This window comes from Paenibacillus sp. NPDC057934, assembly GCF_042887565.1.
Lineage (GTDB): Bacteria > Bacillota > Bacilli > Paenibacillales > Paenibacillaceae > Paenibacillus_AQ.
In genome coordinates this window covers 518,269-633,611 of the sequence record NZ_JBHVPB010000002.1, presented here as the reverse complement: position 1 = coordinate 633,611, position 115,343 = coordinate 518,269, and the positions used below count along the sequence as shown (strand labels likewise).

115 protein-coding genes (1 of these 115 running past the window's edge) are annotated in these 115,343 nt (G+C 48.5%); 4 read left to right on the top strand and 111 right to left on the bottom strand.

The window, feature by feature from the left end:
* Both htpG and ACFVRY_RS07475 read right to left on the bottom strand, forming a co-directional pair.
* A protein-coding gene (htpG, locus tag ACFVRY_RS07480) for a molecular chaperone HtpG (protein ID WP_387498781.1) crosses the window boundary here: on the bottom strand, positions 1–150 show its beginning. Its footprint begins 1,731 nt before the window's first position; 150 of the gene's 1,881 nt are visible here — the first part of the coding sequence; the start codon lies at positions 148–150; its stop codon lies beyond the left edge, outside the window.
* A gap of 183 nt (positions 151–333) precedes the next feature.
* Entirely contained in the window at positions 334–1,230 is an 897-nt protein-coding gene (locus tag ACFVRY_RS07475) for a LysR family transcriptional regulator (protein WP_387498779.1), read from the bottom strand.
* Positions 1,231–1,348: 118 nt separating this feature from the next.
* On the opposite strand from ACFVRY_RS07475, the gene dapA (ACFVRY_RS07470) reads away from it, so the two are divergent.
* Positions 1,349–2,242, top strand: a complete 894-nt coding sequence (gene dapA / locus ACFVRY_RS07470) for a 4-hydroxy-tetrahydrodipicolinate synthase (RefSeq protein ID WP_387498778.1) — start codon at positions 1,349–1,351, stop codon at positions 2,240–2,242.
* Between the two features lie 63 nt (positions 2,243–2,305).
* Here dapA (ACFVRY_RS07470) and ACFVRY_RS07465 read toward each other — a convergent pair whose 3' ends face one another.
* From ACFVRY_RS07465 to sleB, 19 genes are all read right to left on the bottom strand, one after another.
* Positions 2,306–2,773 carry a DUF1801 domain-containing protein gene (locus ACFVRY_RS07465; RefSeq protein ID WP_387498776.1) on the bottom strand — a complete coding sequence of 156 codons (468 nt, stop codon included), beginning with the start codon at positions 2,771–2,773 and terminating at the stop codon, positions 2,306–2,308.
* 170 nt (positions 2,774–2,943) lie between these two features.
* Positions 2,944–3,516 carry a phosphate propanoyltransferase gene (pduL, locus tag ACFVRY_RS07460; RefSeq protein WP_066361969.1) on the bottom strand — a complete coding sequence of 191 codons (573 nt, stop codon included), beginning with the start codon at positions 3,514–3,516 and terminating at the stop codon, positions 2,944–2,946.
* Between the two features lie 237 nt (positions 3,517–3,753).
* The gene (locus ACFVRY_RS07455) at positions 3,754–4,713 is read right to left on the bottom strand and encodes a dipeptidase (RefSeq protein WP_387498827.1); all 960 of its coding nucleotides are present in this window, start codon (positions 4,711–4,713) and stop codon (positions 3,754–3,756) included.
* A 167-nt stretch (positions 4,714–4,880) separates the two neighbouring features.
* The gene (locus ACFVRY_RS07450) at positions 4,881–5,141 is read right to left on the bottom strand and encodes a stage V sporulation protein S (protein WP_036656334.1); all 261 of its coding nucleotides are present in this window, start codon (positions 5,139–5,141) and stop codon (positions 4,881–4,883) included.
* A 201-nt stretch (positions 5,142–5,342) separates the two neighbouring features.
* Positions 5,343–6,137 (bottom strand): TIGR00282 family metallophosphoesterase, encoded by a 795-nt coding sequence (locus ACFVRY_RS07445; RefSeq protein ID WP_387498825.1) that lies wholly within the window; start codon positions 6,135–6,137, stop codon positions 5,343–5,345.
* 88 nt (positions 6,138–6,225) lie between these two features.
* Positions 6,226–7,767, bottom strand: coding sequence for a ribonuclease Y (rny, locus tag ACFVRY_RS07440; RefSeq protein ID WP_387498774.1), 1,542 nt, complete (start codon positions 7,765–7,767; stop codon positions 6,226–6,228).
* Between the two features lie 302 nt (positions 7,768–8,069).
* A complete protein-coding gene (locus ACFVRY_RS07435) occupies positions 8,070–8,807 on the bottom strand; it encodes a regulatory protein RecX (RefSeq protein ID WP_387498772.1) in 738 nt (245 codons plus the stop codon).
* A gap of 116 nt (positions 8,808–8,923) precedes the next feature.
* On the bottom strand, positions 8,924–9,988 hold the full coding sequence (recA, locus tag ACFVRY_RS07430) for a recombinase RecA (protein WP_387498770.1): 1,065 nt from the start codon (positions 9,986–9,988) through the stop codon (positions 8,924–8,926).
* A 272-nt stretch (positions 9,989–10,260) separates the two neighbouring features.
* The gene (locus ACFVRY_RS07425; RefSeq protein WP_387498769.1) at positions 10,261–11,547 is read right to left on the bottom strand and encodes a competence/damage-inducible protein A; all 1,287 of its coding nucleotides are present in this window, start codon (positions 11,545–11,547) and stop codon (positions 10,261–10,263) included.
* Positions 11,548–11,589: 42 nt separating this feature from the next.
* On the bottom strand, positions 11,590–12,177 hold the full coding sequence (gene pgsA / locus ACFVRY_RS07420; RefSeq protein WP_066361984.1) for a CDP-diacylglycerol--glycerol-3-phosphate 3-phosphatidyltransferase: 588 nt from the start codon (positions 12,175–12,177) through the stop codon (positions 11,590–11,592).
* Between the two features lie 337 nt (positions 12,178–12,514).
* Positions 12,515–13,006 carry a YajQ family cyclic di-GMP-binding protein gene (locus tag ACFVRY_RS07415; protein ID WP_066361986.1) on the bottom strand — a complete coding sequence of 164 codons (492 nt, stop codon included), beginning with the start codon at positions 13,004–13,006 and terminating at the stop codon, positions 12,515–12,517.
* A gap of 195 nt (positions 13,007–13,201) precedes the next feature.
* Positions 13,202–13,363 (bottom strand): hypothetical protein, encoded by a 162-nt coding sequence (locus ACFVRY_RS07410; protein WP_175371890.1) that lies wholly within the window; start codon positions 13,361–13,363, stop codon positions 13,202–13,204.
* Positions 13,364–13,447: 84 nt separating this feature from the next.
* Positions 13,448–14,419, bottom strand: a complete 972-nt coding sequence (locus ACFVRY_RS07405; protein ID WP_387498767.1) for a RodZ domain-containing protein — start codon at positions 14,417–14,419, stop codon at positions 13,448–13,450.
* Positions 14,420–14,445: 26 nt separating this feature from the next.
* Positions 14,446–15,192, bottom strand: coding sequence for a DUF3388 domain-containing protein (locus tag ACFVRY_RS07400; protein ID WP_387498765.1), 747 nt, complete (start codon positions 15,190–15,192; stop codon positions 14,446–14,448).
* Between the two features lie 199 nt (positions 15,193–15,391).
* The gene (locus ACFVRY_RS07395) at positions 15,392–15,655 is read right to left on the bottom strand and encodes a DUF3243 domain-containing protein (protein ID WP_387498763.1); all 264 of its coding nucleotides are present in this window, start codon (positions 15,653–15,655) and stop codon (positions 15,392–15,394) included.
* A gap of 143 nt (positions 15,656–15,798) precedes the next feature.
* Positions 15,799–16,566: an elongation factor P 5-aminopentanone reductase gene (gene ymfI / locus ACFVRY_RS07390; RefSeq protein ID WP_387498761.1), complete on the bottom strand. Its 768-nt coding sequence runs from the start codon at positions 16,564–16,566 to the stop codon at positions 15,799–15,801.
* Positions 16,566–17,846 carry an EF-P 5-aminopentanol modification-associated protein YfmH gene (gene yfmH / locus ACFVRY_RS07385; RefSeq protein WP_387498759.1) on the bottom strand — a complete coding sequence of 427 codons (1,281 nt, stop codon included), beginning with the start codon at positions 17,844–17,846 and terminating at the stop codon, positions 16,566–16,568. Before yfmH ends, ymfI begins: the two co-directional genes overlap by 1 nt.
* Before the next feature lie 2 nt (positions 17,847–17,848).
* Positions 17,849–19,090 (bottom strand): EF-P 5-aminopentanol modification-associated protein YfmF, encoded by a 1,242-nt coding sequence (yfmF, locus tag ACFVRY_RS07380; RefSeq protein WP_387498823.1) that lies wholly within the window; start codon positions 19,088–19,090, stop codon positions 17,849–17,851.
* Positions 19,091–19,294: 204 nt separating this feature from the next.
* The gene (gene sleB / locus ACFVRY_RS07375) at positions 19,295–20,167 is read right to left on the bottom strand and encodes a spore cortex-lytic enzyme (protein ID WP_387498757.1); all 873 of its coding nucleotides are present in this window, start codon (positions 20,165–20,167) and stop codon (positions 19,295–19,297) included.
* A gap of 169 nt (positions 20,168–20,336) precedes the next feature.
* Between sleB and ACFVRY_RS07370 the strand changes: the two genes are divergently transcribed.
* Positions 20,337–22,301 (top strand): ABC transporter substrate-binding protein, encoded by a 1,965-nt coding sequence (locus ACFVRY_RS07370; protein ID WP_387498755.1) that lies wholly within the window; start codon positions 20,337–20,339, stop codon positions 22,299–22,301.
* Between the two features lie 122 nt (positions 22,302–22,423).
* Here the strand turns inward: ACFVRY_RS07370 and ACFVRY_RS07365 are convergent, their stop codons facing one another.
* From ACFVRY_RS07365 to ACFVRY_RS06985, 77 genes are all read right to left on the bottom strand, one after another.
* Positions 22,424–25,090, bottom strand: coding sequence for an FtsK/SpoIIIE family DNA translocase (locus ACFVRY_RS07365; protein ID WP_387498753.1), 2,667 nt, complete (start codon positions 25,088–25,090; stop codon positions 22,424–22,426).
* 78 nt (positions 25,091–25,168) lie between these two features.
* A complete protein-coding gene (locus ACFVRY_RS07360) occupies positions 25,169–25,381 on the bottom strand; it encodes a YlzJ-like family protein (RefSeq protein ID WP_387498751.1) in 213 nt (70 codons plus the stop codon).
* Complete coding sequence (locus tag ACFVRY_RS07355; RefSeq protein WP_387498821.1) at positions 25,378–26,166, bottom strand: ClpP family protease; 789 nt, start codon at positions 26,164–26,166, stop codon at positions 25,378–25,380. The genes ACFVRY_RS07360 and ACFVRY_RS07355 overlap by 4 nt, the downstream gene beginning before the upstream one ends.
* Before the next feature lie 256 nt (positions 26,167–26,422).
* Positions 26,423–28,102 carry a ribonuclease J gene (locus ACFVRY_RS07350; RefSeq protein ID WP_387498749.1) on the bottom strand — a complete coding sequence of 560 codons (1,680 nt, stop codon included), beginning with the start codon at positions 28,100–28,102 and terminating at the stop codon, positions 26,423–26,425.
* A gap of 559 nt (positions 28,103–28,661) precedes the next feature.
* Positions 28,662–29,537, bottom strand: a complete 876-nt coding sequence (gene dapA, locus ACFVRY_RS07345; protein WP_387498747.1) for a 4-hydroxy-tetrahydrodipicolinate synthase — start codon at positions 29,535–29,537, stop codon at positions 28,662–28,664.
* Positions 29,538–29,551: 14 nt separating this feature from the next.
* Positions 29,552–30,772: an aspartate kinase gene (dapG, locus tag ACFVRY_RS07340; RefSeq protein ID WP_387498745.1), complete on the bottom strand. Its 1,221-nt coding sequence runs from the start codon at positions 30,770–30,772 to the stop codon at positions 29,552–29,554.
* 283 nt (positions 30,773–31,055) lie between these two features.
* A complete protein-coding gene (locus ACFVRY_RS07335) occupies positions 31,056–31,652 on the bottom strand; it encodes a dipicolinate synthase subunit B (protein ID WP_066362032.1) in 597 nt (198 codons plus the stop codon).
* Positions 31,652–32,548: a dipicolinate synthase subunit DpsA gene (dpsA, locus tag ACFVRY_RS07330; RefSeq protein WP_387498743.1), complete on the bottom strand. Its 897-nt coding sequence runs from the start codon at positions 32,546–32,548 to the stop codon at positions 31,652–31,654. Before dpsA ends, ACFVRY_RS07335 begins: the two co-directional genes overlap by 1 nt.
* 302 nt (positions 32,549–32,850) lie before the next feature.
* Entirely contained in the window at positions 32,851–33,303 is a 453-nt protein-coding gene (dut, locus tag ACFVRY_RS07325) for a dUTP diphosphatase (RefSeq protein ID WP_387498819.1), read from the bottom strand.
* On the bottom strand, positions 33,272–34,540 hold the full coding sequence (locus tag ACFVRY_RS07320) for a M16 family metallopeptidase (protein ID WP_387498741.1): 1,269 nt from the start codon (positions 34,538–34,540) through the stop codon (positions 33,272–33,274). Before ACFVRY_RS07320 ends, dut begins: the two co-directional genes overlap by 32 nt.
* A gap of 79 nt (positions 34,541–34,619) precedes the next feature.
* Positions 34,620–35,603: a polysaccharide deacetylase family protein gene (locus ACFVRY_RS07315; protein WP_387498739.1), complete on the bottom strand. Its 984-nt coding sequence runs from the start codon at positions 35,601–35,603 to the stop codon at positions 34,620–34,622.
* 275 nt (positions 35,604–35,878) lie between these two features.
* Positions 35,879–37,981, bottom strand: coding sequence for a polyribonucleotide nucleotidyltransferase (gene pnp / locus ACFVRY_RS07310; RefSeq protein WP_387498737.1), 2,103 nt, complete (start codon positions 37,979–37,981; stop codon positions 35,879–35,881).
* A gap of 317 nt (positions 37,982–38,298) precedes the next feature.
* The gene (rpsO, locus tag ACFVRY_RS07305) at positions 38,299–38,568 is read right to left on the bottom strand and encodes a 30S ribosomal protein S15 (RefSeq protein WP_066362055.1); all 270 of its coding nucleotides are present in this window, start codon (positions 38,566–38,568) and stop codon (positions 38,299–38,301) included.
* Between the two features lie 149 nt (positions 38,569–38,717).
* Positions 38,718–39,665 carry a bifunctional riboflavin kinase/FAD synthetase gene (locus ACFVRY_RS07300; protein WP_387498736.1) on the bottom strand — a complete coding sequence of 316 codons (948 nt, stop codon included), beginning with the start codon at positions 39,663–39,665 and terminating at the stop codon, positions 38,718–38,720.
* Positions 39,666–39,703: 38 nt separating this feature from the next.
* On the bottom strand, positions 39,704–40,618 hold the full coding sequence (gene truB, locus ACFVRY_RS07295; RefSeq protein ID WP_387498734.1) for a tRNA pseudouridine(55) synthase TruB: 915 nt from the start codon (positions 40,616–40,618) through the stop codon (positions 39,704–39,706).
* Positions 40,615–41,592, bottom strand: coding sequence for a DHH family phosphoesterase (locus ACFVRY_RS07290; RefSeq protein ID WP_387498732.1), 978 nt, complete (start codon positions 41,590–41,592; stop codon positions 40,615–40,617). The genes truB and ACFVRY_RS07290 overlap by 4 nt, the downstream gene beginning before the upstream one ends.
* Positions 41,593–41,614: 22 nt before the next feature.
* Complete coding sequence (gene rbfA / locus ACFVRY_RS07285) at positions 41,615–41,968, bottom strand: 30S ribosome-binding factor RbfA (RefSeq protein WP_066362061.1); 354 nt, start codon at positions 41,966–41,968, stop codon at positions 41,615–41,617.
* Positions 41,969–41,986: 18 nt separating this feature from the next.
* Positions 41,987–44,629 carry a translation initiation factor IF-2 gene (gene infB / locus ACFVRY_RS07280; protein WP_387498729.1) on the bottom strand — a complete coding sequence of 881 codons (2,643 nt, stop codon included), beginning with the start codon at positions 44,627–44,629 and terminating at the stop codon, positions 41,987–41,989.
* A complete protein-coding gene (locus ACFVRY_RS07275; RefSeq protein ID WP_066362065.1) occupies positions 44,622–44,945 on the bottom strand; it encodes a YlxQ family RNA-binding protein in 324 nt (107 codons plus the stop codon). Before ACFVRY_RS07275 ends, infB begins: the two co-directional genes overlap by 8 nt.
* Positions 44,938–45,246 (bottom strand): RNase P modulator RnpM, encoded by a 309-nt coding sequence (rnpM, locus tag ACFVRY_RS07270; protein WP_066362066.1) that lies wholly within the window; start codon positions 45,244–45,246, stop codon positions 44,938–44,940. The genes ACFVRY_RS07275 and rnpM overlap by 8 nt, the downstream gene beginning before the upstream one ends.
* Positions 45,247–45,274: 28 nt before the next feature.
* Positions 45,275–46,372, bottom strand: a complete 1,098-nt coding sequence (nusA, locus tag ACFVRY_RS07265; RefSeq protein WP_066362068.1) for a transcription termination factor NusA — start codon at positions 46,370–46,372, stop codon at positions 45,275–45,277.
* A 26-nt stretch (positions 46,373–46,398) separates the two neighbouring features.
* On the bottom strand, positions 46,399–46,866 hold the full coding sequence (gene rimP, locus ACFVRY_RS07260) for a ribosome maturation factor RimP (protein WP_387498727.1): 468 nt from the start codon (positions 46,864–46,866) through the stop codon (positions 46,399–46,401).
* Positions 46,867–47,097: 231 nt separating this feature from the next.
* A complete protein-coding gene (locus ACFVRY_RS07255) occupies positions 47,098–51,423 on the bottom strand; it encodes a PolC-type DNA polymerase III (RefSeq protein WP_387498726.1) in 4,326 nt (1,441 codons plus the stop codon).
* 143 nt (positions 51,424–51,566) lie between these two features.
* On the bottom strand, positions 51,567–53,015 hold the full coding sequence (gene proS / locus ACFVRY_RS07250; RefSeq protein ID WP_387498724.1) for a proline--tRNA ligase: 1,449 nt from the start codon (positions 53,013–53,015) through the stop codon (positions 51,567–51,569).
* 33 nt (positions 53,016–53,048) lie between these two features.
* A complete protein-coding gene (gene rseP, locus ACFVRY_RS07245; RefSeq protein WP_387498722.1) occupies positions 53,049–54,323 on the bottom strand; it encodes an RIP metalloprotease RseP in 1,275 nt (424 codons plus the stop codon).
* A gap of 141 nt (positions 54,324–54,464) precedes the next feature.
* Positions 54,465–55,604 (bottom strand): 1-deoxy-D-xylulose-5-phosphate reductoisomerase, encoded by a 1,140-nt coding sequence (locus ACFVRY_RS07240; protein WP_387498720.1) that lies wholly within the window; start codon positions 55,602–55,604, stop codon positions 54,465–54,467.
* 21 nt (positions 55,605–55,625) lie between these two features.
* The gene (locus tag ACFVRY_RS07235; RefSeq protein ID WP_387498718.1) at positions 55,626–56,429 is read right to left on the bottom strand and encodes a phosphatidate cytidylyltransferase; all 804 of its coding nucleotides are present in this window, start codon (positions 56,427–56,429) and stop codon (positions 55,626–55,628) included.
* A gap of 21 nt (positions 56,430–56,450) precedes the next feature.
* Positions 56,451–57,218, bottom strand: a complete 768-nt coding sequence (locus ACFVRY_RS07230; RefSeq protein WP_066362080.1) for an undecaprenyl pyrophosphate synthase — start codon at positions 57,216–57,218, stop codon at positions 56,451–56,453.
* A gap of 77 nt (positions 57,219–57,295) precedes the next feature.
* Positions 57,296–57,850 carry a ribosome recycling factor gene (gene frr, locus ACFVRY_RS07225; RefSeq protein ID WP_066362082.1) on the bottom strand — a complete coding sequence of 185 codons (555 nt, stop codon included), beginning with the start codon at positions 57,848–57,850 and terminating at the stop codon, positions 57,296–57,298.
* Positions 57,850–58,578: a UMP kinase gene (gene pyrH, locus ACFVRY_RS07220; RefSeq protein ID WP_066362084.1), complete on the bottom strand. Its 729-nt coding sequence runs from the start codon at positions 58,576–58,578 to the stop codon at positions 57,850–57,852. The genes frr and pyrH overlap by 1 nt, the downstream gene beginning before the upstream one ends.
* Positions 58,579–58,683: 105 nt before the next feature.
* The gene (gene tsf / locus ACFVRY_RS07215) at positions 58,684–59,334 is read right to left on the bottom strand and encodes a translation elongation factor Ts (RefSeq protein WP_066362085.1); all 651 of its coding nucleotides are present in this window, start codon (positions 59,332–59,334) and stop codon (positions 58,684–58,686) included.
* Between the two features lie 124 nt (positions 59,335–59,458).
* The gene (gene rpsB, locus ACFVRY_RS07210; RefSeq protein ID WP_066362087.1) at positions 59,459–60,160 is read right to left on the bottom strand and encodes a 30S ribosomal protein S2; all 702 of its coding nucleotides are present in this window, start codon (positions 60,158–60,160) and stop codon (positions 59,459–59,461) included.
* A 286-nt stretch (positions 60,161–60,446) separates the two neighbouring features.
* Positions 60,447–61,127: a hypothetical protein gene (locus ACFVRY_RS07205; RefSeq protein ID WP_387498715.1), complete on the bottom strand. Its 681-nt coding sequence runs from the start codon at positions 61,125–61,127 to the stop codon at positions 60,447–60,449.
* Positions 61,124–61,693, bottom strand: a complete 570-nt coding sequence (locus ACFVRY_RS07200) for a syntaxin family protein (RefSeq protein WP_387498713.1) — start codon at positions 61,691–61,693, stop codon at positions 61,124–61,126. The genes ACFVRY_RS07205 and ACFVRY_RS07200 overlap by 4 nt, the downstream gene beginning before the upstream one ends.
* A gap of 38 nt (positions 61,694–61,731) precedes the next feature.
* The gene (locus ACFVRY_RS07195) at positions 61,732–62,043 is read right to left on the bottom strand and encodes a hypothetical protein (RefSeq protein WP_387498711.1); all 312 of its coding nucleotides are present in this window, start codon (positions 62,041–62,043) and stop codon (positions 61,732–61,734) included.
* Positions 62,044–62,107: 64 nt separating this feature from the next.
* The gene (locus ACFVRY_RS07190; RefSeq protein WP_387498709.1) at positions 62,108–63,511 is read right to left on the bottom strand and encodes a flagellar assembly protein A; all 1,404 of its coding nucleotides are present in this window, start codon (positions 63,509–63,511) and stop codon (positions 62,108–62,110) included.
* 30 nt (positions 63,512–63,541) lie between these two features.
* Positions 63,542–64,330, bottom strand: coding sequence for a FliA/WhiG family RNA polymerase sigma factor (locus ACFVRY_RS07185; RefSeq protein WP_066362095.1), 789 nt, complete (start codon positions 64,328–64,330; stop codon positions 63,542–63,544).
* A gap of 88 nt (positions 64,331–64,418) precedes the next feature.
* Positions 64,419–64,835: a hypothetical protein gene (locus ACFVRY_RS07180; RefSeq protein WP_387498817.1), complete on the bottom strand. Its 417-nt coding sequence runs from the start codon at positions 64,833–64,835 to the stop codon at positions 64,419–64,421.
* Between the two features lie 2 nt (positions 64,836–64,837).
* Positions 64,838–65,332 carry a chemotaxis protein CheD gene (locus tag ACFVRY_RS07175; protein ID WP_387498707.1) on the bottom strand — a complete coding sequence of 165 codons (495 nt, stop codon included), beginning with the start codon at positions 65,330–65,332 and terminating at the stop codon, positions 64,838–64,840.
* Entirely contained in the window at positions 65,325–65,918 is a 594-nt protein-coding gene (locus ACFVRY_RS07170; protein WP_217622385.1) for a chemotaxis protein CheC, read from the bottom strand. The genes ACFVRY_RS07175 and ACFVRY_RS07170 overlap by 8 nt, the downstream gene beginning before the upstream one ends.
* 36 nt (positions 65,919–65,954) lie before the next feature.
* Positions 65,955–66,416 (bottom strand): chemotaxis protein CheW, encoded by a 462-nt coding sequence (locus tag ACFVRY_RS07165; RefSeq protein ID WP_066362105.1) that lies wholly within the window; start codon positions 66,414–66,416, stop codon positions 65,955–65,957.
* 27 nt (positions 66,417–66,443) lie between these two features.
* Positions 66,444–68,534, bottom strand: coding sequence for a chemotaxis protein CheW (locus ACFVRY_RS07160; protein WP_387498705.1), 2,091 nt, complete (start codon positions 68,532–68,534; stop codon positions 66,444–66,446).
* 34 nt (positions 68,535–68,568) lie between these two features.
* Positions 68,569–69,975: a protein-glutamate methylesterase/protein-glutamine glutaminase gene (locus ACFVRY_RS07155; RefSeq protein ID WP_387498703.1), complete on the bottom strand. Its 1,407-nt coding sequence runs from the start codon at positions 69,973–69,975 to the stop codon at positions 68,569–68,571.
* A gap of 37 nt (positions 69,976–70,012) precedes the next feature.
* On the bottom strand, positions 70,013–70,891 hold the full coding sequence (locus ACFVRY_RS07150) for a MinD/ParA family protein (RefSeq protein WP_387498702.1): 879 nt from the start codon (positions 70,889–70,891) through the stop codon (positions 70,013–70,015).
* Positions 70,891–72,282, bottom strand: a complete 1,392-nt coding sequence (flhF, locus tag ACFVRY_RS07145) for a flagellar biosynthesis GTPase FlhF (protein ID WP_387498700.1) — start codon at positions 72,280–72,282, stop codon at positions 70,891–70,893. The genes ACFVRY_RS07150 and flhF overlap by 1 nt, the downstream gene beginning before the upstream one ends.
* Positions 72,279–74,312: a flagellar biosynthesis protein FlhA gene (gene flhA, locus ACFVRY_RS07140; RefSeq protein ID WP_387498698.1), complete on the bottom strand. Its 2,034-nt coding sequence runs from the start codon at positions 74,310–74,312 to the stop codon at positions 72,279–72,281. The genes flhF and flhA overlap by 4 nt, the downstream gene beginning before the upstream one ends.
* Positions 74,313–74,332: 20 nt before the next feature.
* Positions 74,333–75,427: a flagellar biosynthesis protein FlhB gene (gene flhB / locus ACFVRY_RS07135; RefSeq protein WP_387498696.1), complete on the bottom strand. Its 1,095-nt coding sequence runs from the start codon at positions 75,425–75,427 to the stop codon at positions 74,333–74,335.
* A gap of 22 nt (positions 75,428–75,449) precedes the next feature.
* Positions 75,450–76,235 (bottom strand): flagellar biosynthetic protein FliR, encoded by a 786-nt coding sequence (gene fliR / locus ACFVRY_RS07130; RefSeq protein ID WP_387498694.1) that lies wholly within the window; start codon positions 76,233–76,235, stop codon positions 75,450–75,452.
* A gap of 5 nt (positions 76,236–76,240) precedes the next feature.
* Entirely contained in the window at positions 76,241–76,513 is a 273-nt protein-coding gene (gene fliQ, locus ACFVRY_RS07125; RefSeq protein ID WP_066362119.1) for a flagellar biosynthesis protein FliQ, read from the bottom strand.
* A 22-nt stretch (positions 76,514–76,535) separates the two neighbouring features.
* Entirely contained in the window at positions 76,536–77,300 is a 765-nt protein-coding gene (gene fliP, locus ACFVRY_RS07120; protein WP_387498691.1) for a flagellar type III secretion system pore protein FliP, read from the bottom strand.
* Complete coding sequence (locus ACFVRY_RS07115) at positions 77,297–77,824, bottom strand: flagellar biosynthetic protein FliO (RefSeq protein WP_387498689.1); 528 nt, start codon at positions 77,822–77,824, stop codon at positions 77,297–77,299. The genes fliP and ACFVRY_RS07115 overlap by 4 nt, the downstream gene beginning before the upstream one ends.
* Before the next feature lie 9 nt (positions 77,825–77,833).
* Positions 77,834–78,199 (bottom strand): response regulator, encoded by a 366-nt coding sequence (locus ACFVRY_RS07110; RefSeq protein ID WP_066362129.1) that lies wholly within the window; start codon positions 78,197–78,199, stop codon positions 77,834–77,836.
* A gap of 25 nt (positions 78,200–78,224) precedes the next feature.
* Positions 78,225–79,529 carry a flagellar motor switch phosphatase FliY gene (gene fliY / locus ACFVRY_RS07105; protein ID WP_387498687.1) on the bottom strand — a complete coding sequence of 435 codons (1,305 nt, stop codon included), beginning with the start codon at positions 79,527–79,529 and terminating at the stop codon, positions 78,225–78,227.
* The gene (fliM, locus tag ACFVRY_RS07100; RefSeq protein ID WP_066362136.1) at positions 79,519–80,517 is read right to left on the bottom strand and encodes a flagellar motor switch protein FliM; all 999 of its coding nucleotides are present in this window, start codon (positions 80,515–80,517) and stop codon (positions 79,519–79,521) included. The genes fliY and fliM overlap by 11 nt, the downstream gene beginning before the upstream one ends.
* Positions 80,518–80,555: 38 nt before the next feature.
* Positions 80,556–81,023, bottom strand: a complete 468-nt coding sequence (locus tag ACFVRY_RS07095; RefSeq protein ID WP_175371939.1) for a flagellar basal body-associated FliL family protein — start codon at positions 81,021–81,023, stop codon at positions 80,556–80,558.
* The gene (locus tag ACFVRY_RS07090) at positions 81,020–81,244 is read right to left on the bottom strand and encodes a flagellar FlbD family protein (RefSeq protein WP_066362138.1); all 225 of its coding nucleotides are present in this window, start codon (positions 81,242–81,244) and stop codon (positions 81,020–81,022) included. The genes ACFVRY_RS07095 and ACFVRY_RS07090 overlap by 4 nt, the downstream gene beginning before the upstream one ends.
* A 237-nt stretch (positions 81,245–81,481) precedes the next feature.
* Positions 81,482–82,300, bottom strand: a complete 819-nt coding sequence (gene flgG / locus ACFVRY_RS07085) for a flagellar basal body rod protein FlgG (RefSeq protein ID WP_387498684.1) — start codon at positions 82,298–82,300, stop codon at positions 81,482–81,484.
* A gap of 121 nt (positions 82,301–82,421) precedes the next feature.
* On the bottom strand, positions 82,422–82,805 hold the full coding sequence (locus tag ACFVRY_RS07080) for a TIGR02530 family flagellar biosynthesis protein (RefSeq protein WP_387498682.1): 384 nt from the start codon (positions 82,803–82,805) through the stop codon (positions 82,422–82,424).
* Entirely contained in the window at positions 82,802–83,356 is a 555-nt protein-coding gene (locus ACFVRY_RS07075) for a flagellar hook capping FlgD N-terminal domain-containing protein (protein WP_387498680.1), read from the bottom strand. The genes ACFVRY_RS07080 and ACFVRY_RS07075 overlap by 4 nt, the downstream gene beginning before the upstream one ends.
* A gap of 25 nt (positions 83,357–83,381) precedes the next feature.
* Positions 83,382–84,866, bottom strand: coding sequence for a flagellar hook-length control protein FliK (locus ACFVRY_RS07070; RefSeq protein ID WP_387498678.1), 1,485 nt, complete (start codon positions 84,864–84,866; stop codon positions 83,382–83,384).
* A 25-nt stretch (positions 84,867–84,891) separates the two neighbouring features.
* Positions 84,892–85,842, bottom strand: a complete 951-nt coding sequence (locus ACFVRY_RS07065; RefSeq protein WP_387498676.1) for a MotE family protein — start codon at positions 85,840–85,842, stop codon at positions 84,892–84,894.
* An 18-nt stretch (positions 85,843–85,860) separates the two neighbouring features.
* Positions 85,861–86,304: a flagellar export protein FliJ gene (gene fliJ / locus ACFVRY_RS07060; protein ID WP_387498674.1), complete on the bottom strand. Its 444-nt coding sequence runs from the start codon at positions 86,302–86,304 to the stop codon at positions 85,861–85,863.
* Positions 86,305–86,313: 9 nt separating this feature from the next.
* A complete protein-coding gene (gene fliI / locus ACFVRY_RS07055; protein ID WP_387498815.1) occupies positions 86,314–87,627 on the bottom strand; it encodes a flagellar protein export ATPase FliI in 1,314 nt (437 codons plus the stop codon).
* Positions 87,620–88,468 carry a FliH/SctL family protein gene (locus tag ACFVRY_RS07050; RefSeq protein WP_387498672.1) on the bottom strand — a complete coding sequence of 283 codons (849 nt, stop codon included), beginning with the start codon at positions 88,466–88,468 and terminating at the stop codon, positions 87,620–87,622. Before ACFVRY_RS07050 ends, fliI begins: the two co-directional genes overlap by 8 nt.
* A complete protein-coding gene (fliG, locus tag ACFVRY_RS07045) occupies positions 88,461–89,477 on the bottom strand; it encodes a flagellar motor switch protein FliG (protein ID WP_175371946.1) in 1,017 nt (338 codons plus the stop codon). Before fliG ends, ACFVRY_RS07050 begins: the two co-directional genes overlap by 8 nt.
* Before the next feature lie 8 nt (positions 89,478–89,485).
* The gene (gene fliF, locus ACFVRY_RS07040) at positions 89,486–91,075 is read right to left on the bottom strand and encodes a flagellar basal-body MS-ring/collar protein FliF (RefSeq protein ID WP_387498670.1); all 1,590 of its coding nucleotides are present in this window, start codon (positions 91,073–91,075) and stop codon (positions 89,486–89,488) included.
* A gap of 34 nt (positions 91,076–91,109) precedes the next feature.
* On the bottom strand, positions 91,110–91,424 hold the full coding sequence (gene fliE, locus ACFVRY_RS07035; protein WP_387498813.1) for a flagellar hook-basal body complex protein FliE: 315 nt from the start codon (positions 91,422–91,424) through the stop codon (positions 91,110–91,112).
* 31 nt (positions 91,425–91,455) lie between these two features.
* Positions 91,456–91,902 (bottom strand): flagellar basal body rod protein FlgC, encoded by a 447-nt coding sequence (gene flgC, locus ACFVRY_RS07030; protein ID WP_387498668.1) that lies wholly within the window; start codon positions 91,900–91,902, stop codon positions 91,456–91,458.
* 6 nt (positions 91,903–91,908) lie between these two features.
* Entirely contained in the window at positions 91,909–92,316 is a 408-nt protein-coding gene (gene flgB, locus ACFVRY_RS07025) for a flagellar basal body rod protein FlgB (RefSeq protein WP_387498666.1), read from the bottom strand.
* Positions 92,317–92,694: 378 nt separating this feature from the next.
* Positions 92,695–94,095, bottom strand: a complete 1,401-nt coding sequence (gene hslU, locus ACFVRY_RS07020; RefSeq protein ID WP_387498664.1) for an ATP-dependent protease ATPase subunit HslU — start codon at positions 94,093–94,095, stop codon at positions 92,695–92,697.
* 35 nt (positions 94,096–94,130) lie between these two features.
* Positions 94,131–94,673, bottom strand: coding sequence for an ATP-dependent protease subunit HslV (gene hslV / locus ACFVRY_RS07015; protein WP_066362188.1), 543 nt, complete (start codon positions 94,671–94,673; stop codon positions 94,131–94,133).
* A 16-nt stretch (positions 94,674–94,689) separates the two neighbouring features.
* Positions 94,690–96,069, bottom strand: coding sequence for an FADH(2)-oxidizing methylenetetrahydrofolate--tRNA-(uracil(54)-C(5))-methyltransferase TrmFO (gene trmFO, locus ACFVRY_RS07010; RefSeq protein ID WP_387498662.1), 1,380 nt, complete (start codon positions 96,067–96,069; stop codon positions 94,690–94,692).
* Between the two features lie 15 nt (positions 96,070–96,084).
* Positions 96,085–98,193, bottom strand: a complete 2,109-nt coding sequence (gene topA, locus ACFVRY_RS07005) for a type I DNA topoisomerase (protein ID WP_387498660.1) — start codon at positions 98,191–98,193, stop codon at positions 96,085–96,087.
* A 164-nt stretch (positions 98,194–98,357) separates the two neighbouring features.
* Positions 98,358–99,476, bottom strand: coding sequence for a DNA-processing protein DprA (gene dprA, locus ACFVRY_RS07000; protein WP_387498658.1), 1,119 nt, complete (start codon positions 99,474–99,476; stop codon positions 98,358–98,360).
* A gap of 224 nt (positions 99,477–99,700) precedes the next feature.
* Positions 99,701–100,630: a succinate--CoA ligase subunit alpha gene (gene sucD, locus ACFVRY_RS06995; RefSeq protein WP_066362194.1), complete on the bottom strand. Its 930-nt coding sequence runs from the start codon at positions 100,628–100,630 to the stop codon at positions 99,701–99,703.
* A 67-nt stretch (positions 100,631–100,697) separates the two neighbouring features.
* Positions 100,698–101,855, bottom strand: coding sequence for an ADP-forming succinate--CoA ligase subunit beta (gene sucC / locus ACFVRY_RS06990; protein WP_387498656.1), 1,158 nt, complete (start codon positions 101,853–101,855; stop codon positions 100,698–100,700).
* Positions 101,856–102,203: 348 nt separating this feature from the next.
* Complete coding sequence (locus ACFVRY_RS06985) at positions 102,204–102,671, bottom strand: MarR family winged helix-turn-helix transcriptional regulator (protein WP_387498654.1); 468 nt, start codon at positions 102,669–102,671, stop codon at positions 102,204–102,206.
* Between the two features lie 145 nt (positions 102,672–102,816).
* Between ACFVRY_RS06985 and ACFVRY_RS06980 the strand changes: the two genes are divergently transcribed.
* Positions 102,817–103,245: an organic hydroperoxide resistance protein gene (locus ACFVRY_RS06980; protein ID WP_066362203.1), complete on the top strand. Its 429-nt coding sequence runs from the start codon at positions 102,817–102,819 to the stop codon at positions 103,243–103,245.
* 240 nt (positions 103,246–103,485) lie between these two features.
* Here the strand turns inward: ACFVRY_RS06980 and ACFVRY_RS06975 are convergent, their stop codons facing one another.
* The 4 genes from ACFVRY_RS06975 to ACFVRY_RS06960 form a co-directional block, all read right to left on the bottom strand.
* On the bottom strand, positions 103,486–103,815 hold the full coding sequence (locus tag ACFVRY_RS06975; protein WP_387498652.1) for a hypothetical protein: 330 nt from the start codon (positions 103,813–103,815) through the stop codon (positions 103,486–103,488).
* 68 nt (positions 103,816–103,883) lie between these two features.
* Complete coding sequence (locus ACFVRY_RS06970; RefSeq protein WP_387498650.1) at positions 103,884–104,339, bottom strand: oxidoreductase; 456 nt, start codon at positions 104,337–104,339, stop codon at positions 103,884–103,886.
* Positions 104,340–104,466: 127 nt separating this feature from the next.
* Positions 104,467–104,820, bottom strand: coding sequence for a hypothetical protein (locus ACFVRY_RS06965; RefSeq protein WP_387498648.1), 354 nt, complete (start codon positions 104,818–104,820; stop codon positions 104,467–104,469).
* A 505-nt stretch (positions 104,821–105,325) separates the two neighbouring features.
* Positions 105,326–105,583 carry a hypothetical protein gene (locus tag ACFVRY_RS06960; protein ID WP_387498646.1) on the bottom strand — a complete coding sequence of 86 codons (258 nt, stop codon included), beginning with the start codon at positions 105,581–105,583 and terminating at the stop codon, positions 105,326–105,328.
* Positions 105,584–106,280: 697 nt separating this feature from the next.
* Between ACFVRY_RS06960 and ACFVRY_RS06955 the strand changes: the two genes are divergently transcribed.
* Positions 106,281–106,811, top strand: a complete 531-nt coding sequence (locus tag ACFVRY_RS06955) for a hypothetical protein (RefSeq protein WP_387498644.1) — start codon at positions 106,281–106,283, stop codon at positions 106,809–106,811.
* Between the two features lie 55 nt (positions 106,812–106,866).
* Here ACFVRY_RS06955 and ACFVRY_RS06950 read toward each other — a convergent pair whose 3' ends face one another.
* The 9 genes from ACFVRY_RS06950 to lepB all read right to left on the bottom strand — a co-directional run bounded on the left by ACFVRY_RS06950 (position 106,867) and on the right by lepB (position 115,221).
* The gene (locus ACFVRY_RS06950) at positions 106,867–108,543 is read right to left on the bottom strand and encodes a YifB family Mg chelatase-like AAA ATPase (RefSeq protein ID WP_387498642.1); all 1,677 of its coding nucleotides are present in this window, start codon (positions 108,541–108,543) and stop codon (positions 106,867–106,869) included.
* 230 nt (positions 108,544–108,773) lie between these two features.
* Positions 108,774–109,283, bottom strand: coding sequence for a phosphoesterase (locus tag ACFVRY_RS06945; RefSeq protein ID WP_387498640.1), 510 nt, complete (start codon positions 109,281–109,283; stop codon positions 108,774–108,776).
* 39 nt (positions 109,284–109,322) lie between these two features.
* Positions 109,323–109,736 carry a hypothetical protein gene (locus tag ACFVRY_RS06940; RefSeq protein ID WP_387498638.1) on the bottom strand — a complete coding sequence of 138 codons (414 nt, stop codon included), beginning with the start codon at positions 109,734–109,736 and terminating at the stop codon, positions 109,323–109,325.
* A 125-nt stretch (positions 109,737–109,861) separates the two neighbouring features.
* Positions 109,862–110,248, bottom strand: coding sequence for a YraN family protein (locus ACFVRY_RS06935; protein ID WP_387498636.1), 387 nt, complete (start codon positions 110,246–110,248; stop codon positions 109,862–109,864).
* The gene (locus ACFVRY_RS06930) at positions 110,248–110,547 is read right to left on the bottom strand and encodes an EscU/YscU/HrcU family type III secretion system export apparatus switch protein (RefSeq protein WP_066362218.1); all 300 of its coding nucleotides are present in this window, start codon (positions 110,545–110,547) and stop codon (positions 110,248–110,250) included. Before ACFVRY_RS06930 ends, ACFVRY_RS06935 begins: the two co-directional genes overlap by 1 nt.
* Positions 110,544–112,739 (bottom strand): DNA ligase, encoded by a 2,196-nt coding sequence (locus tag ACFVRY_RS06925; RefSeq protein ID WP_387498634.1) that lies wholly within the window; start codon positions 112,737–112,739, stop codon positions 110,544–110,546. The genes ACFVRY_RS06930 and ACFVRY_RS06925 overlap by 4 nt, the downstream gene beginning before the upstream one ends.
* Positions 112,740–112,825: 86 nt before the next feature.
* Positions 112,826–113,470: a ribonuclease HII gene (locus ACFVRY_RS06920; protein WP_387498632.1), complete on the bottom strand. Its 645-nt coding sequence runs from the start codon at positions 113,468–113,470 to the stop codon at positions 112,826–112,828.
* 206 nt (positions 113,471–113,676) lie between these two features.
* Positions 113,677–114,561 carry a ribosome biogenesis GTPase YlqF gene (gene ylqF / locus ACFVRY_RS06915; RefSeq protein WP_066362222.1) on the bottom strand — a complete coding sequence of 295 codons (885 nt, stop codon included), beginning with the start codon at positions 114,559–114,561 and terminating at the stop codon, positions 113,677–113,679.
* Positions 114,562–114,600: 39 nt separating this feature from the next.
* Positions 114,601–115,221 carry a signal peptidase I gene (gene lepB, locus ACFVRY_RS06910; protein ID WP_066362224.1) on the bottom strand — a complete coding sequence of 207 codons (621 nt, stop codon included), beginning with the start codon at positions 115,219–115,221 and terminating at the stop codon, positions 114,601–114,603.
* Positions 115,222–115,343 lie beyond the last annotated feature (122 nt).

Sequence of the window (115,343 nt, the reverse complement as noted above, 5' to 3'; positions counted from 1 at the left end):
GTCAGCTAATGCTTTGTAATAGATTTTATCAATAGCATCGCTGGCATTCGAGATCAGCTCTCTGAGAAAAATCTCCCGCTGCGTATAGATGGAGTTGATCATCATCTCCAGCAGGCGCTTGGATTCGGCTTTAAACTTTTTTTTGGCCATGAATTAATTGATCTCCTTTCAAGATAAACATCTGGTCAAAATAACAAAATGATTAGCACTCCACTCCAGTGAGTGCTAACACTCCTTTTTATATACCATATAATAATTTTAGATGTCAATATATTACTGCATAATTACTAGATTTCCATACGTGTTTCACTAACATGCTCTATGGCATAACTGTCACAAACCATTTACTTCCGTTCCTGCATCTTGCATTAGCATCTGAATCAGTGATTGAAGCGGCTGGGACTTCCATTTCTTAGGATGGATTAGCAATTGCAAATCAAAATGAATCTCAGGGTGGTTAAAATTCAGCTCGGCGAGATAGCCCCGCTCGATCTCCTCTTGGGCCACAATTCGCGGCAGCAGCGCAATGCCCAGCCCGTTCATGACACAGCGCTTGATCGCCTCCAGGTTGGACAGCTCAAAGCCTATACGGAACACAATGCCGTGTTCCTTGAGTAAATTCTCGAACAGACTCCGGTAAATACAGCTTTCCTCCGAGACAATGAATTCACAATTATTCAGATGCTTGAGCTTAACGCTGTCCAGTGCGGCCAGTGGATGACCAACGGGAGCGATTAGTACTAGCGGCTCCTCCCGAATAATCGTGCGGTTCAGGAAGGAATCTGCCGTGCTGCGGTCCAGCATCAACCCAATATCGACTTCCCCGTCCTTTATTTTATTGACCAGATTGGCCTCCTGCTGTGTTTGCAGGTGGATGTTCAATCCCGGAAACCGGGTCCGCAGCTGCTGAAGAAAAGGAGGCAAATAAAACGCGGCCAGGGAATCTATCGTTCCGATCGTCAGTGTCCCGCCAATCTGCTGAGCAATCGTTTCTTTGGAACGATCATATAAGTCCAGCATTTCCACAAAGAGCTTCAGCAGTTCCTCCCCCGGAGGGGTCAAGCGCAGCTGGCGTCCATGTCTCTCCATGAGCGGGACACCATACTCCTTCTCGATTTTCTGAATCTGCATCGTAACGCTGGACTGGGCATAACCTAGCTCTTCAGCAGCACGGGTAAAGCTCTGGCGTTTAGCCACTTCACGGAATGTTCTCAAGTAAGTCAAATCCATAATCTCACCCTAACATCAATAATAATGATGATCCATATCATTTATTATAGATAACACCGATGAATTATTCCATGGTAAAGTAATCTTACAGCAACTAAAATGTTGGAGGCCGATAATCATGCTTACAGAACAACAGGTTTTTGGAGTATATGTCCCCGTGGTCACTCCGTTCAATACAGCCGGTGAAGTTGATCTGGATTCGTATGAGCATTATGTGAACAACATCATTAAGCATAATATTCAGGGTCTGGTTGTAAACGGAACCACTGGCGAATCGCCGACGGTTACCGTGGAAGAATTTCAACTCCTGGTCAATGCATCCCGTGAACTTTTAAAGCAATCCTCTATACCACTCATGGTCGGTACTGGAACGAATGATACCGCCTCCACTGTAAAACGTACAGAGTTGGCAGCGTCCTTGGGCGCAGATGCCGCACTCGTTGTAGTTCCTTATTACAGCCGTCCCTCACAGCAAGGCATTATTGAGCATTTCCGCAAGGCAGCAGAGGTTGGCATACCTATCATGGCCTATGATATCCCCGGACGAACCGGTGTTGGCATGACTGTCGATACAGCACGAACGATTCTGGAGATGGACAATGTTGTCGGTCTGAAAGACTGCTCAGGTTCGCCACTGCTGGTCACCGAGCTGTCCAAATACGGATCCAAGCCCATTCTGTGCGGCGATGATCAGCATTTCTTGGATATGCTGGGACGCGGCGCTGCTGGCGGCATGCTGGCTTCGGCGAATGTACGTCCGGCAGAATTCATCGAGATCTACGAATATTTTGCTTCCGGACAACTCGAGCAGGCCAAAGCGGCCTTCGAGCGCCAGACTTCACTGATCTCTCTACTGTTCAAAGAATCCAACCCCGCTCCGATCAAATGGCTGCTTAGCCATACTGGAGTCATTGGTTCCGATACCCTTCGCCTGCCACTGATGTCTATCAGCACCGGGCTGCAGGAAGAACTTCGTGCGTACCAGGCCGGAGCACTAGTATCCGGGTTGTAACGGTTACGCAATCATCCATATTGAAAGGCTGCCCGCTCCGTTTCTGACGGCTGAAGGCAGCCTTTATTTTTTCTTAAGCGTACGTAATCCATCTTCATATTTTTGTAGATAATCTGTCAGTGTAATCTTGCGGCATAGCTCTGCGAGCAGATTGTAAGGAATGACCGCTGGATTTTTGAAGCGTATACAGCTTTTTCCCATATCAAGTTTGGTCTGGACATGCTTCGGATACTCTTCCTGAAACCAGGTCAACACCTCGGGGAAGATATATATGCCCATATGATAAAAAGCGATAAAGTTCTTCTGGGATGCTAAGCTGATAAATGGGAGAGGCTCCTCCGGCTTCACATGATAACCAGATGGATAGATGCTGTGTGGGACGACATAACCGATCATGTCATAGGCCATGGTCTCTTGGAAGCCTTCCGGCAGATTATCGGATACCGTCTTTCTCAGCGCCTCCATCGCTTGCTTTCGCTCCTCTGGCAGTTGATGAATATAGTCCTCCGGACTGCTAGCTTCATACTTCATTATGTACCCTCCATTCACTTACTTCAATTGTTGGCCATTCGCTCTATCATACCAAACCCTGTACCAAACTAAAAATAACGACAGATTGTGCAAGTTCATGTTTGCGTAAAAAGCGCACAAAAAAGCGGAGGATCGCTCCCCCGCTTCTTCAAACTGTATACGTATTAAGACTAGTCGACAATTTCAGCAGTATCGCCATTGTTGGCACCTGCTGCATTGGCTTCGTCCGTATCAATATGCATATCCAGTGCAAAGCTGTCAGATACACGCGCAATTACGTTCTCCAGTACGAGACCGCGTTCGCCGCCAAGGCGAACTTTCAGCAGTTGCTTGTCAGCAATGCCCCAAGCTTCAGCGTCGGAAGTATGAAAATGAATATGGCGAGCTGCCACAATAACGCCGGTTTCCAATTCCACTTCACCAGCAGGGCCTTTCAGGGTAATGCCCGGTGTGCCTTCGATATTGCCGGATTCACGGACTGGAGCCTTCACGCCAAGCGCGAATGCATCGGTACGGGATACTTCCAATTGGGAAGCCGGACGAGCTGGTCCAAGAATTCTTACTTTGTCAAATTTGCCTTTGGTGCCGATTACCGCTACAGTTTCATTCGCAGCGAATTGGCCGGGTTGGGAGAGGGGTTTGAACTCAGTCAATTGGTAGCCTGGGCCAAACAAAGCCTCCACGTGCTCTTGCGTAAGGTGAATATGTCTAGCCGACACACCTACGGGTACAGTCTTGCTCATTGTAAGTCACTCCTTGAATTTTCTCTAGTATCTGTACAAGCCACAGAACATTATACAACTAAATACCCAAAACCTAAAGGAGCCTTGTCACTTTTTAAGATAATTTCTTGTATTCGACACATAGAGGCATAATAATTACTCATTGAACACTGTAATCAAGGAGTGAATCTTGATATGAACAACCTGTGCGTTTGGCCCGCGTCTTGATTCCATTCCGTGTTTCAGACCTGTAATCTTCTAAGCAGGACTATGCTTGCTCCCTTTCGAAGGCAAATTCTCTCCCAAAAAAGTCATAGCGTTCCCGTACAGCCACCCGCTTACAAGCTCTTCAGGATAATGCCGGAGCAGCAGCTCCGCAAATTCCGGGTATTTTCCCGGATGCTCCAGCCCCTCTACCCAGGTGTCAATTCCGTCAAAATCCGAGCCAAACATCAGAATCCGTTCCCCGCCAAGGCTGCATACATGTTCAATATGCTTCAGCAGGTCTTCTCGTCCAGCCTTCCCCCCACCTTCTACAAACCACGGAAAAAAGGTCAGTCCCATTCTTCCATCCATAGCAATCAGCGCTTTTATCTGTTCATCAACCAGATTGCGTGGATGTCCACATATCGCCGCCGCATTAGAATGAGAGGCAACAAACGGTCGATCGCTTATCTCTGCAAGCTCCCAGAAGCCCGATGGCGAGAGATGCGATACGTCCAACAGCATTCCGCTATGGTTGCACCACTCCACCAGCTTCCTACCTTTTTCCGTGAATCCTCCATTTCGTCGCTCAAGTACCCCATCTGCCGCCCAGTTGGCATAATTCCAGGTGACCCCCAGAAATCGCACCCCTAGCTCAAAGCAAAGCTGGGCATAGAACAGATTGCCCTCCAGACCGTCTACGCCCTCCACAGAGAGCATTCCTGCGCTAGAAGCTCCAAGGACCTGACTCTGCACTTCCTCTTTCCAGCGAAGCCACTGCAAGCCTCCTGAACCGACTACTTTTTCACGGAAAAGATCGATTTGACCCAATATCCGCTCAAACCCCGGCTTTCCCTTGCCCTCCGACAAATAGATAGCAAAACATTGCAGATCCACACTCCCCGCTGCCAGCCGCTCGGCCGTCACATCCAGCCGCGGATCCTTCCGAAAGTCGATATCGCCGAAATGCTGCATTTTACTCAGTACATCGCAGTGGAAATCTGCCACTTTCATGTTCTCTTTCCTCACAGCATTCCCCTCACTTTCTGCTGCCACCCGCCACTCTCCGGACGATGGAGCCTCCTTCAGATTCTATGCCGAGACCCAGAGTGTTATCTGTACATATGCAGCAAAAAAGCCTGTTTACCAAAGTAAACAGGCTTTAAACGAATCGATCTCTATTATCTCGGTTCAACAATAAGTTTAATCGCCGTCCGATCTTCTCCATCAATAACAATGTCGGTAAAGGCAGGAATGCAAATCAAATCAACACCGCTTGGTGCCACAAATCCCCGGGCGATGGCTACAGCTTTCACTGCCTGATTCAGCGCTCCAGCTCCTATTGCCTGCAATTCGGCCGTTCCACGTTCACGAAGAACACCTGCTAATGCACCGGCGACGGAATTTGGATTGGATTTAGCTGATACTTTTAATACATCCATGTAAGTACCTCCCCTGGGAAAAATGATGGTGTTCTTCCACTCTGTAGATGTTATTCGCGGGAGAAGAAATAATTCCTTCTTTTTGCGTGCTACTTCTACTCAAATTGGTACAAAAGATACTCTTTTTCGATATAAAAAAGATCACACTTCATCCTAAAGCGTTGCTTTCGCCCGATTCATCTTGTTTTTTGACCGTCCCTCTTAATCCATGATCCAATCGCCTTCGCGCATGCGAATCTTCTCCAGCTTGGTAGCTGCTCCAGTAGCCTCGTCCAGCTCTGCAAATAAACCGTGCAACTGCCACTTGCCTTCGTCTACGACGAAGCGTGACGGAAGTTGGGTTTTGAACTTATATAGGACCGCTTCTCTTTCCATACCCAGTATTCCTTCTCTTGAACCAACCATGCCAGCATCGGTCAAGTAGGCCGTTCCCCCAGGCAAAATCACATCATCATTGCTCTGTACATGTGTATGGGTTCCGACAACGATCGACGCGCGTCCGTCCATATGATAGCCCATGGCAATCTTCTCAGAGGTAGCTTCCGCATGGAAATCGACCAGGATGCAGTTGTGCTCTCTGCGCAGCTCGTCCACAATCTCGTCGCCAGTGCGGAACGGACAATCGATAGCTGGCAAAAAGGTGCGCCCCTGCAAATTCACAATCGCTAGTTGCTTGCCGTTAGCCTTTACTACCGTGTATCCACGACCCGGTGTACCCGGAGGGAAGTTCGCCGGACGAATCAGCCGGGGCTCATCGTCAATAAACTCAAAGATATCGCGATTATCCCAAGTATGATTACCCATCGTGATGCCGTGGACACCCCAGTTGAAGAATTCGTTCGCGATAGCCGAAGTAATTCCGCGGCCAGCAGCAGCATTCTCTCCGTTAACGATAATGATGTGGGGCTGGTATTTGCTTTTCAGGGAAGGCAGCATTTCACGCAATGCCTTTCTTCCAGTATTGCCGACGATATCTCCAATAAATAGTACTTTAATATGACTCTCCTCCTAGATTTGCACTTAGTTTGAAACATCGTATTTACAGAAAAATGGCCCCGCTTGGGGGCCACTATTCTTCATTTGCTTATTTAGCGTATTCTACCGCCCGTGTCTCACGGATTACTGTGACTTTGATATGCCCTGGATAGTCCAGTTCATTCTCGATCATCTTCGTAATATCACGAGCCAGACGGAAAGCTTCCGCATCGTCAATCTTCTCAGGCTGTACCATTACGCGAACCTCACGGCCCGCCTGAATGGCGTACGATTTCTCAACACCTTCGAAAGATTCGGAAATTTCTTCAAGTTTCTCCAGACGCTTGATGTACGTTTCCAGTGTTTCCCGACGAGCGCCAGGTCTTGCTGCCGACAATGCGTCAGCTGCACCAACCAACATTGCAATCACCGAAGTGGCTTCACAGTCACCATGGTGAGACGCAATACTGTTGATAACTACCGGATGTTCCTTGTACTTCTTCGCCAGTTCGACGCCGATTTCTACGTGTGAGCCTTCTACTTCATGATCCAGCGCTTTGCCGATATCATGGAGCAATCCGGCACGTTTTGCAAGCACGATGTCTTCCCCAAGCTCACCGGCCATAAGTCCTGTCAGATAAGCGACCTCCATGGAGTGCTTCAACACATTCTGACCATAGCTTGTACGGAATTTCAAGCGGCCCAGAATCTTGATCAGGTCCGGATGCAAGCCGTGAACACCCACCTCGAAGGTAGCCTGCTCACCGTATTCACGAATCCGTTCGTCCACTTCTTTGCGGGATTTCTCCACCATCTCTTCAATGCGGGCTGGATGGATACGTCCATCTGCAACCAGCTTCTCAAGTGCCGTACGGGCCACTTCGCGACGGATTGGATCAAATCCTGACAGAATAACCGCTTCCGGCGTATCATCAATAATGAGGTCAATACCGGTGAGAGTCTCCAGTGCCCGGATATTACGGCCTTCACGACCGATAATCCGTCCCTTCATCTCTTCATTCGGCAGCGTTACAACCGATACGGTTGTCTCCGCAACGTGATCAGCTGCGCAGCGTTGAATAGCGAGTGTAATGATTTCACGGGACTTCTTATCCGCTTCTTCTTTCGCCTGCTGTTCAATTTCCTTGATCATTTGTGCAGTTTCGTGGCGAACTTCCTGCTCTACATTGCTGAGAATAATACTTCTTGCATCGTCGATGCTTAGATTGGAAATACGTTCCAATTCAGTCACTTGGTTTTTGTAAATGACATCAATTTGTTGTTGGGTTTCATCGATTCGTTTCTCTTTGTTAGCTACTTGTTCTTCTTTTCGCTCGAGCGATTCCATTTTTTTATCCAGCGATTCTTCCTTTTGCAGCAAACGTCTCTCTTGTCGTTGGATTTCGTTCCGACGTTCACGAGTTTCTTTATCAGCCTCGGTACGGATTCTGTGGACTTCGTCCTTAGCTTCCAATACCGTTTCCTTCTTCAGCGCTTCTGCCTCTTTTCTCGCGTTTTCCACGATGACTACGGCTTCTTTCTCAGCGCTTGAAATTTTAGCTTCTGCAAGGGATTTACGAATAAAATAACCGAACCCAAAGAATAAGGCAGCTACAACGAGAACGACAATGATCCAGGCCAAAGTTGGCATCTGTTCACCTCCTCGTTGGTTCCTCCAAGGTATGCCTTGGGAATTTGTGCAGTTGTTCAACTATCCGTTTCATCACCATACAAAAAACCGGTAACCTCACCGATTGCCATACTGCACATGCTGCACATGCACACTGCCCGCCATATCCGGCGATTACATATCATATGAGTTGTATGCGAACCGCAAACCGAGTCACCTTTTTGGGAAGGAAAAAGGTCTCTTACTTTTGCCGATTCATGTTATATTTTATTATTTATAAAAAGACATTGTCAAGAGAGCTCATCCCTTAAGTAAAGTCAAGTCTAGTAATCCATGAAGTATGAATCCTCTTCTTCGCCTTCTGCATTCTCTTCTTGGAGCAAGATGTTGATCACCTGGCGCACCATTTCTCCCGGAAAACCGCGCCGCATAAGGAAGGCACCCGTCTTGCGCCTTTTGTCGACGACTTCCCCGCGAATCATATTCCACTTCTTGCGTCCTGTCTGGAGTGCACTCGCCAATTCGTCCTCTGGGCTGATATTCTCCAGCGCTTCTGCAATCAGTGACTTGTCGATCCCCTTCTCTCGTAACTCCTGGCGAATCCACATCTTACCCTTGCGCTGGTTCGTGAGGCGCTGCTCCGCCCACTGTTTGGCGTACAGCGGATCATCAATAAAGCGTTCCTCCTGCAGCCGCTGCACCACTTCCGCAATAATAGTCTCTCCTATTTCCTTCTGCCGTAAACGGCGAGCCATCTCCTGTGCGGTTCGTGGCTTGCGTTCCAGATAGCGAAGACCTTCCACGTAAGCCCGCTGGCGCTCATCTGCAACTACAATCTCTTCCAGATCAGCCTTGATAAAAGAATTGCCTGTGATCATCCGGTATTTAATCATAACATCTTCATGAACGGTCATGGTATAAGGGCCGAAATGAATGATATAGCGACGATCCGATTTTTTCTGCCGCTCTACCCGCGTGATTTCAAGTACCCCATCATCCGGAAAATCAGATAGCGCCTGTTCCTCCTGCTCTTCCGGCTCCGAATCAAGTTGTATAACCATGTTGCCTGTCACCTCATTGCAATTATCGTATATCTTCTTCAACGTCTATGATTATGAAAAGACACCCTGTCATGTCGTTCACAGGGCGCCTAATCTTAACGAATATTCAATTCAGACTATTCGATTTCCATCAGCAGATTCTCTTCTTCTTCCTGCTCTGCTGCAATCTCAGATTCACTTGGAGCAGCCACAATCGTTGTCAGATTGCTGGCTTCACGAATCTTGTTCTCAATCACGAGGGCGATTTCCTGATGCTCTTTCAAGAACTGCTTAGCGTTCTCCCGTCCTTGACCAAGACGTTCGCCTTCATAGGAATACCAGGCACCACTCTTGTTTACGATATCCATCTCTGTACCGATATCCACAAGACTGCCTTCCCTGGAAATCCCCTCACCGTACATAATATCCACATCTGCTTGCTTGAACGGAGGCGCTACCTTGTTCTTCACAACCTTGATTTTCGTCCGGTTACCCACAACATCGTTCCCCATCTTGATGCTCTCTACACGACGTACATCAAGTCGAACGGATGAATAGAATTTCAGAGCCCGGCCACCAGGAGTTGTCTCAGGGTTACCGAACATCACACCAATCTTCTCACGAAGCTGGTTAATAAAGATCGCAATAGTGTTCGATTTGTTGATCGCACCAGACAATTTACGCAGAGCTTGAGACATTAGACGAGCCTGCAGACCTACGTGAGAATCCCCCATGTCGCCTTCAATCTCTGCCTTTGGCACCAAAGCTGCCACGGAGTCAACAACAATAATGTCTACCGCTCCACTACGGACAAGCGCTTCAGCAATTTCCAACGCCTGCTCGCCTGTATCCGGCTGCGAAAGCAGCAATTCATCAATGTTCACGCCCAGCTTGCTAGCATATCTCGGGTCAAGCGCATGTTCCGCATCAATAAACGCAGCTTGTCCCCCAAGCTTCTGAACTTCTGCAATTGCATGAAGCGCAACTGTGGTCTTACCGGAAGATTCCGGTCCGTATACTTCGATGATACGCCCCTTCGGAAATCCGCCAATCCCCAAAGCGATATCCAGTGCCAAAGCTCCACTAGGTACAACTTCCACTTGCATGTGGGTGGATTCGCCCAGTTTCATTACAGAACCTTTACCGAATTGCTTTTCTATTTGACGAAGCGCCATCTCAAGCGCCGCACGACGATCTGACAATCAGACCACTTCCTTCACTGTTGTTTATAATATATATAATAACGTGTTTTGAAGACCTTGCCAAGCTTTTTTTCGAACATACATTCGTTTTTTTTGACTTTCGGCCTACCTCTCCCTTTTATTGTAAGCCCCCTTCCGGTTGCAAAAATTAAGAGCGACGCGGCCAGGAGAATGTATCTTCCCATGATTCTCAAACAAAAAACCGCGGCATAGAAAGCTCTGCGCCACGGTTCTTCCGTATGTTTTCAATTATACAACGTCTTCCAAAGGGATTACAAGTCGGAGCCTTCCAGCGGAGTCTCCACCTGCCGCTCCTCCAACCTACGCCAGAGACGGTACAGCAGTGCTTTTACCGAACGCAGCCGGATATTCTCACGTGTCCCCTGCAGATTCAGCTCATACACTTCTGTCTCCCGGTTCCGCTCGGCAATTCCGATAAAGACGAGTCCCACCGGCTTACGCTCCGAATAGCCCGGCCCGGCAACACCCGTAACCGATAGTCCGAAATCACTGTCTGCAATCATTCTCACCTGCTCGGCCAGCACCTCTGCAACCTCGCGGCTGACAGCGCCAGGAGCATTGGTACCCTCCAGAAAATCACTCGGTACGTTCAGGAGCTTCTTCTTGATGTCGTTGGAATAACAAACAATGCCACCTGCAAACATGGATGCGCTACCGGGAATATTCGTAATGCTCTCCATCAGCAGGCCGCCAGTACAGCTCTCCGCCGCACTCAAAGTCAGCCCTGCATCCGCCATCCAGTCCACAATCAATTGTTCCAACGGCACGTCAATGTTCGCATACATGTATTCCGGAAGAATATCCTTAATCTGCTTTTCCAGAACATCCAGCTTCTTCAGCGCGTCATGCTCGGAAGGAGCCTTGGTCGAAATACGGACCGTCACTTCGCCCTCCTTGGCATAAGGAGCAATCGTTGGATCGGTCTGATTACGGATTAAATCAATCAGCTTGTCCTCCAGCAGCGATTCACCGATACCGGCAAACTTGAGCATTTTGGAGTAGATCGGCATTTCGTCCGTCAATGCATGCTGCTGGAGCCATGGCTTGGCCTTGTCCGTGAACATTGGCTTCATCTCACGCGGGGGGCCAGGAAGAACGATATAATATTTATCCTCATGCGCCAGGGCTATGCCCACGGCTAGGCCAGTTTCATTGGGTAACGGGGTGGTGCCTTCAATAATTAAAGCCTGCTTGCGGTTGTTCTCTGTCATTACAATCTTACGTGTGTCAAAAAAGCGCTGTACATGGTCCATGGCCAAGGTGTCGATATGCAGACCACGACCTAGTGCTGCAGCTAGAGCGTCTTTGGTAAGATCGTCTTCGGTTGGGCCGATGCCGCCGGTGAAGAGGATCAGATCCGCACGACCCCGAGCAATTTCGATCGCTTGCTGCAGGCGGCTGCTATTGTCACCGACTACTGTCTGAAAATAAACATCGATTCCTAGTGCGGCAAGTTCTGTCGATAGGAACTGGGCGTTGCTGTTAACGATCTGGCCGAGCAAAAGCTCAGTGCCGACTGCGATGATTTCTGCTTTCATAGCGGGCTGACGCCTCCTGATTATAGAATGGACCGTTCATTATTATGCTTTATGGAGCTGCAGCAGATCCTTGTTCTTGACAAAATAATCGATTCCCGAATAAATCGTGATCAACGTTGCGGCCCAGATAGCGATATCGTCAACCGGAATACTGATGAACTGAAACGGGAAATTATTGAGCAACAGCAGGGAGATGGCGACAATTTGAACAACCGTCTTGATCTTACCCCATTTGCTGGCAGCCACCACCTTGCCTTCAAGCAGCGCAACCTGACGAAGGCCAGTGACTGCAAATTCGCGGCTGATAATGACAATGGCGATCCAAGAATCGCATCTGCCCAGCTCCACTAGCGAGATAAGCACAGCGGTAACCAGCAGCTTATCCGCGAGCGGATCGAGCAGCTTGCCAAGATTGGTGACCATATTATACTTCCGGGCGATATAGCCATCTATTCCATCTGTGCTGGCTGCCAGCAAGAAAATCACCGCCGCTACCAGATGGTTAACAGAAAGCTGGAATGAGCCCCAGTGCAGCGGCTCTGGATAGAAACTGTAATCCACCAGCAAAAAAAACATCATAATAGGGATAAGACAAATACGAGCAAGCGTGATGCGGTTGGGTAAATTCACTGAAGTTCCTCCCCTGATCAATCATCCAAATCGTGTTCTAACCATTTCTTACGCAAGTATATTATAGCCATAAAACGGCCGCAGGCAATAGCGGCTGTCCCATCTCATTTATCCCCAAAATGTTGTGGGCGCCATGGACAGTTGGCTGGATTCTACTCTCTCTATCTATTCAAATAACTGCTGCAATATCCATATGTAATTTGAGCCACAAGAGCAAGCAACCATCCCTATTGCTATGATGATGCGAATCCGAGATGTTTATACTCTCTCTTTCGACAAAAACAGAAAGCACCCCGCAAGCTTGCGTGCTGGTACAGCACAGCGGGGCACAAGTATCTTACTTTAAATTGTTAAACTGCAAATCAAGCGGTAAATCAGCTTTGCGCAGAATCTGGATGATTTGTTGCAGATCATCACGGCTTTTTCCAGTTACCCGGATTTGGTCACCCTGGATTTGGCTCTTCACCTTCAGCTTGGAATCACGAATCAGAATATTGATCTTCTTCGCATTATCCTGATCAATCCCTTGCTTCAGACCCAGGCGTTGACGTACTGTTCCCAGCGACGCAGGCTCTACCTTTCCGAAATCCAGATTCTTAAGGGTAATGCCGCGTTTCACCATCTTGGACTGCAAAATGTCGATGACGGCGTTCAGCTTATATTCATCCTCAGAGGAAATAATAAGCGCATCCTTCTCCAGTTTCAAACTACTTTTGCTGTTTTTGAAGTCAAACCGATTATCAATTTCCTTCTCTGTCTGATGAACAGCATTAGTTAATTCCTGCATATCCATTTTTGATACAATGTCAAACGAACTTTCCGAAGCCATTACTTCACGTCCTTTGCTTACATTTATTCTTTTATTATTATATGAGAAAGATTTGTCCAAGTCTAATTATGGAAGAAAACTATGACCCGACATACAAAAACAGCCCCACAGTGTGGAGCTTTGCCCTTCCTACAAAAACACGCCTCCCGAAGGCATCAAAAGCTCGGGAGACGCTTGATTCCCTGAGTGCAGGACCTATCTGCTGCGGGAAGGTGACCGAAACATGTCCAGAATCCCCAGCACAATATGCGCCAGTCCGAACCCGAGGATTCCATAACCCCAGGCATTTGGTGTCAGGTAATATCCCAGGAGCGTAACGATTACACCCAGTCCTGCTACAATCCAGCTGACAGTCATGATAGAATACACCTCGCTTTGGCGTAAGAACTGTAAATCATTCTTATGTTCCCCATAAAGCCAAAGCCTATGCATTCCTGCCGTTTACTCGGTTGAAGTGGTTTCCGAATTCGTTGTACTGCTATCCGTTGTACCACTGTTCGCAGAACCATTACTGCCGGATGATTCATCCAGCTCAAGCAAAATGCGGGACGAAGACTTACCGTCTGTCACCTGTTGACCATTAACCGTAATGATTGTTGCTGGCGAATAGCCGGATTTGATGTACATTCCTGTGCTATCAAGCGTGAATGTCATATTATCTCCAGCCGCAGTATTGCCAAAGGAAAGCTTCTCACCCTTGGAGTTAGAGCCTTTATAGACCTCAAGCCAACTGACTCCATTTGCTGCAATCTTCACCTGCACCGCACTTCCTGGAGAAGCAGACACTTTAAAGACTGTGCTCTTACCTGACTTGCGATCCTCAGTGACCGTAACGGCCTGTGGAGGCGGCGTCGGCGAAGGGGTAGGCTGCACTGTAGGCTCCGGCGTGGGTTCCGCACTGGTAGTCCCCTCAGTGGCTGTAGGCTTGGCTGTACTGCCCACTGCCGGTGGTGGAGTCTGAGCTGTCGCTGGGTCCTGCTGAGCATCTGTTAGCTTGGTCGGATCAACCTGATTGGATTCGCCTTTATTCAGATTAGATGCATACATATAGATGACAACAATAATCAGGACTGGAAAAGTCCACATTAATAGCGTCGGCAGCCACTTGGCGTTACGTTCCGTCTCGGGTCTGCGGCTACGCTTTTGAATGACCGTTTCCATTGGGGTCGCTTCCACCGGAGGTGCTGGTACATTACCATGTTCCTCTAGCAACTCGTCAGGGTTAATCCCCACTGCTTCCGCATAGGTTTTGATGAACGCCCGGACATAAAAACTTCCAGGGAGCACCTTATAATCCCCCGCCTCGATGGCTTCCAAATATTTTTTTCTGATCTTCGTAACTTCCTGGACATCGTCAAGACTCATGCCTTTTTGCAGGCGCGCCTCCTTCAACTGCCGGCCCAGTTCCGACATACCATCACCTCCTTGTTCTCTCATGTTTATAGGTCCTCATTGTAGCTTCCGGTGAATGTCTCGTACAAAATCTCCTCGGTAGGAGAATTTCGCAGTTCAATAATGATATCAAAATCATCAAAGCTGTACTCCGATTCACGCACAAAGATATCCGGATGCTCAATAACCTTCGTGCTTGGCATGCCCATCACATTCTGCAGTAGATTGTAATGCTTCTCATTGGAACGGATCGTACTGACGATCCCATCAATAATAAACACATTATGAGGGTTCATCTCATCCTCTGCAAGCTGGCTGCGCACGGTCTGCCTTAAAAGTGTCGAGGACACGAAGGTCCATCTCTTCATTGCACAGACACTGCCAGCTATAATGGACTCCGTCTTGCCTACGCGCGGCATCCCACGCAGACCTATTACCTGATTGCCTTCACGCTTAAACAGTTCACCAAGAAAATCCACCAGAAGCCCCAGCTCATCCCTCGTGAACCTGAACGTCTTGCGGTCATCCGAATCCCGATCTATATATCGTCCATGCCGAACAGCCAGCTTGTCCACGAGACGTGGAGGACGCAAAGCCGTAACGGTAATATTATCAACCTTTTTAAGCATTTCGCCCATCAGCATAATCTTCTCTTCGTCATTCGTCTCGAGCAGCATCCCCCGAGTCTTGCCTTCTACACCGTTAATTGTAATAATGTTGACTTCCAACATCCCGAGCATAGAAGCGATATCACCGAGCAGACCAGGTCTGTTCTTATGTATCTTATATTCCATATACCACTGTTTATGTTCCACTTGTACACCTCATAGATTCCTTTTCCCTGCACCTGTCCAGACGTCAAAAAAAGCTCTGAATCGACAAAGCGCTACATTGCACGGGTCATATTAATGATATATAAAAAAAAAATGAAAGGCAAGGTCACTCCTGTAATAATTACAGAAAAGCTCCCCGAAGGGAGCTTTTTCCGCGAGCTTATGCGTGGTTTTTAGCCAGCCTGACCATGAGTTTAGCAATTGTTTGCTTCTCTTCGTCATTGCCGACATCCCACAGCTCTTTGATCGCCCGGTTCGAAGAGTTCGCTGGGTCAACCTTGTCGTCGAGGAATTCCCCGATTTCAAATGCCAGCTTGGAGATAGTGTCTTCACTCATCCCGATCTTCTCGGCCTGAACGACCCGTTCACCCAGAAATTTTTTCCAGGTATCGAAGTTTTTGATTACCGTATTCTCTGTTGACATCTTAAATCCTCCTTCATGGTTACGGTCAGCTCCTTCGTTTGAGCGAAAGAACCGCCGTCTTGCGTGAGATTTAAAATCAACAGTAATAATATGTCTCGGATACGGAGTTCTTATGCTGGAGCTTTTCTCCAAAACCGAGGCCTCTAGGTAATCCAGCCCCCGTTCGGGCTGATAACTTGTCCTGTAATATACCCGGATTCAGGCAGCGCCAGAAAATACACCAGCGAAGAGATTTCATCAGGCGCCCCAAGCCGCCCTACAGGAATCTCTTCCTCCAGCATGCGCACTTCCTCTTCCTGCAGATTCGCCAGCATCGCCGTATTCACGGCGCCTGGTGCCACGGCATTCACCGTGACACCGGAAGGCGCCAGCTCTTTGGCCAGCGCCTTGGTGAAAGCATTGATGCCGCCTTTGCTGGCGGAATAGGCCACCTCGCAGGAAGCGCCGGAAATCCCCCAAACAGAGGATACATTAATAATTCGTCCAAAACGCTGTGATACCATATACGGCATGAAAATTTGACTACAGAGGAATGTCCCCTTCAAATTAACCGCCATAATCTCATCCCATTCCTCTTCAGTGAGGTCTGCGAGCATCCCGTAATGAGCTTTGCCGGCATTGTTAACGAGGATGTCTGGCTGAAGTCCACAGCTCTCCAGTTTTTCTGCCATACGCAAAAGCTGACTGCGGTCTTTGACGTCCGCAGTCACTGTCAGCACTCTTGCCCCCAGGGCCATGCAGCGGCGGGCAACGTCATTCGCCGCTTCATGAGAGTTCATATAATGGATCACAATATTCATGCCCACCGATGCAAAGCGTTCGGCAATAGCGCCGCCGATCCCCCCGCTTCCACCGGTAATAAGCACAGTCATTTCTCCTATCGGCTTGCTGTTCTCTCCCGGTAACGGCATTAAGGGCTCACCACCAGCGAAACCGCCAACTGTTCCCAGTCTATATGGCTACGCAGACGTTCATTGACCTCATCCAGGGTGATGGATTCATACAGCGGGAGCACTTCAAAGAGATCTCCACCACGGAACTGGTAACGTGTGAATTCATGGGCAATATTTTCCGGAGAATTCAGCATGCGGAGATAGCCGCCGATTTTCTTTTTGCGTGCCCGTTCAAAATCCTTCTCGGCAAATCCGGATTGTAGAAATGGTTCAATCTCTTCCTTAATCCGCTTCAGCAACAAATCAGGGTCCTTCGTATCGCCGCCGATAGCGGAGAACGCATATTGCGGCGAGCTGTTGAACTCATGACCGAAGCTGTCGGAGATCAGTTCTTCGTCATATAGCTTCTGGTACAATGCCGTACTGCTACCCAGCAGCAGATCCAGCATTAGCTTGGTCGTCAGATCCCGGCGTACGGCGGCTTCGCCAGCAAGGCCGAGTTCCTTCTCTTTGAAACCGAACAGGCACTTCGGCATGGAGACAGCCAGCTTGCTCTCTTTGCGCTTGGTGGCTACCTGCTCTGGTTCTTGCTCAAAGATGCGTTCAATCTCGCCCTGTTTATCATAAGATTTCCCCGCTTGATTGCTGCGGATGAGCTCAAAAACTTTCTCCGGCTCAACACCACCTACGACGAACAGCAGCATGTTGCTCGGGTGGTAAAACGAATTGTAGCACGTATACAATGTTTCTTTCGTAATGGTCGCGATAGACTCGATGGTCCCGGCGATATCGATATGAACCGGATGCTTCGCATACATGGCTTCAATGAGGCCAAAATAGACGCGCCAGTCCGGATTGTCCGCGTACATATTGATCTCCTGACCGATGATACCTTTCTCCTTCTCCACATTCTCGTCTGTGAAATAAGGCCGCTGCACAAAGTCAACTAATGTGCTTAGGTTGGTCTCAATATTCTCTGTTGCCGAGAACAAATAAACTGTCTGGTCAAAGCTTGTAAATGCATTCGCTGAAGCACCGTTGGAGGCAAAAGTAGCAAAAATATCGCCTTCCGGCTCCTCAAACATTTTATGCTCCAAAAAATGGGCAATCCCGTCGGGAACTGTGGTTTCTTCCCCGCCGGCTACCCGGAAATGATTATCGACCGATCCGTATTTGGTGGCAAATGTCGCATAGGTTTTGGCGAACCCTGGCTTAGGCAGTACATACACCTGCAGTCCATTGTCCATCACCTCATGATACAATGTTTCTTGAAGCTTATCGTAACGTAACTGTTCCACCGCTATTCCTCCTTCTGCCCTGTCAGGAAATAAATCGTGTCGAGTTGGAACGATTCCGCAGCGGCCTTAACATCGCCAGATCCGATTTGTTCCACTTGCGTCAGCAGTTCCTGCGCAGACCGGTCTTTTCCGGATAACTGGCGGTTAAAATCAAATGAAATCAGCTCAAAGGCGGAATCCTGAATCTCCGAAAGCAAATTGCGAATCATTGCTTTGGTCTGACTCAGCTCCAGATCGCTAATGTTACCGCGTTTCAGTTCATCGAGCTGTTGGCGGATAATATCCACCGCTTTGCTGTAATTCTGAATCTCAATACCGGACTGAATCGTTCCGATCCCTTTATGTCCGTCATAACGGGAGGAAGCGTAATACGCCAGACTCTCCTTCTCGCGCACATTAACGAAGAGCTTCGAATGCGGATAACCGCCCAAAATCCCGTTATACATCAAGGCTGATGCATAAGTATCGTCCTTGTAAGTAATTGAGGTACGCAGACCCATATTCAGCTTACCTTGACTGACATCCAGCTTCTCTTCTACCGTACGGACTTCACTTACGGATACCGGAGTGAAGTTCGAAGAATACGCTGCGACAGCAGCATCGCTACGGCCGAAATGACGCTTAACCAGCTTCTCTACCTCTTCTGGGGTCGTATCTCCTACCACATAAAGATCCAGGATCGCTCCATCCAGCCAAGAGTTATATGACTTATACAGACTCTCTGGGGTAATGCCGTCAAGATCAGCGCGCTGTCCCAGCGGGTGCAGACGGTAAGGCTCATTGCGGCACATTTCTTCGATACAGCGTTCGGCTGCATAGCGGATTTTATCATTCACGATAGCTTCCAGCTTCTTGCGGACCGTTTCCCGCTCAGTAGCCACATAGGATGAGCGGAAAGTTCCGTTCTCCAAGGCGGGCTTCGTTAAAACTTCGCCCAGGAACGCAAAGGACTCGCCCAGCAGGCTTTCTTTGCTTTGGACAAAGGAATCATTGATCGTATCCATACGGAACTGCACGATCTGGTAATCGCCTCTTTTGTATACATCAAAACCGAAACCAGCACCATACAGCTCTTCCAGTTGCTCGCGGAACTGAGTCGTCTCCGGGTAGGAGGCCGTACCTCTACGCAGCACGAAAGGAACCAGCGCTGTTGGAGTTACGGTGTCTTCTTTGAGCGGAACGCCAGCATAAAGTGAGATGGCGAAGGTCTTGAACGCCTTCGTCGGCAGTACGTGAATGCGCATGCCTGCGACGCTACCATGTTGAAAACCATTATTAGTCAAGTCCAAAACTCCTTTACCGCGTAGATAAATGCTATACATCATGTTTATGAAGTACTTTCCATTCTAAACCATTCCAAAGTAAGGAAGCAACCGAAGGTTAGGCCCCCGGTTGCTCTTACGGTTTATTCAGCTTGAGCGCTGCATTAGCGGACGCTCATTGCTCTTTTACATACAAAAGATATGCTGCCCGATGGTCTTCACTTGCGGACGAGTCCAAATCCATTTGGAGGTCGCCGTCTTCGGGTTGAAATAATACAGACATCCCCCGGATGGGTCCCAGCCATTGAGGGCCTGCTGCACAGCTTTACGCGCTTGCTCGTTCGGCTCCAGATAAATCTGGCCGTCGGCTACGGCTGTGAATGCACCAGGCTGAAAGATTACACCGGACGGCGTATTCGGAAAGCTTGGCGACTTCACACGGTTCAGAATGACAGCAGCAACAGCAACTTGACCTTCAAAAGGCTCACCACGGGATTCCCCATATACGGCATTCGCCATAATCTTAAGATCATTTTCCGATAGGCCCATAGTGTTACCCGACGACAATTCTGCGGTATTCTTCGAATTCGTATCTGCTTTCCCCTCGCCCCCACCGTTATCCGGAGCTTTGGAGGCAGTACCTGTTGGTGGTTCCGTTGGCCTCCAATCCTTTGTCGCGTTATACAGCTTCAATTTGGTTTTAGCACCTACAACACCATCAGCTGGCATACCGAATTTCCACTGAAACCACTTCACAGATTCCAAGGTCGTAGATCCAAACTGGCTGTCTATCGTCCCGTCGTAATAACCCAAGAATTTCAAGCGGCCCTGCAGCTCGTATACATCTTTGCCGGAAGCTCCGAATTTAACAGTTGTCGTGCTAAAAGCTGGTAAAGCTTCCTGCTCATAGTCGCTAACCTCTTTAGAAGGCGAAACGGTAGTACTCTCCACGTTACGTGCTGCAGCGCTCTTTTGACTGAACATGATACTGCTGACAAAAGGGGCAGTCGTTATGGCAAGGGTCAGTACGGCAAGTAACCATAGCTTCTTATTCTTCATAGGGCATCGCTCTACCTTTCTCTTGTAAGTTCTGCATGGATGGCTAAAGTTATTATGACGACTGTCAGCTCTTCCTATGCATGGCAGTGGAGAAGGGTCAGGAATTCATTGCTAATGAGAATAGTTATCATCTATACTGGAACAAAGTAACCAAAGGGGTAAAGAATACATGCACCTGAAAGATCATTTAAAACTATGGAATCATGCCCATATTAAAATTTTGGATGTTCGCCGCACCACACTTAACGCCGGGGATAACGCACCTCCCTACCGTTTGCCGTCCAGTGCTTTCCTGTATGCGGCACGCGGCGGAGCCCGTGTGATGCTGGATAAAAATTGTTATCCATTCAACCACGCCCATGTTCTTCATGGCGGAAAGGGAACGCTCGTGGAGCTCTTTCTTGAGGAGAAAGGACTTGAATTTGAGTATGTTTTAATTTTATATAGAGCGATCCTTGCGCTTCCAGCCAGTAAGGAACTGGTTGCTCTTATGGAACAAAATAATCCGTTTCACTGCCAATACGGCTTTGAACCTTCAAATCCGATCTCTTTGTATCAAAAGACCGAGAGTATGTTAAGTAATTGGGACGGCGGCGGTCTGCTGGAGCAGCTTCATGTCAAAGCACTTTTCTATCAGTGGGTGTACGAACTTGCATGGCTGCTCCATGTCCAGGGAATCAAGTTTATGAAGCCGGATTTGCTGAACTTAGCTATACGGTATATGGAGGAAAATTATCATGAGCCTCTGAGTATAGATCAATTGGCTGAAGCTATCGGTAGCAGTCCAAGAACATTATCCCGATTGTTCCGTGCTCAGCTACACTGCACCCCCTCCCGCTACTTGACCGAGATCCGCATGAAGCAAGCCCGAACTCTGTTACTGAAGACGGACGCCACCCTTGAGCAAATCGCACTCGGTACGGGATATTCAGATGCTTATTCTTTTGGAAAAACGTTCAAGAAACATTTTGGAATCTCGCCCGTTCGCTTCAAAAATAATGTCAGTGCGCCGCACACTTGGCCGGATATGACATTGGAACAGGCCCGAAATGACATTGTTTCACCTCTCTTCCTCCGATATATTGATAATGATAATCAAGATCAATATAGAAAAAAAGGAGAGTCACACATGTACAGAAATACTAAACCATCCCTTCTGCTCATGCTGATGTTATGCTTCAGCATCCTGCTCGGCGCTTGCTCGCCAGCACCAGCAAATACCACCTCTTCACCCTCCCCTTCAGCTTCTGCCACGGCTGTAGCGGACTCAGCGAGTGCTGACCAGAATACGCCTGCTGAAGCACAGACCCGCACCATATCTACGATTAAGGGCGATATTGAAGTGCCCCTTCATCCGCAGCGGATCGTCGTCCTCTACTTACTGGGCGATGTACTGGCACTGGGCATTAAGCCGGTTGGAGTCTCCGATGTATCTGAGGGTGCAGCTTTTGAAAATGAGCTTAAAGATGTCCAGAAGCTAGGTACCTGGTTCGAAGCTAGCCCAGAGACGGTGCTTGATCTCAATCCTGATCTGATTATCGTGCCGTCCGAAGAGACTTACGAAGCACTACACCAAATTGCACCTACTGTTCTCATTCCCTATGAGAAGATGACTGCAGAGGAACGTGTAGCCATGATTGGTGAGGTTGTAGGGAAAAAAGACGAAGCCCAAAGCCTCTTCGATGATTTCCATAAAAAAGTTGAGGAGAGCAAACAAAAGCTGCAAGCTGCCGGAATTCTGGACAAGACTGTATCCATTATGGAAGGCGGTAAAGACCGCAGCATGGCTGTTGTTAACAGCAAGCAGTTCGGCAGAGGATCACAGGTGGTGTACGAATATCTGGGGATGAAAGCACCTGAATTGATTCAGCAGAAAATTGATGTTTCCACAGGTGCAGAAGCAGAATCCATATCGTTCGAGGTACTTGCCAAGTATAGCGGTGACTATATCTTCCGTTCGTCCTATAATGGCATGGCCGATCTTACCAGCGACCCGCTCTGGAATAGCATTCCAGCGGTCAAAGAAGGACATTTACTTCCCATCGATTTCGGATTGTCTTACTACAATGATATTTACTCATTAAATGCTCAGCTTGATTATATCGTGGACAGTCTTCTAGCTACTGTAAAATAAACTTGCGGAGCAAGAGTAAGAACTCTGTTTCCCAGAAGTTTAAAAAAGGCCCGCTTCAGAACAGGTTATCCTGTCCTGGAGCGGGCCTTCTCATGTTGTTGTTCAATACGTTAACAGTGCTGTTATGAACTGATCCGGTTATGCTGATACTGTTCTAGCGAGACCAGCACCTCACGCGGCTTGCTGCCCTCGTAAGGGCCGATTACCCCACGGGCCTCCATAGAGTCAATTAAGCGCGCAGCACGGGTGTAGCCGACCCTCATGCGGCGCTGAAGCAGAGATACGGACGCTTGCTTGGCTTCAAGAACAATTTGTACGGCTTGTTCGTACAATTCATCTTGCGGTTCATCCTCTTGGCCTCCGATATCATCGATCTCAGGCACAATGGATTCATCATAGGTGGCTTCACCCTGACTGCTGACGTATTGCACGATCGTCTCCACCTCTTGATCACTCATAAACGCTCCTTGAACGCGAATAGGCTTAGAGGAACCCATCGGCATGAACAGCATGTCTCCCCGACCCAGCAGCTTCTCAGCGCCGGCCATATCAAGTATGGTCCGTGAATCCACCTGTGAGGATACGCCAAAGGCGATCCGTGATGGAATATTGGCCTTGATCACACCGGTAATGACATCCACTGAAGGACGCTGGGTCGCGATAATCAAGTGTATACCCGCTGCCCGGGCCATTTGCGCCAGCCGGCAGATAGCATCCTCCACATCATTCGCGGCTACCATCATGAGATCAGCAAGCTCGTCTACGATAACAACGATATACGGCAGTACTGCGGCCGGATTGTCCTTCATCAGATTGTTATAGCCTTCCATATTCCGGGTACCGGATTTAGAGAACAGCTCATAGCGTTTTTCCATTTCAACCACAATTTTCTTCAACGCTAGGCTAGCGCGCTTCGGATCAGTGACAACCGGGGCTAAGAGATGCGGTATACCGTTGTATATATTCAGTTCCACCATCTTGGGATCGACCATCAGGAACTTGACTTCATTAGGCTTTGCTTTATATAAAATACTGGTAATAATGCCATTAATACAAACGGATTTACCAGAGCCTGTGGCTCCAGCCACCAGCAAGTGGGGCATCTTCGCCAAGTTACCGATAATCGTCTGTCCGGAGATATCCCGTCCGAAAGCGATGGATAGCTTGGACTCTGCTTCGGTGAAGGTCTGGGTCTCCATGACCTCACGCATGGTGACAACGGACACTTCAGGATTTGGCACCTCAATCCCGATCGCGGATTTACCCGGAATCGGTGCCTCCATACGGATATCCTTAGCCGCCAGAGCCAATGCGATATCATCCGTGAGGTTCACTATTCGACTCACCTTCACCCCGATATCCGGCTGGATCTCGTAACGCGTAACGGCCGGGCCGCGTACCACCTCTAGCACCTTAGCCCGAACCCCGAAGCTCTCCAGCGTTGCCTCCAGCTTGCGGGCTGTCTGCATGTAATCATTCTGATCTCCAGCTTTACCGCCATTATTCGGCTTCGACAAGAGCCTGAACGAAGGCAGCTTGTACGGCTTCGGAGGTGGCGGTGGCGGAGAAGCAGGGGGAGTTTCTCCCACTTCAGGGATATCCGAAACTGGCGAGACAGCAAGCCCCTCTACTCCAGCAAGCCCCAGTGTTCCCTCGGCGGCATTAGCACCAAATGTCTCGCTAACATCTGCCTCCGGATCAGCTATAATTTCCGGCTCCTGTAAACCGGTCTTGATGCCGTTTCTTGCTGCCGGTGAGAATTCACTCCACTCCTCACGATCCTCGTCGTTCAAGCCTTCCGTACGGATATGCTGGAAGAAATCGCGGATGATCGGCGTGTCAAAGGCCTCATCGTCAAATTCCTCCTCCACTTCGTGAAACGGAGAAGCAGGCGCTCCTGAGGATATCCCCGAGATAATCGGGCCGTCGGTCGGATTATATTCAATATCTTCACCTTTTACTGGAATTCCCGTCCCTTGCTCACGCGAAGCACCAGAGGTCCACTGCGAGATCTTCTGGAACAGCAGCGGTGCCTTCCGTCTTGGCAACTGCTCGTCCTCATCCTCGTAGTCCTCGATGTCTTGAGGGACTTGACGCGGAGCAGAAGCTTTGGCCCGAGAAGGCTTGGCCGATACGGGCACAGCCTGCGGACGATTAGCCGCCCGCTTGCGCAGTTCCTCAGCCAGCTTAACTGCACGTACACGCAACAGCATAAACAGCTCAACATAGGACAGATTGGTAATGAGCATAAAGCTAATCGCCAACATCACAATCATCAGCAGCTTGGCTCCTAGACTTCCGAACAGCCACAAGAGGGTCGCATATTCCAGAGCACCCAGGTATCCTCCACTAATATCTTTGCCCAGCATATATACACTGCTGCCATCAGCTTCAGGAGTAAGTGAGCCTTTAAGGTCATTATGTATTTGGGTGAACACATTTCCTGGATGCAACATATTTAGCGGTCCAAGCTTCTGCTCCATCGCGGAAATAGTACTCATCAGCGTCATTGACATTACAAGCAGCAGCACACCGGTATGGCGACTGTTCCAGGTAGAAGGCCATCTCCTGTAGATCATAACCATAAGACCGAAAAAGATGCCAACCAGTGGCAGCACAAAATAAAATCTGCCAAGCAAATAGCCGGCCAGGCTGGAAAGAGAACGTCCCACTGCAGCCTCTCCGGATAATGCAATGACAGATATGGTGATGAGCATAATTCCATAGATTTCATATTTTAGAACACTGCCCAGCAGCGCTTTTTTCTTCTTCTGTTTTCGTTTAGCCACACCATACACCCCCGGAACAACATTATACCATATAATGGCGTGGCGTACCTATGTTCTGTTTTGTCATATATTGAGTAATTATGTTAATGAAATAATCGCTCCGGGGGCGAGCGAAGAATCAAGATATGAGGCGAGCGGACAGTTCAGCAGCCTTACAATACGCGCACGCCCTTCGTCCAGAGGCTCCACCTGCATAAGCATGCCCTGATAGTGGACTTCAAGCTGTCCTGAACCAGTAGTTAACGCGCCCTCCCACACCTGCTCCATAGGCATTACTGTGAACAAGGTCATTGTGGTATCCCTCCATGCAGCGGCACGTCCGCACCCGCCGTCGCGGGACCTGATCGTTCCGCGATCATGGCATTAAGTCGGCTTAGCGCCGCTCCAATTCCTCCAACCTCATCCATCAGCCCGTAGCGCACTGCATCCAACCCTCCGACAGCTGTTCCTATATCCCGATTGAGTTCTCCTGTCTTGAACATCAGATCCTTAAACTGCCCTTCCGTAATGCGGGAGTGGGAAGTGACGAATTTGACCACACGCTCCTGCATCTTCTCCATATACTCAAAAGTCTGAGGCACGCCGATGACAAGCCCGTTCATACGGATCGGATGAATAGTCATCGTAGCGCTTTCCGCGATGATTGAATAGCTGGAGGCTACAGCAATCGGAACGCCAATGCTGTGACCGCCGCCAATGACAACCGTCACCGTCGGTTTGGTCATGGAGGCAATCATCTCCGCAATAGCCAATCCAGCCTCTACATCGCCGCCTACGGTATTGAGAATAATCAGCAGGCCATGGATGCTCTTATTCTGCTCGGCGGCTACAAGCTGCGGGATGATATGCTCGTACTTGGTTGTTTTATTATGCGGTGGCATGACGATATGCCCTTCAATTTGCCCGATAATGGTGATGCAAAAGATATCTGGTTCCGCTACTGGAACGGAAGTTTGCCCCAGTTCCTTCAATGCTCCTACGGCACCGGGAGGCATCGCCTGCCCTGTCTCCGGCGTATCCTGCCCAGGCACAGTTTCCTCATTGCTCCCTGCATTGCCACCTGTCATATCATTCATGATTCCTGACACGCCCTTTCCGTTAAGTGCTTCAGTCATATTAGCTATCCTAGTATGACATTTCAGAGCACCCTGTTATTCAGCGGCTTTAAAATCAAGACCCTTACAATTGCATTGCAAGGCACGGGAAAAGACAGCACCGTAATAGACTTTGCCGAAATGAACACAAAAAAGCCTCCTTCTCCCTGGAAACCGTCCAATATTTCCGGGAGAAAGAGGCATTATTTATTTAAATAATACTGAAAGAAAATGTATATTACACTTCCATGATAATTGGCAGGATCATCGGTCTGCGGCGTGTTTGCTCATAGAGGAAACGGCCGAGCGAATCTTTAACACTGGTCTTGAGGGATGCCCACTCATTGACCTTCTCACTCATCAAGCGCTGAAGCGTGCTGGAGACGATCCGGTTCGCTTCATCCAGAAGTCCTTCCGATTCCCGCACATATACGAATCCACGTGAGATAATGTCAGGTCCTGAGACGATAGCCCCGTTTTGCTTGCTTAGGGTAACTACAACTACAAGAATACCATCCTGGGACAGCAGCTTGCGGTCACGCAATACGATGTTACCCACATCACCTACACCCAAACCATCGATCAGTACGTTGCCGGCAGTTACTTTGCCTGCTTTACGTGCTGCTCCACCCTGGATCTCAACAACTTCACCAATTTCTGTGATGAAAATGTTCGCTGGTTCTACACCCACGGACTCTGCCAAAAGCGCATGTCTGCGCTGCATACGGAATTCACCGTGGATCGGCAAGAAATACTTCGGCTGCATCAGGTTAAGCATCAGTTTCAGCTCTTCCTGGCTACCGTGACCGGATACGTGAACACCGGAATTGGAGCCGCTATAAATAACGTTGGCACCAAGACGGAACAGTTCATCAATAGTACGGCCTACATACTTCTCATTACCCGGTACCGGAGTTGCCGCAATAATAACGGTATCTCCCGGCAGGATATCCACCTTGCGGTGGCTGGAGCGTGCCATCCGAGTCAATGCGGACATCGGCTCGCCTTGGCTACCTGTGCACAATACCACTACGCGATTAGCAGCCATCCGGTTCATTTCTTCAGGCTCAATCAGCATACCATCTGGTACATGCAAATAACCAAGCTCGGAAGCGATGGATACAACGTTAACCATGCTTCGTCCGATAACTGTAATTTTGCGTCCAGTGGATTCAGCAGCATTCACGACTTGCTGGATACGGTGTACGTTGGAAGCAAAAGTTGCAACCACAACACGTTGCTCTGCCTTGCGGAAAATATCTTCAAGCACGATGCCGACATTCTTCTCCGAAGGTGTAAAGCCCGGTTTCTCAGCATTAGTACTGTCGGACATCAGAGCGAGTACACCCTTGCGGCCGATTTCAGCCATCCGGTGCAGGTTCGCAAATTGACCATTGACTGGGGTATGGTCGAATTTGAAGTCACCTGTGTGCACAACATTACCTTCCGGTGTTTCGATGCATACGCCGACCGAGTCGGGAATACTATGGTTGGTTCTAAAGAAGGTTGCCTTCAGTGAGTTCCCCAGTTGGATCTCTGAATCTTCGTTGATCAGAATCCGTTTGGTTTCACCCAGCAGATTAGCTTCTTTAAGCTTGTTCTCAACAAGACCCAAAGTCAGTCTAGTACCGTATACCGGTACGTTCAAGTTCTTCAGGACATAAGGAAGACCGCCGATGTGATCTTCGTGTCCGTGTGTCAGCACGATGCCTCTTACTTTGTCGCGGTTCTCTGTCAAATACGAGATATCCGGAATGACGATATCAATGCCGAGCATATCCTCTTCCGGGAACTTCAGACCCGCATCAACTACGACGATGTCGGAACCATATTGAACGACATACATATTTTTACCGATTTCTCCGACTCCGCCCAAAGCGAAAATCGTTAATTTATCATTGTTATTTTTCTTGGACAAATGAATCTAACCCTCCTATGATGTTGGACGTCATACATTTTATTTTTTTAAATACTGAAACTTCATTATTTCAGCGGCGCTGAATACATTCTGTAAATGAATACATTCTTCAAACAGCCGATAGCTTCCACTCAATTGACAGGAAAATTCCGTAAGGCCTTATATAAACGTGCAATGCGAAAGCTCCCGAACCCGGGCAATGAAGTGCTCCATTGAAGCGGTCAAACCGTCAAAATTCACCGCCGCGCCCCTTGCGCGAAGCCCCTGCCATGCTCTGAACAGACTTATTCAAGGACCTATCCTGTCTCACAATGTATAACATTGACGGAAGATTACCGCATATTTAATTTTAACCGCACCCAGTCACTTAACATCATTATACATGATTTTTTTGGCAAAAGACAAGTCGTCCAATCCGTAACTCTATTCTTTCCTCAAAACATCGCCATTATTTTATAAAAAAACGTCCTCCATATCGCAAAAAACCGGCTCCCCACATGGAGAACCGGTTGAAGAAAGTCATCTTTTGTTACACCTGGTAGTCACAATTTAGCGGCCATTAGTTCAGGAGTGCTTCAATAAATGCGGCCTCTTCCTCTGTCGGGCCAATAAGCGGAAGTCTTACTGAACCGACATTCACGCCTTTAAAGTTGAGCGCGTATTTCACAGCCGCGGGATTCGGCAACGGCTCAGGGGACTCGAACAAACCCTTGAATATCGGGAACAGCTTCCGGTGAAGCGCGCCAGCGCGCCGTACATTCCCGGAATTAAAGTTCTCAATCATCTCCAACATCTCGGAGCCGACAATATGGCTGGCCACACTGATAATACCATGACCACCCACAGCCAGCGCTGCCAGCCCTGCGGAATCGTCGCCAGTGTACACATGGAAATCCTCTGGACAAGCCGCGGCAATCCAGGTAATCTGGTCTACCGAAGCACATTCCTTGGTGGCAACGATATTCGGAATGTCTGCAAGCCGTAGCGTTGTAGCCGCGCTCAGACTGACTCCCGTCCGGCTGGGTACATTGTACAGAATAACCGGAAGTTCTGTCTCTCTGGCAATGGTGGCAAAATGCTGGTACAGCCCTTCCTGATTCGGCTTGTTGTAATACGGCACTACCACCAGTACGCCATCAACGCCGATCCGCTCTGCTTCCTTCGTCAGATGAACAGAGTGCTTCGTATTGTTACTGCCTGTACCAGCAATAATTTTGCAGCGTCCATGAGCCTTTTCCAATACGAATTCAAAAAGCTTCAGCTTCTCTTCATCGCTTAAGGTCGGAGATTCTCCAGTTGTCCCGCAAACGACCAGCCCCTCGGATTTCTGCTCTTCAATTAAATAATCAACGAGCCGCGAAGTTTCTTCCCAATTGATTTCTCCCGCTTCGTCGAAGGGGGTGACCATTGCTGTAATCAATCTCCCGAAATCCATTTTGAATTCCTCCTTTAACGGTGTAATTCAAACTTGGCATGCAGCGCTCGCAGCGACTGCACCATGTCTTCCTTCTTCACAAGCACCCAAATGGTTGTATTGGAATCAGCTGATTGTAAAATTTGAATGTTCTGCGAACTAAGCGCCTCCACGATCCGTGCCATAATGCCGGGAACACCATTAATGCCGCCGCCAATGACAGAAACCTTGGCACAACCGGACAAGCTCTTCGGACGAAGACCCAGCTCCTGCAGAGCTGCGATTGCTTTCTCAGAATGGTCATCAAAGACAGTGTAAAGAGCTTCCGTAGGAGTAACATTAATAAAGTCAACGCTGATTCCGTTGTCCGCCATACTTTTAAAAATCTGCAGCTGCATTCCAGTCCCGTTTCCTTCTGGACATTCCACAGAAATCTGCGTCACATTGCTGACATAAGCGATCCCGGTAACAAAACGATCTACGATGCCTGCCTGCACATCATTAAAGCCTTCAGGATGCGTAACCAAAGTACCCTCCGTATCGGAGAAGGTAGAGCGTACTCGTACTGGAATTTGCGCCTGCATGGCGATTTCTACAGCGCGTGGATGAATAACCTTGGCTCCCTGATGGGCCATATTGCAAATCTCCGTATAACTAACAATGGTCAATGGCTTGGCATCCTCGACAATACGGGGGTCTGCTGTCAGAATTCCGTTCACATCGGTGTAGATGTCGACCATATCGGCACGTAGCGCCGCCCCGAGCGCGGTTGCCGATGTATCGCTTCCGCCCCGTCCAAGGGTCGTGAAATCTCCGGCTTCTGTCTGTCCCTGAAACCCGGTTACAATGACTACTTTCTGGTCTCGGAGTTCACGAAGAATACGCTCCGGCCGCACATCCAGAATTCTGGCATTGCCGTAGCTGTTGTCCGTCACGAACCCTGCTTGGGCTCCAGTCAGCACCGTTGAAGGGATTCCCTCATTCTCCAGTAACCCGCATAGCGTCGTGGCGGAAATGATCTCCCCACAGCACATCAGCAGATCTCTCTCCCGATCACCAAGCGCGTTACCGTTCTGAACAGCCCAATCCAGCAGTGTATCTGTGGCATAAGGCTCACCCCGGCGTCCCATGGCCGAGACCACAATCACCAGACTATACCCGCTTGCCAGTTCCCGTTTGACATGACGGATGACATGCTCTCTCGCCTGAGGCGTGGAGAGTGACGTTCCGCCGAATTTTTGCACCAAAATACCCATGTATTATTCCTCCATTACTATCGAAGCAAGCACACTAATAAATACGCAGAAAGCAGGCTCTTTTAGAAGAGAGATCTTCGCTGCGAAAGTCGTGATTCAACGGTATATTGTTAAAAAAATGGTTGTACCGCCCTCGTAAATGAGGACGGCAGCAGCCGAGCTGTATAATTGTCAAGCGATGAAATCAACAATCGTCGGTGATCTGTGGCATTGAACTTTACGCCACATCCCCTTATGCATCTCCCCTTCAAAAGTTAAAGAAAATCTCTAATCGTTCCCTTTATTATGCTGAATGAAACCGTTCGATGATCATGGGCTGCAACTGATTTCCCTGCAGAGCGGCATAGCAGGCCTCTGGAATAAGTTCCATCCGGGCCACAAGTGAATTGGGCTTGCCGTGGGGACTATCCTGGCCGAACGGTACAAAATAAATATTTTTGGTCACAAGCAGCTTTGCAATATTGGCTGCATTCAGACCCAGCCCGTCATTGGTGGAGATCGCCAGCACAAGCGGACGACCGTTGCGCATCTGCGATTTTGCCGCCATTAATACAGGACTGTCCGTCATGGCATTAGCCAGCTTACTTGTTGTATTGCCTGTGCAGGGCGCAATCGTCAGCACATCCAGCAGCTTGGAAGGACCCAGCGGTTCCGCTTCAACAATTGTAGAAATGATATCATTCCCTGTTATATCTTTCAACTGTTTTAGCCAACTTTCCGATGTTCCAAACCGCGTGTCCGTTGCCAGCACCGATCCCGAAACGATGGGCACCACGTTCGCACCATCATCTATAAAGCGCTGGATCTGCGGCATTACTTCGGCAAAAGTGCAATGCGAGCCGGTAATTGCATATCCTACTGTTTTTCCGTGCCAGTTCATTATACATTCCCCCTGTTCAAAGTCCCGTCCGATATCGACTGTACCAGTGCATTCGCCATGATGATGCCGGCACTTCTTGGGGCAACGATTCCCGGCAGTCCGGGAGCCAGTAATGCCTTGATACCGCGTTTCTCCGCATAGCGAAAATCACAACCACCCGGAGCAGAAGCTAAATCAACAATTAAGCAATGTTTGGGAATCCGGGATAGCACCTGGGCCGTAATAATCATATCTGGAATCGTATTGAAGATCAGATCCGACTCCGCTACATGGGCCACTAGATTGTCTGTCATAAAAGGCTCCCAGCCCATCTCCTCCGCCCTTGCATAATGCTCCTGTCTCCGCACGCCCACTTTCACCTTCGCCCCGAGCCCCTGGAGGCTCCGAGCCATCGTAAAACCGGTTCTGCCAATTCCCAGCACCATGGATCTGGAACCATGAATGGTAAAATCCGTATTCTGAATCGCCATGACCAGTGCTCCTTCCGCTGTCGGAATGGAGTTATAAATCGCCACATCATCACGGCCTAGCAGTTCGATCAGCTTTAATTCATGTTTGGTGCAGAGTCTACGCAGATAGTTTTTGGCCATTCCCGTATAAACAGTACAATGTGCTGGCAAAGCGGCTACGTGCTCCTCCAGCAGCTTAAGCGGCTCTGAAGAGAAGAGTGCACTAATATTGCCTTCATCATCACAGCCCACGGTTGGCAGCACGAGCACATCGGCATTTCCCAGCAGCGTCACTGACATTTGTTCCAGGCTCGCCCCCGGGCAAGGGGCTTCCCATTTATCGAACCCGGCAACGCTTACCGTTGCATCCATTTCCACACACTTCCGAATCACTTCCAATTGTCTTGCGTCCCCGCCCAGGAACACGATCCTGACGCCAGTAAGCATAGGGATGACGCTCCTTTCACATTACACTCCAAGGCTATAAGGCATTTTATGCTGGGCATTCGGGATGGGTGAAAAGCGGAGTAGAAATACCTGTAAAACCTGAATTTTGCAAAGGGCAAACGGTCTATTGATTGAGGTCAAGGATCGGGTTCTGGGTATTCGGTTTTGGGTTTTGAGAATGTACTGAGCTGTCTCGAAAAGTCTGCTAACAACGCAAAAAAGCTCACGGAATGAGCTTTAAACAGCACAGCTCCCGTAAGCTTTTTCATATATGTAGCTATTGTTGTATCTTGATTTATCGTTTATTTCCCTGTATGTCCGAATCCGCCCACGCCACGAACGGTTGCGGACAATTCCTCTACTTCAACCAGTGTCACTGCTGGCACCGCTTGGAAGACCATTTGGGCAATACGCTCATTACGAGCAATGGCAAACGTCTCCTGACCCAAATTGATCAGCAGCACCTTGATTTCTCCGCGGTAATCGGCATCAATGGTGCCCGGTGTATTCAAGCAGGTAATACCGTGCTTCAGAGCCAGACCACTGCGTGGACGAATCTGCGCCTCCAGTCCATCCGGCATAGCGAGTGAGATACCCGTTGGAATTAATGCGCGTGCACCCGGTTCAAGTACGACATCGCTGTCAACGGCAGCATACAGATCGTAACCAGAGGCCTGTTCTGACATTTTACGTGGCAGGGATACATCCTCATTCCCTGGTTGTTTATGAATTTGAACGAAGTAAGACAAGATCATCTCTCCTAACATTAACTATAGCTTTATCTGTGGAGCCCACCATGGCCATTGCTAGCGGCTCAGCGAACATGTTGTCCAGTACAGCGTTGATGTCATTCATCGTCACCTGCTGGATCTTGGAAATCATATCATCGAGCGTATCATGTCTGCCGAGCATCAGCTCATTTTTACCGATACGGTTCATTCTGCTGCTGGTGCTCTCAAGACTGAGAATCAGGCTGCCCTTCATTTGCTCCTTGCCTTTGTCCAGCTCATCCTCACTGAGTCCCTTATCCGCAAGTTCATGTAACATCTCTTTGGTAAGCTCCAAAACTTCTTTGGTTTGCTTAGGAGCAGTCCCGGCATACACGGTGAACAAGCCACTATCTGCTTGGGAGCTGTGGTAGGAATATACAGAGTAGGCCAGACCGCGTTTTTCCCGAATTTCCTGGAACATTCGCGAACTCATACCTCCGCCGACCGCATTGTTGATCAGCACCATTGCATATTGCAACGGGTCGCCGGAACGAACGCCTGGAAGCGAGATACAGATGTGATTCTGCTCCGTTTTTTTGCGATGAAACAACAGTTCTCCATGGAAGTCCGGCACAGTCAGCGCTGCAGACGTTCCGTGGTTGTCGAACGAGCCGAAATGCTGCTCCAACAGATCAATCAGTTCATCGTTGATATTCCCGGCCACGCTGATCACAGTATTCTCTATCGTGTACTGTTCCTTCATATAGGCGCGAAGGTGATCTGGCGTCATCTCCAGCAGGCGTTCTTTAAGACCCAGAATGGAGTAAGCCAGCGGGTGGTCCTGGTAGGCCGCTTCGCACATCAGATCATGCACCAAATCATCCGGAGTATCCTCGCACATGGCGATTTCCTCCAGAATTACATTCTTCTCCTTGGCTAGTTCTTCGGCATCCAGTTTCGAACGGAAAAACATATCCGCAAGCACATCCACCGCTATCGGCAAATGCTCATCCAGCACTTTTGCATAATAACATGTATATTCTTTCGAGGTAAATGCGTTGACATTGCCGCCGATTGCATCAAACTTCTCTGCAATATCCTTGGCGCTATAGCGGTCCGTTCCCTTGAAAAGCATATGTTCAACAAAATGGGAGATCCCGTTGTTCTCGAGCTTCTCATTCCTGGACCCCGTTTTGACCCAAATCCCGAAGGAAACGGAGCGTCCGGTCGGAATGGTCTCAGTGACTACACGCAAACCGTTCGATAACACTATTTTTTCCAATTGAAAGCCCTCCTGGCGTAACCCTGTTTCTAACAAAAATATTTCCAACGTGCTTTTTATCGTACCAGAAATAGAACGCTCACTCAACTTCTGGAGGCAGAATCCGTTCCGGCGACAAGGTCTGACTAACCGTGCCCAGACTTAAGCCCTTTTTCCGAATGCCCTGTATCATGCCTCTGAGTGCCTTTGAGGAGGACGCCGTAGGGTGCATGAGCACCAGCGTACCTGGCTCTGCTTTAGACGTGATTTTGACAATGACAGATTCCGGAGAAGGATTGCGCCAATCCACCGTATCCAGGGTCCATAGCACAGTTTTGAGTCCCAGACTTGCAGCAATCTCTACGGTCTGCTGATTGAAATCGCCCGACGGTGGAGCGAACCATTTGTTCGTAACTCCCAGCGTCTGCTTCAGCAGCTTCTGGGTTTTCTCAATTTCGGCTGTAGCCCGTGCATGACTCAAATTGCTCATATTAGGGTGTGTATAGGCATGGTTCTCCATCTCATGACCGCGTTTTTGCATTTCTAAAGCCAGCTCCGGATTTTTACTCAGCCAGCTCCCATCCAGAAAGAATGTTACCTTCACTTTTTCTTCATCCAAAATATTCAGCATCGGAATAATATATTCATTGCCCCACGCCACATTAATCATCAGGGAGACCATCGGCTTGCTTGGGTTCCCCCTGAAGATTGGCTGTGCTCCGAGATCATCCAGGGATACTTTGGGCGGGATCTGACGGTAGACATATTTCAGCGACTCTTTGGGCTGCAAAAGCGCGTTCCGATAGGTGGATTCCACATCCACTTCCAGACCATTGTATCCGGGAATGGCTTTCCATACCCTATCCAGCACCGCATCCACCGGTGGAGCGGAGAGCTTCGCCGCATTAGCCTCGATCTGGCTTCGCAAATCATCGTGCGTTATGACGGACTCGTCCTTCCACACTGCCAATCCTTCCTGTGGCTTTAACTGGACCAGCATGTCCCTCACAGGACCGTTGGTACTCCCTATTCCAATAATTATAGCAATGCAGGCCAGCACGAGTGCGACCTTTTCCGTCTTCATGATCCTTTCCTCCTCCGGCACAAACCAATGTTTCCTGCTGCACAGCGCTGTGCAGAGAGGCTTTGTCCCAGCCTATGAAAGTTTCGAGGAAATTATGCATGCATTGGATCATCGCCATGAGCTAAACTCTGATGAAAACAAGAAAAGCACCTTACGGTGCCCTGCCTCAATCCTATGTTGTTAAATCTAAATACTGACTATAAAGTGTAATGAGAAAAAGAGCCAGAATACTTACGCTTCTGCCTCTTTTAACCCTCGCAGGCCAGAGTAAAAATTTACGCCTTGGCTACGCCTTCGGAAGTCAGTACCGCTTTGCGGGAAAGGTTGACACGACCTTGTTGGTCGATCTCGGTCACTTTTACGGTAATTGTATCGCCAATAGCCACTACGTCCTCTACCTTAGCTACACGCTCGGTGGACAGCTGAGAAATATGCACCAGACCATCTTTACCTGGGATTAATTCTACAAATGCGCCGAATTTCTCGATGCGTCTAACGGTACCGACGTAGATTTCGCCGACTTGCACTTCACGTACAATGCCTTCGATAATGGTGCGGGCTTTCTGAATCATCTCTTCATCAGAGGAACCAATGAATACACGACCATCTTGTTCGATGTCGATTTTCACGCCGGTTTCTTCAATGATTTTGTTGATGATCTTGCCGCCAGCTCCGATAACATCACGGATTTTGTCCGGGTTGATGTTGATGATAATGATTTTAGGAGCGTATTTGGACAGACTTGGTCTTGGCTCGGAGATCACTTCATTCATTTTGCCCAAGATGAACATACGTCCTTCTTTAGCTTGTTGCAAAGCATCCTGAAGAATCTTCCGGTCAATACCGTCGATCTTGATGTCCATCTGAATCGCAGTTACACCCTCAGCCGTACCTGCAACCTTAAAGTCCATATCGCCAAGGTGATCTTCCATACCTTGAATATCGGTCAGAATGGAGACATGCTCTCCATCTTTGATCAATCCCATAGCCACACCGGCCACTGGTGCCTTGATCGGTACACCCGCATCCATCATTGCCAGAATACTGGCGCAAATGCTCGCTTGGGAAGTAGATCCGTTAGATTCAATAGCTTCCGAAACCAAACGAATAGTGTACGGGAACTCAGTTTCACTAGGGATAACTTTGGACAACGCGCGTTCTCCGAGTGCACCATGTCCAATCTCGCGACGGCCTGGAGCTCTTAGCGGACGGGCTTCCCCTACGCTGAACGGCGGGAAGTTGTAATGGTGCATGAAGCGCTTCGTCTCAGCCAGATCGATACCATCAAGAATTTGCACATCACCCAATGCACCAAGTGTACATACGCTAAGGATTTGTGTTTGTCCCCGGGTAAACAGACCGGATCCATGTGTACGCGGCAGCAGACCTGTGTCACATTCAATCGGACGAATCTCATCCAGCTTACGACCATCCGGACGAACCTTGTCATGTGTAATCAGGCGTCTGACTTCTTCTTTCACGATATCATGAAGAACTTCCTTGACATCCTTCAGAAGCTCAGGGGTTTCTATGTATTTCTCAGTGAAATACTCAACAGCTTCATCATTCACAACATCAATCGCCTGCTGACGAGCATGCTTCTCGGCAATTTTGACAGCTTCCACTAAGCGGCTCTCCGCAAAAGTACGGACCTCAGTGTTCACATCAGCAGCTACTGCATGCAGCTTCACAGCCATTTTTTCCTTACCAGCCAGTTTGACCAGTTCTTCAATGGTAGCAACGATATTGCGAATTTCATCATGTCCGAACATAATGGCTTCGAGCATTACTTCTTCCGTTACTTCGCTCGCTTCCGCTTCCACCATCATGATGGCGCTTTTCGTTCCGGCAACCACGACATGAATGTCGCTTTCCGCTTGCTGGGCAATATTCGGATTAATTACAAATTCACCATTGATCCGACCCACGGCTACGCCGCCAATTGGACCGTTAAACGGCACATCAGAAATACTCAGTGCTGCGGAAGTACCAATCATAGCGGCAATTTCCGGCGCACAATCCTGATCCACACTCATGACAAGGTTCAAGACTTGCACATCATTCCGGAAGCCTTCCGGGAACAGTGGGCGTATGGGACGGTCTGTCAAACGGCTGGACAGAATCGCTTTTTCACTCGGTCTGCCCTCCCGTTTAATAAAACCACCCGGAATTTTACCCACCGAATATAATCTTTCCTCATAGTTAACCGTAAGCGGGAAAAAATCCAGATCCTTCGGCTCTTTCGAGGCTGTAACCGTACACAATACAGAAGTATCACCATAACGCACCATTACGGCTGCATTAGCTTGTTTGGCCAAACGGCCTGTTTCCAGCACAAGGCGTCTTCCGCCCAACTGCATTTCCACACGTTGTTCCATAAAGTCCCTCCTTAATTGAAATAAACGGATTTATCACCCGTTAAAATTGCACAAATTCTGTATACAACTGAATCAATTTCATAATGCCGATTTAAACCCGACGCTCACTCATGGATTTATGAAATGGATTCAACTACAAGCAAAAACGGCTTGTCCTCCCAGCGAGATGATGCAGCCGTTTTTGCGAATCATATCTTCTTTCAGTCTTTCAACAGTTTCCCCATAATTTTCAAAAAGCAACCCAGTTGTCCCGCTGTCGCTCCGAAAAGGACGTACGGTATACAACCAGGCTGCTTTAAGAGTAAGCTTATGGAATATTAACGACGCAATCCCAGTTTTTCGATCAGGGCGCTGTAACGACGGACGTCTTTGTTTTTCAAATACGCCAGCAGTTTACGACGTTGGCCAACCATTTTCAACAATCCACGACGGGAGTGGTGATCTTTCTTGTGCGTACGCAAGTGGTCAGTCAAATTAACGATGTTCTCCGTAAGGATAGCAACTTGCACCTCAGGGGATCCAGTATCGGATTCATGAGTTTTGTGCTCGTCGATCAATTGGTGTTTACGTTCTTGAGTCAATGCCATCCTGTTCACCTCCTTCATAATAATCGCCAATAGCCTCGTAGCCGTCGGTGAGAACAAGCAACCAAGCTAAGGTTATGATGCCAAAGTGCGGCAACGTTTATCAGTATAGCATCTTCACCGACAAATGTAAACGGCATGTCCACTACCTATTATAAATATTGCTGTAAAAGCTGTTTGGCCGTTTCGGAATCCTGCCCGATCTGGGCGATCAGCGCCTGGATGGAGTCAAATTTACGCTCCGGCCGGATGTATGAGACCAATTCAACCTTAAGATGCTGATCATACAAATCGCCTGCAAAATCGAATAAATGCACTTCAAAGTTTGGTGCTATCACGCCCTCATGGAAGGTCGGCTTCACCCCTACATTCATGACACCATGTAGCACTTGGTCATTGTAGAACACGCGAACGGCGTATACGCCTTTGGCGGGTGTGACGAACCGGTCATCAAGCTGCAGATTCGCCGTCGGAAAGCCGATGGTACGTCCGCGCTTCTCACCGTGTCCGACCATTCCGCGCAGATGATAGAAGCGGCCAAACCAAGCGTTCGCCAGCTCCAACTCACCGTTCTGAAGGCTCTTGCGGATACCGGAGCTGCTGACCTTCTCGCCATTCAAGAGGAATGGCGGAGCAGTCTCCACATTCATGAGACCTGCTCCCAATTGCCGAAGCATGTCCACATCGCCTTCCCCTTGATAACCAAAGCGGAAGTCAAAGCCGACTACCGCCGTAGTAATTTGCAAAGGCAGCAGCATAACGGACACAAAATTCTGCGGGCTGACTCTGGAGAGCTGCTCATTGAATTCAACTATATACAAAATATCAACACCCATGTCCGCAAGCAGCTTCTGCTTGTCAGCCTGTGGCGTCAAATACCCTTCATAATCTCCTTTACCCATAACATCCTTCGGATGGGGATGGAAGGTCATCACGGCAGCCGGCACGCCTTCTTTGCGGGCCAGAGCCACAGCCGAGGCAATGACACTGACATGACCAAGATGCAGGCCGTCAAACTGCCCGAGAGCAACGACTTGCGGCTGTGCCCACTGCGCGGCTGTCTCCGGAGGCATTGGATAGGTTAACGTTACGGTTCTCACGCTGTCTCTCACCTACAATTCACTTTGTAAAATTGATATTAGACTTGTGCAAAAACTTTGACCGGAGCGATCGCCCCAGCCTCATCCAGCTTGTAAATACCAAGAAACTCCCCTTGCAAATCGTAAAGCCTGAAATCACCGTCTGTCTCGACTTCCGGGGCAACAAAACGTAAGGAAAGGCGCTGGCCCTGCAGGGCTGCCTTCTTCTTCTCGTCCATCACCTTATGCTGCGGTAAATGAGCAATCGCCTCGTCAGCAGCAATCAGATGACTTTCCAGCGTTCCTGCTTCTTTATGGTCTGCAATCTCCTCAAGCGTTAGACAATGCCCGGCAGTAATGCCTGCAGACATCGTTCGTTCCAGTTTGACCATCACCCCCGGCACACCCAGCGCCCGGCCAATATCGACGCAAAGCGTACGGATATAAGTGCCCTTGGAGCACAGTGCACGGAACGTAATATCGGGATAATTACCGTTTCGAGTCACATCCAGCAGCTCGATTTCGTAAATCTCCACTTCCCGGCTTTTCCGTTCTACGGTCTTGCCTTCTCTGGCCAGTTCGTATAGACGTTTGCCATCTACCTTGACTGCAGAATACATCGGTGGGACCTGAGAGATCACGCCTTGAAAAGAGTTCAATACCGCCGCGATCTCTTCATCCGTAACATTCACCTCGTCAACGGTTTCCGTGATCGTTCCGGTCAGATCCTCTGTATCACTGGCCATGCCAAGTCTCAGTGTAGCGACATACTCCTTAGGTAGTTCCTGGATATATTCCACTACCCGGGTAGCCCGTCCTAGACATAACGGCAGCACACCTGTCACTTGGGGATCAAGTGTCCCCGTATGACCGATCCGCTTCATACCCAGGATACGCCGGGCTTTGGCCACAACATCATGGGAAGTGAACCCAGCTGGCTTATACACTGCCAAAACTCCTGTAAGTTCACTCATAAATGACGTCTGACCTCCTCAAGGATAAGCGGAATAACCTGCTCCAATGGCGCCTCAACCTTGGCACCGGCTGCACGGGTGTGTCCTCCGCCGCCGAAAGTCTGCGCCAGAGCCGCAACGTCCACCTTGCCCGCAGAACGCAGGCTGACCTTGACTGCATTCTCATGAATGACCTTGAACAGAATGCCAACCTCTACCCCGCGAATATTGCGCGGATAGTTCACAATCCCTTCGAGATCCTCATTCTCTGCAGCACAATCTATCATGTCCTGCGGAGTCACGTGAACCCAGGCAATGTGCCCTTCCGGTGACATCTGCAATGTATTCAAAGCCCGGTTTAATACCTTAACCTGCGGCAATGTCATTTCCTCCAGCAGATTCTCCGCCAGTTCCGGACCATTCACACCAAGTGACAGCAGTTCAGAGACTGTCGCCATTACCTTCGGTGAAGTATTGGAATAACGGAAACCGCCGGTATCCGTCAATAATCCGGTATAGATAGCCGTCGCAATCTCAAGATTCCACTCTACTCCAACAACCTTGAGCAGATCGAACAGAATCTCTGCGGTGGCCGCCGCATCCGGCTTGATCAGGTTGACCGTTCCATACCCATTATTGGTGGGATGGTGGTCGATGTTGACGATCTGCGCCCCTTCGGCAAAATAACGCTGTGTTCTTCCTACACGCTCAAAATCGGCGCAATCTACACAGATGATATGGCTATAAGGGCCAGGCAGCTCCTGCTCAGACATGTTCACGATCTCACTGGCATGCCACAGGTACTCCATCCGCTTCGGAATAGGACCTTCATTGATCATAGTGTAATTTTTGCCCAGACATGAGAGAAGCCAGCCCACCGCTAGGGTGGAGCTGACTGCATCTCCGTCCGGCTGAACATGCGACACTACAAGGTAATCGTCATGGTCCAGCAGAAACTCACGGGTCTGCTGGAGACTTTGTTCATAGCTCTGCATTCGCCGTCTCCTTTTAAGTTGACTATCTCTCTTCGTTCTTGCCAATATCACCAAGCAGCTTCTCAATATGACTGCCGTAAGCAACGGACTCGTCAAACTTGAAGATCAGCTCTGGGGTATGACGAAGGCGGATTGCCTTGCCAAGCTCTGTGCGAAGAAAGCCGTTGGCTTTGTCGATCGCTTTAAGAGATTTGGCTTTTTGTTCCTCATCCCCGAACACGCTAAGGTATACTTTGGCTTGTGACAAGTCGTTCGTCACTTCTACGCCAGTCACCGTTACAAAACCAATTCGGGGGTCTTTCAATTCGCTCTGGATCAGTTGGCTCAGTTCTTTCTTGATCTGCTCGCCAACGCGTCCGGCTCTGATTTTAGACATCTATATTCACCTCTTCGCTTAGCGCTCTACACGTTCCATGATGAACGCTTCGATAATGTCACCCTCTTGGATGTCATTATAGCGTTCCAAAGTTACGCCGCATTCATAACCTTGCGCCACTTCTTTGGCATCATCCTTGAAGCGCTTCAGGGTATCGACCTTACCTTGGAACACAACAATTCCGCTGCGAATCAAGCGCATTTCAGCACTGCGAGTGATTTTGCCGTCAGTAACCATACATCCTGCAATATTACCCACTTTGCTGATTTTGAAGACGTTACGTACTTCAGCATGCCCGATAATGTTCTCTTTGAAGATAGGATCAAGCATCCCTTTCATGGCACTTTCGATCTCTTCGATTACATTGTAAATAATGTTGTGCAGACGAACATCCACTTTCTCTTGCTCAGCAGCTACTTTGGTCTGAGCATCTGGACGAACGTTGAAGCCAATTACGATAGCATTTGATGCTGCAGCCAAGGTAATATCGGATTCTGTAATGGCACCGGCACCGCTGTGAATAATCTTCACGCGTACGCCTTCCACTTCGATTTTAGCCAAAGAGCTCTTAAGCGCTTCTACCGAACCTTGCACGTCAGCTTTGATAATTACGTTGAGATCTTTAATCTCACCGTCTTTGATGTGCTGGAACAGATCATCCAATGTAACACGGGTGTTCGTGTTCAGCTCAGACTGGCGCTGGGACGTAGAACGTCTGTCAGCGATAGCACGGGCTTTACGCTCGTCTTCGAAGGCCATGAACGGATCGCCCGCTTGTGGAACCTCTGTCAGACCCGTAATTTCTACTGGTGTGGATGGTCCTGCTTCTTTGATCTTGCGTCCTTTATCATTCACCATAGCACGTACGCGTCCGAAGCAGTTACCTGCTACAAATGCATCCCCAATTTTGAGGGTACCATTCTGTACGAGAATACGTGCAACCGGTCCACGGTTCTTATCAAGTTCGGCTTCTATAACGGTACCGCGTGCCCGTTTGTCAGGGTTCGCTTTGTACTCATTAACTTCAGCAACGAGCAAGATCATTTCAAGCAATTCTTCCAGGTTAATACGTTGTTTAGCGGACAGATTAACGAAAATTGTATCTCCGCCCCACTCTTCAGGTACCAACTCATAGCTTGTAAGCTCTTGCTTCACCTTATCAGGATCAGCACCTGGCTTATCAATTTTGTTGACAGCAACAATAATCGGAAGGCCTGCAGCTTTAGCATGGTTAATCGCTTCTACCGTCTGTGGCATAACGCCGTCATCGGCTGCTACAACGATAATCGTCATATCTGTAACTTGAGCACCACGAGCACGCATTGCGGTAAACGCTTCGTGACCCGGAGTATCCAGGAACGTGATTTTCTTGTGGTTAATTTCTACTTGATAAGCACCGATGTGCTGAGTGATTCCGCCTGCTTCTCCACCCGTTACATTCGTGGAACGGATAGCATCCAGCAATGTTGTTTTACCATGGTCAACGTGACCCATGATCGTAACTACTGGAGGACGGGATTGCAGATCGTCTTCAGAATCGTTCTCTTCAACGGTTTCGAAGCTATCCTCATCCACTGGAATCTTCACTTCTACTTCTACTCCGAATTCACCGGAAAGCAGCAGAATGGTGTCGATATCAAGTTCTTGGTTAATGGTCGCCATAACACCCATGGAGATCAGCTTTTTGATAACTTCCGAAGCATCCTTATGGAGCAGCTTGGCAGTTTCACCGACAGTCATGCTACCGCGAACGATAATTTTCTTCGGTGTGTTGTCGATTTTTTCACGACGTTCCATGGATTGGTTTCTGCCACGGTTATTTTTGCCGCCGCGTCCACGGTAGTTACCGCCTTTGCCATCATCAAAACGACGTTGGTTCGTGTTCGGTCTGCCGCCAGTCGTATTCTTCTTAGGTCCGCCAGCGCCGCCACGGGAGAAATCTCCACCTTGACCTTGCTGTGGACGACTATCAGTACGCGGTGCGCCGCCTTGTGGACGGTTGCCGCCGGCTGTACTGTTTTGCGGACGGTTACCACCGCTAGTAGCGCCTTGCGGGCGATTGCCAGTGCCGCCGCTACCTTGCGGACGACTGCCGCCGGTGCTGCTTTGTGGACGGTTGCCACCACCTGTGTTGCTGCCTTGCGGACGGTTGCCGCCGGAATTACCTTGTGGACGACTGCCACCGGTCGAATTACCTTGTCCTTGTGGACGGCTTCCGTTGTTACTGCTAGTACGCGGCGCTCCGCCTTGCTGTGGACGCGCATTTTGTGTGGAACCTGATTGTGTTCTGCGGGAATCTTGTCCGCTTTGGGGCCTTGGGGACGTTGTAGTTTGGTTGTTATTTTGGTTACTGTTCATACCTACCTGCTTTTCCGGTTGATTTTTGTTGGCATTCTGGGCACTTGGGGGACTGGCTGTTACCGATCCGGTTGTCACCGTTCGGCTGCTGGTGCCGTTATCCCGCTTGGCCGCAGCGTTTGATTTGATGTCCTTGAAGAATTGCTCTACTTTATTGACAGCGCCGTTCTCCATTACACTCATATGATTATTCACAGGAACATCCAAACGCTTCAGAATTGTAATAATTTCTTTACTACTCATATTCAGTGATTTTGCATATTCATACACACGCAATTTGTCTTTATTGTCTTCTTTAGTCAATAAATACACCTCCGACTGTATCTCCGAGTTGCTTGGAGATCATTTCCGCGAATCCTTTATCCGTAATGGCCAGCACTACGCGCTGGTCTTTACCAATACTTGCACCGAGGGTATCTCGGTGAAAAGCGATTACTAGTGGAATATCGTAGGTTCCGCATTTATCACGGAACTTTTTCTTGGTGTTGTCTGACGCGTCACCCGCAAGAACGACCAGCTTCGCCTCCGATGACCGTACCGCTTTGAGTACGATCTCGTCGCCGGTGACTAATTTGCCTGCTCTCATCGCAAGTCCTAAATAAGAAAGTACCTTACTCATTATCCTCACTATCCTTTGCTGCCAAGAACTGCTCCTCAACGGACGCAAAGTCCCGGGCAAGCTGGGCATAGATTTCGGAGCTTACCTGACATTTTAAGGCCCGGTCAAGCGCTTTGTTCTTCTGGGCCAGTTTGAAGCATTCCAGCTTGCCGCATATATAAGCGCCGCGGCCTGACTTCTTACCGGTCAGGTCAATAAGCACCTCGCCCTCCGGAGTTCTGACCACCCTGATTAATTCTTTCTTGGGCATCATTTCCTGGCTGGCTACGCATTTCCGCAATGGAACCTTTTTTTGTTTCATTGTATCGCCCCCCGCCTTGACACGTTAATTAATCAATGGAGACGGAATCCTGATGCATTTCATCACTGACAGACTTAGGTCTGCCGTATTCCTGTTCCGCCTGGGTCTCGCTCTTGATATCGATCTTCCAGCCGGTCAGCTTAGCAGCCAAACGAGCGTTTTGCCCTTTGATGCCGATAGCCAGCGACAATTGATAATCAGGAACGATCACCCGCGCCATTTTCTCCGCCTCGAATACTTGAACTTCAAGTACCTTGGACGGGCTCAGCGCGTTGGCCACATATTCTTCCACTGATTCGGAATAACGGACGATATCAATCTTCTCGCCGCGCAGTTCGGTAACGATCGTCTGTACACGCATGCCTCTAGGGCCTACGCAAGAACCGACCGGATCCACTTCCGGGTTGCGCGAGAACACGGCAATCTTGGAACGGAAGCCAGCTTCACGGGCAACGGAACGAATCTCCACTACACCGTCAAAAATCTCAGGAACTTCAAGCTCAAACAGACGCTTCAAGAGACCGGGATGGCTGCGGGACAGCAGAATTTGCGGGCCCTTAGTGGTGTTCTCAACCTTGGTGATATAAGCCTTGATGCGCTCGCTCTGCTTGAATTTCTCTCCAGGCATAAGTTCGCTTAGCGGCAGAACCGCTTCGATCTTACCAAGGTCCACATAGATGTTGCGCATATCCTGACGCTGAACAAGGCCGGTAACAATATCCTCTTCCTTGTCGATAAAAGCGTTATAAATGAGTCCACGCTCTGCTTCGCGAATACGTTGGGTAACAACTTGTTTAGCCGTTTGAGCGGCAATGCGCCCGAAATCACGCGGGGTGACCTCAAGCTCGGCCACATCTTCCAATTGGAAGTGCGGGTTAATCTCTCTTGCGGCTGGCAGCGAGATCTCAGTCCGTGAATCCAGAACCTCCTCGACCACCAGCTTGCGTGCGAACACCTTGATTACTCCAGTGTTGCGGTTCATGTCCACACGAACGTTCTGCGCTGCATTGAAGTTGCGTTTATAGCTAGAGATTAGCGCAGCTTCAATGGCTTCAAACAGCACATCCTTGCTGATGCCCTTCTCCCTTTCCAGTTCATTCATAGCTTCAATAAAATCCATACTCATGAAATTCCGGTCCCCCTTTCAAGACGTTAAAAAATAATGGCCAATCTCGCGCTGGCGACTTTGGCATATGGCACAACATGTTCTTTTTTGCCCGCGGAGATGAGCAGTTCCTCGTTCTCGAACGAAAGCAAACGACCTTCGAATTCCTTGAGTCCTTGAATCGGCTCATAAACCGTCACATATACGTCTTTACCTACCGCCTTAGCCACATCTGCGGCTTTCTTGAGCGGACGTTCCGCTCCCGGTGAGGACACTTCAAGGAAATAAGCCTCGGGAATAGGATCATTCTCATCTAGCTTCTGGCTGAAATATTCGCTAATGGAGCCGCAGTCATCAATATCAATACCGCCATCCTTATCAACGAATATACGCAGGAACCAGTTGGAACCTTCCTTTACGTATTCTACGTCTACCAGTTCAAAGCCATTGTCGTCCAGATAGGGTCCGAGCATCTGCTCTACCGTTTGTTTAATTTTGGATTTGGGTGTGCTCAAAAAATTAACCTCCACGAACTTGTCTTTTGCTATATACCAAAGATAAAGAGTGGGTTTCCCCACTCTTTACACAACGGACTTATCTCATTATTACCAAAAAAATTATAACATAGTGCGTGGGCACTGACAAGTGCCAGCCCTTGACTGCCCCTTTTCAGGAGTCATGACCATTGCAGTTTCCCGCAATCAACCTGTTATATCCGGCAGCAAATCTATGCGAAAATGAGGTCGTTAGAAAAGAGAAAGCTGGTTGCTTTCCGGTAGTCCCCGGAAACAACCCATGCCGGTAAGAAGCTCAATAACCGTCTTACTTGCTTTGGATTTCTGCTGGAAATCCTCTATCGACAGGAACTCTCCGGCGTCCTTGGCGGCAGCAATATTGATCGCTGCGTTATCCCCGATGCCCGAAAGTGCAGAGAACGGCGGGATGAGACTGTCGCCATCCACAGTAAAGCGGGTAGCGTCAGAGCGATACAAATCGATATTCTTGAACGTAAGACCGCGAGCGGTCATTTCCAAAGCCATCTCCAGAATCGGCAACATCGCCTTTTCCTTAGGCAGCGCCTGGAATCCCTTTTGCTCAATCTCTACGATCTGGCGACCGATCGCCTCATAACCCTGACAACAGAGATCAATGTCAAAATCCGCTGCCCGTACAGAGAAGTAGGTCGCATAATATTCAATCGGATGATAGAGCTTAAAGTAGGCGGTACGCACTGCAGAGATAACATACGCTGCTGCGTGCGCCTTCGGGAACATGTACTGAATCTTCAGACAGGAATCAATGTACCACTGAGGCACCTTGCATCGTTTCATTTCCTCGATCCATTCTGGCGGCAGCCCCTTACCTTTCCGGACGCTTTCGGTAATTTTAAAGGCTAGACTGGCATCCATGCCGGCTTTATAGATCAGGAAGAGCATAATATCATCCCGACAACCAATAACGGTCTTGATGTTACAGGTATTATTCTTGATCAGTTCCTGGGCATTTCCCAGCCATACGCCAGTTCCGTGCGACAATCCGGAAATTTGCAGCAAATCCGCAAAGCTCGACGGCTTCGATTCGATCAGCATCTGCCGCACGAACTTGGTCCCCATTTCCGGTACCCCATAGGTGGCCACAGGTGACCGAATCTGCTCGGGACTAACCCCTAGCGCTTCCGTAGAGTTGAACATACTCATTACTTTAGCGTCATTCATCGGGATAGACGTAGGGTCCACACCAGTCAAATCCTGAAGCATCCGCATCATGGTCGGGTCATCGTGGCCCAGAATATCAAGCTTGAGCAGGTTTGCATCAAAAGCGTGATAATCAAAGTGCGTTGTCTTCCATTCTGCATTGACATCATCCGCAGGGAACTGTACAGGTGTAATATCTTCTACATCTATATAATCCGGCACCACGACGATCCCCCCGGGATGCTGTCCGGTATTCCGCTTAACGCCTGTACATCCTGCCGCCAGACGGCTAACCTCGGCACCACGCCAGCGTTTCTGGTGATGCTCCTCGTATTTCTTGGTAAAACCAAAAGCAGTCTTCTCCGCTACCGTACCAATCGTACCCGCACGGAATACGTTATCCGGTCCAAACATGGTCTTCGTGAAATTATGCGCTTGTGGCTGATATTCACCGGAGAAGTTAAGGTCGATATCGGGAACCTTGTCGCCTTTAAAGCCAAGGAAGGTCTCGAACGGAATATCCTGCCCTTCACCCTTCAGCATCCCGCCACAGTCCGGACAGACTTTGTCCGGCAGGTCAAATCCGCTCGGTACACTACCGTCCAGGAACCACTCGCTGTGCCGGCAATCGGAATTACGGCAAACATAATGCGCCGGAAGCGGATTAACTTCCGAGATGCCAAGAAACGTAGCTACTACGGAGGAGCCTACTGAACCCCGCGAGCCTACGAGATAACCGTCACGGTTCGATTTTTTAACGAGACGTTCGGATATCAGATAGTTGGCCGAGAATCCGTATTTAATAATCGGCTCCAATTCTTTTTCCAAACGGGCCACTACGACCTCCGGCAGTTCCTCACCATAAATTGATTTCGCTGTCGTGTAGCAAGTCTCGCGGATTTCCTCATCTGCCCCTTCCAGAATCGGAGTGAACAACTTATCCGGGAACAACTCCAGCTCCTCAAAGCGATTGGCCAGTTCCACCGTGTTCGTCACCACAACCTCCATCGCTTTTTCCGCACCCAGGAAATCGAATTCAGCTAGCATTTCCTCTGTCGTCCGGAAATGGGCATCCGGCTTACGCATATCCTTCAGCGGGCTAAAGCCCGTAATGCCGTTTATGGTAATATCGCGGTACAGCTTGTCGCGCGGCTCGAGATAATGCACATTTCCTGTAGCAATTACCGGCTTGCCCAGCTGCTCACCAATCTCACAAATTTTGCGTACCACGTCACGTAGTTCTTCAGGACTGGCTACAAACCCTTTGTCCACCAGATGCATGTACATTGTCAGTGGTTGGATCTCCAGCACATCGTAGAATTGGGCGACTTCCATCGCTTCCTCAACCGTTTTGTTGAGTACAGATTCAAAGAACTCTCCCCGTTCACAACCTGAGATGACCAGCAATCCGTCCCGCAATTCTTCAAGCTTCGACTTTGGAATACAAGGAACCCGCTTGAAATACTCTGTATGCGATAAGGAAATCAGTTTATAGAGATTTTTCTTACCGATAGCATTAAGGGCGTAGATACAACAATGAAACGGCCGCGTGTTGGAGAGGTCATTCCCCACATAATCATTGAGCCGATCCAGTCTTGTCATCCCTTTCAGCTTCTCAGCATCCGCAAGCAGACCGTTCAGAATGCCCCCCAGGGCAATGGTATCGTCAACCGCACGGTGATGACTTTCCAATAGCACTTTGTATTTATCCGCCAGTGTGTTCAGACGGTGATTCTTCATTGTGGGATGCAGCAGTCGCGCTAACTCCAGCGTGTCCAGTGACGGATTAGTCAGCTTGGGCTGCCCGAGCTTGGCCAGAGAGGCTTGAATAAATCCCATATCGAATCTGGCATTATGAGCAACAAGTATACTGTCCCCTATAAACTTTACGAAATCGTGCAAAACAGGCTCCAGATCAGGAGCGTCCTTGACCATTTCATCCGTGATATTCGTCAATTGCTGGATATGATACGGAATCTTCTCGTGCGGGTTAACAAAAGTGGTATACCGATCCAGCTCTTTGCCCTCGCACATCTTGATCGCTGCAAGCTCTGTAATGTTGTTGCGAGTGATTGATAAGCCCGTGGTCTCGATATCGAAAACTACATAAGTAGCTGTCTTCAAATCAAGCGGCTGCGGATTCTCAACAATATTTACCGCGTCATTCACGACATTGGCTTCCACGCCGTACAGCATTTTAATCTTGTTCTTATGGGCAGCATGGTTCGCTTCCGGAAAGCTTTGAACTCCGCCATGATCGGTAACGGCCATTGCCGTGTGGCCCCATTTGGCCGCTGTTTTGATATAGACATCGACTGGCGTTACAGCGTCCATGGTGCTCATTGTCGTGTGCAGATGGAACTCTACTCTTTTGACTGGAGCATTATCCTTACGTGCCGCTGGCGCCGCAACCTCGGATAAGTCCGATGGGATCATCACAAGCTCCGGAATCTGCATAAAGCGATCGTACTCCACTCTTCCCCGCGCTCTTACCCATTTCCCGTTGGCCAACTGGCCCATGATCTTGAGGTCTTCCTTATTCTTAGCGAACATCTTCATTTGCAGGGAGTCGGTAAAATCAGTAAGGAAGAAAGTAAAGAGTGTGCTGCCATTGCGCAGTTCTTTGCTTTCCAGGCCAAAAATAGTTCCCTGAATCGTTATTTTCTTCTCTTCATCCTGAATCTCAATAAGCGGCACAGGCGGTTCTTTGATATCATAGCCGACCTGAAGCTTCACGACCTCATTAGGATCGCCTTCATCTTCAACTGCTTCTATCTCAACCTCCGTCATCATCTGCTCGATAAATTCACGCTGCTCTTGCTGGAGCTTCTGCTGGAATTCTTCGAAGACAACGGTATTATCCTGATTTTCAGCTACCTGAATTTTAACCCTGAGCGGGAGAGCAAAATATTTATCGTAAAATTTAATAATGGCGGTATCGATTCCCTTTTTACGGGCCAGTTCTTGAGACATTGCATCGCTCATCGTCAGCAACAGTGTACCGTCTTGAAGTTCCTGCGAAGAACGTGTTAACCAGCCGTTTACGGATGGAATTTCACGTTGAACCCACTCCAGAAATAATCCCCAATACTCAGCTACCAGATCCGCTCTGCTTACGCTCTCCGCATATTGGAACAAAAAGCTCACTTTCGCAATATGCTGCAGCTTCTCCCGCATTCTCAGACAAAAGGTACGGTACGCCTGCGCAGGTACAAGAGTTTCTTTGGCAATGACAATATGCCAATCCCGGTTGCCACGGCTAATTTCAACACGCTCAATACTTCCATCCAGAAAATAAGGATCGATAAGTCCAGGCGGTATTTCGCCTTGCTTCATCAGAAGCTCGAACCTTTTTCTTCTTTCTACGTTTTGTTCCATGGCTTCCCTCCACCTTATGATCGCCCTGACTTTCCAATGATAAAAAGCTTCCAGGTCAAAAAGCATTGGGTTCTTTCGGCCCGCCGACTCCTTTCGCCAGAAGCTGCATGAAGTACATCTATATCTTGTAAAGTCGCTCTCGATTAGTACGCTTTAGCAAATACAACCGTATGTGCGGCTGGTTTGCCACAGCAGATGCAGACTTGCTTCTGCTCCGCAGGATTGAACGGAATATTCCGGCTGGTTGCCCCGGTCTCTTCCTTAACCTTGGATTCACATTCTTCAGATCCACACCAGCCTGCCAGTGCAAAGCCACGCTTTTCTTCCATAGAGGCCTTCATTTCATCCAAAGTCTCAACAGAATAGAAGTGATCTTCCCGGAATTTGAGCGCCCGTTCGAACATTTCGTTGTGTACCTGCTCTAGCATCGCCTGAACTTCTTCTACAAGGTTCTCTTGTTGTATAACTTTCTTCTCACCAGTAACCCGTGACACCAGAACGCAAACGCCGTTCTCCATATCACGTGGACCAAGTTCCAGACGAACTGGTACTCCGCGCATTTCGTATTCGTTAAACTTCCAGCCTGGAGTTACATCCGCACGGTCGTCTACGCGGACACGAATGCCTGCGCTTTTCAGATCTTTAAACAACTCATCGGTCCGTCCGATTACAGCTTCACGAGTTTTCGGAGGTCCGATTGGAATCATAATTACCTGCGTTGGAGCCACCTTCGGCGGCAGTGCGAGACCACGGTCATCGCCATGTACCATGATCATCGAACCGATCATCCGTGTGCTTGTCCCCCACGAAGTAGTATGAACGTATTCCAGAACATTGTCGCGGCTCAGGTATTGGATATCGAATGCCACAGCAAACTTGGTCCCCAGGTAATGGGAAGTTCCGGCTTGCACAGCACGTCCGTCCTTCATCATAGCTTCAATGGAATACGTATCTACTGCACCCGCAAATCGCTCGGAAGGTGTCTTCTGTCCAGTAATTACTGGAATCGCCAGATAGCCTTCTAAGAAGTCACGATAAATCTCCAGCATTTGCATCGTCTCAGCGCGCGCTTCTTCCTCATTCTCGTGCGCCGTGTGCCCTTCTTGCCAGAGGAATTCGCTAGTACGAATGAATGGCAGTGTACGTTTCTCCCAACGTACGACGTTCGCCCATTGGTTAATCAATACGGGAAGATCACGGTAGGACTGAATCCACTTGGAGTACATATGCCCGATCATGGTCTCCGACGTCGGACGAATCGCCAGACGTTCTTCCAACTGGTCTCCACCTGCTTCTGTTACCCATGGCAACTCGGGATTGAAACCTTCGATATGATCCTTTTCCTTTTGGAAAAAGCTCTCCGGAATGAACATTGGGAAGTAGGCATTGCGGTGACCCGTTGCCTTGAAACGACGGTTCATCTCTTCCTGGATATGCTCCCAAATTTCAAAACCGTCCGGCTTGAAGACGATACAGCCCCGCACCGGGGAGTAATCCATCAGATCCGCTTTTTTTATAACATCAATATACCAGCGTGAAAAATCTTCGCCTTGCGGCGTAATTTCCGTTACGAATTGTTTATCTTTTGACATGTGCTGGAATTCCTCCCGTAAATAAAAGCAAAATTATCCGCTAATCAAGCGCAATATATCATTATAAGTTACTGCTATCATAAGAAGGAAGAGCAACGCGAACCCAACGAAGTGGACCATGCCTTCCCGGCCGGGATCAACCGGCTTGCCGCGCAACGCCTCAACTCCAAGGAACGCCAAACGGCTTCCGTCAAGCGCAGGAATCGGCAACAAATTGAAAATGCCAAGATACAAACTGAGAATTGCGGCCCAATATGTCAGGTACTGAATGCCTTGTTCAGCAATCTGTCCTGTCATCTGGAAGGTCCGCACAGGTCCCCCAATATCATCCATGTTGAATTTATTAATCAGCTGTTTGAAGCCAACAAAAATCATCTTCGTAGTGCTGACCATCGCTGTACCAGCACCAGACACCGTTTCCCCTATGCTGGCCTTGCGGCTTGGAAGCTCTGGTGTGATTCCCACCTTAGCACCCTCTTCCCCCTCCATAGTGCGGGGAATTAGCGTGAAATTCAACGTCTTGTCATCGCGAAGGATAACCCACTTCATTTCTTTACCCTTGGAAGCGGCAGTCAGGGAGATCATTTTCTTGTAATCGGCACCGATCTTCTGGCCATCGATGGAGTCCACAATATCGCCTTTTTGGAAACCCGCTTCTTCAGCTGGCATACCTTTGCTGACATCGCCGATTTTTACATAAGTCGGATTCTCGAGTGGAATGCCGACCATTTGCAGATGAATCGCGAACAGAACAAAAGCTAACAGGAAGTTCATCACTGGGCCGGCAACAATCGCCAAGGCACGCTGTCCTACCGTCTTACTACCGAATTGACGATCTTTGGGCGCAATCTGGGTCTGTTGACTCCCTCTGACCATCATCGCCTGCGGATGAACGTCGTAGGTTGTAACTTCACCATCTACGTCCAGAGAGATCTTCAGATCGTTCTCAAGATCGGTATGCTGTGCCTCGCCGCGAATCACATTCTTGCGAGTGTCGAGAGCATCTAGATAGATATTCTTGATCTTATTGTCCTGACCCAGTCTTACAGCAATGGTCTGGCCCGGACCGATCTCGACAATCTCTGGATCTTCTCCGGCCATTCGCGCATACCCGCCGAAGGGCAACAGACGCAACGTGAACTGGGTCTCATTGCGTTTATAGGAGAACAGTTTTGGACCAAAACCGATAGCAAATTCTCTGACAAGTATGCCAGCGCGTTTGGCAAAGTAATAGTGTCCCCATTCATGTACGGTCACCAATACAAAAAACATCAGCACCGTTAAAAAAACGACTTGAACCATTTCCAAGCGTAACATCCCCCTTTAGGTGTAAGACCGAAGTATGTCCTCTTAATTTATCATTATTCTCCGATCAGGCACAAGAGAATCAACAGTCCGAACCTATTTTTAGGGTCAGGCAATGATTAGCAGTTATAAAAAGCAGGATGTTTACAGCTGTGCCGAAAGTTCCCTCGCCGCTCGGTCACAATGCCCGATTTGCTCCAGATCAGGATTACTTTCGTTGTTATGGCGCTGTAGCACCTCATCAATGATCTCTTCAATACGCAGGAATGAAATTTCGCCGCGCAGGAAGCGATCCACCGCAATCTCGTTCGCTGCATTAAATGCCGTTGTAGCGGTTCCCCCTGCTTTACCACACTCAATTGCTAGTCGAAGAAGCGGATAACGTTCAAAATCCATCTCCCGGAACGAGAGCCGGCCTGTTTCGGCCAGCGAGAGGCGTTTTGCCGGGGAATGCCAGCGATCTGGATAGGTCAAGGCGTATTGGATCGGAACACGCATATCCGGGGAACCAAGTTGGGCAATAATGCTGCTGTCACGGAATTCCACATAAGAGTGAATGATGCTCTCTGGATGCAGCAGCACATGGATCTGCTCATAAGGAAGATCGAACAGCCAATGAGCTTCTATTACTTCTAAGCCTTTGTTAACCATGGTCGCAGAGTCAATCGTGATCTTCGCGCCCATGCTCCAGTTCGGATGCCGCAGTGCATCTTCCACCGTAACCCCTACAAGCTGATCACGGGTATAATCACGAAAAGAACCACCAGATGCTGTTATAGTGATGCTCTCGACATCGCTCCGCTTCTCCCCGTTCAGGCATTGAAAAATCGCAGAATGTTCGCTGTCCACAGGAAGTAGACTTACGCCCTTCTTCCGGGCCAACTCTGTCACAAGATGTCCTGCTGTCACGAGCGTCTCCTTGTTGGCTAGTCCAATTGTTCTGCCCGCTTCAATCGCGGCTAACGTAGACTGCAGCCCGACACTGCCCACCACCGCAGTAAGGACCGTGTCGGCATCGCCTCCTGCCGCAATCTCCACCAAACCCTGGCTTCCGCTAAAAAGCTCCGTACCGGCTGGTAGGGCTCCTCTAATCTCATTAGCAAGCGCTTCGGTGGCGACAGAGACCCGGCGTGGTTTGAACTTACGAACCTGCTCCAGTAAGAGCGCAGTGTTACTTCCAGCCGCTAATCCATCAATTTCAAATTCCTCCGGGTGCATCGCAACGACATCCAATGTCTGAGTGCCGATGGAACCGGTAGAACCGAGAATGCTTATTTTCTTCACAGCAGTACCTTCTCCCTGACATTAATAGTAAGGCATAAGCATTACAATATGTACGAACGGAAATACGATGATCCAGCTGTCGCAACGATCAAGAATGCCTCCATGACCAGGAAGCAGCGATCCTGAATCTTTGATACCGTACACCCGTTTATAGGCAGATTGTACAAGATCTCCGAGCTGACCTAGCACCGCGCAAGAAAGACCAATGAGCAGAGCTCGTCCAAGGGTCAACTGATCAGGAACAAAAATCGCAAAAACAATGGAAATGAGCATGGCGATTAAAACGCCTCCCACTGCACCTTCCACAGTTTTGTTAGGGCTGATCGCAGGCCAAAGCTTGTTCTTGCCAAAGCCCTTGCCTACAAAATACGCTCCGGCATCACTCCCCCAAATGCAGAAGAGCAGCAGGAAGGTCCAGAGTAAGCCATACCCGTCGCCAGAAGACCGGGCCAAAGCCATATAGGAGAATCCCATGCCTATATAGACGATACCGGCAAACAGCAGCGCTGTGATCCGAATATCCATTTTATTTTTAGTGAAAACTGTGACCAACAGAAAGAGGAGCAGCAAGAGCCAAATCCCTTGTTCCGAGGACAATAATGCGGTCACTCCAAGCAAATTCCAAGGTATCATAAAAGCTGCAATCGCGCCATAACCGAGCAGAGCCGTACCGCCAAACGCTGGCGAGCCGGTCATCTTCACGAACTCATAGTAGCCGATGAGAGCCATGGCAGTCAGCAATAGCTGGTACGGCCAGCCTCCCAAAAGGCATAAACCCAAAAATATAGCTCCGGCAACAACACCGGTAATCAAGCGCTGCTTCAAAGGTCTCCATCTCCAATCAGGCTACTTCAGTCCACCGTAGCGGCGTGTACGCCGCTGATATTCGGCAACGGCCTGCAGCAAATGTTCTTTGTTAAATTCAGGCCAGTATGCATCCGTAAACCACAGTTCACTGTAAGCAAGCTGCCACAACATAAAATTACTAATTCTCATTTCTCCACTAGTGCGAATCAGCAGATCGGGATCAGGCAATCCGCCAGATAAAAGTCTGCTATCGATAAGCTCAGACGTAATGTCTTCCGGTTTCAGTACCCCTGCTTCTATATCATTGCCCAAACTGCGCATGCAATCTGTAATTTCTTTTCTCCCCCCATAGTTCAGGGCAAAATTCAAAATAAGTCCAGTATTGTTTTGGGTTCTGGCAACTGCTTCTTCCATCGCTTTGCGGGTATATGAAGGCAGTGCATCGGCATCGCCCATGACACGTACCTGCACGTTTTTTTCGATCAATTCATCAAGTTCAATTGCCAAAAACTCTTCTGGCAATCGCATTAGGAACTCAACCTCATCCTTAGGGCGTTTCCAGTTTTCAGTCGAGAATGCGTACATCGTTAAGTATTTGATACCCAGTTCATCTGCGGCAATGGTTGCTCGTTTGACGGCTTTCATCCCATTTTGGTGACCGACAATTCGCGGCAAGCCGCGCCGTTTGGCCCAACGTCCATTACCGTCCATAATTACCGCTACATGCAGGGGGATGTTATCCGGTGAAATCTCGACTGGCTGCTGCCTGTCTTTACGGCCCAACCACGCTTGAACCCGTTTGATCATTTCCGTTTCCTCCAAGCTCTTATCAGAAAGAGACAAACCCCACCAATGACGGAGGGGCCTTAATCTCTTGATTATCTTTAAACTTCCATAATCTCTTTTTCCTTGGACAAGAGCACTTTGTCAACCTCAGCTATGAACTTGTCAGTAGCCTTTTGGATATCTTCCTGATGTCCATGGGATTCGTCCTCAGAGATTCCGTTTTTCTCCAGCTTCTTGATATCATCGTTAGCATCGCGGCGAATGTTGCGGATCGCCACTTTTGCATCCTCACCGAAACGTTTGGTGAACTTCACCAGTTCTGCACGACGCTCCTCGGTTAGCGGAGGGATAGACAGACGAATGATGGTGCCGTCATTAGCCGGCGTCAAGCCAAGATCCGATTTCATGATCGCACGCTCGATGTCAGACAACGAAGATTTGTCCCACGGCTGAATCAACAGTGTCCGGGAGTCCGGTGTGCTGATATTCGCGAGCTGATTCACAGGTGTAGGTGCACCATAATATTCTACCTGAATACGGTCCAAAAGCGCTGTAGAAGCACGGCCCGCACGCAATGTTGCCAGATCACGTTTCAACGACAGAATCGCTTTTTCCATACGTTCTTCAGCATTTTTCTTAATCGTTTGTGGCATTAGTCTACACTCCCCTTAACAATCGTCCCGATCTTCTCACCAAGAACGACTCGTTTGATATTACCTTGTTCTGTAATGGCAAACACGATGAGCGGTATATTATTATCCATGCAGAGAGAGGAAGCGGTGGAATCCATCACGCCAAGATTCTTATTCAGTACATCCATGTAGGTAAGCTGTTCATACTTCTCAGCTGTACTGTCTTTGAAAGGATCGGCAGAGTATACACCGTCCACTTTGTTCTTCGCCATCAGAATGACCTCTGCTTCAATTTCGGCTGCCCGTAGAGCTGCAGTGGTATCTGTAGAGAAGAACGGATTTCCTGTACCTGCTGCAAAAATCACAACGCGGCCCTTCTCCAAATGACGAATCGCCCGGCGACGAATGTACGGTTCAGCAATCTGTTGCATTGAAATCGAAGTCTGCACACGTGTCGGCACATCGATTTGCTCAAGTGCGTCCTGCAGAGCAAGAGAATTCATCACTGTAGCCAGCATACCCATATAATCGGCAGTTGCCCGATCAATGCCGCTTGCGCTGCCAGCGATTCCACGCCAGATGTTGCCGCCGCCGCAGACGATGGCTACCTGTACTCCAAGTTCCACAACTTCTTTAACCTGTTCCGCGATGGAGATAATCGTGTCGGCATCAATACCATATCCGTTTTGTCCCGCTAGTGATTCACCGCTAACTTTAAGGACTACTCTCTTAAATACCGGCTGTTCCAATTGTATACCCTCACTTTCTTACAAAAGACGGAACACTAAGTGTACGTGTTCCGCTCTTTTGATGCTTGCCTTTATTCAATTCTCCCGGTTACCCGGAGGACTAGATTATTGTTTAACTTGTGCCATAACTTCTTCAACAAAGTTATCGACTTTCTTTTCCAAACCTTCACCCAACTCAAAACGTACAAAACGACGGATGGAGATATTTTCACCAATGGTGCTAATTTTTTCGTTCAGCAATTGGGAAATGGTTTTGTCAGGGTCTTTAACGAAGGATTGCTCAAGCAGGCAGTATTCTTCATAGAACTTGCTGATGCGGCCTTCAACCATTTTCTCAATGATTTTCTCAGGCTTACCTTCGTTCAGAGCTTGAGCCTTCAAGATTTCTTTTTCTTTCTCAACGTCTGCTTGCGGAACTTCTTCGCGACGTACATAAAGCGGATTAGCTGCTGCAATTTGCATAGCGATATCGCGCGCGAACTCTTTGAAGGAATCTGTTTTACCAACGAAGTCAGTTTCACAGTTGATTTCTACCAATACGCCAATACGGCCACCAGCATGGATGTAAGATTCTACAACGCCTTCAGTTGCAACGCGTCCAGCTTTACTTGCTGCTGCGGACAAACCTTTTTCACGAAGCAATTCAGCGGCTTTGGTGATGTCGTTGTTTGCTTCTTCAAGCGCCTTTTTGCAATCCAGCATACCTGCGCCTGTTCTTTCACGAAGCTCTTTTACTGCCTTTGCATCTACTGCCATTGATTATTCCCTCCAGATATGTTGTCGTTTTTCTTGCCAATATCCTAAAAAAAGGGCAGTGAGAGGTTATCCACCTGCCAACCACCCTTTTCATTTAAGTTCTTGTTTATGTTGTAAGCACTACTTAAGCTGTAGTTGTGTCTTCGCCTTGGTGAGCTTCGACAACAGCGTCAGCCATTTTACCAGTCAACAGTTTTACAGCGCGAATCGCGTCGTCGTTACCTGGAATTACGTAGTCAATTTCATCTGGATCACAGTTGGTATCAACGATAGCCACGATAGGAATACCCAATTTGCGAGCTTCCGCAACAGCGATGCGCTCTTTACGCGGATCAATGATGAACAACGCGCTTGGCAGACCTTTCATGTTCTTGATTCCGCCCAGGAACTTCTCAAGACGATCTTTCTCCTTGCGAAGAAGGATAACTTCTTTCTTAGGCAGAACTGCGAAGGTACCGTCTTCTTCCCAAGCTTCCAATTTCTTCAGGCGATCAACACGCTTTTGAATAGTTTGGAAGTTAGTCAGAGTACCACCCAACCAACGTTGGTTGATGTAGAACATACCCGAACGTTCAGCTTCTTCTTTTACGGAATCTTGAGCTTGTTTCTTTGTTCCTACGAAAAGGATTGTGCCGTTGTCGCCAGCGACGCTCTTAACAAAGTTGTAAGCTTCCTCTACCTTTTTAACCGTTTTTTGCAGGTCAATAATGTAAATTCCGTTTCTTTCAGTGAAGATATAACGATCCATTTTTGGGTTCCAACGACGAGTCTGGTGACCGAAGTGTACCCCAGCTTCGAGAAGCTGCTTCATGGAGATTACTGCCATCTTCACACACCTCCTAAGTTTGGTTTATTGTGTGTCTCCTCCGCCATGTGTCATTTTTCGGCAAGACTTTCTTCGAAAGAAAGCACCGCTTGCCTGAAATCAACCGGCGTGTGTTTTAACACCGTCAATTAATATACCATAATTTAATACTGGTTGCAACGCCCAACTCGTAATTTCAGCAAAAAAGATGGATAATCCCGTATTTCAGGCAGCTTAATGACTGCCAGAACAGGATTTCCATCTTTCTACAAAATAATGCTATAGATGCGTCCAAGCTCTATCGGCTCTACTTCTTCAGCGTAATCAGCTTTTCAATAATGGAGTCGATGCTCTCACCCTTTTCAAAGCTGTAGGTACCATACTGAATCTTTGTGTTGATCTTGCGTTCTTTAGCCGACTTCAGAAAAGCCTCTTTATCTTTGACCGCACCCGACTGGGCCAGCAAATCAGCTGTTCTTGTCAAAGTGATGCCGCTTGGAATCCGTACAGTAACCACTTCTGGTTTAGGCGCCCCGGGTGTCTCAGGCCGCTCTGGAACATATGGAACTCCTGTATCCTTCGGCTGCTGAGCGACCTCATCTGCTGGCGAAGAGGGAACTGCAGGCGTGGAAGGCTCCACAGCTTTCGGCGTGGCAGCAGGTGACGGCACGACCGCTGTAGCCGGTGCCGATGGCGGCGAAGAAGCCTCCGGTGCGACTGGCACCTTCGTACTAACCGGTTCGCGAGTGCTACCTCCCTCGTCCAGCGGACCTTCCGTACTACCGGGCTGAACTTCCAACCCATACTCTCCTTGTGTAAGCAGCTTGCCGGATTCATCAGACACTTTCAAGTTCAGCTGCGCCGCCCCCTTGAGGACCTGCTCTTTCGTTAGCGGAGCTGCATTGCCCGAGATCATAACCTGAAGCAGCAGAGCCCCGGCAACTAGGCCAGAGCCAAGTCCAAGCAGAAAGGAACGATTCTTCATCATACCGATTCCTCCTGTTTGGCAAGCTGGAGAATCAGTTGTACCTCTCCCCGCTGCAGTCCTGCAGTCTTGGCTATAGAATCTATAGACTTGCCTTCCTCATGCAGTTCAAATAAACGAGGGTAACGCAGCTTAATGGAACTCACTGGCTTCGGTTTCACCTCAGGCGGCGCCACTACATGCTCCACATTATCTGCAATAGTTGGTTGAAGAGCCGCTTGATTTTCTATCGACGTCACCAATTGACGTACAGTTTCCGCTTCTTCGTTCATTCTGGCTTCAAGCTGCTTGGAATGTTCCTGCTGCTCGCTCAGAGCCCCTTGCAGGTCCTTGATCTGCTCAGTCAGTGCCGCCTGATTGCTCTGGGACTGCTGCTTAATGCTGCTCACTAATTGAACTAACTCTTCATTCTCGCGTTCCATATCCGCCATGTAGAGTTCAAGCGCCGCCTCGGTCTCCTTAAGGCTTTGCTGCTCTGTCTTCTTGCCCTCGCGGGCACGCGCCGGCATAATCAGGGCGTACACAATTGTGACAGCGCCCACCAGCACAATATACCCCCATGGTTGCAAGTGCCAAATCCCCTTTTGCTTAAAATAATATTAGTTCATTATAGGCTCAAATCGATGCGAAGCCCTTTGTACGGATGCTTTGCACCAAGGCTTCCATCTGAGTTGTGACCTTTTTCCTGCGAGGAATGCCCTCCCGGATTGTTGCCCCGTCCACCATCGTCACGCAAGGCGGTCTCTGAAGGATCATCGACTTCCGCAGTACGCTGAGTCATTTCCTGGCTTTGCTTTACATTCTGTGCAGCTAGTTGCTGCTGGTCTGCCGCAGGACGATGCTGAAGCTCGTTCTGAATTCTTCCCGCCTCTGTAGTCCGAGGCACAGCAATTTGCAACTCCACCGGTTTCAGACTCATATCGACCCTCTTTTCACAAAATAAGAATTTGTAAATGGCCGGCCGCCGATGCTGCCCGCCTGAGTTAGATGTACGGCGTGATTGAGATATCACCTTCGCTATATGCGAAAACGACCCGTTCTGTAGGGTCTTTTACAAATCTGGTGTACCTGCCAATCACGATTTTGCAGCCTCCGTATATCGTCTTAACAGCCTCTACTCTGGCTCTGCCCGTATCCTCTAGCATTCTCTCAATCTCAAGTATCCGTCCCTTGATTCTTGTTTCTTCCCGTTGATGGGATTGCTTGGTGGCATTGAGCTTGACGCGCAGTGCTATTTTGTCGGGAGACAGCTGACCGCTGTTCGCTAATTGATTCAGCAGATAAAGTGCCTTAGAGGTCTTATCGTCATTCTCAAGCAGTTGGCGTAACTGTTGACGAAGTTCATTAATCTCATTTCTCAGCTCTGGCAATACGCCCACTTCAATGGCTGTTGCCGTCGACATCGTGTTGCCGATGGTCCGTGCGACCACACGCTCGCCGGCCTGAACGCTCCCGCCGACAATTAGACCTTTCGTGCCGTTACAAATCACTTCGTGTCCTGCACGTATATCGGAGTGCATAATGCTCTGTGAAACAATAACGTTTTCGCCTGCAGTCACATTCCCGTCCTGGATAAAGGACACTTTTACATTTTTACCAGCGTTGATATGTCCTTTGTGGTAACCAATAATGCCTCCTGTAATCTCGATGGAGCCGCCGGCAATTAGCTCCGCGCCTTCCACCCCACCGACCACCCGAATATCGCCCTCCGATTTGACAGAGAACCCGGTGAGAACATTGCCACGGATAACAACAGTACCCACAAAATCAATATTTCCGGTACTGTAATCTACATCCCCGTTGACCTCGTACACTGGAAAAACATTGATCTTGCCTTTTTCCGTAATCGTCACAAGACCGTCTATTGCAGCATACATTGAGTTCTCTTCATTGCTGACCAGGACGTTCTTACCCACTTTAAACTGGGCTTCACGCCCAGCCTTGAATGGTAGTTCTTCTCCCGTCACCATTTTACCCGGTTTACCGGGCAGTGGAGGAATGGTCTTGGCAATCAGCTGGCCTTTACGGACATTATGCAGCCGAACCAGGTCCTTGTAATCGACCTTGCCGTCAGCCTTCTCGGCAGGCCCACGATCTTCTTCCATATCAATAGTAAGAACAACTCGTCCATCAGTACCATTCTCGGCGGAGTCACCAATCGCAATAGGCACTCTATTGAAGAAATACTCCTCGGGATGAGTACTGAGACGCTGGACAATATCCCGTTGAATACCATATCTGATATTATGACTGTGCAGAAAAGCCTCCAGCTCTTCGATCGAACAGGAAAAATTCTCGTCTTTTTTGGAAAACTGGAGATAAGCAATGCCCTTGTCATCCGAGAAAGTAATACTCAGGTACTGATTCAAAGCATAATGACCGATCAAATTATACTCCCCCTTGTCACCGCAGTACGGTTAATCGTTTTGCATAAGAAGATCACGGTTTTTCTCCAGCGTTCCTCTCAGCCGCAAAATGGCTTTAGAATGGAGCTGCGAAATCCTCGAGGGGGATAGTGACATGACCTCGGCAATTTCGCTTAAAGACAAATCTTCATAATATAAAAGGGACACCACGGTCCGTTCTTTCACCGTTAGTTTCTCAATGCCTTTGGTAAGGGTCTCACGCAAATAAAATTCGTTTACCTTACGATCCGGATTCTTGGCCTTGTCATCCACCAGGATGGACATCCGGGTCTCCGATTCTTCTTCGCGAATGGGGTCTTCCAGTGAGCAGAGTGACATAACGGCCACATCCTGCAGCATATTTTGAAATTCTTGTTCACTAATGTTCAGGTATTGACTCATTTCTTCGTCGGTAACAGACCGTAAATATTTCTGTTCCATCTGTTGATAAGCATCCTCGATCTTTTTGGCTTTTTCCCGTACTGACCGGGGAACCCAGTCACTCTGGCGCAAAGAATCAAGGATCGCCCCACGCACCCGCCAGGAAGCATAGGTCTGGAACTGGAGCCCTCGTTTATAATCGAATTTTTCAATGGCATCAATCAGCCCCATAACACCATTGCTGGCTAAATCATCCTTGGATACGTTTTTGGGCAATCCTACAGCCAAACGGCTGGATACGTAATCTACAATATGGAGATAACTCTCAATCAGCTTTTTCTTCGCTTCAGGATCGCCGTGTTCTTTCCACTGCGTCCATAGCCCGTCTATCTCCGACTGAGAAGCTTTACGCTCGTTCAACAGCTTTCACCCTTCCCAAAGTTTAGTCAGTGTGCCTTGAATAAGGAACCGTACAGCTTTGCCGAATAACGGTTCCTGCAGCACTACCTTATTCTTCTTTCAGGTGACGAACGGCCTTGGCCAATTCTTCAGGATCTTTCATGGTGACCAGCTTCGGCGGCTTTAGCGGTGTGAATCCTCCGTTATCCCCGTCCCCGTCGGCCGGCTTTGGCTTCAAAAGATTCTTCAATTCCTCATCCTCATCCGGAGTGCTGATATTCAGTCTGGCACCCAGCGCTTTTTCGCCGTCCCCGCTAGCTGGGTCCGTGAGTCCTTGTGGTTCCGTTTGTTTCATCATAACACCCAATACCCATCTAAGAAGAAATGCAAGCAAGAACCAGGTAATAAATCCAAATAATCCTCGGACCAGACTGGTCATTAGTAAGTTATTTCCGTAGGTGACAAGGAAGGTTAACACAAAGCCTATAACGCCAGACAGCAAATTTATCAAAATGTTTCCAATCATCATTATAATTCCTTAGCGCCTTTTTGCACACTTCGGATATACAAGACTCCGGTGCCGCAGGCGATCTCTATCGTACGGCCATAATTGCCGCCGGTATCTTCAGCAAGTAACGGAATGTTCAAAGCTTCAAGCGCCAACTTACAGGATTCCACATTACGAGGCCCGATCCTCATGGTGTCACTCCCTCCAGCAAAGGCAAACATTTGCGAACCCCCCGCCATTTTGGCGACGATTCGGCTGCGGACCGCCCCAAGTGCGAGCAGGCGGTTCAACAGTTCCGGCACAGCTGTATCGGCAAACTTAGCGATATTGAGCTGCCCCTCCCTGGCAATTTCGGAAGACGGCAGCATTACATGTGCCATTCCCGCCAGTTTTTTACCCGGATCATACAGAGTCAATCCTACGCAAGAGCCAAGTCCAGTTGTACGGATCAGACCCTGGCTCCCGACATTAAGATCTGCCATGCCTACCTTGATGATGGTTTGTTCATCAATCATTGTCGAAAGGAACTCCTAGTGATTTGAAGATTTTCGGGAACGATTCTGGATCGGGAATGAGGAAGAATTGTCCTTCAATCTCATTTTGCCCCTCCAGAAACGTCGTATCTATCAGCAAAGCATCATCGCCCATTTGCCCAAATTGTAGCAAGCCGTAGCCCAGAATTGCCCCCGCCATGTCCATTGCCAGTGCAGGTACCGTTGGGTACATGGTGAGCGAAGTAAAGTCGGCCAGTGAAGACAGATAGGAACCGGCCAAAATGTTGCCGATTTCATTCAATGCGGATAATTCCATTTCGCTCAATTCTTCCCCACCAGACAGCTCGATCCCAGCCACACGGCTGAGTAGATTGACGGCCGCTTCCGGTGTAAGAATGAAGAACAAATTGCCAGGTGCATCACCTTCAACCCGCAGGAATACGGCATACACTAATTCTTCGGCTCCGCCCACTTTTTCAGTAATTTCCTCAAAGTTGAGCAGTTGAACCTTTGGTACGGCCATATCAATCGGTTTGCCCAGCAGCTGGGATAACGCGGTGGCAGCGTTACCTGCTCCTATATTACCGACTTCCTTGAGCACATCCATTTTGAAATCCTTGAAGTTTTTGAACAACTCCACTGGTTAGCCCTCCAGGCCTTCCAATTGTACGATTTCGCTCTTGTTGAGCACCTCGGACAAATTGAGCATGATCAACAGACGGTCTTCCCCGATTTTGGCCACCCCGTCCAAGTACTTGGCTTTGATGCCACCCACTACATCGGGAGGTGTATCAATGGAATCCCGGTTAAGGTCAATGACATCATTGGCGGAATCTACTATAAATCCTACTTCCATCTCGTTCACAGCTACAATTATTACCCTCGTCTGGTCCGTGTGTTCAGCCTCAGCTATGCCGAAGCGGCCACGAAGATCAATTACAGGGATAACAACCCCGCGCAAATTGATTACTCCCTTGATAAAAGAATACGTCTTTGGTACACGTGTGATCGGCATCATACGCTCGATAGTCTGCACCTTATCCACTTCAATGCCGTATTCTTCGACACCTAATTTGAACACTATCACTTTAATATCTTCAGCCATGGAATGAACCTCCCTGTTCTATCCTAGTTATTTAATAAAAGCGTTCGGATCAATAATGAGTGCCACCTGTCCGTCACCAAGAATCGTAGCGCCGGATATACCTTGAATCTCAGGCAGATATTTGCCGAGATTCTTGATTACAATCTCGTTCTGCCCGATAAAGTCCTCTACTGCCATAGCCACGAGGCGTTCTCCTTTACGGACCACAACGATTTCCGTCTCTTCCTCGTTGCTCTCATCATAATCAGGTACGGAGAATAAACGGCTCAAGGAAACGAGCGGAATATGGCTGCCTCGGAACTCCAGCATTTTGTTGCCATGAATGGTACGGATTTGAGATTGCTTGATGATGCCGGTCTCTACAATCGAAGACAACGGAATCGCATACTTCTCCGAACCGAGCTTAATCATCATTGCCGCAATGATCGACAGTGTAAGTGGAAGCTGTACCGAGAAGTTAGTTCCTTTACCCGGTGTGGAGTAAATGGTCACATTTCCGCCCAGCGCAGTAATCTTGGCTTTAACGACGTCTAGTCCCACGCCACGTCCAGAAACGTCGGAGATGACTTCCGCCGTACTGAATCCAGGGGCGAACAACATTTGATAAGCTTCTTCATCCGTCTTGCTTGCCGCTTCCTCTGGGGTAAGGATCCCTTTCTTAACAGCAGACTTCAGAACGTTCTCAGGGATAATCCCTCTTCCATCTTCTTCTATTTCGATGAATACATGGTTACCACTGTGAAATGCGCGCAGGTTGACTGTTCCGGTCTCCGGCTTACCGGCAGCAATCCGGTCAGTAACAGATTCAATCCCATGGTCAACGGCATTGCGCAGTAAGTGCACGAGCGGATCTCCGATTTCATCGATGACAGTTCTGTCCATCTCAGTTTCTGCACCGGTAATTACAAGATCAACCTTCTTGTCCAAAGACTTAGCAAGGTCACGAATCATCCGCGGGAACCGGTTGAATACCGTATCGACCGGCACCATGCGCAGCTTCATTACGATATTCTGCAAATCGGCGCTAACCCGGCTCATATGCTCTACCGTTTCGGTAAGATCACCACTTTGCATTTCCGAAGCGAGCTGTTCCAGACGTACCCGGTCAATAAGCAGTTCACTGAACAGGTTCATCAGGACATCCAAACGTTCAATATCCACCCGGATGGTCCGCGATGGCGCACCGCCCGTTCGGCCAGCGGCTGGAGACTTAGCCCCTTCCTCTTTAGCAGCTGCTCTTGGAGCTGGAGTGGACGCAGCAGTTGGCGGGGCAGGGGTTTCCACAGCCACAGCTACCTCAGATGCAGCGGCAACCGCTGCGGCTGCGGCCGTGTCCTGACCAAGCTGATGTAAGGATTCTTGGTCCAGCGCAATTGCCGTCACCTTGTCAATTTCCGACAGATTCAGGATCATGGCTTGAATTTCACTGGCATCCTTTTGAGTTATGTAATATAGCGAAAAGCTGTGATCAAATTTCTCCTGCTCAATATCTTGAACGGAAGGGAAGGATTTAACGACCTCGCCGGAGCGTTCCAAGAGATCAAACACCATATAAGAGCGTACCGCTTTAAGCTGACAATCCTCACGAATTGCAACCTCCACGAACATGACCTTATGGCCTTCCTGAATAGACTGCTCCAGAACGGAGAACTGGAACTCGTCCAAATGTATTGGCGTTTCAGCCTGAGAAGGAGCTGCCGGGGCGCTTCCAGTCGATGCACCACCCGCTGTAGGAACTTCGCCGCGAACAATAGCCTGAAGATCAGTTACAATAGCAGAAACATCAGCCTTGCCTTCTCCGCCTCCAGTAATATCCTGAACCATGGACTCTAAGGCATCCAGACTTTTGAACAAGGTGTCAAAAATGAAATCCTGCATCCGCAACTTGTTGTTGCGGACCAGATCAAGCACGTTCTCCATTTGGTGAGTAAGTGAAGCCAAATCCTCAAAGCCCATAGTTGCCGCCATACCTTTCAAGGTATGCGCAGAGCGGAAGATTACCTGTACGATGCTCAGATCCTCAGGATTTGCTTCCAGCCCCATCATATTTTCGTTCAATGACTGCAGATGATCATTTGACTCATCAATAAACATGGATAAATACTGATTCATGTCCACTAACGAGCACCTCCCCTTCGAGTTCGCTTTTCCGTTATTTAACGGCTTGCACCAGTCTTGGAGCTATTTCCTGCAAAGGCAGGATATGTCTAACGCACTGCAGTTCAACCGCAGAGCGCGGCATCCCATATACAACACAAGTCTCTTCACTCTCGGCAAAAGTTGAACAAACGCCGGACTCATAGAGAGCATTCATCATTCTTGCTCCATCGCTTCCCATCCCTGTCATGAGTACAGCATGACGTTCCAGCGACGTAAGCGGAAGCAAGGATTCAAATAATGTATCTACAGACGGTCGATGGCCGTTGCGTGCCTCTTCCTTTGTAAGCGAAAGGGTATATTGCCCGCCGGAGCTTTGAACAACCTTCATGTGATAGCCACCCGGGGCGATATACGCGGCCCCTTGCCGCAATACCATACCCGGCTCCGCCTCGGCCACTTCCAGTGGACTGAAGGTATTCAGTCGCTGTGCCAGCGATTTCGTGAAGTTAGGCGGCATATGCTGCACAATCACGATCGGCGCTGGGAAATCGGCCGGAATGTTCTCCAGCAACGCCTTAAGGGCTCGCGGTCCCCCGGTAGAACAACCTACAGCGACGATTTTGCTGAGTCCCTTGACAGGACTGGATTTCCGGTCCGTGCTTGGAGCACCAGTCACCACTACAGGTTCAGCGATGACCTCCGTTTGTGACCGGAGTATATGCATAGACTCGCGCTCAGGTTTGAGGCGATTCATCAACTTCTCGGAGGCAGGCTTTGGAGAAGTTGGCGGTGGAAGAACCGACTTCTTCGTAGCTTTGCTCTCCGTCGCAGCTTTTTTCTGTGAAAGCGTGGCAGTGTCGACCACTTCTGTTAGCTTAATGCCTCTATCTGCTTCGGCAGGCTTACTTGCCGATAACCCAGACCTTTTCGCCGGAAACTCCAGATTCTTTCTTACAGGCTGTATGCTTGGTTGAATGGTTTGTCCCTGCGGCGCTATAGGCTCAACAGGTTTAACTTCGATGGCTTTAATTGCTGTCTCTCTGATTTGTCTCTGATGTCGGGCCAACATCGCTTCCTTCATCTGCTCACGCAGCGATTCCCCCACCGCGATGATATCTTGCGAACTGGAAATTGATGGCTTACGGATAAAGTCGAAGGCTCCCCATTCCAGTGCAAGAATGGTCTCCTTCATACCTTCCTCGTTGATGCCTGACAGCATAATTACGGGAAGCGGACGCTCAGCCATGATTATTTTCAGCGCTTCCAGGCCGTTCATTTCCGGCATTTCCACGTCCATGGTCACAAGGTCGGGGCGTAGATCATTCACCTTCTCAATCGCCTCACGGCCATTGGCTGCCGTTGCCGTTACCTGAAAGTCAGCATCGTTTTCAATCAAATCGGAAATGATCTTGCGCATAAATGCAGAATCATCAACAACCAAAACTTTATATGGCTTCATATCATTTCCACCTCTGTTCCTGAATTCAGAACATGTACTACCTGTTTCGTATTAACCACTTGCGAATAAACCCCTTAATCCCCTGAACTTTGGTTTCTATGGCGGCATCGCTTGCCAGATAACGAACGGCTAGAAGATGAACGTCTTTGGCTGCCGCGCTGTTTGGATACGCGAGAATAAACGGTACTTGTCTTTTCACAGCCTGAACCACATGGGAATCACTGCTGATATGACCCAAGAAAGGAAGATTCAGTTGCAAAAACCGGCTTGTCGCCATTCGAATTTTGTCACTAGTTGCTGCTGCTTCCCGTATGTCCCCGGCTTGGTTGACAATAAGTCTGAAAGAAACATCGGGATGAGAGTTATGTACCACTTTCATTAGTGCATAGGCGTCTGTTATAGCCGTTGGCTCCGGGGTGGTAACCACCAGACAGTCATCAGCGGACGAAATAAATTTCATCGTTTCCTTGGACAAACCAGCACCTGTATCAAACAAAATATAATCCATGCTGTCAGCAATCTCGGCAATCTGTGTTGTAAAATAATTGAGATCAGCCTCAGAGAGCGAGAACAGTTCGTCCATACCAGAACCACCTGCAATAAAAGGAAGATCCTGCGGACCAAGCTGGATGACCCGGCTAATATCGGCTTCTCTTGTTAGCAAATGATAGAGGTTATATCTGGGAGAGACCCCCATCAACACATCTATGTTCGCCATCCCGATGTCAGCGTCGAATAAGAGTACTTTCTTGCCCAGCGACTGCAGGGCCAACGCAAAATTCAGTGTGAAATTCGATTTGCCAACGCCACCTTTTCCACTGCAGACTGTAATGATCCGGGCGGTAGAACTTTCCTTGGTTATGCGTTTGGTGTCTTGGCTGGACACAAGATGTCTTAAAGATTGCGCTTGATCCATTAATACCCACCTGTTCCCAAGAGCATATCAGATAGTTCTTCTTCAGAGGCAAGCAACAGATCATCTGGAACGTTCTGCCCGTTAGTCAAGTAAGACAAGGTCAACGGAAAATCATTCAACACATTGAAAAGAGGACCGTAGCTTCCCGTTTCATCCAACTTCGTAAAGATTACTTTATCCAGCGGATACCTGCCAAAATGCTCGGCAATTTTCTTCATATCCCGGCTCTTAGAAGTCATGCTGAGAACCAGATAAGTCTCGCTCTTTAGCTCCTTGGCCAACATGCTCTGCAATTCAGCAACGAGCAGTTCATTGCGATAATTACGCCCTGCCGTATCCATTAATACGAGATCACAGCTTTCGAGTCGGAACATCGCCCGTTGCAAGTCACCAGGTGACTGAACTACTTCAAGTGGAATGTTCAAAATAGATGCATAGGTCCGTAGCTGATCTACAGCCGATATCCGATATGTATCCGAAGTGATCAAGCCCACCTTACGGCCATACTTGAAGAGCTGCTCTGCGGCTAGCTTGGCGATTGTCGTTGTTTTACCAACACCTGTAGGTCCGGCAATGTATACGATCTGCGTATCCGGACGTATCCCCTGAGCTACACGACCAGAGAGAAAGCTGCTGATTTGTTCAGCCAGACATGCGTCGAACTGCTCATGTCTCCAGGTTCGCCCTTCATCATTCCAGCGGTCAAAAATAGTGCTAATCCATTCTTCAACCAGCACCGTATCCATCTCCTGATCTACCAGTTGGCTCCTGAGTATCTCCAGGCGATCCGGCAGATCACGTGTGCTTGAAGAATGACGGGCAATTCGTTCCATCCACTGCTTCATTTCACGAATTTCACGCAACACCTCAGGATCAGGCGCTGATGCTTCATTTAAAGCAGACCTTCTCGCTTCCTCCATAAAGTCGACATTAAGGAGCGGGAACTCAGGATCCTTGCTGAGTAAAGGCTGTCTTATCTCCTCCAAAGTCGAAGGTGGATCTTGGCGCAAAGCCGGAGCTGGAACAATTGGCGCCTCCTGAATGCCTATAGCCTCAGACAGTGCTGCAGCAATCTCGGCAAACGTGCGGTTCTCGGCAGGTGCCGGCTTCTCTTCAGCAGCCTGCGGCGTGACAGATGCTCTTTTATACGCCTGAGGAACAGCATTGCGCGGTATGCTAAGAGAAGGCGCTGGCGACTTGGCCGGAGCAGCTGGCTTCTGCTCCTTCTCTACAGCAGCAACCACTTCTATCTTTTTCTTTTGGAAAAGCCCAATAAATCCGCCTACTTTGATTTCTTTGGTACTAAGAATGACGGCGTCGCTGCCAAGCTCATTGCGGATGGACAACATAGCATCAGGCATCGTATCCACCACATAACGCTTCACTCTCATAGATTCACCACTCCAACGCTTTGAATTTCAATGTTCGGTTCCAGTTCGCTGTAGGAGAGCACCGGAATATCCTGCATCGTGCGTTCAATCACCTGCCGCAAATACATGCGGATATTCGGTGAGGTCAGCACAATCGGTTGCTGTCCCGACTGAAGCAGTCGATTGATCTGCTCGGTCAGTCGCTGGTAGACCGTTTGTGTGGACACCGGATCCAGTGCGAGATAGCTACCCTGCTCCGATTGCTGTACACTTTCAGAGATTTTCTTTTCCAGTGTCGGCCCTACGGTTATTACCCGTAACGTCTCTCCGGTCTGAGAGAACTGTTGAGTAATTTGTCTCGACAAGGACTGACGCACATACTCGGTAAGAATGTCAGGATCCTTGGTGTAGGTTCCATAGTCTGCGAGTGTCTCGAAGATAGTTACGAGATCCCGAATGGAAATCTTCTCACGAAGCAATTTCCCCAGTACCTTCTGCACATCCCCAATGGCCAATACCGAAGGAATGAGCTCATCCACAAGTACAGGGTAGTTCTCTCGCAAATTGTCGACCAGCATTTTGGTTTCCTGACGTCCGAGCAACTCATGCCCGTGGCGTTTAATCAGTTCAGTAAGATGTGTTGCTACTACAGACGGTGGGTCAACTACGGTATAACCTGACAACTCAGCACGTTCCTTTACTGATTCGTCAATCCACAGAGCCGGCAATCCGAAAGAAGGTTCCACGGTTTCAATCCCGTTGATAGACTCATCATCATACCCTGGGCTCATGGCAAGATAGTGATTAAGTAATAATTCACCGCCACCAACGTTATTTCCTTTAATTTTGATGACATATTCATTCGGTTTTAGTTGAATATTGTCGCGAATGCGAATAACAGGCACCACTAGTCCCATCTCTAGCGCACATTGCCGTCGAATCATAATAATTCTGTCGAGCAAATCCCCCCCCTGGCCCGTATCAGCCAAAGGAATCAAGCCGTAACCAAATTCGAACTCGATCGGATCGACTGAAAGCAAGTTGATAACACTTTCGGGGCTGCGCACTTCTTCGATCTGCTTTTCTTCCACAAGCTGTTCTTCCGCAATCTGCTTTTTATTGAGATTTTGACTCATCCGGTAAGCAGCAAATGCCATCAGTCCAGCTAACGGCAACGTTGTTGTGAGATGAATCGGAGTAAACAATCCCAGGAAGGCTACAGTTACAGCTACAATATAGAGCAGCTTGGGATAAGACAATAATTGTCCTGTCAAATCCTCAGCCAGATTGCCTTCCGAAGAGGCACGTGTAACGATCAAGCCGGCAGCAGTCGAAATGAGCAATGCAGGGATCTGGCTGACTAGCCCGTCACCAATAGTCAGTACGGAATAGGTTGACAGTGCTTCACCAAAAGGCATACCATGAACAACCATCCCGATGATAAATCCGCCGATCAGGTTAATAAGGAGGATAATAATGCTTGCAATAGCATCCCCTTTAACAAACTTACTGGCCCCGTCCATCGCTCCGTAGAAGTCTGCCTCACGCTCTACTTTCTGACGACGCTCACGGGCCTGTTGTTCATTAATCATGCCGGCGTTGAGGTCGGCATCTATACTCATCTGCTTTCCGGGCATCGCATCGAGTGTAAATCTCGCGCCTACCTCGGCCACGCGCTCAGAACCTTTGGTGATTACTATAAATTGAACAACTACCAGAATCAGAAACACTACAAAACCGACAGCAATCTGTCCGCCAGCAATCCAGCTACCGAAGGTAGCAACCACAGCACCTGCATCACCTTCAGAGAGAATCAGCTTGGTTGTCGAGATGTTCAGCGCCAGGCGGAACAGCGTTGTAATCAGAAGCAATGCAGGAAAGATTGAAAACTGCAGAGCTTCCTTGGTATTCATAGCCACCAATATGATGGTTAACGCAATTGAAATATTAACAACCAGTAAAACGTCCAGAAGCCAGGACGGGATAGGCAGAATCATCATAAGCACAATACCGATGATGCCCAGCAAAACAGATAGATCTCTAGCTTTCAATGTCCTTAACCTCCCCCGCCTTATCTCTTCTTGCCTTTAAGCTTGTATACATACGCCAGTACTTCGGCAACTGCCTGGAACAAATCTGCAGGGACGGTATCCCCGATTTCAGCCCTCTGGAACAGCGCCCGTGCAAGCGGCTTGTTTTCCATAGTCACAACACCATGCTCCTTGGCCAGCTCACGTATTCGGAGTGCCACGTAGTCCTGGCCCTTAGCAATAACCTGTGGCGCATCCATCATGGAACCGTCGTATTTCAGCGCTACTGCAAAGTGCGTCGGATTCGTAATAATCACATCCGCTTTAGGAACTTCCTGCATCATCCGCTGCATAGCCATCCTGCGTTGGCGTTCCCTGATCTTGCCTTTAATTAGAGGGTCACCCTCCATTTTCTTATACTCGTCCTTGATATCCTGCTTGGACATCTTGAGACTCTTCTCATGCTCATATTTCTGATACATATAATCGAGAAAAGCCATAACCATCAGCACTGCACCTATCTTGAGTCCGAGCGTCATTGTCAGCTTGGCTACGAATTTGAAAATTCCTTCCGTATCAATATGCGACAGTGACATAATGTTTCTTTTTTGCCCCCATAGCGTACTGTAGACCAGATAAGCGATCAGAAGCAGCTTGAGTATGGATTTAAAAAATTCCACCAGCGAACGCATGGAAAAGATATTTTTAAATCCTTTGATCGGATTAATTTTGCTGAACTTGGGGGTTAGCCCTTGTCCGGTTGCCATAAAGCCGACCTGCATGATATTGGAGACCAATGCCATAAAAAAAGTAACTCCAAACAGCGGAGCCAATAGCAAAAGCACCTGTACTCCGTACCCGCTGAATATTTCCATCACATTCTCTGGTGAAATCTCCTGCAACATCCTGTTTTGAAAAATATCCATATACAAAGTCATGAAGCGTTCCTTCATATAACCGCCAAACATGGATAAACTTAACACTGCGGATAACAGCACGACAGCACCCGACAGCTCCGCACTTTTGGCTACTTGGCCTTTTTTGCGCGCCTCCTGTCGTTTTTTAGGGGTTGCTTTTTCTGTTTTTTCTCCCCCGAAATGCTGAAGATCCAGTTTATAGCGCCTAGGCTGCGGCATAACTCTCTCTCCTTATGGTCACCTATGGACTATTCCCCATCAGCTTCAGCAAGTTGTGCATGGATTCAAACAAAATATCGAACATGCTTCTGAAAAGAACTGCCAGCCCTGGCATCAGCAGAAGTAGAAGCGCCAGACCAACAATGATTTTAAGCGGAACCCCGATCACAAATACATTGTATTGAGGAGCCGTTCTCGCCAGAAAAGCAAGGCCTATATCCGTCAGAAACAATGCCGCCACCAAGGGCGCAGACATTTGAAAAGCAAGGATAAACGATTGGGCAAATGTACGGACAAGGAATTCCGACAAGCTGCCGTCTATCATTTTCAGGAATAGATCATTATTAATAGGAACCCAATTATAGCTGTACACAATTGCATCCAGCAGATAATGATGTCCGTTCATGCTCAAGAACATCAGCAGCGCAATCATATACTTGAAGTTACCGAAAATCGGTGCGGAAGCTCCGGTCATCGGATCAATGACATTCGCAATCCCGAATCCGATTTGGATATCGATAAAGGAACCCGCCGTTTGTATCGCCATAAAAATGAGGTAACCTATAAAACCAAGTAGCAGTCCAACTAAAATCTCTTTAGCAATCAATAGAATATAACTAATATCCTGAGGGACAACCAGCCCGGTTCCACTTGCACTAAACACTACCAGTGCCACAAAAAAGGAAAGGCCGACCTTGAAGGTCATTGGCACCCCATTAGACGAAAACACAGGAACGACAACAAAAAATGCTGAAATTCGACAAAAAAACAACAGAAAGACGGGAAAACTTTGCAGCATGATCTCCATATCAATTACTTACCGATGTACATATGGAGATTGCCCAAAATCTGGCTTGTAAAGTCGACCAATTTCGTAATGATCCAAGGCCCGAACACCAGCAAGGCCAGCATTACTGCGACGATTTTGGGAACAAACGCTAGCGTTTGCTCCTGAATCTGTGTCGTAGCTTGAAAGATACTGATAATTAGCCCAACCGCCAGACCCAGAATCAGCATGGGCGCGCTAGTTTCCAGCACGATATATACGGCTTGGCCAGCTAGACCGATAATAAATTCCGTACTCATCCCCTATGCCTCCTCATAAACGTCAGGTGTTAAAGCTCAATAGCAGCGATTTTATGACCAAGTACCAGCCGTCTACCAGTACAAAGAGCATAATTTTGAAAGGTAACGAGATCATTACGGGCGGTAGCATCATCATCCCCATTGCCATCAGGGTGCTGGCTACCACAATATCAATAATTAAGAATGGTATGAAAATAAGAAAACCCATAGTAAATGCTTTTTTCATTTCACCGATTGCAAAAGCAGGCACAATGACCGTTAATGGGATGTCGCTGTATGTAGCCGGCTTCTCAGTCCCCGTATAACCTGTATATTTCATAAACAGTAACAGGTCTTTGGAATTCGTCTGCTTGAACATGAATTCCTTCATAGGATCAGCTGCCTTGTTTAGCGCCTCGCTCTGAGTAATTGTACCTTTCATATAAGGCTGCAGTGCCGTCTCGTTAATGGTCGAGAATGTCGGCGCCATTACGAAAAGCGTCAGGAAAAGAGCAAGCCCTACCAGCACCTGGTTCGGCGGCATCGACTGTGTACCGAGCGAGGTTCTAACAAAGCCCAGTACAATGACAATCCGAGTAAAACTGGTCATCAGGATAACAAATGCCGGGGCAACACTCAGAACCGTAATAAGAAGCAATATGGATATAGAACTGGTCCCCCCGCTGGAACTATCGTTACTCCCGATTTGCACATTAATATTAGGGATAGGGTCAGCGTGCATCGTATGAATCATAAGAATGCTAAGGCTACTGAGCAGCAGAAAAGCGAAAATTAGCTTTTTTTTCATAAATCCCTCGACTCATTCTTGGCGGCATCTTCCCGAAACAGCTCCTCCATCTTCTCTTTGCGCTCAGGCGCAGACCGAAGCTTGGATTGAAGTGTCTCATAAAAGGACGATGTTTCACTAAGTTCAATTTCCTGAGATGAAACTCCCCCGCGCCGCCTATTTCTCAGTTTGGAGATAAGCGGCACGAGAAAGTTGTTACGGCCCGAGGATTGGTCCTCGAAAGCCGAAATAATCAACGCTACCTCATCCGGGTCGGTCACCTTATCCAATATGGATACGTCCTCTCCGACTCCGATCAAGTACAGGCTGCTGCCAACCTCAATGACTTGCATCGACTTGCCTGGACCAAGCCCCACCGCACCAAGTGTGCGCATGGAGCGGCCGCTCATCCAAGTCTGATTGCGGCGGCCAAGAAAGCGGATCAGCAGCACAATAAGAACAATGATCACCGCAAGAACTAAAATAACGTTAAGCAAGTTCAGCAGGGCATTACCCGTTCCAAGCGGTTCTGTGTTGCTCGGCATATCTGGTTCCTACACGCCTAGCGTTTTGTTGATCGCTTCAATAACACGGTCTGCCTGGAACGGCTTCACGATAAAGTCCTTGGCACCCGCTTGGATTGCATCGATAACCATAGCCTGCTGGCCCATGGCAGAACACATAATCACCTTGGCGCTTGCATCCACTTTTTTGATTTCTTTCAGGGCGGCGATTCCGTCCATCTCAGGCATAGTAATGTCCATCGTGATCAGATCAGGACGCAGTTCCTTAAATTTCTCGATCGCCTGAGAACCGTCCTGAGCTTCGCCCACTACTTCAAATCCGTTCTTGGTCAAGATATCCCGGATCATCATTCTCATAAATGCTGCATCGTCCACGATTAGAATTCGATTAGCCATTTTTACAAAATCCTCCCTAAGTACGCTATTGTAATTTTTGAATACGGTCCCACTGGCTGACGATATCCGTAACACGAACACCGAAGTTCTCGTCGATAACAACGACTTCCCCTTTGGCAATAAGTTTGTTGTTAACCAGGATGTCTACAGGCTCACCGGCCAGCTTGTCCAACTCGATAATCGAGCCCTGCGACATTTCCAAAATATCTTTAATCTGCTTCTGGGTCCTTCCTAATTCTACGGTGACTTTCAGTGGTATGTCCATCAATAAATTTAAATTATTTTCGTCAATGTTGCCGAAGGCGCCCCCATTAAGATTGGCGAATTGCACCGGTTGAACGTTGACATTGCGATTCTGTGCCGGGTTAGCCGGCGGTGGTGTCTGCGCATAAGGCATTCCTTGCGGCGGCATACCGTATGGCGGCATACCAGGCATTCCATACGCAGGCATTCCAGCCGGCGGATAATAATAGCCACCTTCTGGCATTCCCGGATAAGGGGGCATCCCCTGCGGCGGGTAAGGCTGCTGAGCCCCGCCCTGCGGCTGCTGTGGAGGCGCCTGCTGGACCGGAGGGGCTTCTGGAGTCAATTGGGCTGGTGCCGGTGCAGACGACGTTGTCGAAGCAGCTGTCTCCTGCTCAGCAGGAGCTACATCACCAATCAGCATCGTAACCATGTCTTTAGCAAAACGCACTGGCAGAAGCTGCATGATCGTCGAATCAATTAAATCACCGATTTTAAGCCGGAAAGCAATACGAATCAGTGTCTCATCATCGGGCAGACTTCCTACGCCTTCTCCGCTAGACATGTTAAGAATGTCAATCCCGGGTGGCGAAATATTAACAAACCGATTGAAGATCGTTGACATCGACGTTGCGGAAGACCCCATCATCTGGTTCATGGCTTCCTGAACTGCACTGATATGGATTTCATTCAGCTCTTCTTCCTTGGGCTCACCCTCTCCGCCAAGCATCAGATCTGCAATGACCTGTGCATCACGGATCTTGATCACAAGCGAATTAATTCCTTGGAACCCGTCGACATATTGCACATGAACCGCTACATGCGGTTTAGGAAACGTCTCTTCAAACTCACCCCGTGTAATAATAGATACTTGAGGTGTTGTGATATCAACTTTCTTGCCCAGCAATGTGGACAATGCGGTAGCCGCACTGCCAAACGTTATATTCCCTATTTCACCCAAGGCATCCTGTTCAAACGGTGTCAGGAAATCATCTACCGTCTTTACCGCTGCAGGCATCGTGCCCTCCGCAGATTGTCGCAGAAGAGCGTCGATTTCTTCCTGGGATAAGTAGTCTTTACTCGTCAAGTTCCTCAACTCCTTCATGGACAATCTCGTCTATTTGAACCGCTACCCGATCCTTAATCATGCCGGGACTTCCTATGAATTTCAGCTTGTCTCCTACCTTAATCGACAATCCTGAATCCACATTTCTGTTCAGTGAGATAACATCACCGACACTAAGTCCGAGAAACTCGGCTATGGACAGCCTGGATTCACCAAGCTCAGCCACAATCGGCAGCTGTGCCTTATGTACCCTTGCTTTTATTGCATTAATTTCTTCTGGATCTCTCGTCTTCTTCTCAGAAACGAACCATTGGTGCACCGAAAGTCGGGACATGATTGGCTCCAGCACGACGTGAGGAATACATAAATTGATCATCCCAGTTGTGTCCCCGATCTTAGTACTTAAGGAAATCAGGGCAATCGTCTCATTTGGTGACACGATTTGCATAAACTGTGGATTGGTCTCCAGCGCTTCCATACGTGGCTCAATATCCAGAACCGTCTTCCAGGCTTCCTGCAAACTTTCAAAGCACCGGCTGAAAATACGCTCCATAATCGTTGTTTCAATTTCGGTTAACGAATTAATTTTGGATGGTGCGGTTCCGAAACCACCAAGAAGCCTGTCAAGCATGGCAAAAGCGATATTCGGGTGTACCTCCATAACCATTCGCCCTTCCAGGGGCTCGGCTTCAAAGATATTCAAAATCGTCATTTTTGGAATGGAGCGGATAAACTCATCATAAGGGAGCTGCTCTACCTGAACGACATTGATCTGCACAAACGTGCGCAATTGGGCTGAAAAGTACGTTGTTAGATAGCGGGCGAAATTCTCATGAATCCGCGTAAGGCTACGGATATGATCTTTCGAAAAACGTACGGCCCGTTTGAAGTCATAGGAGCGAATCTTTTTCTGTGTTTCTTCTTTCTTAAGCTCATCGGCATCCATTTCACCGGATGACAGTGCAGCAAGCAGAGCATCAATTTCGTTTTGTGAAAGTACATCAACCAATTCAATCACCCCCCCATCAAGGATTTATCCCCCGGTTACTACTGTCTTGCAAGTACGAAATTGGTAACTTGAATCTGAGTCAGCTTGCCTTCAGTCAATGATTTATTAATCAGATTGACTAGCTTGCTGGTAAGCTGATCTTTACCGCTTGCTCCATTCAACTCTTCAGGCTTTGAGTCCGCAAGCGTCTTAATAATAATAGGTTTGATCTTAATCTCTTGGATCTTCTCAAAAGCTTCTTTGGATTTCACAGAATCCAGTTGAAAAGCCAAATTTATTAAAACGATATAATCGGGGTCAGCTGAATTAGTTTTGATGTCCTTGATCTCAGCCGTCAATGCGACAATCTCATCAGCACTTAAACGCTTCGTCTGCACATTTTGCACGGCTTGATCCACATCATTGGAATTACTTGGGAATAACTTGTCCATTAACAGAAACGCAGCCACTACGATCAAAGTGATTGCGAGTAAAATTGTAATGAGCCAAGGCAGCATCTTTTTCATGAAAGCTCCTCCAAGTTTTGGAATTTAATGGTGGCAGCATTCGTGCCGATGTCCTTGTTGTAATCACGGATTTTTGCAATGACTTCATCGGCTTTTTCAAGCACGATCAGTCTCTTTCCCGTCACCAGCGTAATATACGTGTCCGGGCTTTCTTCAACCATCTCCACCAGCAGGGCATTCAGCCACATAGGTGTACCATTTAATCTTGTTACGGAAATCATGACAGGCCTCCTAACAAAAATAGGGAGAGGAGAACCTCTCCCCCGATTGTGCATCCTCGCCGATTGGCGAACGTTATAACTTATAATAGCAAGCTATTGAATCAATTTCATAAATCCATACGTGAGCGTCTAATCATTGATATCTAGTTGTACATGGTTTAGGTATATCTAGATATTGCACCTATTCGGATTGAAATCCGCATTATGAAATTGATTCATTGATAACGTCATTTAAAATTAACGCTTCAGATTCACAACTTCTTGCAGAATTTCATCAGAAGTTGTAATAATCCGTGAGTTGGCCTGGAAACCGCGCTGTGTCACGATCATTTCTGTAAACTCACCGGTGAGATCCACATTGGACATCTCCAACTGACCGGCAACGATGGACCCGGTTCCGGCTTCAGCATTGTTGGCAGTGGTAGGCTCAAGTGCGCCATCCGGGTTAGCATTCAGGGTCATCCGGTACAGATTCCCTCCGATTTTCTCCAAACCTTGCGGATTGGCAACTTTGCCGATTCCGATTTGTGGTCCTGGCTCGGTTGTGCCGTCTGCTCTCGATAAGATAATCGTACCGTCACTAGAGATGGAGAATGCTGTTACGTCATCCTCGAACTGAATGGGATCTCCGTTGGAATCCACAACATGCAGACCGTCAGCAGTCAAGAGGTTACCGGCCGCATCTGGACGGAAATCACCTGCACGAGTCAGAAAAGGAGTTTCCTGATCTCCATTAAGCTTCACGAGAAAAAATCCATCCCCATCAATCCGCAGGTCAGTTGGATTGTTAGTGGTCATCGCACTTCCTTGCAAATGCATGGTATCAATGGAACCAATGCTCACACCAAGACCCACCTGCTTCGCATTCACCCCGCCTTGTCCGCCATCGGTTGGAGCCGTAACGCCGGATACCGTCTGGCTCATGATGTCCTTGAACATAACACGGCCAGATTTGAAACCTACAGTATTGACATTTGCAATGTTGTTACCGATGACATCAAGCTTGGTTTGGAAACCGCGCATTCCTGAAACCCCAGAATACATTGATCTTAACATTTAATGTCGTCCTCCCATATTATAGAGTCTATACGACTCGTGGAATGTAAAGCTTACTCAGAGCTAAGGACCGCTTCAGTCGGTCGGCGGTCGCTCCGGCTCTCCGTTAGGACCGGCCGGTTTAAGATATAATCACTGCACTATCAATTTGCGTAAACACGTTGTCTTTCATTGAGCTGCCATCCATAGCGGTAACCACTGTGCGGTTAGGCACGCTGACGATCAGCGCCATATCCTTCATTAATATCAATGATTCTTTACTTCCCTTGGCAGCTGCCTTGTCTACTGCGGATGAAATCTCATCCAACTGACGACTTCCAAGTTCAATCCCTCTTTGTTCCAATCTCTTGGCGGCATGGTTGCTGAATTTCAGCATATTCCGCTGCAGCATGCTCTCAAAGGATGACTCCGGGGTTGCTGCATCTTTGGCAACAGACGGTCGTTGCAGGATTGAAGGATGAACGGCTGCCGGATACAGCTGACCTATGGTCATCCGATCACTCATTGCTCCGCCCCGCTCTCCTTGTCATTGACCGAAGTGTCTCCAACGTCATTAGCGTCCGCTGTGGTATCGACTGGACTTGCGTCATTATTGCCAGTTCCGTTGTCTGGCGGATTCTCGGCTTTCGGAGCTTCATTCTGAATTTTGGTAATGTCAGACAATGCAATTTTGTCATTGCCAACTACCGCATACTGAAGACCATTGCTCACTAGAATGGAATCTACTTTGCCGGATTTCTCCTCAAAAGTCTTGCTATCTTTCCAAGTTACTTCCTTGCCGATCAATCCAGAAACAGAGCCTAGGGACTGGTTCATTTCCGTCAGCTGCTTCGAAATATTCGTGAGCTGCTCTACCGACGTAAACTGTGCCATCTGAGCAATAAACTCTTTATCCTCCATCGGTTGCAGCGGATTTTGATTCTGCAGTTGGGTAATCAGAATTTTCAGAAACTGATCTTTACCTAACTTGGAGTCACCAGTTGTCTTCTTATTGTTGTCCTCAGGATTATAATTCCACTGGTCTCTGTTCGATACCGGTGGTGTTGTTGTAGCCATCGCCATTCACCTCTCTTTCTCACGTTTAGATTTTAGCTGAGAAGGAACCTCCGTAATTACGTTCCTCGCTTCCTTCGCTCGCTACCCATTCTCTCCATTCGCCGGTAAGCTCCGCCGCAAGAACGGCATCTCCAGAGTCTTCACTACGTTGCTTCGAGCGGTTGTTGCCGGACTGTTGTCCACCTGAACCGGGTTGGCGACCTTCCTGTCCGAATTGGGAATGCAACGGCGTATTGTTCTGAGTCACTTCCAGTTTCTCCACCTGCAAGCCCTGGGACTGCAAAGCCGCACGTAGCTGAGTCATTTGCTGTTCCAGCATATCTTTGGTGGCTGCATGCTCGGTTATGAACTGCGCGACGAGATGACCATTCTGCATCGTAATTTTGACATCAACCTGTCCAAGATGTTCCGGGAACAGTGTAATCGTAGCCTCAGCAGCACTACCCTTTCTCACAATATCCAGCTTTCCTGTAATAAATCCAGTCATTTCTTCGGCAAACTGGTGTACAGGAACCTGTGGTACAGGGGCTTCTGCTTTATGAAGCGAAGTAATGCCACCGCGCAGAGATAATTGACCAGCCGTGATGATTTCATGATCGCCGGCTTCTGCTGGTTTTACCTGTGCAGAATCATCTTCTTTAGCAACCTCTTTGACAGCACCAGCTGTTATTGCTTTAGCGCCTGAAACAGTTGGAATCTCAGTCTGTTCTCCCGCTACACTTTGTTGTGTAGCAGTCGGTGAAGATGCCACCGTGCCCTTTATTGTCGTCGCATCTGCTAGAGTAGGACGAAGCACAGGCGCTGCCTTCTCTTGAGTCTTATCCTTACTGTCCACACCTATAAGCTGTTCAAAGACTGCTGTGGCTGACTGAACGTGAGGAGCATTTACTGCACTCGTTTGTTTAACAGATGGCGCTACTTGTTCTAGCATTGCCGAGAGCTGGTTTACCAGTTCAACACCCTTGGCAACTGCAGCTTCGTCTCCTTTATCCGCTGATTGCTGAATTACATCAACCAGATGATGAAGTTCATCCTGAAGAGCAAATCGTAAAGTGGCAGAGTGCTGGGCCAGAGGCGGTAAGCTACCCTCTAGGTCTTCGCCAGTGGGATTTCCACCCTCCGTTGACTGCTGAGGCGTGTTTCCTACCGCCGCCACGAGTATCAGCCATCCCTGAAGCGTCGCTTGTAACACAGGATCATTGCTGATCTTGTCATCCTGCTTCTCCAGTTCCTCTGTCATTGCATTTAGCAAATCTTCAGGCTTCTGCTGACCTTGCTGATCACCAGATTCACTTACGTTTTGCTGCGTGGCACCGAGTAGTCCCATCAGCAATGAGGTTAAGTTTCCCACAGTCTGCGGGGTAACAGACGGAGCATTTGTACCCATCGTTTGAACAAGTGTCTGGGCGAAAGGCTGTGTTGTGGCTGTGGTAGCACCTGCTGCAGTCCCCGACGGGGCACTCCCAGCCAATGCATTGCTACCCAAAAGGGATTGAATAATCAAACTCATTGTTATTGTTCACCTCCTTTCAGGTCTACTTGCCACCCATCAGCCGATTGACAATCTTGGCAGTCTGAGGACTGTCATTCTTCGTCATTTCTCCCAAAATGGATGATCGAACCGAATCGCTGACGGTGTTCAGGATCGTAATTACTTTATCCGGACTAATCTTGTACATTTCTCCTAACAGGGATGCCGCATTTGCAGGTGTCATAGTGGAGAATGTCTGATTCAGCTTTTCCTTGTCCAGATTCTTGCTTGTACTTGCAGGCGTTGTCGCTGCTGATTTCGAATCTTGTTTCAGTCGAGACTGAAGTGCAGCAATGGCCAGGTCCGAGGAAGTCGTCTCTTCCTTCAGCTTGATGGAGACATCGGCTGCTTTTTTCGGGTCCATCTTCTCAAGGATTGCTGTTTTGCTAGCATTATTCATCACGCTGAAGATTTGCACCATTTCGTCTTGTGTCAAATTTTCCATGATGGGTGCTGCCTTGGAAGGTTTCATTCCGGCATAGAGCTTAGCCAAATCCTTGACCTGCTTCAAGTAATCATCTTCTGTGGTATCCGCTTTTGCTTCTTCGGCAGCCTTTGCTTCCTGAGTCATCGTATCCACCTGAGACTCAAGCGCCTGCACCTTGTTATCCTGAGCCGTTTTCTCCTCAGTGATCTTCTTCAAATTCTCCTCTTGCTTGGAAAGCTGTGACTTCAATTCTTTAATGGTAGAATTCGAGCTTTCTTCTTGCTTCTCAGCCTGTTTCTTAGGATCTGCTGGTTTTGAAAGATCCGCTGGCGGATCAGGAATCCATTTTTCCAAAATAGGAATCTTATTCGCAATTGCAAACACATTATTGCGGATATCCATATTGAAAAGCGTCAACAGTACGCCAAGAAGTACGAGCGTAAATATAATCGGTATCATCAAGAACAAGAAACGCTCAAACTTTCCTGCTGACCCTTCGTTTTCCAGTTCAATTTCTTTATCTGCCACTAGGGGAAACCTCCCGGGTTAGAGGGATTTCATCGCGAAGCGGACGGTAGCCATCTCATCCAGTTCGTTTTGTTCCCGTAAAATCATATTTTGCTGAAACAGCGTCTGTGCTTTATCCTTTGCCTTCAGCCATACTTTTTCGTCCAACATTTTATTGCTGAGCTGATCCTGTTTTCTCTGAACTTCCTGATGTGCACGTCCAATATCGGCGTGCTTGCGGACAATGCATTTGTCCAGATAATCAACGTAATCCTGCATTTCCCGTATCTTCACCATCGGCGTTTTGTGTTCCGCTGCGTTTTGCAGGGCCATCATCAAATCACTGCGCTGAGCAGTCAATTCCTCGAGGCTTTTCTCCTGTGCCTGCAGTTCTCCGAGCGCGCTTGAGAGCATCCACTCTGCCTGTGTCTTTTCGTTACCCTTCAAGTCTACGACCTTTTGAAACGTATAATGAAATTTCATAATACTGAATCAACTCCTTGAGAACTGGGAAATTAAAGATTCCTGAACTTCAGTAAGTGTCACTTTTTCATTGACCTTCTGTCTGGTGAACTCCCAAATGCTGTCGATATAATGGATCGACTCATCGATCTGGGCATTGGAGCCTCGTTGATAGGCACCGATATTAATTAAATCCTCTGAATCCTTATACACGGCCATAAGCCGCTTCACATTCTCTGCAGCCGCTATCTGCTCCTCGGGAGCGATATCTTTCATAACACGGCTAATGCTAGCGAGCACGTCAATGGCTGGAAAATGTCCCTTGTTGGCGATGCTGCGGTTAAGCACTATATGTCCATCTAATATTCCCCGAACCGCATCTGCGATCGGCTCATTCATGTCATCCCCGTCAACCAGCACTGTGTAGAATGCAGTTATTGATCCCGTTGGACCTGTTCCTGCACGTTCCAGAAGCTTCGGCAGGCTGGCAAAAACAGAAGGGGTGTAACCTCTCATCGCCGGCGGCTCGCCGACAGCAAGCCCTACTTCGCGCTGAGCCATTGCATAGCGGGTAACGGAATCCATCATCAGCATGACATTCAGTCCGCGATCACGGAAATACTCGGCAATGGTGGTAGCAATCAATGCCCCCTTGATGCGGATCAGCGCTGGCTGATCTGAGGTAGCCACGATCACTACTGAACGTTGCAATCCTTCGGGACCCAAATCACGTTCAATAAAATCAAGCACCTCCCTGCCCCGCTCTCCAATGAGCGCAATGACATTCACATCTGCCGAGGTATTGCGGGCTATCATGCCCATCAGTGTGCTTTTACCAACGCCTGAACCCGCAAAAATCCCAACCCGCTGTCCTTTACCGATGGTCAATAGCCCGTCGATAGCGCGCACACCAATGCTGATCGGTTCATGTACACGTGGCCGAGTCAGCGGATTAGACGGAATATTGAAGGTCGAGCTGTGGGGCATCCGGGCTGGAATTAGCGATCCATCAAGCGGCTGTCCCAGTCCGTCAAGCACTTTGCCTAGCAGTTCGGAACCGACCTGAACACTAAGTGGTTTCCCTGTACCGACTACGTCACAGCCTGGACCGATGGACTGAAGCTCGCCCAAAGGCATCAGCAGCACTTTATTATCACGGAAGCCCACGACCTCAGCCTGCAATGGCTTATTGCCCTTAGTCGGGTAGATGTAACATACATCTCCAATACTGGCGTCTGGTCCTTCCGATTCCACCATGAGACCAATAACTTGCGTAACCTTGCCGTTAATTCTGACCGGATCGAGATTACGAAGCTGCTCTTTGTATCGTCCACTATCAAGCATGCTCTTCACCACTTCCATGCTCCTCGGTATCCAGCGCAATTCGTACCAGCTCTTTCTTAATCTCCGCAAGCTGGGTATCGATACGGGCATCTATGCTACCAAAGGAAGACCGGATCACACAGCCCTGGTCTTTCACCGTTGAATCAGGCAAAATCTGTAGCTCTGCTTGAGAATCCACCGCGAGCGCCAATTCCTCTCTGGCTGCATTCACAAACGCAAACTGTGCAGGTGACACACAGAGCGAGATCAATCCTTGCTCGCGCTTACGTGCGAGGTTCTTGCGGATCAGTTCCATCGCAAACTGCGGCTCCAAGGTCAACTGCTTGTCCACGATTTTCTCGGCAATGTCACAACTCAACTCTACTAGGAAAGGCTCAGCCTCCTGAATAATAACGTCTCTCGCCTTATAGGCTTCTTGTAGTACTGCCCTGGCTTCTTCCATCATCTCGGCTAACTTCCGCTGCATCTCTTCCTCTGCCTGCTGGATGCCTTCCTGATAGCCTTGCTGAAACGCCTCAGATTTAACTGCCTCTACAAGGTGCTCATCCTGCTCCCGTCGTTGCTGCCACCACTCTTCGGCTTCCGCCTGCGCCGCTTCCACGATGGACTCGGCCTCCAGGGAGGCATCACGCACCTGACCTTCGGCAAATTCCTTCGCATCCTTTAGCATTTGCTTGCGGGCCTGCTCCGCTTCTTCATCTGCGGGATCCTGATAGTGGATTTCTCCAGTAGATTCCTCAGGATCGCGTTCTTCGGTGAGGCCAGCATATTGCCGGGCCTGCTCCAATCTCTTGAGTACATCTACCGGAACATATTGGGAGTGTTTGATCAGCTTAGACAATTATGTCATCTCCTCCACCGCGGGCAATAATAATCTCACCGGATTCTTCCAGTCTGCGGATCGTACCAACAATACGAGTCTGAGCTTCCTCCACATCACGCAACCGCACCGGGCCCATGTATTCCATTTCCTCGCGGAATGTTTCTGCCATACGCTTGGACATGTTGCGGAAAATAACATCCCGTACTTCCTCGCTCGCCACTTTGAGGGCAAGCTGCAAATCCGCATTTTCGATATCGCGGATAATACGCTGAATCGAACGGTTGTCCACGTTGACAATGTCCTCGAAGACGAACATCCGCTTCTTGATTTCCTCGGCAAGCTCCGGATCCTGAATTTCCAAAGAATCCAGAATTGTGCGTTCTGTACCGCGGTCTACGCCATTCAGAATTTGGACGATGGACTCTATGCCGCCAGCGTTGGTGTAATCCTGAGTAACCGTCGCCGATAGCTTTTGCTCGAGCACCCGTTCAATCTGGGTAATGACTTCTGGAGAAGTGCTGTCCATGACAGCAATTCTCCGCGCAACCTCCGCTTGTTTCTCCTGTGGCAATGAAGACAGAATCGCCGCAGCTTGTTCAAATTGAAGATAGGACAAGACAAGTGCAATGGTCTGTACATTCTCGTTCTGAATAAAATTGAGTATCTGGTTGGGATCTGCCTTCCGAGCAAAGTCGAACGGCCGCACCTGCAGCGTAGCTGTCAGGCGGTTGATAACCTCCAGTGCTTTCTGCGAACCCAGTGCTTTCTCCAGAATCTCCTTGGCGTAATTGATCCCGCCTTGTGAAATATATTCTTGGGCAAGACAAATCTGATGAAACTCCGCCATAATCGACTCTTTTTCACCGCTATCAACCTTACGTACATTGGCAATCTCCAGCGTAAGCTGTTCGATTTCGTCGTCCCTTAAATGTTTGAATATTTGCGCCGACACTTCCGGCCCAAGTGTGATTAGCAGAATTGCAGCCTTTTGGCGACCGCTAAGAGTCTGCTGAGTAGCTTTTGCCATTAATCAGTTCACCTCTGTTCGTCTGCAAGCCATGTACGCAGCAGATTTACGAATTCGTCCGGTTTCTTCTTAGCCAGACTCTCAAGCTGCTTGCGAACCTGGCTTTCATTCGTCACGCTCTCCAAATTAATGGAAGGAAACTCAGTCGGAACTTGTAGAGGAATATCTTCGTCCTCTTCTTCTTCCGCGGCTCTGTTACGTCTCCGATAGATGAAGTATCCCACTCCGGCACCCACAAGCAGCGCAGCGGCGCCAATGGCCCAAACCATCCATTTAGCAAGTCCAGTAACAGTGGTAGCAGCAGTACTGGAACCAAATGGTTGTGAAAATACCGAAACTTTTTTGGCCAACTCTGCGTCTGTATATGTAACATCAGAACCAGCCAGCGATGCCCGTACAATATTGACCAAAATATTCTGGATAGCAGCTGTTGTAGGCTGATCCAAAGAATTTTGTCCATTAGGTGGTTCAACTGCAACATTAATGGTTAAATCTTTTACAGAGTACGGACTCGCAACGATATCTTTAGTGATTCGGTTCACTTCATAGTTTCTAGTCTCCGAAGATTCATCCGAAGTCGACTGCCCCGTACCTGTTGCGGATGGGAATCCGGCAACATCCTGGGAACCCGTACCAGCCACACCTCCCGTAGTGTTACCTTGGCCGGAATAAGAGTTGCTGATAATCTGGGAACTGATCTCGATCCCCTTCATATTTTCAGTATCCACTGGTGCGACAAGATCTTCCTTTCGGTTCTCCTTGTCGAAGTTCAGCTTGGACATGACGAGCACATCTACCTTTTCAGGTCCCATCAGTCTGCTAAGAAATTGTTTAACATCCTTTTTGACATCTTCTTCGAATTTCTTCTGCAGCGCAAAATTCTCTTCCACCTGATTGGAGACTCCGCCTTGGCCACCTTTGGCCGTTGGCATCAGTTCAACCTCATTGTTGGCGATTGTAATATTCTCAATCGGTAGATTTGGCACAGCAGTCTTCACGAGATTGAAGTACCCGTCAATATTATCTTGGCTTGGTCTGAATCCAGGCTTAAACGAAAGTACAACGGAAGCGGAAGCCTTTTCCTGATTAGCCTGTGAGGCAAATACAGTCTCTTTAGGCAGGTTAACCAGTACCTTGGCATCCTGAATACCTTGCATCCGTTTCATCAACTGCTCCACTTCACCATTCAGAGCGTTGTTATATTTCACATTAAACTCACTGTCTGTTGTACCAATCATGGACGAGTTCTGATCAAAGACTTTGTACCCGATGGAACCGCCTTGCACAATTCCCTGCGAACCGATGTCCACCTTGATCCGTGCTGCGTCCGTACTCGGTACAGAAATGCTCTTTCCGTCAGGACTCAACTGGTAAGGTGTTCCTTTGGAATCCAAATAGGTCATGACTGCCGCCGAATCTGTACTGTCCAGATCCCTAAATGCGACTTCATACTCTGTCTTGGACAACTGCATCGTAAGAACCACAATAATTACAATAATAATGCCAAGTGTGGAAAAAAATAATATCTTCTGCTGGTTGCTGAATCTGTTCCAATACTGGGCTGCTTTTTCCCGGTACTGGGCAAATCTTTCATTCACAGTGTCACCCCATCCGAAACTAAGCTAGGATTATTTAGATTTGAGTTCTCATAATTTCCTGATAGGCATCTATCACCTTGTTCCGGACTTGTGTCGTAAGCTGCAAACTAAGCAATGCCTGTTGCGAAGAAATCATTGCTTCGTCCACGTTCACTTCTCCGAGAATAAATTTGTTACTCATATCTTTCGCTTGCCGCTCTTGGGCAGCCACTTGATTCAATGCATTTTCCAGGTAAGAGCCAAAGTTTGGTGTGTCATTCACTGCCGGACCAGATGAAGATTGAGATGCTGCCGGTTTAAGTGCAAGCTGCTGAACTCCCTGTGTGCCTATAGCCAGATTATTCGGTATCAACTATGTTCCTCCTTGGTCAAATTTGCGGTTAGCGTCCGATTTCGAGCGCTTTGCTTACCATGGCCTTCGATGCATTCAACATCGTTACATTCGCTTCGTATGAGCGGGATGCAGACAGCATGTCCACCATTTCCTTGGTGATGTCCACATTCGGCATATACACATATCCATTCTCATCCGCATCGGGATGACTTGGATTGAATACCGGCTTGAGCGGAGAAGAATCCTCCGTAATGGCCTGGACGGTTACACCCTTGACGTCACCATTCATCTTGTTGTGAAGGATGTCCGAGAATTTGTTGCCTTCTGCTGTCTCCAGAACGACCATCTTGCGCCGGTAAGGAACAGCCTTGCCATCCACTACCGAAGCCCTTGTCGTTTCTGCGTTGGCAATATTCGAGCTGATTACGTCCATCCGCAGCCGCTGAGCGGTTAATGCAGAAGCACTTATCCCAAAACTGCTACCAAAGTTCATTGAGCATTATCTCCCTTCAACAACTGAGCGCATCATCGTAAATTGGCTGTTCATCAGGCCGACATAAGAATTGTATCTGAGCTGATTTTCAGCGCTTAAAGCCATCTCTCTGTCAACATCTACGTTATTGTTGTTATTGTTCATTGAGGTGGTTTGATCTGTGCTATAGACGGAAGCCGGTACGATCTTGTTCGAACCGAATTGAAAATGCCGGCGATCTGTCACTCTAGCGTTCAGATCCGACTGAAGCCCAAGCTCTTGCTGCTGAAGAATACTCTCAAATGAAACATTGGAGCGTTTGAAATTTGGTGTATCGACATTGGCCACATTATTTGCCAGCACAGATTGTCGTTGATTAGCAGCTTCAATGCCTCCCTGCAATCGTTGAAAACTGATACTATTCAGCAATCCCACGGAAATCCTCCTTCCAAAAGCTTTCGTAATAAAAAGAATTCCACAGCAACTTTACGAATCCCTTCTTCATTCGACAAATAAGTCCAAAAATAGTGCCTAACGACTGTTTATAGGTCGAAAGTTGTCAGCGGTTTATTCCACTAGCGATCTCACATACTTTGATTCTCTTAGAATTTGTATATTATTACAATAAGAAATAAGCCCTATCTTTTCAGAAAAGAGAGGGCTTAAAGCACAAAAATTCTATTTTATTACATTGCTCCTTATATTAAAGCTAATATTTTTCATATTTTTACATAATATTACTTCGTATTGAGAAGATGTTGCATATTCCTAATTCCAACTACCCAAATTCGAAATATCTCGAATGCTGTCAATTTAAAGAATGTATTGGCTCAAATCACGATCCTGGGCAATACCCGATAATTTCTCACGGACATATTCCGGTGTGATTACCATTGTATCCAATGTCAGCTCAGGGGCTTCAAAGGAAAGATCCTCTAATAGCTTCTCCAAAATGGTATGCAGACGGCGAGCACCGATATTCTCCATGTTCTGATTGACGGACGCTGCAATCTTGGCGATTTCCTCAATGGCTTCCTTCTGGAACTGGACTTCGATGTTCTCTGTCTGGAGCAAGTGGACATACTGTTTGGTCAATGCATTCTCCGGCTCCGTCAAAATAGAAACAAAATCCTCCAGTGTCAAGCTGTTCAGCTCGACACGAATTGGAAACCGCCCCTGAAGCTCAGGGATAAGGTCTGATGGCTTGGCAATGTGAAATGCACCTGCGGCGATGAAGAGCACGTAATCCGTCTTCACAGGGCCGTATTTGGTCATCACTGTAGAACCCTCGACAATCGGTAAAATATCACGCTGCACGCCTTCACGGGAGACATCCGGACCCGAACCTTTGCCTTGGCTGGCTACCTTGTCAATCTCGTCGATAAAAATAATGCCGGACTGCTCGGCTCTCGCCACAGACTCCTGGATCACATCATCCATGTCAATCAGTTTGGAAGCTTCATCCTGAATCAGCACCTTACGGGCTTCCTTAATCGGGAGCTTGCGCTTCTTGGTACGCTTAGGCAGAAGGCTACCAAACATTTCTTGCATGTTCATCCCCATCTGCTCATTGCCCTGTCCGGCAAACATATCCATCATATTAGGGGATGCGTCCTCTACATCCACTTCGATGATGTCCTCTTCCAGTTGGCCGGCCAGAAGTTTGAATCTGACCCCTCTACGGCGTTCGCTGAGGCTGCTGTCCTGCTCGGTCTCCTCTTTGGACTCATCCTGGCCCCCATTTCCCCCAAAGATCATCTCAAAGGGGTTACGCTGGGATTTGTTCTTGGAGGAAGAAGGCACCAGGATAGAAACGATCCGTTCATTAGCGAGCTCTTCCGCCCGATCCTGAACCTTCTCGGTCCGTTCCAGCTTCACCATCCGGATGGCGGTCTCCACGAGATCCCGAACCATAGACTCTACATCACGGCCGACATAACCAACCTCAGTGAACTTCGTAGCCTCGACCTTGATGAAAGGCGCATTGACTAGCTTGGCCAGACGCCGAGCGATCTCGGTTTTACCCACACCAGTAGGTCCGATCATCAGAATATTCTTCGGAACGACTTCATCACGTAGTTCTTCGGCAAGCAGACTGCGCCGATACCGATTGCGGAGTGCAACGGCCACGGATTTCTTGGCCTGCTTCTGACCTACGATATATTTATCCAGCTCAGCTACGATTTGGCGCGGGGTTAGCGATTGATTCACCATCGTGACTTCCTCCATCTCTTCTATGGCTGCTATGCCTATAATTGTTCAACAATAATATTGGAATTCGTATATACACAAATCTCGGATGCAATCTGCAATGCTTCCTTTGCAATCTCCGCCGCAGTCAGATTGGACGCGTGGCGTTTAAGGGCACGACCGGATGCCAGGGCAAAGTTGCCGCCCGAACCGATAGCTAACACGTCATCATCCGGTTCAATAATCTCTCCGTTGCCGGAAATCAGCAGCATGCCTTCCTTATTCATCACAATCATCAGTGCCTCCAGCTTGCGCAGGACACGGTCCTGACGCCAGTCCTTAGCCAGTTCTACCGCTGCGCGCTGCAAATTGCCGTGATGCTCCTCTAGCTTGCCCTCAAACTTCTCGAACAACGTAATCGCGTCAGAGACAGAACCCGCGAAGCCGGCAATGACTTGCCCCCGATAGAGCCGCCGCACTTTTCTGGCAGTCGTCTTCATGATGACACTTTCTCCGAATGTAACCTGGCCGTCACCGGCTATCGCCGCCTGACCGTTATGCCTTACTGCACAAATTGTAGTTGCATGAAAGCTGGGAATCATGATTGCTGCCTCCTCATCAAGATAAGCTCTCTTCCTCTTCTTGGACTTCGCTGATCTCAGGTTCGATATAATTCAATTGTTCACGGATTGCGTATTCAGCCAGGCTGTCCAGCGCACGGTGGGCCAGCAGCTCGTTCTTTTCCTTCTTGTTGCGAATTTTCTTTTCAGGCTTCGGCAACAATCCAAAGTTAGCATTCATCGGCTGGAAGTGCTCCGGATCGGCCGAAGTAATATAAGCAGGCATACTGCCAAGCACGCTATCTCCAGGGAAGATCAGACCTTCCTGTCCCTTAGCGGCTCTGGCGGCGTTAATACCAGCGATCATACCGGATGCTGCCGATTCTACATAACCTTCTACACCCGTCATTTGACCGGCAAAATACAATCGCTCATGCCCCTTCATCTGATAGGTAGGATGCAAAAGCTTAGGCGAGTTAATAAACGTGTTGCGGTGCATCACGCCATAACGGACGTACTCTGCATTCTCAAGACCGGGAATTAGAGAGAAGACTCGCTTCTGTTCGCCCCATTTGAGATGAGTTTGAAACCCTACAAGGTTATACAGCGTTCCAGCCGCATTATCCTGACGCAATTGCACAACGGCATAAGGCAGCTTTCCTGTATGTGGGTTAACCAAGCCTACTGGCTTCATTGGCCCGAACAGCGCGGTCTGCTTGCCCCGTTTCATCATGATCTCAATCGGCATGCAGCCCTCAAAATAAATCTCTTTCTCAAACTCTTTGAGCGCCGCGGTTTCTGCCGTGATCAACGCATCATAGAAGACATCAAATTCCTCTTCTGTCATCGGGCAGTTCAGATATGCCGCCTCACCTTTGTCATAGCGGGAAGCGAGATAGACTTTGTCCATGTCGATTGAGTCCTTCTCGACGATCGGTGCAGCCGCATCGTAGAAGTAGAAATATTCTTCTCCCAGAAGGGCCTTGATCTCGGAGGACAACGATGGGGAGGTCAGTGGACCCGTCGCAATGACAACGATCCCCTCCTCCGGTATATGCGTAAGTTCTTCATTTATAACCTCAATGAGAGGATGATTGTGCAAAGTAGATGTTATTTCGCCAGAGAAACCGTCACGATCCACCGCAAGCGCACCCCCAGCTGGGACCGCATTCCGGTCCGCCGCTCCCAGAACAAGCGAATTTAAGCGGCGCATTTCTTCCTTCAACACACCTACTGCATTGCCCAGTCCGTTGGCGCGCAGCGAGTTGCTGCACACCAGTTCGGCAAATTTGTCTGTATGATGGGCCGGAGTCTTCACAACCGGTCTCATCTCATACAACCTAACTGGCACCCCTTGCGAGGCAATCTGCCAGGCTGCTTCACTACCGGCCAAACCAGCACCAATTACTGTAACTCTCGAAATATCCGTCAACTTCATTTCCTCCTGAACCTATTATTCTGCTAATTCTTCGTTGTCGCTATCATTATCCAAAACTGCTTCTGTATGATCGCATGAGGTACATTGCAGCTTGACCCCTTGCTTGTTGCGCTTCTCTACCATCCAGGAGTCGCAAGCAGGACAAGGCTTCAAAGACGGACGATCCCAGGAGACAAAATCACAACCCGGGTACTGATCACATCCGTAAAAGACGCGACCCTTCTTGCTACGGCGTTCTACTACTTTGCCCTCGTGGCATTTCGGACAGTTAACGCCAATATCCTTGACGATTGGCTTTGTATTCCGGCAATCCGGGAACCCCGAGCAAGCCAGAAACTTTCCGAAGCGGCCAAGTTTATACACCATTGGCTTGCCACATTTCTCACAGAGCTCATCGGAGACTTCATCTTCGATCTCAATCTCTTTCATTTCTTCTTCGGCGAACTCCAATCGCTTCTCGAAGGATTCATAGAACTCAGCCAGTACCTTCACCCAGTCCTCTGAACCTTCTTCCACATGGTCAAGATCGCCTTCCATATTGGCTGTAAATTCAACGTTCAGGATCTCCGGGAAGAATTCCTCCATCTGCTCGATGACCAGTTCACCCAGCTCTGTTGGCATGAATTTTTTCTCTTCAATGGCCACATAACCGCGCTTCTGGATCGTCTCCAGCGTTGGGGCATACGTACTTGGACGCCCTATACCGAGCTCCTCCAGCGTCTTAACGAGCCTTGCCTCCGTATAACGTGGCGGCGGCTGTGTGAAATGCTGCTTCGGATCGATGTCCTGTGTGTTCAGGTGATCTCCTGACTGAAGCGGTGGGAGGAATTTCTCCTCATCCGTCGTGCCGTCATCATTCCCTTCCACATACACTTTCATGAAGCCGGGGAAGGATACCTTGGAGCCCACAGCACGGAAAATGGCCGGTCCTGCGGCAATATCCACCGAAAGCGTATCCAGCAGGGCTGAAGACATCTGGCTGGAAACAAAACGCTCCCAGACGAGTTTATAGAGACGGAATTGATCACGGCTCATGTACTCTTTTACTGTCTCAGGTTCACGTAGAGCGGAGGTCGGACGAATCGCTTCGTGCGCATCCTGGGCTCCAGCAGCTTTCTTGGAATATTGACGCGGAGATTCTGGCACAAATTTCTCGCCGTACTTGGACAGAATCAGCTCTTTTGCTTCTTCCTGCGCCGTCGTCGAAATCCGCGTGGAGTCGGTACGCATGTACGTTATAAGACCAACAGTACCTTCTTTACCCAATTCCACACCTTCATACAGCTGTTGAGCTACCGACATTGTTTTGGCTGCCCGGAAACCAAGCTTACGAGCCGCTTCCTGCTGCAATGAACTGGTGGTAAACGGCGCAGACGGATGACGATGCCGTTCCTTTTCTTTTACCTGATTAACTGTAAAATCGGCTCCCTTGATCGCCTGAAGAACTTCCTGAACATCACTCTCTTGGTTCAGTTCTTTCTTCTCACCGTTCAGCTTATGGAACTTGGCCTCAAAGTTCGTATCGCGTATGCCAAGTTTGGCAGTAATGCTCCAATATTCCGTAGGAACAAATTCGCCGATCTCGTTCTCGCGGTCCATAATAATCTTTACAGCAACCGATTGAACCCGTCCAGCAGACAAGCCTTTTTTGACTTTCTTCCATAATAGAGGACTAATCTTGTAACCTACAAGACGGTCCAGAATTCTGCGAGCTTGCTGCGCGTTCACCAGATCCATATTGATTTTCCGTGGAGTCTTGAATGCATCCTTCACAGCCTGTTTTGTGATCTCATTAAAAACTACCCGGCAGTCCTCGGTGTGGTCCAAATCCAGCGCATGCGCCAGATGCCAGGCAATAGCTTCCCCTTCGCGGTCCGGGTCAGCTGCCAGATATACTTTTTTCACTTTTTTACGGGCATCCTTCAATTCTTTCAACACGGAGCCTTTGCCACGAATGGTAATGTACTTCGGGTTGAAGTCATTTTCGACCTCTACGCCGATCTGACTTTTAGGCAAGTCACGAACATGCCCCATGGATGCTTTAACAATATATTTACTGCCCAAATATTTGCCGATTGTCTTCGCTTTCGCGGGCGACTCGACAATGACCAATGTATCCGCCATAATACGTCCTCCTCATTAACACTAAAACCTTCTATACAAGATAGCCCCTGGGCCCAAACCTTTATACTGCGGTCTTCTTCAAAAATTGGCGGGGACCTTCGAAAATAAATAAGTTCCTTAGAAAATACAAGAAAGATTCATCATCATGATGTCCTCTTATATTTTTAAATAATCTTATAAATGGCTCCCGGTAATTGTGTTACCGCTTTTTTTATGATTAAAGATAACAGAACTGAATGCAAAAGTCCAAAATCCCACTGGCTTCTCGCTAGAAGCTCATCCAAGGTAAAGGGCCCCTGATGCAGTATATGGTATAGTTGGGACTCCTCTCTTGTCAATTTCTTTTCACCGGACTCCCCGTTGTCGACAGGTTCAACATCCCCGTTATCTCTTCTATTTACTGGAGATTGAGGAAGATAAAACTGATATTCTTCAACAATATCCGCACTGCCTGTGACAAGCTTCGCACCCTGCTTAATCAAGTCCAGCGCCCCTCTGCTTTTGGGAGATGTAAGTGGTCCTGGAACAGCAAACACATCACGTCCTGCCTCCAATGCTGCATCCGCTGTAATAAGCGAACCGCTGCGGCTGTCGGCTTCCACTACCACGGTTCCAAGTGAGAGACCTGCAATAATCCGATTACGCCTCGGGAAAAGACCCGGGTGACTTGGCGTCCCCAAAGGGTACTCAGTCAGCACCAGCCCATCTTGGGCTACAGCCCTTAGCAACTCCCGGTTCTCGGGAGGGTAGACCTTATCCATTCCCGTTGCGGTTACAGCAATCGTACTCCCGTGACCCTTCAGGGCAGCTTTATGGCAGACGCTGTCGATCCCTCTGGCAAGTCCACTGACTACCGTCAGACCGGCTGTGCTTAACTCGCTTGCCAGCATTTCACCAACCTTGATACCGTAAGCAGTAGGCACCCGGGTACCCACCATGGCAATTCCGGGGCGGGACAACAGTTCCAGTCGTCCGCGATAGTACAGCACCCAAGGGGGCTCTACCGTTTCTTTTAACATAGCTGGGTAATCTTCATCCAGTATAGTTACCAGACCAATTCCTCTTTCTTCTATTAAGGAGTGTCTCTCAGCGATCCATTCGGGTGCAAAGATGGTAGCAAGGGAAGCCGCCACTTTCCCGTTCAGTCCGATACGCTCCCAATCCTCAGGAACACAAGAAAATGCTTTTTCCGTCAATAATCCGGCAGTACAAATCTTATGAATGCTCTTCCAACCGACCCCTTGAACCTCATTCAGACCGAATAATAAATCACGTTCCTTCATTTTGCACTCTCTCCCTTTTAATGGAAGGACTGACCTCCCTATTTTGTGACACACCGCTTATAATTGCAAGTCCTCTCTGCAACCCCGAATTTGCGCAAATACGCAAAAAAGCAACCTTTCATCCCCGTAGGAACAAAAGGTTGCTTACCTCTGATCACATTATACACGAAAGAACCCTGCAGCGCAGAGCCTTTCATGTACATATTATTAACGTTAAATAAATGCTAGTGAGTGGTGAATGTACTTAAAATACCGCGTTCTTCAAGCACGCTTACCAAAGTAGAGCCCATCTCTGCCGGAGTCGGTGCCACTTTAATGCCGCAAGCTTCCAGAACAGCGATCTTCTCACTGGCTGTGCCTTTTCCGCCCGAAATAATGGCACCGGCATGACCCATCCGCTTGCCTGGAGGTGCAGTAGCCCCGCCAATAAAGCCGACTACCGGCTTAGTCATATTATCGCGAATCCAAACCGCCGCCTCTTCCTCCGCTGTACCGCCGATTTCACCGATCATGATCACCGCTTTAGTACCCGGATCTTCATTAAAGAGCTTCAATATATCAATAAACTCTGAACCTTTGACAGGATCACCACCGATACCTACGGCAGAGGATTGTCCAATTCCCCGCGTAGTCAGCTGATGAACCGCCTCATAGGTCAATGTTCCACTACGTGAGACTACGCCGACGTAGCCTGGCAAGTGAATATAGCCTGGCATAATGCCGATTTTGCATTCTCCCGGGGTAATGACGCCAGGACAGTTGGGCCCGATCAGAACTGTGGAACGGCCTTCCATATATCGCGATACCTTCACCATGTCCAGCACAGGAATGCCCTCTGTGATGCAGATTACGAGATCCAGCTCGGCATCTACGGCCTCCATGATGGAATCAGCAGCGAATGCTGGCGGTACATAAATTACACTGGCAGTCGCACCGGTAGCCGCTTTGGCTGCAACTACCGTATCAAATACCGGGAGACTGACCTCTTCCCCATTCTCCAACGTAATGTTGACCGTCGTTCCGCCTTTACCCGGCGTTACACCGCCAACCATCTGGGTTCCGTAGTCCAGTGCGCCTTTGGTATGAAACAAACCGGTCGAACCCGTAATTCCCTGCGTGATCACTTTCGTATTTTTATCTACAAGAATGCTCATTCTTCGTCACATCCCTAATCATTTTGTCAAATACGATCCACTGCGAAACCGCTCCGCAGGGCTATTATTATACGAGAGAAACAATTTTACGGGCCCCATCCGCCATCGAGTCGGCAGGCACGATATTCAGTCCCGATCCGGCCAGAATTTCCTTACCCAGTGCCACATTGGTACCTTCCAGACGAACCACCAGCGGTTTAGTCAATCCGAGCTGCTTGGCAGCTTCCACCACACCGTTGGCAATGACATCACAGCGCATGATGCCGCCGAAGATGTTGACGAATATTCCATTAACTTTAGAATCGGACAAGATAATCTTGAACGCTTCCGTAACTTTCTCAGTAGTGGCACCGCCCCCTACGTCGAGGAAGTTGGCGGGTTCTCCGCCGTAATATTTAATAATATCCATAGTAGCCATAGCCAAGCCCGCACCATTCACCATACAGCCAATATTACCATCCAGGGCAATGTAGCTAAGGTCGTATTTGGAGGCCTCGATCTCTTTCTCGTCTTCTTCCTCAAGATCGCGAAGCTCCAGAATGTCCTTGTGGCGGAACAAAGCGTTGGAATCAAAATTCAATTTGGCATCCAGTGCCATCACATTTCCGTCACCGGTGACGACCAACGGGTTGATCTCCGCGATGGAGCAATCCTTATCCACAAAAGCCAAATATAGCGCTTGCATGAACTTGACCGCTTTATTCACCAGTTCACTTGGAATGGCAATACTGTATGCAAGTTTACGGGCCTGAAAAGTCTGAAGCCCTACAGCCGGATCAATAATTTCCTTGAAAATCTTCTCGGGATTTGTAGCGGCAACTTCTTCAATCTCTGTTCCGCCCTCCTCAGAAGCCATCATTACGACGCGGCCAGTCCCGCGATCCACAACAAGTCCGATATAATATTCCTTCACAATTTGGCAGCCCTCTTCGATGAGAAGCCGTTTCACCACTTTACCTTCCGGGCCGGTCTGATGAGTGACAAGTGTCTTGCCGAGAATCTCAGCTGCATAGCTGCGAACCTCATCCAAATTCTTGGCCACCTTCACGCCGCCAGCTTTGCCGCGTCCACCTGCATGAATCTGAGCTTTCACAACTACCACCGGGGTGCTCAGTGATTCTGCGGCTGCGACCGCTTCTTCCACCGTATAAGCTACTTTTCCGTTCGGTACGGCTACGCCGTACTTCTTAAGCACTTCTTTTCCCTGATACTCGTGGATATTCATTCCGGAAGCCTCCTAAAGTGTTGCGGTGACCGAGCAGGCAGCCTGCAGTCATTCCGCTTTCCGTTTTGATTGCCGCGATGCCCGGGTTCAGGCCGGTACAACAGTTCACTTGCCCGGAGCAGGTAGAAACGGATCAACCGCCCATATGGACGGCTCGCGTTTCTGCGGGAAACATATGGCCCGAATGCAAGATATATCTTACATATAACCTATATGCCCAAAAAGGAAACCCAGAATATTGTAACACGTTTTTGAAACGCTTTCCTTAAAATAATTCATAATTTATACACACATTTTCGCTTGGTTTCATGCCGGAATGCGAACAATCATCTTGACTTCATCCCACTGTTATTTCTTGGATGCACTCGTGTTCGCACTATGAACACGCCCTAGCAGATCTTTGAACTGAACCAGAAGGTCTCCCAGTTCTTTCTCGGACATGTCTGTACCTTCCATCATTTTACTTGGAATACAAGCCGCTTCCTTCTGCAATTCCCAGCCGAGCGGCGTCAGGGAAATGAGTACCTTGCGCTCATCCTGAAGCGAACGCTCACGCAAAATAAGCCCTGCCGCCTGCAGGCGCTTCAGGAGTGGCGTCAGCGTGCCGGAGTCCAAAAACAGGGCTTCGCCTAGTTCCTTCACCGTACATTGTTCTCGTTCCCATAACACGATCATTACGAGGTATTGCGAATACGTCACGCCTATTTTGTCGAGATAAGGCTGATACAGCTTCGTTATCTCACGTGAACAGGCATAAATAGTAAAACATAGATGATTATCGAGCAAAAGCTCGGTGTTTGTTGACTTTTCTTGCATATCTCTTCACCCGCCTTATAGAACTATTTTATCATAAATCACTCTCGATATCATAATTATTGCAAAAAATAGTTTGACTATTATTTTATTTGTGTTAAATTAAATTGTGTACAATATATAAATAACGGAACGGGAGAGATTTATAATGATGACAATCCAACAAAAAATGTATGAAACTACAGTAAAAGCGGTGGGCGGAAGAAACGGCTACATCGAATCCGAAACTCCAAAGCTGAACTTGAATATCAGCACACCACGTGAATTGGGCGGAGCTGGCGGTGAAGGAACGAATCCTGAGCAGCTGTTCGCAGCGGGATATTCGGCTTGTTTCGACAGTGCGCTGAACATGGTAGCACGCCTGGGTAAAGTGAAAATCGAAGGTAGTGAAGTCACTGCAACTGTGAGCTTAGGTAAAGTTGAAGATGGAGGCTTCGGCATCGCAGTCAAACTGGATGTCCTTGTAAAAGGCGTTGACCATGACACTGCAGTTTCTCTCGTAGAAGCCGCTCATGGTGCCTGTCCTTATTCCCGCGCTACCCGCGGTAATATCGCGGTAGAATTGAACGTATTGTAAGCAACTCGAACTTATCTACCCCACCTCTTCAGAAAATATAATCTTTGCCCTCTGTTATGCAGTATTCGCCATGCGCTCGGAACGAGTGCGATAAAAAGCAAGCCACCCGGAAGACTAAAGGGGTCCGTTTTGAGGCGCAAAAGTTGTGACTGTCAAACAAATTGACGTGCCATTTGGCACGTCAATTGTTTTCTAAGGCTTAGTTATCTCCCAAAAGGAAAAACCGCCGTAATTAGGCGGTCAGTTGGACTTATCTTGTAGATTGGTTTTTATCATATATTCATTGTATGCTTCGTCAACCTTTTTCTTGCAAACCTTCTGCCATGTATCCTTGAGAGTATTAACTTCATTCTCATTGTAGGGTTCAGGTTCCATATCTCCACCAAAGCCTATCCAAGCATCGTGGCTAACTTCACCATTATCGTGAGAGTAGGCAATTTCAAACGGAGCAGGTGCATGTCCCGCAAATTGACAATCGTTTGCTAAACAATGATATCCTGGCTTCTGAGGTCCGCATTTGCAAAATGTAGGAAGAACATCCTTTTCTTCTTCATCACCGATTCCATACAAACAGTGTAGTTCTATTATTAAATGAGTAAAAGCGATTAGACTCCCCTTCTTTCATTAGTTTTTTAAAGTTATTCGTTCCTTTCAAATAAAGCAGACAAGATGGTTTTTGTATAATTAGCCCATTCAAATGTGAATGTTCCCAAATGCAATGATTTGCTTTTTTCGCCATCTTCATAGCTGAAATCTTTCCACACAACATGTTCTTCTTCGCGCTGAATTGAAACTGTAATTGCCCCACACCCCAAATCTGCACACATAGGACAAACATATATCATATAGCGCCCGCTCTCTAATTCTGATGGAGCATTTAGCAGAAGTTTATCAAATTCATTACGTTGTAATTCTTCATTTCTATGACTTAAGACAGATATAAAGTCGTAGGATTGCAAAGTGTTATACAGTGAATTTTCATCAATAGAAAAGTCAAAGAACGGGGTATTGTTTTCGCATTTTCTTATTTCACCATCAACATATCTATCTACAAACCCATGTCTTTTAGCCATCTTACATTCTAAGTTATTCATTCAAACATCCTCCAAAATTTATTTATTACCCTGCGGATGGTAGAAAATTGAATCCCTCACTACTTGAAGTATAAGATATCTTGAATTGAAAATATCTTGTTAGTCAGACCCATTCTTTGGGCTGGCGTTAGTTTTTGCTCATCGTTAGAAGAACGATATGGTAAGCAAAAGTTATAAAAAGTACGAAGAATGGTAACAGCATATTGAGGGTTAAAGTTTGAATAGATATAACTTTTCTTATCACCTCTGGCAGTAACCAAAGGTCATACCATCCTTTGTCAATAGAAGGTAGAGGATGGGCTATTTTGTTATTTCCCCACTTCCGATAAGACTTGCCATCTTCAATAACTTCTTTATGAAAAGTGTGTTTCTTCAATTGCTTTTTCAACTTTAAATAAGCAACCCTGCTGATTGAGCTATCTACGATTGAAAAAACTCTAAAAAATGAATTATAGAGTGATGCGTCATCGTCAGTAATCATTCTCCACTCTTTTGCGTCAACCATTCTTTTTATTAACCGAAGTTAAGCATATGTTGTATAGGACTAATTAACTTGTAGTCCATCAATGTACATTTTTCGTTTCTCAAACTTAGCACGTTCGTCATTGTATTCTAAGGTAGATTGAGTATCAGCTAACGTTGGTGGTTGGGGAGCAAATGGGAAACGATAAAGTTCATTCTTACGAGAAAAGTTATCTATATGATCATCTTTGTAGTAGACGGTATCTTGTTCCAATTGTTCAAGGGTACTTCTTTTGCGAAGACCGAACCATTTGCAATGGGTCAAGACAATGATTAGTGTTAATTTCAAATAGTTTACCTTTGTATGTGATTTTTACAGGCTGAAACAACAAAGTGCGGTACTTCTTTGCAAACTGCTTGAGGGAAGTAATAAGTAGTCGTTTTGACGATTATGGATTTCGTCTTCATGGATGAGAGTTTCAACTTGCACGACTTTATCATCAAACGTAGAAAGACGTTTAAGATTACGTTTGCTCATCAGAGATCACTTCACTTTCTCTGTCTGGATAGAGTTGTTTTAACATTCGTGAATTACGACGCTTAGTCTGTATCCATTGTTTGAAATCAGGATCTTCAAGGATATTGACCAAAAAGCGATCTAAAACTTCGTTTTCACTTATGCCTGTATACTCCGAATAATATTTAATGATTGCCTTTGTTCGGTCTGTAACTTGCCAATTTACATTACTACGTTCAACATGAACGGGTTTGATAAATTCCATTTTTAGATTCCTCCAATCTTTTACATATTAATATTATAACAATTTTGGCAACTAAATTGACAATAGAACTGGCATGTATTTTTTCTTTTACAATTTTTATTGAACATGAAAAATACATCGTCAAATTTGATGCCAATTTCTTTGGAGTATAACGGAAGAACATTGATACATAAAGAAAAATGACGCTCCAAACTGTTGTCAGTTTGTACGTCATTTTTAGTGTCATTTTTTTGTTTTTCACCCGAAAACGGAACCCGTTACTCGGAAGACCGGGTGGCTTTTTTACGTTTCAAAGTTCCATCTCTTCTGCTATGTTCCTTCCCCGATAAGAGCGTTAATCAAAAACTCATTGATAAAAAACCAATGCCATGTGGCTTGTATGGCGAAGTACTGATTAATGCGAATCCTGTCATAATCTCACCCACACGGATTAAGCATGGAAGCAGAACAGATACAAATTATTGAGGTAGAATTTCATACTGGAATTTGTCAAATGTACAGCGGCTTGTATGGATTCACTCCGTCCTGCTAAATTTACGAAACCTTTATACATTACCCTCGTATTAATTGGATATTAACGGCAGTAAGGAAATATTAACTTCTGATGCTACATTTATACTTTTTTAATTTATATTTTTAGGGGGTAATTAAGATTTCTAAAAAACAACTGGCTCTAGGTATTATTATTACAGCAACTTTGTTATCTGGCTGTAGCTCTTCTGACGGTAATGCACCGGATACAAGCACAAGCACAAACACAAGTTCTAAAGCAAATACAAATTCTAACACAAATAAAAAAACCGTCGCTGCAGATTCAAAAAAAGAGAAGAAACTAAATGCATATGAAAAGACCGCTCTTGAATATGTTAATGTCTTTATGAACGGAACGGATCCTGAAGCCAAGAAAGCATTCATAACTGACAATATTCACACAGAGGCCCAGCCGATATTCCAACTACTTGCAGCTAAAGAGGTCCCCGAATCTGCAAAGCTGCAAGATCCAAAAGTCCTTGATTCGCAAGATTATAAAGACAAAGAAGGCAAGAAAAACAAGATCGTTCTAATAGAAGGAACAACATCGTCCCTTCCTCACAGTGAAATAATCGTCCTGTTCGTAGACAAAAAAATCGTTTGGGTTACAAGTGCTAAGGACAAGCAAACTTTTGATGTAGTAAGGAAAGAGTTTAAGCATCCGGTTCCCGAGAACTCTTCCGTAGAAAACAGGTAAAAGCCTAGATATTGATTTCGCAATGGAATAATTAGGGTAATCTTCCTTTTCTTTCTTATTCCACCGCCGTCACCTGCCGATCCAGGTTCCGGTACTGGACCGCCTCTGCCAGATGATCGGTGGTAATATCCGGCGCTCCGGCGAGATCTGCAATCGTGCGGGAAAGCTTGATGATTCGGTCATGTGCACGCATGCTGAGTCCGAGATTCTCCAGAATATCATACAGCATTCGTGAGCTTGCCGGGTCAAGCTTGGCATACCGGCGCAAGGCAGCGCCGGATAATTCGCTGTTCCATGAGATGGGCAGTCGCTTGTAGCGCTCTGCCTGAATCACTTGGGCGGAGGCAACTTCGGCACGCATCTCGGCGGAAGACTGCACATGTCCCTGCCGTTCCCATTCTCTTGGACGCGGCACCTCCACTTGCAAATCAATACGATCGAGTAGCGGCCCTGAAATCTTTGCTCGGTAAGCTGCAATCTTGGCCGGGCTGCACGTGCATATTTGCTGCGGATTCCCGCTACCAAGGAAGCCGCAGCTGCACGGATTCATCGATGCAGCCAGCATCACACGGGCAGGAAAAGTAAAAGCCGCCCGTGCCCGGCTTATCGTGACCACCCCATCTTCTAGCGGCTGTCGCAGCACTTCAAGCACATTTCTCGAGAACTCGGGAAGTTCGTCCAGAAACAGAATTCCGCGATGAGCAAGACTGACTTCACCCGGCTTTGGCGTGCCTCCGCCGCCAATCAGGCCTGCTCCAGAGATGGTATGATGCGGGGCGCGGAACGGGCGGGTACGCAGCAGCCCGTTTCCTGCATCTTTCAGCTTTCCGGCTGCACTGAAAATTTTGGTCACTTCCAGCGCTTCCCGTTCATTCAAGGCTGGTAGAATACCTGGTAACCGCTTAATCAACATGGTTTTCCCCGTTCCAGGGGGACCCATAAGCATAATATTATGCATCCCAGCGGCTGCGATAATCAGCGCCCGTTTGACATGCTGTTGTCCCAGCACATCGCTGTAATCCTCAGCCATTTCATTCTCTGCTATTGCCACATCCTGGGAAGAGAGACTACGCGGCGTATATTTAAGATGCTCCAAAGAAAGCGCCTTTGTGGGAGCACGCTCTCTTGTAGCAGGACCATTAACTACGGTTACGGGAAAAGGGAGCTCTGCTTGGGAATTATCTCCTCTGGAATGAATCTTACTACTTTTAATTTGGAAACTTTCTCCTGTATCCGATTCAGTGATTTCTCGCAAATGGTCAGCAGCATAGATAGTCATTCCACTGATCAGCGCGGCTTCTGCGGCGTTAACCCGGGACAGTAGTACGGACCGAAAACCGGCACTACGCGCCGCCTCAACCATAGGCAGCACGCCATTCACTGGTCTTATGCTGCCATCAAGTGCAAGTTCGCCAAGCAGCAGCATTTCTGATGCTGCGGGCATGACAAGTTGACCACTGGTAGTCAGTATGCCGACTGCAATTGCTAGATCAAAGGCTGAACCTTCTTTACGTAGATCCGCCGGAGCCAGATTAATGGTGATCCGCTGCTGTGGATAGCGGTACCCGCAATTTTTGACGGCAGCACGAACTCGTTCCACAGCTTCGCGAATTGCTGAATCAGGTAATCCAATGATGGCCGTTTGGGGCAACCCGTCCGAAATATCGATCTCCACACCGATCATGATGCCTTCTATTCCATACAAACAAGCACTGTACATCTTTCCGTACATAACTAAAAACACCTCTCCTCTTGAAATATGCCCTGAACAGGCACTATCCTCTCAAGAAAATAGGTGCTTCCTAATTTTCCGGTAAATCCTATGTTTTTCATGGTTAAGTTTCATTATAAATTCAAAAGCAGTCCTTAAGCAATCTGCTTACGAGCAGTGTCTTCATTCAATATTCTTCACACACATGTATAAAGACTCACGTTTGCATAAATATGCAATCCATCTCGTCTTTATCCTTCTTCGCTAACCACAACAGAATCCCTAATCTGTTCAAAGGAAAGCGGGAGATAATCCCAATGTTCTACACATATATTGAAATGATTTTTCCCTTCATATTTCTGCCCATGAATATGACCGTGCACATTTACGTAAGGCATATGTTTATTCATGTACATCGGTTCATGGGAAAGAAAAAAGAAGTCCTTGTAGATGATCGGGTATTCGCTAACTTCATGGAATCCCGTCTCCAACCACCATTCGCGGCTTCTTCCACGGTCATGATTACCTAAAATGAGGGTTTTGTAACCGTTCAGCTGAGCAACAATGCTACTGGTGTCCTCTTTGTTAAGAAAAGAAAAGTCTCCCAGATGAAACACCTTGTCCTCTGGACCGACGACAGTATTCCAACTTGCGATCATACTTTCATTCATTTGGGTGACATCGGCAAACGGCCGGGACTCAAAATCAATAATCAACTTATGACCAAAATGATGATCGGAGGTAAAAAATACTTTTGCCATCATCCATCCTCTTTCCTGAATAAATATAGGTTCAGCTGGTTATTTTCCGAAATCCCGCCTGTTCATCCGGTCTTGCATATCCATCTGAATTAATTCTTCCAAAGGAGGTACACTTTCATTCTCGATCAGCCAGCACCTCATTTCCTTAATGGCTTCTACTTTTCCGTTCCCCTTATCCCGCCAGGTCAGCAATTCCATAACTCTTATAATCAGTGCCAAAAGACTGTTATTACTGCTCTGGGTCTTCTCGGCGCGTATTTTCTGAAACAGGGCCTCGTTCTCCCAATCAATCAGTATCTCTTCGGAAATGGCCGGCCGCATGACGGTAAAAGTCTTGCTGCACTGGCTGCAACAAATCATTGACATGGGCTCAGCACCCAATTTGGCTTCAAGCTTCTGTCCGCAATGCTGGCATGCAAAATTCACCTGTATCTCTAGTGGCTGGTTCTTCAATGGGAAGCCCTCCTCGTGGTGCTATTGAAAAGTTACACTAATGTTTACCCATATCTTTTCACAAATGACCCACCTGTACTGAGGCTCTGGAAGGGCTTCTTGAGGTAACCAGGAAACAAAACTTGTTAAAACGCCCCTCGGATATGGGTCATGGAAGCTACGCTTAGATCTTCCTGCAACCAAACGGCGATCACGTCAAACAAGATCCGTCGTTCTTCCTGACCTGTCATATGCAGATAAATTAGCGCCATATTGCGTACCTGTTGGATCTTGCGAGCATTAACCGATTCTTCTGGCGTGCCCTGCCGCAGCGTTCCACTTCGGCTTCTGACCTCTACAAATACCAGGTTACCCTCGTGCTCTGCTATGATGTCTATTTCACCGCTTCGGCAGCGCCAATTGCGCTGAACAATGATATATCCTCGGGAAGACAAGTAATATACCGCTGCCTCCTCGGCAGCAGCACCCTTTTGCTTGCGGTTATACGGTATTCCTGAAGCACCGCTCTCCATTACAGATCCAGCTCCGATGCAGCCCGGTCACTCTGGTAGACAAAGCTTAATATCTCCGCCACCAGCTGATACAGTTCGGGCGGAATCTGCTGATCCAAATCCAGCTTGGAGAGTACCTCAACCAGCGCCGCATCCTCCTGGATAACCACACCGCTCTCCTTGGCCTTCTGAAGAATGATATCCGCAACAACGCCCTGTCCCTTGGCAACCACGACTGGAGCCTCGGCCTGATCAGGGGAATATTTCAGCGCAACTGCCTTTTTAAAATTTTGCCGGATTTCATTCTCGGGCTCATTCATATACGGTAATCTACTCCTTTGTACGAATCCGGGACATAGTCAGCCAGCTTGCTACCACTATCTGAATGGTCAGTCAAGCTCTTCTCGGGTAACGGCTCTGTTCTTAAAGACAATAACTGATAGCCTATCGACTCCACAGCCGCCCCGATGTCATCACGCCGCTGCTCCAACAATTCGAGCACCGCTGGGTGGTTGTTGTGCATCTTCAAGCTGACAATACGATTCACCACCTGCACATCCACCAGGGTCTGCCCGAGCTGCTTCATATCCAGATCGAACCAGAGCCGGCAATTCGCTGCATCCAGTTCTCCCTTGCGTCCCCGCCGGGATTGAATATGCACAGAGGCCGTCTCTTGCCCGTCCTGTCCATGAAGAGGCAGGAACAGGGTCACCTGGGCAAAAGGAGCCGTGCGGTCTGTATTCAGCAGCAGCTGTTGCCCGGTCAGCTGCTGAACTAACTGGCCCGCGGCTTCCTTGACCGCGGGCGGGACCTCGCTGCTGCCCATTACTTGCAGCAGCACGCCCTTGAGCGTCTCGGCGCCGTCATGCCCGGCGCCGGACGCCCCGCCCAGCGCCTGCGGCAGCTGGGCCTCACGCCCTCCCGCGGCCAGTGGCACGGCCGCGGGCCGCACCTCCGCGGCGGCTGCGCCGCTGCCGCGGACGGCCTGCTGCTCGTGCTCCGCACCGAGCAGCTTCAGCACCCGCCCCACCCACGATTCACTGTCGTGGGCCGGGGCGGTGCCTGGCTGCGGCGTCACTGCCGCAGCATGCCGTTCCCCGCGCGGCGCCGCCTGCGCGGGTTCCTGCCCCGCCGCAGCCGGAGGCGGGGTTGTCTGCCCCAGCGGCGCATCGGCCGCAGGGGCCTGGGGCCCGCCCGCCGCGCCAGCGGGCGGGGCAGCCGTGAGCTGCGGCAGTGTGCTGCGCAGCTCGGAGAGCACGCCCTGCAGCTTCGCGAGCAGGGCAGTGCCGGACGGCTCTGCCGGTCCGGCTGTCAGCTTGCCTGCTGCAGATTCAGCAGGCCCACCGTTTGCGCCGCTAGTTCTCGCGGCGCTATTCGGTGCCGCCTCTTCTTCGGCGGCACTAACTCCCGCAAGCGCAGCGCCAGTAGAAGTCGCGGCTACCGATGCTTTTGGCGTTGATCCTTCATTTCCTCTAGCAACATTAACCCCCTGGCTCTCCTCTTCGCCATCCACTGTGGCAGCACCCGCCAATACAGACGCTTGATCCACATCCACCTGTACAGTTCCTCCGCTACTACCGGGATTGACGCTGCCATTCACCGGCACAGAACTGCCAGCGGAAGTTCCGGCGTTACTTGTACCCGCTGGATTCAGTCTGGCTCCAGTCGTTCCCGAAGTGCCCGGGTTAGCGACACTTTCAGCATTAGCGGGAGTACCCATTGTTCCGATCGGTCCATTTGCTTTGCCAGCCCCATTGTCTGCAACCGGCATGGCGGCTGCTCCCACATTTTTACCTTGGAAAGCCCCTCCCTCCAACTGAGGGTTGCTAACGGGTGCTGGGGTAGTATTCATACCATTCGCAGACCCTGAGTTTGGCGAAGTCGCCGGTCCCTTGCCGTCCGGTCCCGCTTTGCCAGCCCCCTGTTCCGCCCAAAGGTTCAATTGTTCCTCAAGCGTTGACAACAACTCGTGTAATGGAGGACCAAACACAGCCTGCTGCAGCCCCCTCACACTTTCAGGTGTTACCGGCAGTCCTCTTTTTACTGAGATAACCGCTGCTTCCAGCCACTGCTCTGCTGGGACACCGGGAGGCTTGGCATTCATGATCATATTCAGCTTTGCAGCCGTTTCCTTCGTCAATGCCAGACCTCCAGATTGCATCGCCAGCACAATCTCCCGTCCAGCCTTTGCGTCCGTTAATCCAAGCGATTCCAATGCTTCACCCATACTCTGCGGGACAGTCATTTGCCCAGGGGAGACCGGCTTTAGAACCGGCAATCCATTTTCTCCAGGAGGAGCCACTTGCAGATTCAATGTCTGCCCCGGTTGTAGCGGTGTCTCAAGCTCCGCCCGGACAGGGGCACCCTGAATTTGCACCACGGCCTCTTTTCCCGTATCGGATACGCTTAGAACCACACCGCGAACAACCTGACCTTCCTTTAATTCCACAGACTTGGGCTCACCCGGCTTGCTGTCACCAAGTAGCCCACGGATCAGTGAACCGATATTCATCTCTTGCCCTCCTCCAGTTGTTCTTTTACATATATATCGGAAAAAATCATTCTTTTATAAGAACAACCTGCCGGGCTTACGACCGACTAGAACAGTGTCTGCTGTTCTGCCAGAATTCTACCGATAAAACTGCGCCGGTGCATCGGTGTCGGTCCTAGCGCTGTAATCTGCTCACGATGCAGCTTGGTCGCATAACCTTTATGTATCGCAATGCCGTAGTTCGGGTATAATTCCTCCCACAGACCTTCACACAACCTGTCCCGCGTTACTTTCGCTACGATGGAAGCTGCGGCAATGGATTGACTGTTGGCATCCCCTTTGATTATGGCCCGCTGCGGCAACGGCAGATCTACCTTTTCTGCATCGACCAGCATATAATCAGGAGAGTGACTCAGACCCTCCACCGCTTTTCTCATCGCCAGCCTGGACGCCTGTTTAATGTTAATCTCATCTATAACCGTAGCATCCACATGACCTACACCAACCGCCAGCGCCTGCTCCATAATTAGTTCAAACAGAGCATCTCTCTTCTTGGCAGACAACTTCTTGGAATCATCCACACCTTCAATGATCAGCCCTTCCGGCAGGATCACCGCCGCAGCGACGACGTCCCCGAACAGACAGCCCCTTCCTACTTCATCTACACCGGCAATCCGCCGATAAGACTGCTCCCAGCCTTCTTTTTCATACAATAACATGTCAATACTCACTCTTATACACCTACCATTCATCTGTTCTATTCATATTATTAAAAATAACTCCCTGCTCTTCTTTTAAGCCAGCTTAACACAGGATTCCCCCAGCGAAAACCTATAAAATAATACAGCATCTCCTTGAAATCCTGGTAAAAAGCCAACCTATAACGTTGAGCCATTCCCTCTCGATGGGATCAAAAAAAGCCACCCGCTAAGCGGATGGCTCGTCCATACCCGGTCTTCTATATTTGCAAGCTGCCTTGGTCTTCCGGCACTTCCAACGTGAACCGTCCAAGCTTGCCGGCACGAAGTTCATGCAGCAGCGTACGGGAAGCCTTCTCCAGGTCTACCCTACCGCCACTAACCAGACAACCGCGCTTACGTCCGACAGCTTCCATCACGGCTACAATCTCATCAGGATTCTCCAGATCTTCTGGAAGCTTCGTTACACCGAACCGCTCCTTGAATCTGGAACCATAATCCTTCACCAGATACTTCACCGCATAAAAAGCAATGTCTTCGACATTCAGGATTTCTTCCTTGATTGCTCCTGTGACTGCGAGACGATAACCAACATTCTGGTCCTCAAATTTAGGCCACAGAATACCCGGGGTATCCAGCAGTTCCAGATTTCCGCCTGTTTTGATCCACTGCTGCCCTTTAGTCACACCAGGACGATCCCCGGTAGCAGCAATATTACGTCCTGCCATCCGGTTAATCAGGGTAGACTTGCCGACATTGGGAATGCCGACAATCAGCGCGCGCATCGGGCGTGGGTTCATCCCTTTGGCAATTTGACGGTCAATCTTTTCCTTCAGCAGCAGTTTGACTTGCTCAGGGATATCCTTCACACCCGTTCCGGTAGAAGCATCCACAGGATGGGCAACGTGACCCTGCGCCTTGAAGTACTCCAGCCATTTGCGTGTTGCTTCAGGGTCGGCCAAATCTGCTTTGTTCAAAATAATCAATCTGGGCTTATCCCGCAAAATATCGTCAATCATCGGATTGCGGCTGGAAAGCGGCAGACGGGAATCGAGCAGCTCTATCGCCACATCAATCAGCTTCAGCTTTTCTTCGATTTGTCGTCTAGCCTTCGTCATATGACCAGGAAACCATTGGATGGCCATTGCCGTCACCTCCTTTGATTCATCTCTGTGTAATTCTCTTTAATGATTAATCCAGGTAATATCCTTCACCGGCCAGAAGATTAGATCCGCACGGCCAACAATATCACCTAGTGGCACATAACCAATCATTCGGCTATCTGTACTGTCTGAACGGTTGTCTCCCATTACGAAGACATGACCCTCAGGTACCGTACCGTCGGTAAAATCTTCATTAGGGAAGTTCTTATTATTGTACAGCGTATTGTTCTTATGTGCGTCGTCAATAGCACCCTGAATGTAGGTTTCATTCACAGGTTTGCCGTTAACTGTAACGACATCCCCTTCAACCTTCACCGTATCGCCGGCCACCCCAATTACACGCTTAATAAAGTCGCGACCTTCGGATGGAACGTGGAATACAATGACTTCTCCCCGCTGCGGAGAACGAATGTCGTACAGTATCTCATTGACGATTACCCGCTCACCGGTGTGAAAATTAGGCCGCATGGAAGGTCCGTCTACAATAAACGGCTTGAACAAAAGCCAGCGGATCAGAATAACCAGAACTAATGCAATCGCTATTGCCTTAATCCATTCCAATACCTCATTTTTCTGCTTGGGTGGGTTCTGCCGAGTAGACTCTTCGGACTCCCCTTGACCCTGCTGCAAATCCTGCTGCATAGTTCACCATCCTCTCTTTATGCTACACTAACTATACAACACAAAAAAACTCCTGCCAAAAACCCCTCCATAGTTACTCCTTCAGGAGGCCTTTTCGGAGAAGCCGATCCCCAGCGCTCTAT

Bases quoted from the DNA above. Each gene is read 5' to 3' on its own strand.
- ACFVRY_RS07475 (WP_387498779.1), bottom strand. From the start codon at position 1,230: ATGGATTTGACTTACTTGAGAACATTCCGTGAAGTGGCTAAACGCCAG.
- dapA (WP_387498778.1), top strand. From the start codon at position 1,349: ATGCTTACAGAACAACAGGTTTTTGGAGTATATGTCCCCGTGGTCACT.
- ACFVRY_RS07465 (WP_387498776.1), bottom strand. From the start codon at position 2,773: ATGAAGTATGAAGCTAGCAGTCCGGAGGACTATATTCATCAACTGCCA.
- pduL (WP_066361969.1), bottom strand. From the start codon at position 3,516: ATGAGCAAGACTGTACCCGTAGGTGTGTCGGCTAGACATATTCACCTT.
- ACFVRY_RS07455 (WP_387498827.1), bottom strand. From the start codon at position 4,713: ATGAAAGTGGCAGATTTCCACTGCGATGTACTGAGTAAAATGCAGCAT.
- ACFVRY_RS07450 (WP_036656334.1), bottom strand. From the start codon at position 5,141: ATGGATGTATTAAAAGTATCAGCTAAATCCAATCCAAATTCCGTCGCC.
- rny (WP_387498774.1), bottom strand. From the start codon at position 7,767: ATGCCAACTTTGGCCTGGATCATTGTCGTTCTCGTTGTAGCTGCCTTA.
- ACFVRY_RS07435 (WP_387498772.1), bottom strand. From the start codon at position 8,807: ATGGTTATACAACTTGATTCGGAGCCGGAAGAGCAGGAGGAACAGGCG.
- ACFVRY_RS07425 (WP_387498769.1), bottom strand. From the start codon at position 11,547: ATGAAAGCAGAAATCATCGCAGTCGGCACTGAGCTTTTGCTCGGCCAG.
- ACFVRY_RS07415 (WP_066361986.1), bottom strand. From the start codon at position 13,006: ATGGCTTCGGAAAGTTCGTTTGACATTGTATCAAAAATGGATATGCAG.
- ACFVRY_RS07410 (WP_175371890.1), bottom strand. From the start codon at position 13,363: ATGACTGTCAGCTGGATTGTAGCAGGACTGGGTGTAATCGTTACGCTC.
- ACFVRY_RS07405 (WP_387498767.1), bottom strand. From the start codon at position 14,419: ATGTCGGAACTGGGCCGGCAGTTGAAGGAGGCGCGCCTGCAAAAAGGC.
- ACFVRY_RS07400 (WP_387498765.1), bottom strand. From the start codon at position 15,192: ATGGAATATAAGATACATAAGAACAGACCTGGTCTGCTCGGTGATATC.
- ACFVRY_RS07395 (WP_387498763.1), bottom strand. From the start codon at position 15,655: ATGTCAACAGAGAATACGGTAATCAAAAACTTCGATACCTGGAAAAAA.
- ymfI (WP_387498761.1), bottom strand. From the start codon at position 16,566: ATGCCGTTACCGGGAGAGAACAGCAAGCCGATAGGAGAAATGACTGTG.
- yfmF (WP_387498823.1), bottom strand. From the start codon at position 19,090: ATGCGCATTCACGTACTGCCGACGAAGGCGTTCAAGACCTTCGCCATC.
- sleB (WP_387498757.1), bottom strand. From the start codon at position 20,167: ATGAAGAATAAGAAGCTATGGTTACTTGCCGTACTGACCCTTGCCATA.
- ACFVRY_RS07370 (WP_387498755.1), top strand. From the start codon at position 20,337: ATGCACCTGAAAGATCATTTAAAACTATGGAATCATGCCCATATTAAA.
- ACFVRY_RS07360 (WP_387498751.1), bottom strand. From the start codon at position 25,381: ATGACCTTGTTCACAGTAATGCCTATGGAGCAGGTGTGGGAGGGCGCG.
- ACFVRY_RS07355 (WP_387498821.1), bottom strand. From the start codon at position 26,166: ATGAATGATATGACAGGTGGCAATGCAGGGAGCAATGAGGAAACTGTG.
- dapA (WP_387498747.1), bottom strand. From the start codon at position 29,537: ATGGATTTCGGGAGATTGATTACAGCAATGGTCACCCCCTTCGACGAA.
- dapG (WP_387498745.1), bottom strand. From the start codon at position 30,772: ATGGGTATTTTGGTGCAAAAATTCGGCGGAACGTCACTCTCCACGCCT.
- ACFVRY_RS07335 (WP_066362032.1), bottom strand. From the start codon at position 31,652: ATGAACTGGCACGGAAAAACAGTAGGATATGCAATTACCGGCTCGCAT.
- dpsA (WP_387498743.1), bottom strand. From the start codon at position 32,548: ATGCTTACTGGCGTCAGGATCGTGTTCCTGGGCGGGGACGCAAGACAA.
- dut (WP_387498819.1), bottom strand. From the start codon at position 33,303: ATGATCTTGTCTTACTTCGTTCAAATTCATAAACAACCAGGGAATGAG.
- ACFVRY_RS07315 (WP_387498739.1), bottom strand. From the start codon at position 35,603: ATGAAGACGGAAAAGGTCGCACTCGTGCTGGCCTGCATTGCTATAATT.
- pnp (WP_387498737.1), bottom strand. From the start codon at position 37,981: ATGGAACAACGTGTGGAAATGCAGTTGGGCGGAAGACGCCTTGTGCTG.
- rpsO (WP_066362055.1), bottom strand. From the start codon at position 38,568: ATGGCATTGACTCAAGAACGTAAACACCAATTGATCGACGAGCACAAA.
- truB (WP_387498734.1), bottom strand. From the start codon at position 40,618: ATGAGTGAACTTACAGGAGTTTTGGCAGTGTATAAGCCAGCTGGGTTC.
- ACFVRY_RS07290 (WP_387498732.1), bottom strand. From the start codon at position 41,592: ATGCAGAGCTATGAACAAAGTCTCCAGCAGACCCGTGAGTTTCTGCTG.
- rbfA (WP_066362061.1), bottom strand. From the start codon at position 41,968: ATGTCTAAAATCAGAGCCGGACGCGTTGGCGAGCAGATCAAGAAAGAA.
- ACFVRY_RS07275 (WP_066362065.1), bottom strand. From the start codon at position 44,945: ATGAGTAAGGTACTTTCTTATTTAGGACTTGCGATGAGAGCAGGCAAA.
- rnpM (WP_066362066.1), bottom strand. From the start codon at position 45,246: ATGAAACAAAAAAAGGTTCCATTGCGGAAATGCGTAGCCAGCCAGGAA.
- nusA (WP_066362068.1), bottom strand. From the start codon at position 46,372: ATGAGTATGGATTTTATTGAAGCTATGAATGAACTGGAAAGGGAGAAG.
- ACFVRY_RS07255 (WP_387498726.1), bottom strand. From the start codon at position 51,423: ATGGAACAAAACGTAGAAAGAAGAAAAAGGTTCGAGCTTCTGATGAAG.
- proS (WP_387498724.1), bottom strand. From the start codon at position 53,015: ATGTCAAAAGATAAACAATTCGTAACGGAAATTACGCCGCAAGGCGAA.
- ACFVRY_RS07230 (WP_066362080.1), bottom strand. From the start codon at position 57,218: ATGATCAAACGGGTTCAAGCGTGGTTGGGCCGTAAAGACAGGCAGCAG.
- frr (WP_066362082.1), bottom strand. From the start codon at position 57,850: ATGCCACAAACGATTAAGAAAAATGCTGAAGAACGTATGGAAAAAGCG.
- tsf (WP_066362085.1), bottom strand. From the start codon at position 59,334: ATGGCAGTAGATGCAAAGGCAGTAAAAGAGCTTCGTGAAAGAACAGGC.
- rpsB (WP_066362087.1), bottom strand. From the start codon at position 60,160: ATGGCAGTAATCTCCATGAAGCAGCTTCTCGAAGCTGGGGTACACTTC.
- ACFVRY_RS07205 (WP_387498715.1), bottom strand. From the start codon at position 61,127: ATGATGAAGAATCGTTCCTTTCTGCTTGGACTTGGCTCTGGCCTAGTT.
- ACFVRY_RS07195 (WP_387498711.1), bottom strand. From the start codon at position 62,043: ATGAGTCTGAAACCGGTGGAGTTGCAAATTGCTGTGCCTCGGACTACA.
- ACFVRY_RS07180 (WP_387498817.1), bottom strand. From the start codon at position 64,835: ATGATTGGAAACATTTTGATAAATTTGCTGTCTGGCGTTATAGGCTTT.
- ACFVRY_RS07175 (WP_387498707.1), bottom strand. From the start codon at position 65,332: ATGATTGATGAACAAACCATCATCAAGGTAGGCATGGCAGATCTTAAT.
- ACFVRY_RS07170 (WP_217622385.1), bottom strand. From the start codon at position 65,918: ATGGATGTGCTCAAGGAAGTCGGTAATATAGGAGCAGGTAACGCTGCC.
- ACFVRY_RS07165 (WP_066362105.1), bottom strand. From the start codon at position 66,416: ATGGCTGAAGATATTAAAGTGATAGTGTTCAAATTAGGTGTCGAAGAA.
- ACFVRY_RS07155 (WP_387498703.1), bottom strand. From the start codon at position 69,975: ATGAAGCCATATAAAGTTTTGGTTGTTGATGATTCTGCATTTATGCGC.
- ACFVRY_RS07150 (WP_387498702.1), bottom strand. From the start codon at position 70,891: ATGGATCAAGCGCAATCTTTAAGACATCTTGTGTCCAGCCAAGACACC.
- flhF (WP_387498700.1), bottom strand. From the start codon at position 72,282: ATGAGAGTGAAGCGTTATGTGGTGGATACGATGCCTGATGCTATGTTG.
- flhB (WP_387498696.1), bottom strand. From the start codon at position 75,427: ATGCCGCAGCCTAGGCGCTATAAACTGGATCTTCAGCATTTCGGGGGA.
- fliR (WP_387498694.1), bottom strand. From the start codon at position 76,235: ATGGAGATCATGCTGCAAAGTTTTCCCGTCTTTCTGTTGTTTTTTTGT.
- fliQ (WP_066362119.1), bottom strand. From the start codon at position 76,513: ATGAGTACGGAATTTATTATCGGTCTAGCTGGCCAAGCCGTATATATC.
- fliP (WP_387498691.1), bottom strand. From the start codon at position 77,300: ATGAAAAAAAAGCTAATTTTCGCTTTTCTGCTGCTCAGTAGCCTTAGC.
- ACFVRY_RS07115 (WP_387498689.1), bottom strand. From the start codon at position 77,824: ATGCCGAGCAACACAGAACCGCTTGGAACGGGTAATGCCCTGCTGAAC.
- ACFVRY_RS07110 (WP_066362129.1), bottom strand. From the start codon at position 78,199: ATGGCTAATCGAATTCTAATCGTGGACGATGCAGCATTTATGAGAATG.
- ACFVRY_RS07095 (WP_175371939.1), bottom strand. From the start codon at position 81,023: ATGAAAAAGATGCTGCCTTGGCTCATTACAATTTTACTCGCAATCACT.
- ACFVRY_RS07090 (WP_066362138.1), bottom strand. From the start codon at position 81,244: ATGATTTCCGTAACAAGATTAAATGGTACACCTATGTGGCTGAATGCC.
- flgG (WP_387498684.1), bottom strand. From the start codon at position 82,300: ATGTTAAGATCAATGTATTCTGGGGTTTCAGGAATGCGCGGTTTCCAA.
- ACFVRY_RS07080 (WP_387498682.1), bottom strand. From the start codon at position 82,805: ATGAGTGATCGGATGACCATAGGTCAGCTGTATCCGGCAGCCGTTCAT.
- ACFVRY_RS07075 (WP_387498680.1), bottom strand. From the start codon at position 83,356: ATGGCTACAACAACACCACCGGTATCGAACAGAGACCAGTGGAATTAT.
- ACFVRY_RS07070 (WP_387498678.1), bottom strand. From the start codon at position 84,866: ATGAGTTTGATTATTCAATCCCTTTTGGGTAGCAATGCATTGGCTGGG.
- fliJ (WP_387498674.1), bottom strand. From the start codon at position 86,304: ATGAAATTTCATTATACGTTTCAAAAGGTCGTAGACTTGAAGGGTAAC.
- fliI (WP_387498815.1), bottom strand. From the start codon at position 87,627: ATGCTTGATAGTGGACGATACAAAGAGCAGCTTCGTAATCTCGATCCG.
- fliG (WP_175371946.1), bottom strand. From the start codon at position 89,477: ATGGCAAAAGCTACTCAGCAGACTCTTAGCGGTCGCCAAAAGGCTGCA.
- flgC (WP_387498668.1), bottom strand. From the start codon at position 91,902: ATGAACTTTGGTAGCAGTTTTGGGATAAGTGCTTCTGCATTAACCGCT.
- hslU (WP_387498664.1), bottom strand. From the start codon at position 94,095: ATGGTGAATCAATCGCTAACCCCGCGCCAAATCGTAGCTGAGCTGGAT.
- hslV (WP_066362188.1), bottom strand. From the start codon at position 94,673: ATGATTCCCAGCTTTCATGCAACTACAATTTGTGCAGTAAGGCATAAC.
- trmFO (WP_387498662.1), bottom strand. From the start codon at position 96,069: ATGAAGTTGACGGATATTTCGAGAGTTACAGTAATTGGTGCTGGTTTG.
- topA (WP_387498660.1), bottom strand. From the start codon at position 98,193: ATGGCGGATACATTGGTCATTGTCGAGTCGCCCGCGAAAGCGAAGACA.
- dprA (WP_387498658.1), bottom strand. From the start codon at position 99,476: ATGAAGGAACGTGATTTATTATTCGGTCTGAATGAGGTTCAAGGGGTC.
- sucD (WP_066362194.1), bottom strand. From the start codon at position 100,630: ATGAGCATTCTTGTAGATAAAAATACGAAAGTGATCACGCAGGGAATT.
- sucC (WP_387498656.1), bottom strand. From the start codon at position 101,855: ATGAATATCCACGAGTATCAGGGAAAAGAAGTGCTTAAGAAGTACGGC.
- ACFVRY_RS06985 (WP_387498654.1), bottom strand. From the start codon at position 102,671: ATGCAAGAAAAGTCAACAAACACCGAGCTTTTGCTCGATAATCATCTA.
- ACFVRY_RS06980 (WP_066362203.1), top strand. From the start codon at position 102,817: ATGATGACAATCCAACAAAAAATGTATGAAACTACAGTAAAAGCGGTG.
- ACFVRY_RS06970 (WP_387498650.1), bottom strand. From the start codon at position 104,339: ATGAATAACTTAGAATGTAAGATGGCTAAAAGACATGGGTTTGTAGAT.
- ACFVRY_RS06965 (WP_387498648.1), bottom strand. From the start codon at position 104,820: ATGATTACTGACGATGACGCATCACTCTATAATTCATTTTTTAGAGTT.
- ACFVRY_RS06960 (WP_387498646.1), bottom strand. From the start codon at position 105,583: ATGGAATTTATCAAACCCGTTCATGTTGAACGTAGTAATGTAAATTGG.
- ACFVRY_RS06950 (WP_387498642.1), bottom strand. From the start codon at position 108,543: ATGTACGGAAAGATGTACAGTGCTTGTTTGTATGGAATAGAAGGCATC.
- ACFVRY_RS06945 (WP_387498640.1), bottom strand. From the start codon at position 109,283: ATGGCAAAAGTATTTTTTACCTCCGATCATCATTTTGGTCATAAGTTG.
- ACFVRY_RS06935 (WP_387498636.1), bottom strand. From the start codon at position 110,248: ATGGAGAGCGGTGCTTCAGGAATACCGTATAACCGCAAGCAAAAGGGT.
- ACFVRY_RS06930 (WP_066362218.1), bottom strand. From the start codon at position 110,547: ATGAATGAGCCCGAGAATGAAATCCGGCAAAATTTTAAAAAGGCAGTT.
- ACFVRY_RS06925 (WP_387498634.1), bottom strand. From the start codon at position 112,739: ATGAATATCGGTTCACTGATCCGTGGGCTACTTGGTGACAGCAAGCCG.
- ACFVRY_RS06920 (WP_387498632.1), bottom strand. From the start codon at position 113,470: ATGAATGGTAGGTGTATAAGAGTGAGTATTGACATGTTATTGTATGAA.
- ylqF (WP_066362222.1), bottom strand. From the start codon at position 114,561: ATGGCCATCCAATGGTTTCCTGGTCATATGACGAAGGCTAGACGACAA.
- lepB (WP_066362224.1), bottom strand. From the start codon at position 115,221: ATGCAGCAGGATTTGCAGCAGGGTCAAGGGGAGTCCGAAGAGTCTACT.